The sequence below is a fragment of the Aeromonas sp. D3 genome (genome assembly GCF_027705025.1).
In the GTDB taxonomy this organism is placed as follows: Bacteria; Pseudomonadota; Gammaproteobacteria; order Enterobacterales; family Aeromonadaceae; genus Aeromonas; species Aeromonas salmonicida.
On the sequence record NZ_JAPDBE010000001.1, the window covers coordinates 216111 to 309455 of the forward strand.

Annotated in this window: 93 protein-coding genes and 2 tRNA genes; 73 read left to right on the forward strand and 22 right to left on the reverse strand. The window is 58.1% G+C overall.

Features of this window, described 5'->3' with window-relative positions; genetic code table 11:
* Nucleotides 1-110: 110 nt before the first annotated feature.
* The 4 genes from OKC28_RS01050 to OKC28_RS01065 all read left to right on the forward strand — a co-directional run bounded on the left by OKC28_RS01050 (nt 111) and on the right by OKC28_RS01065 (nt 3106).
* Complete coding sequence (locus OKC28_RS01050; RefSeq protein ID WP_256685717.1) at nt 111-236, forward strand: hypothetical protein; 126 nt, start codon at nt 111-113, stop codon at nt 234-236.
* 2 nt (nt 237-238) lie between these two features.
* The gene (gene artM, locus OKC28_RS01055) at nt 239-901 is read left to right on the forward strand and encodes an arginine ABC transporter permease ArtM (RefSeq protein ID WP_005313537.1); all 663 of its coding nucleotides are present in this window, start codon (nt 239-241) and stop codon (nt 899-901) included.
* Nucleotides 902-1122: 221 nt separating this feature from the next.
* Entirely contained in the window at nt 1123-2058 is a 936-nt protein-coding gene (gene mdh, locus OKC28_RS01060; RefSeq protein WP_021138822.1) for a malate dehydrogenase, read from the forward strand.
* A gap of 457 nt (nt 2059-2515) precedes the next feature.
* The gene (locus OKC28_RS01065) at nt 2516-3106 is read left to right on the forward strand and encodes a tetratricopeptide repeat protein (RefSeq protein ID WP_021138821.1); all 591 of its coding nucleotides are present in this window, start codon (nt 2516-2518) and stop codon (nt 3104-3106) included.
* Nucleotides 3107-3202: 96 nt separating this feature from the next.
* Here OKC28_RS01065 and hmpA read toward each other — a convergent pair whose 3' ends face one another.
* Nucleotides 3203-4396 carry an NO-inducible flavohemoprotein gene (gene hmpA, locus OKC28_RS01070; RefSeq protein ID WP_155602276.1) on the reverse strand — a complete coding sequence of 398 codons (1194 nt, stop codon included), beginning with the start codon at nt 4394-4396 and terminating at the stop codon, nt 3203-3205.
* A gap of 111 nt (nt 4397-4507) precedes the next feature.
* Between hmpA and OKC28_RS01075 the strand changes: the two genes are divergently transcribed.
* Nucleotides 4508-4981: an Rrf2 family transcriptional regulator gene (locus OKC28_RS01075; protein WP_034523613.1), complete on the forward strand. Its 474-nt coding sequence runs from the start codon at nt 4508-4510 to the stop codon at nt 4979-4981.
* 30 nt (nt 4982-5011) lie between these two features.
* Here OKC28_RS01075 and OKC28_RS01080 read toward each other — a convergent pair whose 3' ends face one another.
* Complete coding sequence (locus OKC28_RS01080) at nt 5012-6292, reverse strand: HlyC/CorC family transporter (RefSeq protein ID WP_021138818.1); 1281 nt, start codon at nt 6290-6292, stop codon at nt 5012-5014.
* A gap of 39 nt (nt 6293-6331) precedes the next feature.
* Complete coding sequence (locus OKC28_RS01085; RefSeq protein ID WP_034523623.1) at nt 6332-7123, reverse strand: cytochrome C assembly family protein; 792 nt, start codon at nt 7121-7123, stop codon at nt 6332-6334.
* Between the two features lie 298 nt (nt 7124-7421).
* On the opposite strand from OKC28_RS01085, the gene ffh reads away from it, so the two are divergent.
* The 5 genes from ffh (at nt 7422) to rplS (ending at nt 10939) form a co-directional block, all read left to right on the forward strand.
* Nucleotides 7422-8801 carry a signal recognition particle protein gene (ffh, locus tag OKC28_RS01090; protein WP_270686779.1) on the forward strand — a complete coding sequence of 460 codons (1380 nt, stop codon included), beginning with the start codon at nt 7422-7424 and terminating at the stop codon, nt 8799-8801.
* 179 nt (nt 8802-8980) lie between these two features.
* Nucleotides 8981-9229 (forward strand): 30S ribosomal protein S16, encoded by a 249-nt coding sequence (gene rpsP / locus OKC28_RS01095; protein ID WP_021141082.1) that lies wholly within the window; start codon nt 8981-8983, stop codon nt 9227-9229.
* 24 nt (nt 9230-9253) lie between these two features.
* Entirely contained in the window at nt 9254-9775 is a 522-nt protein-coding gene (gene rimM / locus OKC28_RS01100) for a ribosome maturation factor RimM (RefSeq protein WP_005313510.1), read from the forward strand.
* 34 nt (nt 9776-9809) lie between these two features.
* On the forward strand, nt 9810-10559 hold the full coding sequence (gene trmD, locus OKC28_RS01105) for a tRNA (guanosine(37)-N1)-methyltransferase TrmD (protein WP_005313508.1): 750 nt from the start codon (nt 9810-9812) through the stop codon (nt 10557-10559).
* Between the two features lie 32 nt (nt 10560-10591).
* Nucleotides 10592-10939 carry a 50S ribosomal protein L19 gene (rplS, locus tag OKC28_RS01110; RefSeq protein WP_005313505.1) on the forward strand — a complete coding sequence of 116 codons (348 nt, stop codon included), beginning with the start codon at nt 10592-10594 and terminating at the stop codon, nt 10937-10939.
* 128 nt (nt 10940-11067) lie between these two features.
* On the opposite strand, the gene OKC28_RS01115 is transcribed toward rplS, so the two are convergent.
* Both OKC28_RS01115 and mutH read right to left on the reverse strand, forming a co-directional pair.
* Entirely contained in the window at nt 11068-11391 is a 324-nt protein-coding gene (locus OKC28_RS01115; protein ID WP_096119716.1) for an isoamylase early set domain-containing protein, read from the reverse strand.
* 83 nt (nt 11392-11474) lie between these two features.
* Complete coding sequence (gene mutH / locus OKC28_RS01120; RefSeq protein WP_099991601.1) at nt 11475-12149, reverse strand: DNA mismatch repair endonuclease MutH; 675 nt, start codon at nt 12147-12149, stop codon at nt 11475-11477.
* A gap of 733 nt (nt 12150-12882) precedes the next feature.
* Here mutH and rppH point away from each other — a divergent pair.
* From rppH to OKC28_RS01160, 8 genes are all read left to right on the forward strand, one after another.
* Entirely contained in the window at nt 12883-13410 is a 528-nt protein-coding gene (rppH, locus tag OKC28_RS01125) for an RNA pyrophosphohydrolase (protein WP_005313497.1), read from the forward strand.
* A 12-nt stretch (nt 13411-13422) separates the two neighbouring features.
* Complete coding sequence (gene ptsP / locus OKC28_RS01130; RefSeq protein ID WP_270686788.1) at nt 13423-15702, forward strand: phosphoenolpyruvate--protein phosphotransferase; 2280 nt, start codon at nt 13423-13425, stop codon at nt 15700-15702.
* A gap of 67 nt (nt 15703-15769) precedes the next feature.
* Nucleotides 15770-16594, forward strand: coding sequence for a prolipoprotein diacylglyceryl transferase (gene lgt / locus OKC28_RS01135; protein ID WP_099991602.1), 825 nt, complete (start codon nt 15770-15772; stop codon nt 16592-16594).
* Nucleotides 16594-17388 carry a thymidylate synthase gene (gene thyA, locus OKC28_RS01140; protein WP_099991603.1) on the forward strand — a complete coding sequence of 265 codons (795 nt, stop codon included), beginning with the start codon at nt 16594-16596 and terminating at the stop codon, nt 17386-17388. The genes lgt and thyA overlap by 1 nt, the downstream gene beginning before the upstream one ends.
* A gap of 207 nt (nt 17389-17595) precedes the next feature.
* A complete protein-coding gene (gene nhaA / locus OKC28_RS01145) occupies nt 17596-18786 on the forward strand; it encodes a Na+/H+ antiporter NhaA (RefSeq protein ID WP_059111734.1) in 1191 nt (396 codons plus the stop codon).
* Nucleotides 18783-19190 (forward strand): hypothetical protein, encoded by a 408-nt coding sequence (locus OKC28_RS01150; RefSeq protein ID WP_021138577.1) that lies wholly within the window; start codon nt 18783-18785, stop codon nt 19188-19190. Before nhaA ends, OKC28_RS01150 begins: the two co-directional genes overlap by 4 nt.
* On the forward strand, nt 19177-20109 hold the full coding sequence (gene nhaR / locus OKC28_RS01155; protein WP_021138578.1) for a transcriptional activator NhaR: 933 nt from the start codon (nt 19177-19179) through the stop codon (nt 20107-20109). The genes OKC28_RS01150 and nhaR overlap by 14 nt, the downstream gene beginning before the upstream one ends.
* Before the next feature lie 49 nt (nt 20110-20158).
* On the forward strand, nt 20159-20461 hold the full coding sequence (locus OKC28_RS01160) for an ArsR/SmtB family transcription factor (protein ID WP_005313481.1): 303 nt from the start codon (nt 20159-20161) through the stop codon (nt 20459-20461).
* Nucleotides 20462-20510: 49 nt separating this feature from the next.
* On the opposite strand, the gene rpsT is transcribed toward OKC28_RS01160, so the two are convergent.
* Entirely contained in the window at nt 20511-20774 is a 264-nt protein-coding gene (gene rpsT / locus OKC28_RS01165; RefSeq protein WP_005892298.1) for a 30S ribosomal protein S20, read from the reverse strand.
* 191 nt (nt 20775-20965) lie between these two features.
* On the opposite strand from rpsT, the gene murJ reads away from it, so the two are divergent.
* From murJ to tapY2, 12 genes are all read left to right on the forward strand, one after another.
* Nucleotides 20966-22534 carry a murein biosynthesis integral membrane protein MurJ gene (gene murJ, locus OKC28_RS01170; RefSeq protein WP_021138579.1) on the forward strand — a complete coding sequence of 523 codons (1569 nt, stop codon included), beginning with the start codon at nt 20966-20968 and terminating at the stop codon, nt 22532-22534.
* A gap of 139 nt (nt 22535-22673) precedes the next feature.
* A complete protein-coding gene (gene ribF, locus OKC28_RS01175) occupies nt 22674-23648 on the forward strand; it encodes a bifunctional riboflavin kinase/FAD synthetase (RefSeq protein ID WP_059111817.1) in 975 nt (324 codons plus the stop codon).
* Nucleotides 23648-26509, forward strand: coding sequence for an isoleucine--tRNA ligase (gene ileS, locus OKC28_RS01180; protein WP_270686798.1), 2862 nt, complete (start codon nt 23648-23650; stop codon nt 26507-26509). Before ribF ends, ileS begins: the two co-directional genes overlap by 1 nt.
* Complete coding sequence (gene lspA, locus OKC28_RS01185; RefSeq protein ID WP_270686800.1) at nt 26509-27009, forward strand: signal peptidase II; 501 nt, start codon at nt 26509-26511, stop codon at nt 27007-27009. Before ileS ends, lspA begins: the two co-directional genes overlap by 1 nt.
* Nucleotides 27006-27458, forward strand: a complete 453-nt coding sequence (fkpB, locus tag OKC28_RS01190; RefSeq protein ID WP_270686802.1) for an FKBP-type peptidyl-prolyl cis-trans isomerase — start codon at nt 27006-27008, stop codon at nt 27456-27458. Before lspA ends, fkpB begins: the two co-directional genes overlap by 4 nt.
* A gap of 79 nt (nt 27459-27537) precedes the next feature.
* Nucleotides 27538-28473: a 4-hydroxy-3-methylbut-2-enyl diphosphate reductase gene (ispH, locus tag OKC28_RS01195; protein WP_270686805.1), complete on the forward strand. Its 936-nt coding sequence runs from the start codon at nt 27538-27540 to the stop codon at nt 28471-28473.
* Nucleotides 28474-28583: 110 nt separating this feature from the next.
* Complete coding sequence (gene tppA / locus OKC28_RS01200) at nt 28584-28991, forward strand: type IVa pilus pseudopilin TppA (RefSeq protein WP_219615116.1); 408 nt, start codon at nt 28584-28586, stop codon at nt 28989-28991.
* Between the two features lie 3 nt (nt 28992-28994).
* Nucleotides 28995-29561 (forward strand): type IVa pilus pseudopilin TppB, encoded by a 567-nt coding sequence (gene tppB / locus OKC28_RS01205; protein WP_270686809.1) that lies wholly within the window; start codon nt 28995-28997, stop codon nt 29559-29561.
* Entirely contained in the window at nt 29558-30544 is a 987-nt protein-coding gene (tppC, locus tag OKC28_RS01210) for a type IVa pilus pseudopilin TppC (RefSeq protein WP_270686811.1), read from the forward strand. The genes tppB and tppC overlap by 4 nt, the downstream gene beginning before the upstream one ends.
* A complete protein-coding gene (tppD, locus tag OKC28_RS01215; protein ID WP_219598366.1) occupies nt 30541-30978 on the forward strand; it encodes a type IVa pilus pseudopilin TppD in 438 nt (145 codons plus the stop codon). The genes tppC and tppD overlap by 4 nt, the downstream gene beginning before the upstream one ends.
* Nucleotides 30979-30989: 11 nt before the next feature.
* On the forward strand, nt 30990-34601 hold the full coding sequence (locus OKC28_RS01220; RefSeq protein ID WP_270686814.1) for a pilus assembly protein: 3612 nt from the start codon (nt 30990-30992) through the stop codon (nt 34599-34601).
* On the forward strand, nt 34598-34873 hold the full coding sequence (gene tapY2 / locus OKC28_RS01225) for a type IVa secretion system protein TapY2 (RefSeq protein WP_155602288.1): 276 nt from the start codon (nt 34598-34600) through the stop codon (nt 34871-34873). Before OKC28_RS01220 ends, tapY2 begins: the two co-directional genes overlap by 4 nt.
* Before the next feature lie 3 nt (nt 34874-34876).
* Here the strand turns inward: tapY2 and tppE are convergent, their stop codons facing one another.
* Nucleotides 34877-35374 carry a type IVa pilus pseudopilin TppE gene (gene tppE / locus OKC28_RS01230; RefSeq protein WP_059168781.1) on the reverse strand — a complete coding sequence of 166 codons (498 nt, stop codon included), beginning with the start codon at nt 35372-35374 and terminating at the stop codon, nt 34877-34879.
* A 146-nt stretch (nt 35375-35520) separates the two neighbouring features.
* Here tppE and OKC28_RS01235 point away from each other — a divergent pair, with 146 nt between their 5' ends.
* From OKC28_RS01235 to luxS, 4 genes are all read left to right on the forward strand, one after another.
* Nucleotides 35521-37143, forward strand: a complete 1623-nt coding sequence (locus OKC28_RS01235) for an NAD+ synthase (RefSeq protein WP_270686820.1) — start codon at nt 35521-35523, stop codon at nt 37141-37143.
* A gap of 9 nt (nt 37144-37152) precedes the next feature.
* Nucleotides 37153-37491: a nitrogen regulatory protein P-II gene (gene glnB, locus OKC28_RS01240; protein ID WP_005313429.1), complete on the forward strand. Its 339-nt coding sequence runs from the start codon at nt 37153-37155 to the stop codon at nt 37489-37491.
* Between the two features lie 61 nt (nt 37492-37552).
* Nucleotides 37553-38146: a transglycosylase SLT domain-containing protein gene (locus OKC28_RS01245; protein ID WP_005313426.1), complete on the forward strand. Its 594-nt coding sequence runs from the start codon at nt 37553-37555 to the stop codon at nt 38144-38146.
* 18 nt (nt 38147-38164) lie between these two features.
* Nucleotides 38165-38674 carry an S-ribosylhomocysteine lyase gene (luxS, locus tag OKC28_RS01250; protein WP_059111722.1) on the forward strand — a complete coding sequence of 170 codons (510 nt, stop codon included), beginning with the start codon at nt 38165-38167 and terminating at the stop codon, nt 38672-38674.
* Between the two features lie 62 nt (nt 38675-38736).
* On the opposite strand, the gene OKC28_RS01255 is transcribed toward luxS, so the two are convergent.
* On the reverse strand, nt 38737-39759 hold the full coding sequence (locus OKC28_RS01255) for a GGDEF domain-containing protein (RefSeq protein WP_270686826.1): 1023 nt from the start codon (nt 39757-39759) through the stop codon (nt 38737-38739).
* A 134-nt stretch (nt 39760-39893) separates the two neighbouring features.
* Between OKC28_RS01255 and rnr the strand changes: the two genes are divergently transcribed.
* The 6 genes from rnr (at nt 39894) to OKC28_RS01285 (ending at nt 46162) form a co-directional block, all read left to right on the forward strand.
* Nucleotides 39894-42287, forward strand: coding sequence for a ribonuclease R (rnr, locus tag OKC28_RS01260; RefSeq protein WP_111587996.1), 2394 nt, complete (start codon nt 39894-39896; stop codon nt 42285-42287).
* The gene (gene rlmB, locus OKC28_RS01265) at nt 42284-43033 is read left to right on the forward strand and encodes a 23S rRNA (guanosine(2251)-2'-O)-methyltransferase RlmB (RefSeq protein WP_005313416.1); all 750 of its coding nucleotides are present in this window, start codon (nt 42284-42286) and stop codon (nt 43031-43033) included. The genes rnr and rlmB overlap by 4 nt, the downstream gene beginning before the upstream one ends.
* Nucleotides 43034-43042: 9 nt before the next feature.
* The gene (locus OKC28_RS01270; RefSeq protein ID WP_270686829.1) at nt 43043-43609 is read left to right on the forward strand and encodes a Crp/Fnr family transcriptional regulator; all 567 of its coding nucleotides are present in this window, start codon (nt 43043-43045) and stop codon (nt 43607-43609) included.
* A 55-nt stretch (nt 43610-43664) separates the two neighbouring features.
* Nucleotides 43665-44114, forward strand: a complete 450-nt coding sequence (locus tag OKC28_RS01275; RefSeq protein ID WP_212540095.1) for a GNAT family N-acetyltransferase — start codon at nt 43665-43667, stop codon at nt 44112-44114.
* Between the two features lie 217 nt (nt 44115-44331).
* Nucleotides 44332-45192, forward strand: coding sequence for a DMT family transporter (locus OKC28_RS01280; RefSeq protein WP_270686833.1), 861 nt, complete (start codon nt 44332-44334; stop codon nt 45190-45192).
* A gap of 133 nt (nt 45193-45325) precedes the next feature.
* On the forward strand, nt 45326-46162 hold the full coding sequence (locus OKC28_RS01285) for a DMT family transporter (protein ID WP_087756472.1): 837 nt from the start codon (nt 45326-45328) through the stop codon (nt 46160-46162).
* A gap of 45 nt (nt 46163-46207) precedes the next feature.
* Here OKC28_RS01285 and OKC28_RS01290 read toward each other — a convergent pair whose 3' ends face one another.
* Both OKC28_RS01290 and OKC28_RS01295 read right to left on the reverse strand, forming a co-directional pair.
* Nucleotides 46208-47056 (reverse strand): hypothetical protein, encoded by an 849-nt coding sequence (locus OKC28_RS01290; protein ID WP_099991617.1) that lies wholly within the window; start codon nt 47054-47056, stop codon nt 46208-46210.
* Nucleotides 47057-47163: 107 nt separating this feature from the next.
* A complete protein-coding gene (locus OKC28_RS01295; RefSeq protein ID WP_270686837.1) occupies nt 47164-48387 on the reverse strand; it encodes an Nramp family divalent metal transporter in 1224 nt (407 codons plus the stop codon).
* A gap of 237 nt (nt 48388-48624) precedes the next feature.
* Between OKC28_RS01295 and rpsF the strand changes: the two genes are divergently transcribed.
* From rpsF to OKC28_RS01315, 4 genes are all read left to right on the forward strand, one after another.
* Nucleotides 48625-49014 (forward strand): 30S ribosomal protein S6, encoded by a 390-nt coding sequence (rpsF, locus tag OKC28_RS01300; RefSeq protein ID WP_005313395.1) that lies wholly within the window; start codon nt 48625-48627, stop codon nt 49012-49014.
* Nucleotides 49015-49044: 30 nt separating this feature from the next.
* On the forward strand, nt 49045-49275 hold the full coding sequence (rpsR, locus tag OKC28_RS01305) for a 30S ribosomal protein S18 (protein WP_005313392.1): 231 nt from the start codon (nt 49045-49047) through the stop codon (nt 49273-49275).
* A gap of 49 nt (nt 49276-49324) precedes the next feature.
* On the forward strand, nt 49325-49771 hold the full coding sequence (gene rplI / locus OKC28_RS01310) for a 50S ribosomal protein L9 (protein WP_005313386.1): 447 nt from the start codon (nt 49325-49327) through the stop codon (nt 49769-49771).
* A 100-nt stretch (nt 49772-49871) separates the two neighbouring features.
* Complete coding sequence (locus tag OKC28_RS01315) at nt 49872-50615, forward strand: ferredoxin--NADP reductase (RefSeq protein ID WP_270686838.1); 744 nt, start codon at nt 49872-49874, stop codon at nt 50613-50615.
* Nucleotides 50616-50666: 51 nt separating this feature from the next.
* Here the strand turns inward: OKC28_RS01315 and OKC28_RS01320 are convergent, their stop codons facing one another.
* Both OKC28_RS01320 and OKC28_RS01325 read right to left on the reverse strand, forming a co-directional pair.
* Nucleotides 50667-51011, reverse strand: a complete 345-nt coding sequence (locus OKC28_RS01320) for a hypothetical protein (protein WP_270686839.1) — start codon at nt 51009-51011, stop codon at nt 50667-50669.
* Nucleotides 51012-51030: 19 nt separating this feature from the next.
* The gene (locus OKC28_RS01325) at nt 51031-51324 is read right to left on the reverse strand and encodes a hypothetical protein (RefSeq protein WP_270686840.1); all 294 of its coding nucleotides are present in this window, start codon (nt 51322-51324) and stop codon (nt 51031-51033) included.
* 258 nt (nt 51325-51582) lie between these two features.
* Between OKC28_RS01325 and OKC28_RS01330 the strand changes: the two genes are divergently transcribed.
* Nucleotides 51583-52581: a hypothetical protein gene (locus tag OKC28_RS01330; protein ID WP_021138607.1), complete on the forward strand. Its 999-nt coding sequence runs from the start codon at nt 51583-51585 to the stop codon at nt 52579-52581.
* A 52-nt stretch (nt 52582-52633) separates the two neighbouring features.
* Here the strand turns inward: OKC28_RS01330 and OKC28_RS01335 are convergent, their stop codons facing one another.
* A complete protein-coding gene (locus OKC28_RS01335; protein ID WP_162096735.1) occupies nt 52634-52801 on the reverse strand; it encodes a hypothetical protein in 168 nt (55 codons plus the stop codon).
* Nucleotides 52802-52845: 44 nt separating this feature from the next.
* Here OKC28_RS01335 and OKC28_RS01340 point away from each other — a divergent pair, with 44 nt between their 5' ends.
* The 5 genes from OKC28_RS01340 to OKC28_RS01360 all read left to right on the forward strand — a co-directional run bounded on the left by OKC28_RS01340 (nt 52846) and on the right by OKC28_RS01360 (nt 60343).
* A complete protein-coding gene (locus tag OKC28_RS01340) occupies nt 52846-53844 on the forward strand; it encodes an NADP-dependent oxidoreductase (protein WP_265451823.1) in 999 nt (332 codons plus the stop codon).
* A 68-nt stretch (nt 53845-53912) separates the two neighbouring features.
* Nucleotides 53913-54350 carry a YqaA family protein gene (locus tag OKC28_RS01345; protein WP_265451824.1) on the forward strand — a complete coding sequence of 146 codons (438 nt, stop codon included), beginning with the start codon at nt 53913-53915 and terminating at the stop codon, nt 54348-54350.
* A gap of 26 nt (nt 54351-54376) precedes the next feature.
* Entirely contained in the window at nt 54377-57190 is a 2814-nt protein-coding gene (locus OKC28_RS01350; protein WP_021138610.1) for a M16 family metallopeptidase, read from the forward strand.
* Nucleotides 57191-57249: 59 nt separating this feature from the next.
* Entirely contained in the window at nt 57250-58848 is a 1599-nt protein-coding gene (gene gshA / locus OKC28_RS01355) for a glutamate--cysteine ligase (protein ID WP_270686841.1), read from the forward strand.
* Between the two features lie 280 nt (nt 58849-59128).
* On the forward strand, nt 59129-60343 hold the full coding sequence (locus OKC28_RS01360; RefSeq protein WP_270686842.1) for an aldose 1-epimerase family protein: 1215 nt from the start codon (nt 59129-59131) through the stop codon (nt 60341-60343).
* Nucleotides 60344-60425: 82 nt separating this feature from the next.
* Here the strand turns inward: OKC28_RS01360 and OKC28_RS01365 are convergent, their stop codons facing one another.
* Nucleotides 60426-62216, reverse strand: a complete 1791-nt coding sequence (locus OKC28_RS01365; RefSeq protein WP_058394962.1) for an AMP-dependent synthetase/ligase — start codon at nt 62214-62216, stop codon at nt 60426-60428.
* Between the two features lie 185 nt (nt 62217-62401).
* Between OKC28_RS01365 and OKC28_RS01370 the strand changes: the two genes are divergently transcribed.
* Nucleotides 62402-62947: a hypothetical protein gene (locus OKC28_RS01370; RefSeq protein ID WP_270686843.1), complete on the forward strand. Its 546-nt coding sequence runs from the start codon at nt 62402-62404 to the stop codon at nt 62945-62947.
* 24 nt (nt 62948-62971) lie between these two features.
* Here the strand turns inward: OKC28_RS01370 and rimI are convergent, their stop codons facing one another.
* Nucleotides 62972-63421 carry a ribosomal protein S18-alanine N-acetyltransferase gene (gene rimI / locus OKC28_RS01375; RefSeq protein ID WP_005313345.1) on the reverse strand — a complete coding sequence of 150 codons (450 nt, stop codon included), beginning with the start codon at nt 63419-63421 and terminating at the stop codon, nt 62972-62974.
* Nucleotides 63422-63518: 97 nt separating this feature from the next.
* Nucleotides 63519-63935 (reverse strand): DNA polymerase III subunit psi, encoded by a 417-nt coding sequence (locus tag OKC28_RS01380; protein WP_270686844.1) that lies wholly within the window; start codon nt 63933-63935, stop codon nt 63519-63521.
* Nucleotides 63936-64173: 238 nt separating this feature from the next.
* Between OKC28_RS01380 and OKC28_RS01385 the strand changes: the two genes are divergently transcribed.
* Both OKC28_RS01385 and viaA read left to right on the forward strand, forming a co-directional pair.
* Nucleotides 64174-65799 (forward strand): ATPase RavA domain-containing protein, encoded by a 1626-nt coding sequence (locus tag OKC28_RS01385; protein ID WP_096119690.1) that lies wholly within the window; start codon nt 64174-64176, stop codon nt 65797-65799.
* Entirely contained in the window at nt 65800-67254 is a 1455-nt protein-coding gene (gene viaA, locus OKC28_RS01390) for an ATPase RavA stimulator ViaA (protein WP_005313338.1), read from the forward strand. It begins immediately after the preceding gene.
* Here viaA and OKC28_RS01395 read toward each other — a convergent pair.
* Complete coding sequence (locus OKC28_RS01395; RefSeq protein WP_270686845.1) at nt 67201-68139, reverse strand: DMT family transporter; 939 nt, start codon at nt 68137-68139, stop codon at nt 67201-67203. The two genes, viaA and OKC28_RS01395, sit on opposite strands and share 54 nt — an antisense overlap.
* A gap of 138 nt (nt 68140-68277) precedes the next feature.
* Here OKC28_RS01395 and OKC28_RS01400 point away from each other — a divergent pair, with 138 nt between their 5' ends.
* Nucleotides 68278-68730, forward strand: a complete 453-nt coding sequence (locus OKC28_RS01400; protein ID WP_021138620.1) for an Lrp/AsnC family transcriptional regulator — start codon at nt 68278-68280, stop codon at nt 68728-68730.
* A gap of 5 nt (nt 68731-68735) precedes the next feature.
* On the opposite strand, the gene OKC28_RS01405 is transcribed toward OKC28_RS01400, so the two are convergent.
* Nucleotides 68736-69740 (reverse strand): sensor domain-containing diguanylate cyclase, encoded by a 1005-nt coding sequence (locus tag OKC28_RS01405; protein ID WP_113720915.1) that lies wholly within the window; start codon nt 69738-69740, stop codon nt 68736-68738.
* Nucleotides 69741-69981: 241 nt separating this feature from the next.
* Between OKC28_RS01405 and OKC28_RS01410 the strand changes: the two genes are divergently transcribed.
* From OKC28_RS01410 to OKC28_RS01420, 3 genes are all read left to right on the forward strand, one after another.
* Nucleotides 69982-71862, forward strand: a complete 1881-nt coding sequence (locus OKC28_RS01410) for a GGDEF domain-containing protein (protein WP_270686846.1) — start codon at nt 69982-69984, stop codon at nt 71860-71862.
* Nucleotides 71863-72112: 250 nt separating this feature from the next.
* Nucleotides 72113-73702, forward strand: a complete 1590-nt coding sequence (gene prfC, locus OKC28_RS01415; protein ID WP_270686941.1) for a peptide chain release factor 3 — start codon at nt 72113-72115, stop codon at nt 73700-73702.
* A gap of 238 nt (nt 73703-73940) precedes the next feature.
* Entirely contained in the window at nt 73941-74384 is a 444-nt protein-coding gene (locus tag OKC28_RS01420) for a GNAT family N-acetyltransferase (protein WP_270686847.1), read from the forward strand.
* A gap of 85 nt (nt 74385-74469) precedes the next feature.
* On the opposite strand, the gene OKC28_RS01425 is transcribed toward OKC28_RS01420, so the two are convergent.
* Both OKC28_RS01425 and OKC28_RS01430 read right to left on the reverse strand, forming a co-directional pair.
* Nucleotides 74470-75384, reverse strand: a complete 915-nt coding sequence (locus tag OKC28_RS01425; protein WP_270686848.1) for a bifunctional helix-turn-helix transcriptional regulator/GNAT family N-acetyltransferase — start codon at nt 75382-75384, stop codon at nt 74470-74472.
* 204 nt (nt 75385-75588) lie between these two features.
* Entirely contained in the window at nt 75589-76626 is a 1038-nt protein-coding gene (locus tag OKC28_RS01430; protein ID WP_270686849.1) for an alkene reductase, read from the reverse strand.
* A 187-nt stretch (nt 76627-76813) separates the two neighbouring features.
* On the opposite strand from OKC28_RS01430, the gene OKC28_RS01435 reads away from it, so the two are divergent.
* On the forward strand, nt 76814-77380 hold the full coding sequence (locus OKC28_RS01435; protein ID WP_219593411.1) for a TetR/AcrR family transcriptional regulator: 567 nt from the start codon (nt 76814-76816) through the stop codon (nt 77378-77380).
* 108 nt (nt 77381-77488) lie between these two features.
* Here the strand turns inward: OKC28_RS01435 and OKC28_RS01440 are convergent, their stop codons facing one another.
* Complete coding sequence (locus OKC28_RS01440) at nt 77489-79213, reverse strand: proline--tRNA ligase (RefSeq protein WP_270686854.1); 1725 nt, start codon at nt 79211-79213, stop codon at nt 77489-77491.
* 136 nt (nt 79214-79349) lie between these two features.
* Entirely contained in the window at nt 79350-81359 is a 2010-nt protein-coding gene (locus tag OKC28_RS01445) for a methyl-accepting chemotaxis protein (RefSeq protein WP_270686856.1), read from the reverse strand.
* A gap of 239 nt (nt 81360-81598) precedes the next feature.
* Between OKC28_RS01445 and ruvA the strand changes: the two genes are divergently transcribed.
* The 15 genes from ruvA to OKC28_RS01520 all read left to right on the forward strand — a co-directional run bounded on the left by ruvA (nt 81599) and on the right by OKC28_RS01520 (nt 93345).
* On the forward strand, nt 81599-82213 hold the full coding sequence (gene ruvA, locus OKC28_RS01450) for a Holliday junction branch migration protein RuvA (RefSeq protein ID WP_005313314.1): 615 nt from the start codon (nt 81599-81601) through the stop codon (nt 82211-82213).
* 8 nt (nt 82214-82221) lie between these two features.
* A complete protein-coding gene (gene ruvB, locus OKC28_RS01455) occupies nt 82222-83232 on the forward strand; it encodes a Holliday junction branch migration DNA helicase RuvB (RefSeq protein WP_270686858.1) in 1011 nt (336 codons plus the stop codon).
* Nucleotides 83233-84166: 934 nt separating this feature from the next.
* Nucleotides 84167-85723, forward strand: coding sequence for a cytochrome ubiquinol oxidase subunit I (locus OKC28_RS01460; protein ID WP_005313307.1), 1557 nt, complete (start codon nt 84167-84169; stop codon nt 85721-85723).
* A 12-nt stretch (nt 85724-85735) separates the two neighbouring features.
* On the forward strand, nt 85736-86872 hold the full coding sequence (gene cydB / locus OKC28_RS01465) for a cytochrome d ubiquinol oxidase subunit II (protein WP_005313305.1): 1137 nt from the start codon (nt 85736-85738) through the stop codon (nt 86870-86872).
* Nucleotides 86873-86886: 14 nt separating this feature from the next.
* Nucleotides 86887-87003, forward strand: a complete 117-nt coding sequence (cydX, locus tag OKC28_RS01470; RefSeq protein WP_005313303.1) for a cytochrome bd-I oxidase subunit CydX — start codon at nt 86887-86889, stop codon at nt 87001-87003.
* Complete coding sequence (locus OKC28_RS01475; protein WP_005313299.1) at nt 86990-87301, forward strand: cyd operon YbgE family protein; 312 nt, start codon at nt 86990-86992, stop codon at nt 87299-87301. The genes cydX and OKC28_RS01475 overlap by 14 nt, the downstream gene beginning before the upstream one ends.
* A 105-nt stretch (nt 87302-87406) precedes the next feature.
* Nucleotides 87407-87814, forward strand: coding sequence for a tol-pal system-associated acyl-CoA thioesterase (ybgC, locus tag OKC28_RS01480; protein WP_005313296.1), 408 nt, complete (start codon nt 87407-87409; stop codon nt 87812-87814).
* On the forward strand, nt 87804-88493 hold the full coding sequence (tolQ, locus tag OKC28_RS01485; RefSeq protein ID WP_005313294.1) for a protein TolQ: 690 nt from the start codon (nt 87804-87806) through the stop codon (nt 88491-88493). Before ybgC ends, tolQ begins: the two co-directional genes overlap by 11 nt.
* Nucleotides 88493-88939 (forward strand): protein TolR, encoded by a 447-nt coding sequence (gene tolR, locus OKC28_RS01490; RefSeq protein ID WP_005313291.1) that lies wholly within the window; start codon nt 88493-88495, stop codon nt 88937-88939. Before tolQ ends, tolR begins: the two co-directional genes overlap by 1 nt.
* Nucleotides 88940-88944: 5 nt before the next feature.
* Nucleotides 88945-90108: a cell envelope integrity protein TolA gene (gene tolA, locus OKC28_RS01495; protein ID WP_219593416.1), complete on the forward strand. Its 1164-nt coding sequence runs from the start codon at nt 88945-88947 to the stop codon at nt 90106-90108.
* Nucleotides 90109-90202: 94 nt separating this feature from the next.
* A complete protein-coding gene (gene tolB, locus OKC28_RS01500) occupies nt 90203-91528 on the forward strand; it encodes a Tol-Pal system beta propeller repeat protein TolB (RefSeq protein WP_011898362.1) in 1326 nt (441 codons plus the stop codon).
* A 49-nt stretch (nt 91529-91577) separates the two neighbouring features.
* Nucleotides 91578-92102, forward strand: coding sequence for a peptidoglycan-associated lipoprotein Pal (pal, locus tag OKC28_RS01505; protein WP_005313284.1), 525 nt, complete (start codon nt 91578-91580; stop codon nt 92100-92102).
* An 86-nt stretch (nt 92103-92188) separates the two neighbouring features.
* Nucleotides 92189-92989: a tol-pal system protein YbgF gene (ybgF, locus tag OKC28_RS01510; protein ID WP_017412184.1), complete on the forward strand. Its 801-nt coding sequence runs from the start codon at nt 92189-92191 to the stop codon at nt 92987-92989.
* A 174-nt stretch (nt 92990-93163) separates the two neighbouring features.
* A tRNA-Lys gene (locus OKC28_RS01515) sits at nt 93164-93239 on the forward strand.
* A gap of 30 nt (nt 93240-93269) precedes the next feature.
* Nucleotides 93270-93345, forward strand: a tRNA-Val gene (locus OKC28_RS01520).

Sequence of the window (93345 nt, forward strand, 5' to 3'; positions counted from 1 at the left end):
ACTCTGCTGGGGGGATTAGTGATCACTCTGCAATCGACCGTCTTCAGTCAGCTGAGTGAATTCGGGTTTAAGCAGACTGCCCGCTATACCCGCGGCTACGGAGGTTGACCATGCAGGACTATTTCACGACTCTGCTGGGGGGATTAGTGATCACTCTGCAATCGACCGTCTTCAGTCAGCTGAGTGAATTCGGGTTTAAGCAGACAGCCCGCTATATCCGCGCCTACGGAGGTTGACCATGCAGGACTATTTCATGACCCTGCTGGGTGGTCTGGCGATCACCTTGCAATTAACTGCTCTCAGTCTGCTGCTCGGCGTACTGATGGCGGCTGCCATGACATGGGTGCTGGAGCAGCGCATTCCGGTGGCGACCCAGCTGGTACAGCTGTGGGTACTGATCTTCACCGGCACGCCGCTGCTGATCCAGATTTTCCTCATCTACTACGGGCCGGGACAGTTTGAGTGGCTCAAATCCGGGCCGCTCTGGCCTCTGCTCAAGCAGCCCTGGTTCTGCGCCGTGCTGGCCCTTGGTTTCAACACTGCGGCCTATTCAACCCGCTTGTTCAAGGGGGCGCTCGATGCTATTCCGTCCGGTGAGGTGGAGGCCTGCCGCGCGCTCGGCTTTTCGGCCGGGCAGACCCTGTGGATGAAGGTGCGCCATGCTGCGCGGCGACTGGTGCCCGCCTACTCCAACGAGGTGATCCTGGTGCTCAAGGGGAGTTCGCTCGCCAGCACCATCACCATCATGGACGTGATGGGCCTGGCCCAGCGCCTCAACGCCCAGACCTATGACACCCTGGCTGTGTTCACTGTGGCCGGTGCGCTTTACCTGACCATGAACGGATTGTTAACAATTGGGTTTCGCTGGTGTGAACGGCGAGCCCTGGCATTCCAGGCCTGAGCTCGGTAGATCTACCTCTTTGTGGTAGGTATAAATGCGGGAAATCTGTGCTTCTCCTCTGATTTTTTGCATTTCCCCCCATTTTTATGCGCCGCCTGTTTATTGGCTCACAGAACCCGTGATTGCAACTGTTATCAGATTGTTTTTTATGGGGGGATCCATTAAGGTTGGGCCCACAACAAGAAACAACCTTAAACCTACGCTTAAACATGGAGTTGATCATGAAAGTTGCCGTTCTGGGTGCCGCCGGTGGCATCGGCCAAGCCCTCGCTCTGCTGTTGAAAAATCGCCTTCCTGCTGGTTCCGAACTGAGCCTGTATGACATAGCCCCGGTCACTCCGGGTGTGGCGGTCGATCTGAGCCATATCCCGACTGACGTGAAAGTAAAAGGTTTCTGCGGTGAAGATCCGAGCCCGGCTCTGGTCGGCGCCGATGTGGTGCTGATCTCCGCCGGTGTGGCGCGCAAGCCCGGTATGGATCGTTCCGATCTGTTCAATATCAACGCCGGCATCGTCAAGAATCTGGTGGAAAAATGTGCCGCTACCTGCCCGAAAGCGCTGATCGGCATCATCACCAACCCGGTCAACACCACTGTCGCCATCGCGGCTGAAGTGCTGAAAAAAGCCGGTGTCTACGACAAGCGTCGCCTGTTCGGTGTCACCACACTGGATGTGATCCGCGCCGAGACCTTCGTGGCCGATGCCAAGGGTCTGAATGTCGACAAGGTGCGTGTCAACGTGATCGGTGGCCACAGTGGCGTGACCATTTTGCCGCTGCTGTCCCAGATCGAAGGCGCCTCCTTTACTGCTGAAGAAGTGGCTGCCATGACCAAGCGTATCCAGAACGCCGGTACCGAAGTGGTGGAAGCCAAGGCCGGTGGCGGTTCTGCCACCCTCTCCATGGGTCAGGCTGCCTGCCGTTTTGGCCTGTCCCTCATCAAGGGTCTGCAGGGCGAAGCCAACGTCATCGAGTGTGCTTATGTGGAAGGTGATGGCAAGCATGCTACCTTCTTCGCACAGCCCATCTTGCTGGGCAAGAATGGCGTCGAAACCGTGCTGGACTACGGCAAGCTGAGTGCCTTCGAGCAAGAGGCGATGGAGGGCATGCTGGCCACTCTGAAAGCCGATATCCAGCTGGGTGTCGAGTTCGTCAAGTAAGCCGCATGGCTGACAACAAGGGGAGCTTCGGCTCCCCTTTGTCATTGCTGCAGGGTGCTGACGGTGACGGGCTAAGGGGATGGGCCTGGCTGCCGATAACAGAGAGCAGCAGGAGAACCTTATGATGAAACCCCTTACCCTTTTTGGCCTTGCTTGTTTGCTGATGACCCAGGCACAGGGCGCGGAGCCACAGGTATCCGCCGCCGGACCTACGGCAAGCAGTGCAGTTTCCGTGGCAGAGTCAGCGATCGCATCCCCGCCTGCGGTTTCCGCTGCCGAGCCGGTGGCTGTGTCTCAGCCTGCGGTTTCCGCCGCCGGACCGGTCGCGTCATATCAGCCTGAGGTGTCTGCAGCCGGGCCAGCAGCGCCACTGCCAGTCGCTCCTTCAATGGCGCAGGCCTCATCAGCTGCGGCTGCCACAGCGTCGGATGGCGGGCTCTCTCCAACCAGTCAACCCATGACCAGCACGCCGACGAGCGGTGCAGATGACAGCGGCAACCTGCAGGCTGTGCCCCTCTATCGTCAGGACGAGCTGCTCAACTGGATTGAGCAGGGGCGTCATTTACAGCAGGTAAAACAGGACAGATGCCAGCTTACCCAGGATATCGAGGTGCGGGCCGAGGTAATGAAGGTGCCTGCCTATCAGTTCCTGTGGGGAGATATGCTGGCCTGGGGAGTGTGCATCAAGCCCAATGCGGAGCTCGGGGTCAAATTCATGTGGGATGCAGCCAATCAGGGGTTGGCACCTGCGCTGGAACAGCTGGGCCGTTATTACTGGAAGGGCACTCTGGTGCAAAAAGATCTGCTCAAGGCCGAAACCCTGATGCGTGAAGCGGCCAGTCTGGGGTTTCAGCGGGCACAGATAGAGTGGGTCGAGATGTTGCTGCAGGGACTGGGCAGCCCGCTGGATTATGAAGAGGCGTATCACTGGCTGCACAGTACTGTCATTGGTGACAAGGCCTTGCATCAGAAGGCGACCAGCCTGCTGAATCGACTGGGCAACCGCATGCCTGCCAACGCCATTGCCCGTGCCAAGGCGATGCGTTAAATAAAAAGGACCCACAGGTTTTCACCTGTGGGTCCGGATCCGGCCGCCGTGCCATGACAGGCCGGGTCCTCACTGCTTTATATGGTGCAACCCCAATTAAAGATCCTGGTGGGGGCCAAAAACTTCGTAGTGCAACTGTTCGGTCGGGATACCCGCCGCGCTGAGTTGTGTCTTGATCCCCTGCATGAAGCCGAGCGGGCCGCAGAAGTAGTAGTGGGCCTGCGGTACCAGTAACCCGGATACCTGACTCAAGTCCATGGTGCCGCTGAAGTCGTAGTCCTTCCCTTGCTCATCCTGATCACTTGGCTCCCGATACCAGACCCGGCTCTGCAGCTTGTGGTGCTGTTGGCGTTTGCGCTGGATATCCTCCTTGAAGGCATGCAGCGAACCCCGTTCACAAGCGTGCAGCCAGCAGACATCGGCATCATGGCCCGTGCTCAGCAGTTGGTTGAGCATGCTCAGCATGGGGGTGAGGCCCACGCCGGCGGAGAGCAGCACCACTGGGGTGCTGGCGCTGGCTTGCAGGAAGAAATCACCGGTTGGCGGCATCAGATCCACCTTGTCACCAACTTGCAGATGGTCATGCAGCAGGTTGGAAACCTGACCCTGCGGCTCGCGCTTGACGCTAATACGGTAATCGCGGCCATTGGGGGCATCGGAGAGGGAGTACTGACGGATCTCCTGATATTCCAGTTCCGGGTGGTTGAGCTGGATGCTGAGGTACTGGCCCGGCTTGAAATGCAGCACGGGTTTGCCATCGATCGGCGCCAGCATGAAGGAAGTGATGAGCTCGCTCTCGACCCGCTTCTCTTTGATGATGAAGGGGCGAGGGCCTTGCCAGCCACCGATCTCGCTCGCCTTCTCCTGATAGATCTCGCTCTCCCGACCGATGAAAATACTGGCCAGTACTCCATAAGCCTTGCCCCAGGCATCCAGCACTTCGTCGGTGACTGCACTTCCGCCCAATTCTTTGAGCGTGGCCAAGAGATGACTACCTACAATGTGATATTGTTCTGGCTGGATCATGAAACCCGTGTGTTTGTGGGCGATACGTTCTACTGCACCGGCCAGGGCCCCCAGGTTGTCGATGTTCTTGGCATAAGCCGCCACTGCGTTGAACAGGGCCAGCGGTTGGCCGCCGCTGCGCTGGTGAGCCAGGTTGAAAATATCCTTCAGCTCGGGGTTGTGACTGAACATGCGCTGATAGAAGTGCTGGGTGAGTGCAGGGCCCGCCGATTCGAGCAAAGGTATGGTGCTTTTGATGACGGCGATGGTGGCTTGATCTAACATAAGGGGTCCTTTCTAATTAAACATTTAAAATGTCACTTAATAAGCTGCATCCTAGATGTTTATTTGATCTGGATCAATAATCAATTTTCCGCGTGATGCGACACAGGCCCTATGAGACTAACTAGCTATACCGATTTTGGATTGAGAGCCCTGCTCTATCTGGCGACCTTGCCACAGGGGGAATTGTCGAGCGTGGCCAAGGTTTCCGCCTTGTATGACGTCTCTCGCAACCACATGGTGAAGGTGGTGAATCAGCTGGTGAAGCTGGGTTATCTGCAGTCACAGCGGGGCAAGAATGGCGGGATCCGCATGGCTTGCGCGCCAGAGACAGTCAATATCGGCCAGGTGATCCGTGCGCTGGAGGGCAACCTGGACGGCATCGACTGCAACTCGCCCGTTTGCCATATCGTGTCTGTCTGTCTGCTGAAAAGCGCCCTGAAGGAGGCGATGAACGCCTTCCTGGCGGTGATGGACAGCTACACGCTGCAAGACCTGCTGGCCAATCGCGATGAGCTGCAGAAGGTGTTCGGTGAGCTGATCCCGACCCTGGTGCTGGAACCAGAGCCTGACGACGAGAATGAGTGAGATAAAAAAGCTGCCATCGGCAGCCTTTTTTCAATCTTCGAAACCCGATACGTTGCGGTATAAATCTGGCATGATCCGCGCCATCTTCACCATGTTGTTCTCTACTTCCATGATCTCGATGGGGTAGCCAGCCAGCCGCAGGCTGATGTTGGGCTGGGGGATCTCCTCCAGATATTCCAGAATTGCGCCATTGAGGGTTCTCGGCCCGTCGATGGGCAGTTGCCAGTTCATCTCCTTGTTCAGTTCGCGGATGCTGGCCGAGCCTTCCACCAGGAAAGAACCGTCCGGTTGAGGATGGATCTCTTCGCTGGGCGCTGGAGTAATGGTGGTGGTGAAATCGCCCACTATCTCCTCCAGGATGTCGTCCAGGGTAATCAGCCCCTGAATGTCACCGTACTCATCCACAATGAGGCCGATCCGCTCCTTGTTGCGCTGGAATTTGGCCAGTTGCACATTGAGCGGCGTCCCTTCCGGGATGAAGTAGATCTCGTCCACTTCCCGCAGCAGGCTCGACTTGTTGAACTGATCCCTGGCCATCAGCCGCAGCGCATCGCGGGCGTGCAGAAAGCCCACCACGTCATCGATGTTGTCTCGATAGAGCAGTATTTTGGTGTGGGCGCCGTGGGCCAGCTGGCGCAGTATGCTCTTCCAGTCATCGTTGATGTCGATGGCGTAGATCTCGCTGCGTGGCACCATGATGTGCTCCACCGTCATCTTGTCCAGGTCCAGGATACTAAGCAGCATCTCCTGATGGCGCTGGGGGATGAGACTGCCGGCCTCGTTGACTATGGTGCGCAGCTCCTCGGTATTGAGAGCATCATTCTTGTTGGGAGTGACTCGCAGCAGCTTGAGCAGGCCGCTGGTGATGCCATTGATCAGCCAGACGAAGGGGTAGAGCGGCACCATCAGCCCCTTGAGGATCCAGGAGGCGGGGTAGGCAATTCTTTCGGGGAACATGGCCGCCAGGGTTTTGGGGGTGACTTCGCCAAATACCAGCACGACCAGGGTCAGACCGAAGGTGGCGATGGCAACACCCAGATCGCCAAACAGCCGGATACAGACAATGGTGGCGATGGCCGAGGCGAAGATGTTGACCAGGTTGTTGCCTATCAGGATCAGGCCCAGCAGACGATCGGGTCGGGCGAGCAGTTGCTCGACACGGCGTGCGGCTTTGTGTTTGGTCTGTGCCAGATGCCGCAGCTTGTAGCGGTTGATGGACATCAGGCCGGTTTCGGAGCTGGAGAAGAAAGCGGATAGAAAGATCAAGATAACGAGGACAATCAGTAGTGTACTCGTTGAGATGCTGTCCAAAAAGGGCTCCTGTTGGGGCTAGGTGAGTAAAAGTGAATATCAGCTCAGCAGCACTTCTTTCACGAAGCGGCTGCCGAAATAGGCCAGCGTCAGGATGACACTGCCGACAAAACTCAGGGTAATGACCCTGCGGCCACGCCAACCACGAGTATGGTGACCCCATAACAGCAATACGTAGACGCACCAGGCAAGGATCGAGAGGATTGCCTTGTGGGATTTACCCTGGGCGAACATGTCCTCCAGAAAGAACAGACCGGAGGCGATGGAAAGCGTCAGCAGGAACAGACCCGCCGAGATGAGCTGGAACAGGCGCTTCTCTACCGTCATCAAGGGAGGCATGGACGGTAGCTGGCTGATCTTGCGGGACTTCAACTGACGATCCAGACAAGCAAGCTGCAGTGCAAAAAGACCGGCGATCATCAGCACCGAATAGGCCATCAGCGCGAGACCTATGTGCAGCAGCAACTGGGGGTGAGCTTCCAGATGGGTGATATAGCGACCCGGTATCAGGGCACTGGCGGCCAGCAGCAGGGCGGAAAAACTGTAGACCACGGGCAGCAGGATCCAGCCGTTGAAGCGACGGGTGACGCAGGTCATGAAGCAACTGATGATAAGGCTGACCAGAGACGCGACGTTGAGCATGCTGAGATTCTGGCCGGAATGGGTCACCAGCACTTCGCTGGCAACCGACGCGCCATGGGCGACCAGAGCCAGTCCTATGCAGGCAAACAGGGGCGCTTGCCCGACTTGTTTGGCATTGAGCAGCAGGTGCAGCGAGGCGACGATGGCGAGCAGATAGAATGCCAGGGCCAGAATAGAGATCACGATCATAACCAGGTCGTTGTTGAACAAGCGGTTGGAACAGGAGTGGCAGTATACCTTGCACAAGATATGCTCGCCAGTTGTGCTACCGCCGATCTGCCCATATATAGGCAGCAGGCGACCGCTTTGCGCGGTGAATAATTGTCCTCCAGCGCTACCTCACGCTGGCTGAGGTATTATAATGCCCCCATTTGTTCAGCTTGCCTGTTAGCTGGCTGATGACCGCCACGAGCGGTGAATAATCGTCCTCACAGGGCTGACTGGGGTATAATCCCCCCATTTGTTACGCCAAGAACCGGAATGCGTCATGTTTGAGAATTTGACTGAACGACTCTCGCGCACCTTGCGCAATGTCAGTGGCCGTGGCCGGCTGACCGAAGAAAACATCAAGGATACCTTGCGCGAAGTGCGCATGGCGCTGCTCGAGGCGGACGTCGCCCTGCCGGTAGTGCGTGACTTCGTTGCCCGCGTGAAAGAACGTGCCGTGGGCCAGGAAGTGGCCAAGTCCCTGAGCCCGGGCCAGGCCTTCATCAAGATAGTGCACGGCGAGCTGGTCTCTGTGATGGGGGAGGCCAATGAACAGCTCAACCTGGCTGCCCAGCCGCCCGCCATCATACTGATGGCGGGTCTGCAGGGTGCCGGTAAGACCACTACGGTCGGTAAACTGGCCAAGTTGCTCAAAGAGCGAAGCAAGAAGAAGGTGCTGGTCGTCAGTGCCGACGTCTATCGCCCTGCGGCGATTAAGCAGCTGGAAACCCTGGCAAGCGACGTCGGCGTCGACTTCTTCCCGAGTGATGTCAGCCAGAAACCGGTCGATATCGCCACCGCGGCCATCGATCAGGCGCGCAAGAAGTTCTATGACGTTGTGATCGTGGATACCGCCGGCCGTCTGCACGTCGACAGCGACATGATGGACGAGATCATCCATCTCCACGCCACCATCAAGCCTATCGAGACCCTGTTCGTGGTGGATGCCATGACCGGTCAGGATGCCGCCAACACTGCCAAGGCGTTCAACGAGGCGCTGCCGCTCACTGGCGTGATCCTCACCAAGGCCGACGGTGATGCCCGTGGTGGTGCCGCTCTTTCCGTGCGCCATATCACCGGCAAGCCAGTCAAGTTCATCGGTATGGGTGAGAAGACAGACGCGCTGGAGCCATTCCATCCGGATCGCCTCGCTTCCCGTATCCTCGGCATGGGTGATGTACTGTCGCTTATCGAGGAAGTGGAGCGCACGGTCGACAAGGAGAAGGCAGCCAAACTGGCCAACAAGGTCAAGAGTGGCAAAGGCTTCGATCTGGAAGACTTCCGTGAACAGCTGGCCCAGATGCGCAACATGGGTGGCATGATGGGCATGCTCGACAAGCTGCCGGGCATGTCCGGCCTGCCGGATAACGTGAAAGATCAGATGGATGACAAACTCACAGTGCGGATGGAGGCCATTATCAGCTCCATGACGCCCAAGGAGCGCGCCCATCCTGATCTCATCAAGGGTTCCCGCAAGCGCCGCATCGCTGCAGGCTCCGGCATGCAGGTGCAGGACGTGAACAAGTTGCTCAAGCAGTTCACCGAAATGCAGCGCATGATGAAAAAGATGTCCGGCAAGGGCGGCATGCGCAAGATGATGGGGCAGATGAAGAACATGCTGCCGCCCGGATTCGGTGGCGGTGGTCGCGGTCCGTTCTGATTTTCCTGCTTGTCAGGCAGAAAGGCTCACCGAGGTGAGCCTTTTTCATGCCAACCCTTGCGCAAAAAATAGCTGGCTTGGTTGCAATTATTACGAATCCAAGTAGAATTACGCGGCTTATTTTAAGCTAGGGTCTGCGTATTTGCAGGCCTTGTTCATTAGATGTTTATGAGGACGATATGGTAACCATTCGTTTACAACGTGGTGGCGCGAAAAAGCGTCCGTTTTACCAGGTAGTAGTTTCTGACAGCCGTTGCGCCCGTGACGGTCGCTTCATCGAGCGCGTTGGTTTCTTCAACCCGGTCGCTTCTGGTTCTGCTGAAAAGCTGAATCTGGACCTGGCTCGTATCGAGCATTGGGTTGCTACTGGTGCCGCTGTTTCTGACCGCGTTGCCAAGCTGATCAAAGACGCTGCCAAAGCTGCTTAATCAGCCCAACGGTAAGGAGTTAAGGTGGAAAAACCTGTAGTTCTGGGCACTCTGGGTACCGTTTATGGCATCAAGGGCTGGCTTAAAGTGAACTCCTTCACCGATGTTGCCGAAGCGATTTTCGATTACAACCCCTGGATGATCAATCAGAACGGGGTGTGGCGTGAACTCAAGGTCTCGGCCTGGAAACGTCACAACAAGGGTCTGATTTGCAAGATCGATGGTATCGATCTGCGTGAAGATGCCCTTGCATTGACCAATGTCGAGATTGGCGTACCCGCTGATCTTTTGCCTGCGTTGCCTGAAGGTGAGTTTTACTGGCGTGACCTGATTGGTTGCTCGGTATCGACCACCAAGGGATACGACCTGGGCAAGGTGACCGAATTGATGGAAACCGGCTCCAACGATGTGTTGGTGGTTGAGGCCAATGTAAAAGATGCCTTTGGCGCGAAGGAGCGGTTGATTCCGTTCCTGGAAGAGCAGGTGATCAAGCATATTGATCTGACTGCTCGAACAATCGAAGTTGATTGGGATCCTGGTTTCTAGTTTCCCGCGGTAACACGAGTGCCGGAGGTTTCTTATGTGGATTGGGGTGATTAGCCTCTTCCCGGAAATGTTCCGAGCCATTACCGAGCACGGGGTAACGGGTCGGGCCGTCAAGAGTGGCCTGCTGCAGATTGAGTGCTGGAACCCCCGGGAGTTTACCCACGATAAACACCGTACGGTCGATGATCGTCCTTATGGTGGTGGGCCCGGCATGTTGATGATGGTTCAGCCGCTGCGTGACGCGATTCATGCAGCCAAGCAAGCGGCGGGAGACGGGGCGAAAGTCATCTATCTCTCTCCTCAGGGACGCAAGCTGACTCAAGCGGGCGTAACCGAGTTGGCGACGAATCAGAAACTGATTCTGGTAGCCGGTCGATACGAAGGTATCGATGAACGCGTGATACAAACCGAAGTCGACGAAGAGTGGTCTATCGGGGATTACGTGTTAAGTGGTGGCGAGTTGCCTGCCATGACCCTGATCGATGCGGTTTCGCGTCTGGTCCCTGGGGTTTTGGGTGATCAGGCCAGTGCCGAGCAGGACTCCTTTACGGATGGCTTGCTGGATCATCCCCACTACACTCGGCCGGAGTTGTTGGATGGATTGGCGGTGCCCGAGGCGCTGACAAGCGGCAATCACGAAGTGATCAGGCGCTGGCGTCTCAAACAGTCGCTCGGACGAACCTGGCAAAGAAGGCCGGAACTTATTAACAACCTAGCTCTGACTGACGAGCAAGAATCACTTCTTGCCGAGTATGTCCGCGAAGTGCGTGACAGCGTTAAGTAGAGTTTTCAGTTTATCCTAGGTAAGGAAAGACAATGAGCAAGATTATTCAGCAGCTTGAACAAGAGCAACTGCGTACCGACATCCCGGCATTTGCCCAGGGCGACACCGTACGTGTTCAAGTTCGTGTTAAAGAAGGTGGCAAAGAGCGTCTGCAGGCTTTCGAAGGCATCGTTATTGCCAAGCGTAACCGCGGTCTGCACTCTGCTTTCACCGTTCGCAAGATCTCCAACGGCGAAGGTGTTGAGCGTGTATTCCAGACTCACTCTCCGCTGATCCACAGTGTAGAACTGAAGCGTCGTGGTGATGTTCGCCGCGCCAAACTGTACTACCTGCGCAACCTGTCCGGTAAAGCTGCTCGTATCAAAGAGAAGCTCAACTAATTCGATTCGAATTGGTGTCGATATGTCGGCAAATAGCTCGACAGGTAGTGAAAAGGCTCGCCAATGGCGAGCCTTTTTTGTGTCCGCTGTTCAGGATCCTGACCGTACGCCAGCGTTCTGACCGCCGCTTACTGACTGACCCGTACCACAGAGTTGTCCCGTCCGAAGGGGCCTGGCACATAGTCGTCCGCCTCCCAGTCGTTGTCGTAGAGCGTCTCTCCGTTCGGTTTCACCAGCTGGTAGCAGTATTCGAAATGGCTGGGGCCATCGGTGGGCAAGTTTAGGGTGGTTCTGAACTCCCCGCTCTTCATCCGCTTGAGCTCTATGGGTTGCCACTGGCTGAACTCTCCCAGCAGCAATACCTGCTCCGCTTCACCTGCAGCCTCTTTTTCCACCGCGAAGGTCACCTTGACCTCGGGGCGGGACTTGAGAAATTGCTTGTTGATCGGCATGACGCCTCCTTGTCATTGATTGCGAAGAAATAGCTACTGGCTATTTTTATATCACTTTATGACAAGGATGTTTATAACGGAGATCAAAGGGGCAGGGCAAAGTGTCGTTGCAGCAGGCCATGAGTGAACCCTGTCTTGAGGTAAAAGCCTCGTGGCAGTGTCAAAATTGGTTGACCATTGCGGCCGATGGCACGGGTCAGCGCCTTGTTGTTGGCTGCCTTGGGGCGCAACTGCAACACCTGGCCATGGCGAGCACTGATCTGCTCGACCTCTCCCAGCACTATCATGTCCATCAATTCTTCCCAGTCCTGGCGCAGCAATTCATCTTCCTCTTCACTCGGGCTCCACATCAGCGGCATGCCGATCCGGCGTTCTCCTACTGGGATGTCACGGCTGCCCTCCACCGGGATCCAGAGTACCCGCGAGAGCTTGTTGCGTACATTCGACTCTTCCCAGCGCTGACCACTGACGCCGATCAGTGGTGCCACGCAAACGAAGGTGGTCTCCAGCGGCTTGCCATAAGGATCGATGGGGATCGTCTTGAGCTCGATGCCGAGCTCGGGGAAGTCCTGCTCCGGCTTGCTGCCTGCGCTGGCCCCTAGTTGCCACTCGATAAGTTGACCGACCCAGCCCTTGTCCCGCCTCAGATCGCGAGGGACAGCAATGCCTGCATCGCTGGCCAGCTGTGCCAGCGAGAAGCCAGCCATGGCGTCGGCACGGGCCAGCAGTTCCTGTTCTGACTGCGGATTGGTGGGCATGAATGACTCCTGCAAAGGGGAATTATTTTAGCAAGTCTGATCCTTGATGAGGATCGCTGTTTTTATAACCGTTCCTGGCAGGGGGCTGCACAGGGGGGGGCGTTTTGTAGGTGATGACTTATCATAATGATTTTTAAAGAGTTTGTCTTTATAGCGCAGATCTTCCCGGCACAGGATCCCGAGTTGAAATAGTTGTCCAAGGGTTTGCTCATGCTGTTGCACACAGTTATCCACAGAAATCTTGGATAACTGCCGTAAAGTGGTAATAGTCAGGGGGTTGTTACAAAAAAATGTGAAACCGCACCGATTTTTGCTGCGATGGCAGGGTAGATAGTGTGCCATGCCTGTGGATAAATTAGCCGTGGTGGATCTTTGAACAGTTGGACTTGTTCACAATCGGGATCCCGGATCTTCGGCGGGGAAAGACATGGATCTTGATCCAGCACCATTCATTTAACACTATGTATTTAAATACATATTTTGTTTTTATTAACATGCTGTATGCTGATGTTTAATTTAGAGTAGATAACCAAAACTACTGTATATACCCGCTTGCTAACAGGTTTATACACAGCCTGGGTGGGCAACTTGCGGGGCTTGATCCTTGGGTTTGTTTATAAGTCGGCTTGAAATTGAAAGTTATTCATGCGTGGGGGATTGCAGTCCTTGTTTGCTGCCACGGAGTGAATGTGGAACAATCTCCTTATAGATTCAGCCTTTATAAGGTGATCACGTGATAGATGGCGACGGGTTTCGTCCCAATGTCGGAATCGTGATCTGTAACCGTGACGGGCAAGTATTGTGGGCTAAGCGCTATGGGCAGCACTCCTGGCAGTTTCCGCAGGGAGGAGTTGATGACGGTGAGACGCCAGAACAGGCCATGTATCGTGAGCTGTATGAGGAGATAGGCCTCAAGCCCGAGGATGTGACCATCATGGCCACCAGTCGCAACTGGCTGAAGTACCGCTTGCCAAAACGCCTTGTTCGTTGGGACAGTTCACCGGTCTGTATTGGCCAAAAACAAAAATGGTTCTTGCTACAGCTGGATCCGGGCAGGGAGTCCAGGATCCAGTTCGGCTGTCATGGTCACCCCGAGTTTGATGATTGGCGTTGGGTCAGTTTCTGGTACCCGGTACGCCAGGTTGTCTCCTTCAAGCGGGAAGTCTATCGACGGGTGATGACGGAGTTTGCCCCGTTGGCGATGCCAGTGCCTGTGGTGCAAGTAAATCGGAAAGATGGGCGGCGCAACCGCTCTCGCTAAGGAGCACATTCGTTGCTGACGGATCTCAGACGCATCGTCGAAAGCATGGCCGAAGCCAACACTCTGGAGTTGGCTTTGCAGGCATTGGTCAGCCAGACCCGGCGGGCCATGACGGTGGACTGCTGTTCCGTCTATGTGTCTGAGCCGGACATGCGCCGCTACCGACTGGCTGCGACCGATGGTCTGGCCGAGTCGGCGGTGGGCAAGGCAACCCTGCCGTTCGAGCAGGGTATCGTCGGTCTGGTGGGCCAGCGCGAAGAGCTGATCAACCTGGCCGATGCCCCCTCCCACCCCAGTTTCAAGTTCCTGCCGGATGTCGCGGAAGAGGCGTTCCGCTCCTTCCTCGGTGCTCCCATCATGCATCAGCGCCAGGTGGTGGGCATTTTGGTGGTGCAACAAAAAGACAGTCGCCGTTTCGATGAGGGGGAGGAGTCCTTCATGGTGACGCTGGCAGCCCAGCTGGCCGCGCGCATCGCCCAGGCCCAGGCCAAGGGCTGGTTGCAGAAAACCGACTGGAGCAAGCCACTGCGTGGTATCGCCGGCGCCAGTGGCATCGCCATGGCCAAGGCCTGGGTGTGGCGGCCTCGCAAGGAGCTCAGCGCCATCACGCCGCGCAAGGATGAGGAGCATGCCAAGCAGCTGGAACGGTTGAACGTGGCAGTGGAAGTGGTGCGCCACGATCTGGAGAGTCTGGCCCTGCGTTTTCGCGAAAGCTACAGCCAGGACTCGGTCGCCATCTTCGATATCTATCTGCATCTGCTCAATGACCCCGGTTACATCAAGCCCATCCGCAACAAGGTCAGCAAAGAGCACTGGACGGCCGTGTCAGCGGTGAAGCTCATCAGTGACCGGTTGATCGAGCAGTTCAAGGGGATGAAAGACCCCTATCTGCAGGAGCGATCCACCGATGTGAAGGACATAGCCCAGAGGCTCATCAGCCGACTGGTGCAGAATGAACCCGAACACATCACGGTCGGCGAGCCTGTGGTGCTGGTTGCCGACGAGGTGACGGCCACCATCCTCGCCGAGGTGCCGCGAGAGTTCCTGACCGGTGTGGTATCGCTCAAGGGCGGTACCAACTCCCACGCCGCCATACTGGCCCGTGCCATGGGGGTGGCAGCTATCATGGGGGTGGATCTGCCGCTCGGCGACATCGGCGGTCGCATGCTGGTGGTCGATGGCTACAGCGGCGATCTCTTCATCGAGCCCAATCAGGTGATCCTGACCGAGTATCGGCAACTGCTCAATGAGGAGCGGGCGCTGGATACGCTGGTGCGCAGCGTCGACAACCAGCCATCGGAAACTGCCGACGGTACACCTGTGTCATTGCTGCTCAATGCGGGGCTGAGCGCCGATACCGAGATCTCCCTTAATCATCTGGCGGACGGGGTTGGGCTTTATCGCACCGAGATCCCCTTCATGCTGCAAGACAGCTTCCCCTCAGAGTGGGAGCAGACGGCGCGTTATCGTGGCATTCTGGAAACCTATCGCAACCGCCCTGTCTGCATGCGAACTCTGGACGTGGGGGGGGACAAGCAACTGCCCTATTTCCCCATCGTCGAGGAAAATCCCTTCCTTGGCTGGCGGGGGATCCGGCTCACGCTGGATCACCCCGAACTGTTCCTGGTACAGCTCAAGGCCATGCTGCGGGCCAGCGAAGGGCTGGACAATCTGGCCATCATGTTGCCGATGATCAGCAGCGTCAGTGAAATCAAGGCCTCCCGCCGGCTGCTCGATCAAGCTTGGCGGGAAGTATCTGAAGAGGCGGCCAGCCGCGATGCGGTGATCCGCTACCCCAGCCTGGGGGTGATGATAGAGGTACCCTCCGCTCTATATATCCTGCCGGAGATGGCGCCACTCATCGACTTCTGGTCGGTGGGCAGCAACGACCTGACCCAATATCTGCTGGCGGTGGATCGCAACAATGCCCGTGTTGCCAATATCTATGATGCTTTCCATCCCGCTGTGATCCGCGCCTTGCAACTGCTGGTCGATGCATCCCATCGTTACCAGAAACCTGTGTCCGTGTGCGGCGAGCTGGCGGGCGATCCTGTTGGCGTACTGCTGTTGCTGGCCATGGGGTATCGCCGCTTCAGTATGAACACCCACAACATCGCCAGAATCAAGTACGTGCTGCGTCAATCCAGCCTGAGCGAGTTGACCGTGCTGATGGCTGATGGCCTGAAGCACGACAATCCCCACGTGCTGCGTGGCCTGTTCGCTCGTTATCTGGAAGAGCACGGTCTGGGCGGCTTGCTGCGGGCAGGTCACAAAACGAAACAGATTGATTGATAATCATGCCTTGTCCCTGCTGACGAATGATCGGAAAATGCGGCTTTTCTAATGACTGGGGCCGCATATGCAGCACGATGGATATTGGGTTTTCTCGCAGGTTGATCCTGTAGCATTCAGTTTGGGGCCACTATCGGTACGCTGGTATGGTCTCATGTATCTGTTTGGTTTCGCCTTCGCCATGTGGCTGGCGGGACGTCGCGCCGATGCACCGAACAGCGGCTGGACCCGCAACGAGGTCTCTGACCTGCTGTTTTACGGCTTCCTCGGGGTGATCCTCGGTGGCCGGGTTGGTTATGTACTGTTTTACAACTTCGATATGTTCCTGGCCGACCCCCTCTACCTGTTCAAGATCTGGACCGGTGGCATGTCGTTCCACGGTGGCCTGATCGGTGTCATCACCGCCATGATCTGGTTTGCCCACAAAACCAAGCGTCATTTCTTTACTGTGGCCGATTTTGTGGCGCCGCTCATTCCGTTTGGTCTGGGTGTGGGCCGTGTCGGCAACTTCCTGAACGGTGAGCTGTGGGGCCGAGTGACCGATGTGCCCTGGGCCATCATATTCCCTGAGGCTGGGCCCGAGCCACGCCATCCCTCCCAGCTCTATCAGTTCGCGCTGGAAGGGGTCGTGCTTTTCATTATCCTGAATATCTTCTGGCGCAAAAACCCGCCCCGTGGCGCCATCTCCGGCCTGTTCCTGTTCTGTTACGGTCTGTTCCGCTTCCTGGTGGAGTTTGTACGCCAACCGGACAGCCAGCTTGGTCTCTATTTCCAGGAGATCAGCATGGGCCAAATCCTGTCTATGCCCATGATCGTCGCCGGAGCTCTGATGGTCTGGGCTGCTTACAAGCGCCCGCAGTTGTTCGGTAATGCCGTGAAGGAGGCGAAATAATGAGAACTTATCTCGACCTGATGCAGAAGATCCTGGATGAGGGCACCGTCAAGTCCGATAGGACTGGCACTGGTACCGTCTCCTTGTTCGGTCATCAGATGCGCTTCAATCTGGCGCAGGGTTTCCCGCTGGTCACCACCAAGAAATGTCACCTGCGTTCCATCATTCACGAGCTGCTCTGGTTCCTCAATGGCGACACCAATACCGCCTATCTGAAAGAGCACGGTGTCAGCATCTGGGATGAGTGGGCCGACGAGAATGGCGATCTGGGCCCGGTTTATGGCGCTCAGTGGCGCTCCTGGCCGGCGGCCGACGGCGCTGTCATCGATCAGATCCAGCGCGCTGTGGATGACATCAAGCACAATCCGGATTCGCGCCGGATCATAGTCTCGGCCTGGAACGTGGGTGAGCTGGACAAAATGGCGCTGGCTCCCTGCCACGCTTTCTTCCAGTTCTACGTGGCGGACGGCAAGCTCTCGTGTCAGCTCTACCAGCGCAGCTGTGATGTCTTCCTCGGCCTGCCGTTCAACATCGCCAGCTATGCTCTGCTGACTCACATGATGGCTCAGCAGTGTGACCTGGAAGTGGGCGACTTCGTCTGGACCGGTGGTGATGTGCACCTCTACTCCAACCATATGGAGCAGACTGCGCTGCAGCTCTCTCGTGAGCCGAGGCCCTTGCCTCGGCTGGCGATCAAGCGAAAGCCCGATTCCATCTTCGACTATCGGTTCGAGGATTTCGAAATCCTGGGGTATGACCCCCATCCTGGAATAAAAGCTCCGGTTGCAATCTGAGTCGGAGAAGCTCAACAATAAAGGCGCCAAGAGGCGCCTTTATTGTTCGTACTATACTCAGTCAGTTTACTGTTGGTATCGATATGATCTGGGTTAAATGCTTGATTGTTCGGTTTTTTCGATGCATTGGGTAATTAGAAACGATTTTTCATTACTCTAGATACTGCCATAGACTGCCCTTCTTGATTGCAACAGGACTGTTTTAATATGAGCGAAACCATGAAAAAATTTCTGAAAATGGAGAGTGCCTCCGGCATTATTCTGATCATCTCTGCTATTTTGGCCATGGTCCTGGCCAACAGCGGTCTCGCCTCTCTCTATCACGCTTTCCTCGATACACCCGTCCAGATGCGTATTGCCAGTTTGGATATCGACAAGCCTTTGCTGCTCTGGATCAACGATGGTCTGATGGCCCTCTTCTTCCTTTTCATCGGTCTGGAAGTGAAGCGCGAAATGATGGAAGGTGCCTTGTCCAGTCGCGAGCAGGCCACTTTTCCTGCGATTGCTGCGGTGGGAGGCATGCTGGCGCCGGCGCTGCTTTACGCCTTCTTTAACTATGACAACGAGGTAACTCGTGCTGGCTGGGCTATTCCTGCAGCCACTGATATCGCTTTTGCGCTGGGCGTCATGGCGTTGCTTGGCAAACGGGTTCCTACCAGCCTCAAAGTCTTCCTGCTGGCGCTGGCAATCATGGATGACTTGGGCGTCATCATCATCATTGCGCTTTTCTATACCCAGCAGCTCTCGCTCTCCGCTATCGGCGTTGCTGCAGCAGCCACTGTGGTGTTGTTCCTGTTCAATCGAATGAAGGTAGAGCGTCTCTCCTTTTATATGCTGATTGGTCTGATTGCCTGGGTGGCGGTACTCAAGTCAGGGGTGCATGCGACACTGGCCGGTGTGGTCGTGGCCTTTATGATCCCGCTCAAAGGAGAGCGTACCGAGTCTCCACTCAAGTATCTTGAGCACCAGCTAAACCCTTGGTGTGCCTATTTGATCCTGCCACTGTTTGCCTTTTCCAACGCAGGGGTCTCTCTGGATGGAATGGGGCTAGATGCACTGACTAACCCTGTGTCCCTTGGCATTATTGTCGGGCTCTTCGTGGGCAAGCCTCTTGGTATTTTTACCATCAGCTGGTTGGTGGTCAAACTCGGGCTGGCCAAGCTTCCGGCGGGTACCGACTTCAAGCAGATCTTTGCAGTGAGTGTGCTGTGCGGTATCGGATTTACCATGTCGATGTTTATCGCATCACTGGCTTTCCAGCACTCCGGAATGGAGTATGGTAACTATGCGCGCCTCGGTATCTTGTTGGGGTCAACGTTGGCAGCTTTTGCAGGTTACACAGCCCTGCGTTTGAGTCTGCCTAATAAACCTGCCAACCAGACTTTGGAGGGATTATGAGAAAGGTTCTGATATTGTGTTCTCTTCTTGCGCCTTTTGGCCTACAGGCCGAGACGTTTGATGATTGCAAGCAAGATGTGGTTTCCATCGGATGCAACGCTTATCTCAACGGTGTGGTCGACAGTGCCATGTTGCTCAGTGACAGGCAGGCCAAAGCCCAATTTGGTGAAACCTTCTCCGAACGCGCCCTCAGCAGCCGGGTGGGAGAGCGATTCAAACAGTCCAATAAGCGTTATTGTGGTGATCGATTGCCTGACAAGAGCCGTCTTAAAGCCAGTCTGATGGAGCAGTTTGCAGCAAACAAGGTTGACTCGATCAGCGACATGTATGACATTCTGGCGGCTGAACTCAGCTGCTACCGGAGTCCGCGTAAAGCGGGAATCCCATCGGATGTCACACCTTAACTACAATCACCTCTACTATTTTTGGATGACTCAGAAGAAGGGCACTGTCACTCAGGCGGCAGAGGCCCTTTTTTTGACGCCGCAGACAGTGACCGGTCAGATCAAACTACTGGAGCAACGTCTTGGCGGCAAGCTGTTGAAGCGAAAGGGGCGATCCCTGGAGGCTACCGAGCTCGGCCAGTTGGTGTTTCGCTACGCAGACAAGATGTTCAGCCTCTCCTACGAGATGCTGGATATCGTCAACTACCGCAAGGAGAGCCAGATCCTGTTTGACGTTGGCATCGCCGATGCACTCTCCAAGCGCCTCGCCAGCCGGGTATTGCTCTCTGTCATTCCCAACGATGGCTCCATCCACCTGCGCTGCTTCGAATCAACCCATGAGCTCTTGCTGGAGCAGTTGAGCGAGCACAAGCTCGACATGATCCTCTCCGACTGTCCGGTTGATTCCAGCCAACATGCGGGACTGCTCTCCAAGCGACTCGGCGGTTGTGGCGTCAGCTTCTTCTGCAAGGCGCCTTTGCCTGAGAAAGCCTTTCCGGCCTGTCTGGAAGAACGCAAGTTGCTGATCCCGGGTCGCCGCACCGCCATGGGGCGCCAGCTGACCCAGTGGTTCGAGCAGCAGGGGATCTCCCCCAGCATTCTCGGCGAGTTCGATGATGCGGCCCTGATGAAGGCGTTCGGCTTCTTCAATCAGGGCATCTTTATGGCGCCGACCATCTACCGGGAAGAGATCCTGGAAGGGGAAGAGGTGATGCTGATTGGGGAGACCCAGGATCTGATGGAAGAGTATTACGTCATCTTTGCCGAGCGCATGATCCAACATCCGGCGGTAAAACGGGTATGCGAGAGTGACTTCTCCTTCCTGTTTGCAGGCCAGGAGGACTTTGCCACGATTCAACCGGCAACCCTGTCATTTTAAATCGACGGCTCACAGAGTATGATTCTTGCCTCGAGCGAAAGGGGATGAGATGCAACTGGAAGAGATGGAGGCGAATGCGAGCCGTGCTGTGGCACTGCTCAAGGCGCTGGCCAACGAGCGAAGACTGTTTATTCTGTGCCAGCTGCTGGACAGGGAACTGTCCGTAGGGGAGCTTAACGAGGTACTCGGATTGAGTCAGTCAGCCCTGTCACAGCACTTGGCCGTGCTTCGGCGGGATGAGTTGGTGGAGACGCGAAAAGAGGCCCAGACGGTCTACTATTCGCTGCGCAGCCACGAGGTGCGCGAGATGATAGGTTTGCTGCACAGACTGTATTGCAGCGCAGATAAATAAAAAACCGGCACTAAGGCCGGTTTTTTTAGCGTTATTCAGCCGGAGCTGATTAAGCCATAGCTTTGATCTGGGCAGACAGGCGGCTCTTGTGACGAGCAGCTTTGTTCTTGTGGATCAGGCCTTTGGTAGCCATGCGATCCATGATCGGCTGAGCGGTAGCGAAAGCAGCAACGGCAGCAGCTTTGTCGCCAGAAGCGATGGCAGCAATTACTTTCTTCAGATAGGTACGGGTCATTGAACGACGGCTGGCGTTGTGTTGACGACGTTTCTCTGATTGAATCGCGCGCTTCTTAGCAGATTTGATATTAGCCAAGGTAAAACTCCTAAAACTGTCTTAGCGAGTGTATTGAAAAGGCCCGGAAATATGCCTTCTCAACCACATATTGTCAAATGATTTGTGCAAATAAACACCGCCCCCCGGTGGTGTGTCAGTTGGGAGGCGGTTAAACTGTCGGCCGATTCTAGCAGCATTCTTTTCATTCTGACAGTTCCAGAGGCCTCGTCTTGAGTAAGAAATTGATCAAATCCGGCATGATAGTGTCCGGAATGACGCTGGTGTCCCGTGTGATGGGCTTGGTTCGCGATGTAGTCATCGCCAATCTGCTCGGTGCCGGGGTGGCCGCAGACGTCTTCTTCTTTGCCAATCGCATTCCCAACTTTCTGCGTCGCTTGTTCGCTGAAGGTGCTTTCAACCAGGCATTTGTTCCCGTGATGACGGAGTACAAGAAAAATGGCGACGAGCGTGAAGTGCGCGAATTGCTGGCCGCGGTAGCGGGTACGCTGGGGGGGATAGTGACAGTCGTGACCCTGCTGGGTGTGTTGGGTTCGGGTGTACTGACGGCGCTGTTCGGCTGGGGCTGGTTCTGGGACTGGTTGCACGGCGGGCCCGCTGCCGAGAAGTTCGAGCTGGCCAGCCTGATGCTCAAAATCACCTTTCCCTATCTCTGGTTCATCACCTTTACCGCCATGGCGGGGGCCATCCTCAACACCTTTGGCCGTTTCGCGGTATCCTCGTTCACCCCTGTGTTTCTCAACCTCACCATGATAGGGGCGGCCTGGTGGATAGCGCCTCTGCTGGAGAGACCCGAGATTGCTCTCGCGATCGGTGTCTTTCTGGGGGGGTTGGTGCAGTTCCTGTTCCAGTATCCCTTTCTGCGCCAGATCAACATGCTGGTGTGGCCCAAGTGGGGTTGGCGCCACCCAGGGGTGGTCAAGATCCGCACCCTGATGATCCCGGCGCTGTTCGGGGTGTCAGTCAGTCAGATCAACCTGCTGATCAACACCATGCTTGCATCCTTCCTCGCCACCGGCGCCATCAGCTATCTCTATTACTCGGATCGCCTGCTGGAGTTCCCCCTCGGCCTGTTCGCGGTGGCCATCAGTACCGTTATCTTGCCTGCGTTGGCCAAGAAGCATGTGGATGCGGACCCGGCCGACTTCTCTCGCACCATGGACTGGGGGGTACGGATGGTGATGCTGCTCGGCCTGCCGGCCATGGTGGGGATAGCCGTATTGCGCGAGCCCATACTGCGAGTGCTCTTCATGCGCGGCGAGTTCGGCATGCATGAGGTGAGCATGTCCAGTGCCAGTCTGCTGGCTTCCACCACGGGCCTGTTGTCGCTGATGTTGATCAAGGTACTGGCGCCGGGCTACTACGCTCGCCAGGACACCAGGACGCCAGTGCGGATCGGGGTGATGTCCATGATCGCCAACATGGTGTGCAACCTCATCTTCATCTTCCCTCTGGGCTATGTGGGGCTGGCACTATCCACCGCCTGTTCAGGCTCGTTGAATGCGGCTCTGTTGTTCAAGGGCTTGTATCAACAAGGGGTCTACCGTCCGTCCCGCAATACCGGGCTGTTCTGCCTCAAGTTGCTGGTGGCGACCGTGCTGATGGGAGGCGTGCTTGCCTATCTGTCACCGGATCTCGCCCAGTGGGCTGCCTGGAGCATGGGCAAGGCCAGCTTGCAGCTGACCATGCTGCTCTGCCTGGGAGGGGGAATGTACGGGGTCATCCTGCTGGTACTTGGCATTCGGCCAAGACACCTGAAAGCAGGTCAGCAGCAGGACTGACCCTGCTGCACCATACGGGATTGCCTCGGCGGGCAGGGGATCTGGGCAAGATGCCTGAAATCGGGCCATGAGGGCTGACCCTGCCAGCTGGCTGATATATAATCCGCCGATTTCCATGGCAGCAACGCACAAGGCACTGATGGAGCTTATCCGCGGTATTCACAATATCAAGCCCCGTCACCGGGGATGTGTATTGACCATAGGCAACTTTGATGGGGTCCATCAGGGTCATCATGCCGTGTTGGCGCGCTTGCAGGAAAAAGCCGTTCAACTGGAGTTGCCAGCCTGCGTCATGCTGTTCGAGCCCCAGCCACTGGAACTGTTTGCCGGATCGGCTGCGCCTGCTCGCCTCAGCCGGCTGCGGGAGAAATACGAAGCGCTCAAGAGCATGCAGATCGACCGCATGCTCTGCGTGCGCTTCAACCATCGTTTCGCCGAGCAGTCCCCCAACAGCTTCATCGAGCAGTTGCTGGTCGAAAAACTGGGGGTGCGTTATCTGGTGGTCGGCGATGATTTTCGCTTCGGCAAGGGGCGGGAAGGGGACTTCCACCTGCTGGAGGAGGCGGGCCATCGCTTCGGTTTCGAGGTGATCAGTACCCAGAGCTTCCAGCTCGAACGGCAGCGGGTCAGCAGCACACTCGTACGCGAGGCCCTGAAAGCGGGCCGGATGGCGGAGGTGGAGATGATGCTCGGCCGCCCTTATACCATCAGCGGTCGGGTGGCCCACGGTGACAAGCTGGGCCGCACCATAGGTTTTCCCACCGCTAATCTGGCACTCAAGCGCCAGGTCATCCCGGTCGGTGGCGTGTTTGCAGTGGAAGTGTTATGTTCCGGCAAGACCTTCCCCGGCGTAGCCAATGTGGGTGTACGGCCGACAGTGAATGGCACACAAGCCAGATTGGAAGTACATCTATTTGATTTTTCTGGTGATCTATATGGTCAGCAGGTCAAGGTGCTGCTTCGCCACAAGCTGCGCGAAGAGCAGAAGTTTGCCTCTTTCACCGCCTTGAAAGAGCAGATCGAACGAGATGCCTTGGCGGCCCGAGCCTGGTTCGGGCTGCCACTACTCAATTTACCCAGCACTCTTTTAGAAAAGAAGGGAACCCAGGACTGATGAGCGACTATAAACACACCCTGAATCTTCCGGAAACCGAGTTTCCGATGCGTGGCGATCTGGCCAAACGCGAACCCAACATGCTGAAACGTTGGTACGATCAGGATCTTTACGGCGCCATTCGCCGCGCCAAAGCGGGCAAACCCTCCTTCATTCTGCATGACGGCCCCCCCTATGCGAACGGCAGCATTCACATCGGTCACTCGGTCAACAAGATCCTCAAAGACGTCATCATCAAGTCCAAGGGCCTCTCCGGCTTCGATTCTCCCTATGTGCCTGGCTGGGATTGTCACGGTCTGCCTATAGAGCTGAAAGTGGAAGGCATGGTTGGCAAGCCGGGTGAGAAAGTCTCCGCTGCCGAGTTTCGCGCCGAGTGTCGCAAATATGCCAAAACCCAGATCGAAGCGCAGAAGACCGACTTCATCCGTCTGGGTGTGCTGGGTGACTGGGAACATCCCTACCTGACCATGGACTTTGGCACCGAAGCCAACATCATCCGTTCCATGGCCAAGATCGTTGAAAATGGCCATCTGCACAAAGGCTCCAAGCCAGTGCACTGGTGTACCGATTGCGGTTCTGCGCTGGCAGAAGCGGAAGTGGAGTACTACGACAAGAACTCCCCCTCCATCGACGTGCGCTTCAAGGCCGTTGACGAGGCGACCGTGGCCGCCAAGTTTGATTGCCCTGAAGGCCACACTGGCAAGGGCCCCATCTCTGCGGTGATCTGGACCACGACTCCCTGGACTCTGCCCGCCAACCGCGCCATCGCCATGCATGCCGATCTGGACTATGCCCTGGTGCAAGTCGAAGGTGAACACCCCGAGCGCCTGATCCTGGCCACCGAGCTGGTCAAGGATGTGATGGACAGGGCCGGTATCGAGAAGTTCCACAATCTGGGTTACACCAAGGGTGCCGCGCTCGAGCTGCTGCGCTTCAACCACCCCTTCTATCGCTTCGATGTGCCTGTGGTACTGGGTGATCACGTCACCCTCGATGCCGGTACCGGCGCCGTTCACACCGCCCCTGGCCACGGTCAGGAAGACTTTGTGGTCGGTCAGAAGTACGGTCTGGAAGTGGCCAATCCGGTTGGCAGCAACGGCGTTTACCTGCCGGATACCGAACTGTTTGCCGGCCAGCACGTGTTCAAGGCCAATGCGGCCGTGGTTGAGGTGTTGACCGAGCGCGGCGCCTTGCTGCACCACATGGTGTTCAACCACTCCTACCCGCACTGCTGGCGTCACAAGACCCCGATCATCTTCCGTGCCACCCCGCAGTGGTTCATCAGCATGGAGCAGAAGGGTCTGCGCAAGCGCGCGCTGGAAGAGATAGAGCGCATTGAGAAAGACGGGATCACCCAGCACGGACAGAGCGGCTGGGTGCCTGCCTGGGGCAAGAACCGCATTCAGGCCATGGTCGAGAACCGTCCTGACTGGTGCATCTCTCGTCAGCGTACTTGGGGTGTGCCCATCTCCCTGTTCGTTCACAAGGAGACCCAGCAACTTCACCCGGAATCCGTGCGCCTGATGCACGAAGTCGCCAAGCGTGTCGAGCAGTCCGGCATTCAGGCCTGGTGGGATCTGGACAAGGCCGAGCTGCTGGGTAGCGACGCAGACATGTACGACAAGGTGCCTGACACCCTGGACGTCTGGTTTGACTCAGGCTCGACCCACTCCTCAGTGGTAGATGCTCGTCCCGAGTTCAACGGTCACTCCGCCGACCTCTATCTGGAAGGCTCCGACCAGCACCGCGGCTGGTTCATGTCGTCGCTCATGATCGGCGTGGCCATGAAAGACAAGGCTCCCTACAACCAGGTACTGACTCACGGCTTCACCGTGGATGGTCAGGGTCGTAAGATGTCCAAGTCCATCGGCAATGTAGTCAGCCCGCAGGATGTGATGAACAAGCTGGGAGCCGACATACTGCGTCTGTGGGTCGCCAGTACCGATTACACCGGCGAGATGACGGTCTCCGACGAGATACTCAAGCGCTCTGCCGATGCTTATCGCCGCATTCGCAACACAGCCCGCTTCCTGCTGGCCAACCTGAATGGCTTCAATCCGGCAACAGACATGGTAGCTGCCGCCGACATGGTGGTGGTAGATCGCTGGGCAGTGGGTCGTGCCAAGGCAGCGCAAGCCGAGATAGTGACGGCCTTTGAAGAGTACAACTTCCACGGCGTGACCCAGAAGCTGATGCAGTTCTGCTCCATCGAGATGGGTTCCTTCTATCTGGACGTCATCAAGGACAGGCAGTACACCGCCAAGGCAGACAGCCTGGCTCGTCGTTCCTGCCAGACTGCGCTCTATCACATCGCCCAGGCCATGGTGCGCTGGATGGCACCCATCATGAGCTTTACCGCTGATGAAATCTGGGCACTGCTGCCCGGCGAGCGCAGCGAGTTCGTCTTCACCGAGGAGTGGTATGACGGCCTGTTCGGGCTGGATGCCGGCGAGCAGATGGACGATGCCTTCTGGGCCGAGATCCTCACAGTGCGCGGTGAAGTGAACAAGGCGCTGGAAGCGGCCCGGGGCGAGAAGCGCATCGGCGGCTCCTTGCAGGCCGAACTGACCCTGTTCGCCAAGCCGGAGTTGGCCGAGCGCCTGAATGCCCTTGCCGATGAGCTGCGCTTCGTGCTGCTCACCTCCAAGGCCAAGGTCATCACTGCTGACAGCGCACCGGAAGGTTCCGTTGCGACCGAGCGCGATGACCTCTGGCTGAGCGTGGCCCAGTCCGCCGCCGCCAAGTGCGACCGCTGCTGGCACCATGTGGAAGACGTTGGCACCATTGCCGGTCACGAAGAGATCTGTGGCCGCTGCGTCACCAACGTCGAGGGTGACGGCGAAACACGTCAATTTGCCTGATGAACATGACTCAACATAAAAGCGGCCTGCGTTGGCTGTGGCTGGCGGTGCTGGCATTCGTACTGGACCAGGCGAGCAAGCTCGCCGTGGTCAAGATGCTGCCATTTGGCTACCCGGGGGTGGAGATCACCCCCTTTTTCAATCTGGTCCACGTTTACAACAAGGGGGCAGCATTCAGCTTCCTGGCCGATCAAGGTGGCTGGCAGCGCTGGTTCTTCGCCATGCTGGCGTTTGCCATCTGTGGTTTGCTGATCCACTGGTTGCGCAAGCAATCCGTCACCCAACGCTGGAGCGGTATCGCCTATTCGCTCATCATCGGCGGTGCCCTTGGCAACGTGTTTGATCGACTGGTACTGGGCCATGTGGTCGATTTCCTCGATTTCTACTGGCAGCGTTCCCATTGGCCGGCGTTCAACCTGGCCGACAGCTTCATCTTCATCGGTGCAGTCATGATAGTGCTGGAAGGCTTCCGCTCCGAAAAGAAGAAGGAGGCGCCATGAGCCAGCAGATAGCCGCTGACAGCTGTGTGCTGTTCCACTTTGCCATCAAGCTGGAAGATGGTTCAGTTGCTGACAGCACTGCGCTGCAAGGCAAACCGGCACGCCTGCGGATGGGAGATGGCAGCCTGACAGCCAGCTTCGAGCAGTGTCTGCTGGGGCTGTGTGCAGGGGAGAGCAAGAGCTTCACGCTGACCCCTGAGCAGGCGTTTGGTCTCTCCAATCCTGACAACATCTACCATCTGGACAGAGCCAAGTTCGGCGCAGATGTGGAGCCCAAGATTGGCACCATCATTCTGTTCGACCAACCCAATGGTAGCGAACTGCCCGGTATCATACGGGCGGTGGAAGGCATGTCGGTGACGGTCGATTTCAACCACCCCCTGGCCGGCCATACCGTCACCTTCGAGGTGGAGATCCTGGGCGTTGATGATGAGGAAAAGGTGATCTGATGGATATTTTGCTCGCTAATCCTCGCGGTTTCTGTCGTGCTGATGTCGATCACGCCATAGGCATGAGTGAGGTGTACTGATGGATATACTGCTGGCTAATCCTCGTGGCTTTTGTGCCGGTGTTGATCGCGCCATCAGCATTGTCGAGAGCGCGCTTGAGAAGTTCGGGGCTCCCATCTATGTCCGCCATGAAGTGGTGCACAACCGTTATGTGGTGAACAAGCTGAAAGAGGCGGGGGCCGTGTTCGTCGAGGAGCTGGACGAGGTGCCGGACGACAGTATCGTCATCTTCTCCGCTCACGGCGTGGCCAAGACGGTGCGCGAAATGGCCAAGTCCCGTGCCCTCAAGGTGTTTGATGCCACCTGTCCGCTGGTGACCAAGGTACACATGGAAGTCCATCGTGCCAGCCGCAAGGGTTCCGAGGCCGTACTCATTGGTCATGCGGGTCATCCCGAGGTGATCGGCACCATGGGCCAATACGAAAACCTCGAAGGTGGCATGTATCTGGTGGAAACGCCTGACGATGTTGCCAGCCTCAAGGTGAAGAATCCGGATGATCTCTGCTTCGTCACCCAGACTACCCTGAGTGTCGATGAGACCTCGGATGTGATCGACGCCCTGCGCAAGCAGTTCCCCAAGATCCAGGGGCCACGCAAGGACGACATCTGCTACGCCACCCAGAACCGCCAGGATGCGGTGCGGGAGATGGCGGGACTGGTAGACGTCATGCTGGTGGTCGGGTCACGCAACTCTTCCAACTCCAACCGCCTGCGCGAGCTGGCCGAGAAGGTGGGCAGCAAAGCCTATCTTATCGACGATGCTTCCATGATCGAAACTGGCTGGCTGGAGGGAGTCAAGGCGATCGGCGTTACTGCGGGTGCCTCCGCGCCGGACGTGCTGGTGCAGAACGTCATCGCCCGCCTGCGCGAGCTGGGTGGCAATATGGTCGTCGAGCACCCGGGTCGTGAAGAGAACGTGGTGTTTGAAGTGCCGCCCGAGCTTAGAATTATTTGAGTGCAGCCAGAAAGGCTTAAGAATAAAGTATGATGATATTGACGCCGAGTTTGTCGTGGTGACAGGCTCGGCGTTAAACTTGTAACGCGGTCAATCACCAAGGATGGGATATGATTGGGTTCTTTCGAGGCTTTTCTCTTGTTGAGTTGATGATTGTCGTCGCCATTGTTGCGATCCTTGGCACCATCGCTTACCCCTCTTATCAGCAGTACCTGCTGACCAGCCACCGTGTCGATGCCAAAAAGATGCTGTTGGACGCTGCCAACCGGCAGGAAACCTACTTCATGGATTTCAATCAATACACCTCCTCGGCTGCAGACCTCAATCTTTCTGAAAGCTCGGATGCTGGCCACTATCGTCTGGTTTTGTCTGCCGCTGGCAACTCTTTCCGGTTGTCCGCAACAGCATCCGGTGCGCAAGGGGCTGATAGTGACTGCGTGGTGTTTTCAATCGATCAAAATGGTACGAGAAGCGCTCTGGATAGCAGCGACAGTACCAACAACGATTGTTGGGATTGAGTGATGAGACGACTAACTTGCCTGGCTGGATTCAGTCTGCTGGAAGTAATGATAGCGGCGGTAGTGCTTTCGTTTGGTCTGTTGGGGTTGGTTGCCATGCAGGTACAAGCAAAGTTTTCCAGTTATGAGGCAAGACAGAGAACTATTGCCAGCTGGCTGGCCAATGACATGGTTGAGCGTCTCAAGGTAAACCGTGGGGCATGGGAGCTTCAGGCCAGCAATACTTGGATTGTCAGTGGCGGAACCTCATTCTTGCCATCTTGTGCCAATGAGAATGGCACCATGAGCGGTTGCAGCAATGCCGATTTGCTGGCGCTTGACCTTTATTTCTGGCGACAGTCGCTACTGGGTAGTGCGGCATCCGGGGCTGGAACGACCCTGCGCAATCCCACTGGCTGCATTATCAAAGGTGCAAACAATGCGTTGACCGTCTCCATCTTCTGGGCGGGTCGCGAATCGTCCCATGATGGTGCGGCAGCCGGTGCTGTAGCCCCCGCCATTACCGCTTCTTGCGGAATTGCTGGCCTGGATTTGACGAGGCGTCAGTTTGTTCTGACGACCACCCTGTGAACAGTCGCGGTTTTACTTTGGTTGAATGGCTTATCGCCATGGTCATCGGCGTTTTTTTGCTGGGTGGCGTGTTGGCTGTTTTTGTTGCCTCCCGCTCTACTACCAATGAGTCCTTTGATCAGAGCGAGCTGCTCGAGAACGGCCGCATTGCCATGCGTCTCATCACCCAGGATTTACGCTGGGCCGGATTCTGGGGTGACTTCACGGGGGGGGCTTTGACTGTGGGCGATGAGCTGACCTTGTCTTCCGGGGCTACCGTGGTAAATGATTGTCTGGATGAGCGAAATGAAGGGAGCCTTCCCTCCAGCCTCTTTCCGGTGCGCCCACTCTGGGTTGCCCATATCAGCACGGCAGGCACCATGAGCGGTTTTGCCTGTATTTCATCCCCTACTCGCGTGGCCAACACGGACGTCATCAGCATCAAGCGCCTGATTGGAAATCCGGTGACGGGAGGGTTGGATGCCAATCGCTTCTATATGGCTACCAATACTCAACTGGCTCATTTGTTCAGAGGTAATGAGACAGCTCCCTCCGAGACAACCATGCCGATGCGCCAGATTTGGGAGTACCAGCACCACGTCTATTATCTCTCTCCTAACGGCAGCGGTGGTTTTGAACTGCGCAAGCGAATGCTCACTGCTGATGGTGGCTCCTGGTTGATATCAGGGGCCTTGGTGGATGGTATTGAGCGGATGGTGCTGCTGTTCGGGGTCGACACCAGCAATGTGCCGGATGGTCGTATCGACAAGTTTTCTGCCATAGATGCAGTCACCTCGCAAGAGTGGGGTGAAGGGCGGGTGATAGCAGTCCGTGTGTTTTTGCTGGTGCGCTCGCTGCAGGCATCCAGCCGCTACACCAATAACAATGTCTATCAACTGGGTGATGTCAGCGTGGCCGGCAATGGGGATGGATTTCGCCGCCTGCTTCTGGAAAGCACTGTGGTGCTGCGCAATCCCATGATGATGGCGGGAGGTGGGCAGTGAGGCATTCACGTGGTGTGGCATTGATAGTTGCGTTGGTGATCCTGGCTCCCTTGACACTGATCGCCGTGGTGTTGATGCAATCTGGGGGCATGGATCTGCGTGCCAGTGGGGCGGCTGCAGCGTTACAGCAGGTCGAGCACAGGGTGGAGGGCATCATAGGTGGCGCGATGCAGCAAACAGGGCTCGCTACCCAGATTGCTCAGATGCCTTCTGTTTCGACTGCGACGTCAACAGTGAGTGGCTCCATGGGTAATGCCATCATGCAATATAGAAGTGAAACCGTGTGCAAGCGACGATTTGACGCAACCAGCAAGAACGTCATACCCGCCTGCCGTTATGTGGAGCTCGAGGCAAGCCAGGCGTACGGGAAACAGGGACGTCCCATGACCTGGACTGTTGGGGTCGAACAGCCATTGTTAAAGAAGGCTGAATAGGAGCGGCAGCGATGTTACATCATGAAAAACTGTGGTTGATGGCCCTGTGCGCACTGAGTGTGCCTGCTGTCGCCAGTGATGCCTACTCGGATGATACCGAGTTGTTTATCTATGACTTCTCGAAAGCGGGGGATTATCGGCCCAAGGTGCTGATCATCTTCGACAACTCCGGCAGTATGGCGGAAACCATGGAGCTGGAGCGAGAGAAGTACAATCCTGCCACTGTCTATCCATCGTTGAACCGGGATCCGGATACCGGCAACTCGCGTAATTATGTCTATTACTCGACCGACGGTTCGGTGCCAGCCATCAACAGCAATCGACGCTTTCGCGACAGTATCAATGCTTGCGCTTCATCCAAGACCCCTCTTGGCACTGTAGGTTACTTTCAGTCCCAAGTCTGGACCTATGTCTATTCAAGCTATCGCAATGGGGTGCCTCGTCAGGGAGATTGGGAGACCATCTCTGGCGAGAACGAAGATGACATCACCATCGTCGACTGCAAGCAGGATATTCAGAACCGCAATCCAGCCAATCCTTTCAGCGGGACGCTGGAGGTGGGGTCGGTCAGTGACGGTTATCCGGTCGACAAAACCAGCAACACTCGTGGTGAATGGTACTACACCGGTAACGCGAATGACGCCACATCGGGTAGCAACACCAGTGTAACCCTCTACACGGCCAACTATATTCGTTGGTATTACGGGCCGACTGGGTACGCCGTCGAGTCACGTCTGCGCATCGCCAAGGATGCGGTCAAGTCTGTGATCTCCTCCACTCCCGGGGTTGATTTCGGTTTGGCAATTTTCAATACCAACAACAGTACCAGCACCAATGGCGGCAGAGTGGTGCGTCGCATCCTCAGCAATGACGATATGGTCGGCACCATCACCGCCGAGCAGAACTTGCTCAACACAGTGGAGGGCCTCTCTGCCACGACCAATACGCCACTGTGTGAAACCCTCTATGAAGCCTACCGTTTCTACGGGGGGCAACCCGTACTCTATGGCAAACAAGGCGGGACGCGGGACAAGCTCGCCGAAGACCCTGAAGGTACTTACACCTCGCCTTATGACAAATGTTCAAATAACGGCTATGTCATCTATGTTACCGATGGTGCACCAACCAGCGATACGGCTGCTGACAGCGCAGTAAAGGCGTTGACGGACTCGCTAAGCGCAGATGAACGGGCTGCCTACGGCTCGACAGTGGGATATGGTTCTGGCACCTCCAAGAGCTATCTAGCAGCGATGGCCGGTTACATGAAGAACAAGGATGTGAACACTTCATCGCCCGGCAAGCAGACTGTGACCACGTTTACCGTGGGATTTGGTGATGAAGCCATCTCCGGGGCAGGCAATCTGCTGGCAGAGACGGCGAGGCGTGGAGGCGGTCAATACTACCCGGCGGTCAGCGCTGAAGCGCTCACGCAGGCGTTGCGGTCTTCCCTGCTGGCCATTTTGCGGATAAACACCTCTCTGGTGTCTCCGGCGATCACCACCAACAACTTTGACCGGACTCGCAGCCTCAACAATATCTATTACGCCATGTTCGAGCCAGATACCGGGCCGCGCTGGAAGGGCAACTTGAAGAAGCTGACTCTGTCTGGTGATGGGTATGTGGCGGATGTTAACGGCCTGCCCGCCATCAAGGCGGATGGTTCCATTCTGGAGCAGGCTCAGACCTACTGGTCATCGGAGCGGGATGGTAATTCGGTTGCCAAGGGCGGCGTGCAGGCCATGTTGGCCGAGAAGACCAATCGCAACCTTTATGTGATCAATTCAGTTGCATCACCCAAGCGATTGGACACTTTTAACAAAGCCAATCTTGTGTCGATTGCCGGCTCTGCCGACAACCTTGCCAGTTACATGCAGCTGGCCAGTTCCACCGAACTCGACGGCCAGATCGACTGGACCAAAGGGCTCGATGTGGATGATGAGGATTATGATGGCAGCACCACTATCCGCCCATACATAGTGGGAGATCCGCTGCATTCCCGTCCATTGGTGGTCAACTATGGCTGCACCATTCCTTCGGGCCAGAGCACTTGTATGCCTGACTTGCGTATCTTGATGGGAACCAACGCCGGTTTCCTGCACATGTTCAAGGATCTCGGCAGTACGGTTGATGAAAGCTGGGCCATGATCCCTTACGAGCTGCTGCCAAAACAGGAGGCTCTGCGTCTCAATGCCGAGTCTGCGGATCATCTCTACGGCGTTGATGCTTCTCCGGTGGCGCTGATCAAGGATGCCAATAGCAATGGTGTCCTCAAGGCATCAGAGGGGGACTTTGTCTGGCTGTTCTTCGGTTTGCGTGCTGGCGGCAGTAGCTACTATGCACTCGATATCACCAATCCTGATGCGCCCAGCTTGAAATGGGTGATCAATAGCCAGACAACTGGCTTCTCATTGCTCGGCGAAACTTGGTCAGTGCCGGAGGTAGCCTATGTACCTTGGGATGCCTCCCCGAGTAACAAGCGACTGGTGATGGTGTTTTCCGGTGGTTACGACGCCAACAAGAGCAAGGTCGGGATCGGTAGCTCCGACAGTAAGGGGATGGGGCTCTACATGGTCGATGCCGATAGTGGTGCACTGGTATTCAGTGCAACACCGGGAACGGGTTCCAGTACCAACAAGCAGGTGACTGGAATGGTCGACAGTATGCCGGGGCCGGTTTCCACACTCGACAGTGACGGTGACGGGAGAACCGACCGGATTTATGCCGGGGATACGGGCGGTAATATCTGGCGTTTGGATATGCCCTCAACCAGCACCAGCGCCTGGAGCATTTTCAAGTTCGCCAGCCTGGGGTCTGACGATGTGCAGGCGAATGACCGCCGCTTCTTTACCCAGCCGGTGGTGGTGCGGACCATTAACAAGCAAGTGACCAAGACGGTGATCAGTGGCGAAGACTATTTCTCGTTCAAGGAGAGGCCATTCGATGCCGTGCTGATTGGTTCTGGTGATCGAAATCGTCCATCATCCGAGTCTACAGTGCAAAACGCCTATTTCATGCTGCGTGACTACGGGGTCGTTGCCAAGAACTACAACACCGGGGCTCCTGCTCCCATCACGATGACGGACTTGTATGATGTATCGGTGGATCCTCTGGCCGGTGTTACGGCGACCAATGACCTGCTCAGCCTGAGAGCGGCTATCACCAGTAAATCGGGTTGGAAGTATTGGCTGGCGGAGTCAGGAGAGAAGTCCATGGGCGCAGGGGTAGTGCTGCAAGGCAAGCTCTATTTCACTTCTTTCTTGCCGCAGGTCCAGTCATTCGAGGAGTGTACTATCCAGTCCATTGGTGCCATGCGGCAGTATATGGTCGACATGCATTACGGTACGTCTTTCAAATACGTGGTGGACCAGGATGGTAACGAAACCCCTCAGCGCTATGTGGAGGTAAACAACAAGGTAGCCGACGATCTGGTGATCCATGCGGGTGACGATTCGAAGATACGGATTATTGGTGGCGCTCCGGGTGAAGAGGTCATTCTCAAAGACGAGGGCGAGGGTGTGCCTGAGCGCTGTACTGGAGAGGGCGAGTGTTCGGAGGGGGCGGATGAGGCTGAAATGGATATGGCGCCCAAGAAAATATACCTGTATGAGGATGAGCCCCAATGAAAATGATCCTGTGGCTGATGGCCTTGTTGAGCGCAGCCAGTGTTCATGCTGGAGTGGATAGAAAATGCTATGTCGAGCTGGAGAATGGTAGCTATGTCGTTATTCAGGGGACGATAACGGATAGCCAGAGGGCTGAAATCGCCTTTAAAAAGAAAGGATTTGAAATGGATGGGCAGCTTTTAATGGTCAGAAGGGTAGTGGAGTGCCAGCCAACAGAACAGCCATTCAGCCAGGAGGCAGCCAGAGCGCAGGAGGCGTCACAGCCGAGATAATGGCTAGGGGCAGATGACGGCGGTATCCGTTTTGCTGCTGCGCCCTGATGCGGCAATGACGAGGTTAATGGTCGGTTCCCCGCTGACGCATATTGAAATGGTCATATTTGTCCCAAGGCTGGTGCCATCAGTGGCAAACAAGACGCGGGTTCTTGTCGAACTGAGTACGGTATCTGCTGAAAACACAGGGGTTCTGGATAGCTCGGTTTCGCCATTATCCAGCCTAGCGTTGCTGTTGCTGTCAGTGAACACCAGCAATTGGCTTGGACTGTTTGTGACACATTGATTGCCGGTGTTGACCAGGCATGCTGTCACGGTCTGTTGATCGCTGATTGCCTGATTGCGAGCAAAGCGCAGATGTTTCATGAGGCGCTCACTTTCATAATTGGCGCGGTTATCTTGAAGCAGGTTGCCGAGGGAAGGAATGCCTATGCCGAGCAGAATGACGGCCAGGGCAATAGCAACCATCAGCTCCAGCAAGGTAAATCCGGCTTGTTTCATATGAACTTGGGCCTGTCGTTCCGTGACTATTTACAGCTTATCCCTCCCTGTGGTTGCTGTCACATGCTAACACCCGTCTTGAACTGGCAGATTGCCCCCCTTTTCTTTATCATTCCCCATCATTTTCGATTTTAAGATGTATCGCCATGGCAAAAGCCCTCTCTCTGATGCTTGCCCAGTTGAATCTGACGGTAGGCGCCATCGAAGATAACTGTGACAAGGTGCTGGCTGCGGCCATTCAGGCCGAGCAACAAGGCGCCGACCTGCTGGTGTGCTCCGAGCTGGCCCTGACCGGCTATCCGCCGGAAGACCTGTTGCTGCGCAGCGACCTGATGATCCGTGTCGACACTGCGCTGGCTCGCATCGCGACCTGGCAGGGCAGCTGCGCCATTCTGGTGGGGCATCCCTGGCGTGAAGGGGCGGCGCTCTATAACGCCGCTTCCCTCTATGAGCAGGGCAAGCTGGTCGCCCGCTACTTCAAGCAAGACCTGCCCAACTACGGCGTATTTGACGAGAAGCGCTATTTCACCGCGGGCACGGATACCTGTGTGGTGCCGTTCCGTGGTCATAAGCTGGGACTGCTCATCTGCGAAGATCTGTGGCAACCGGGCCCGGTGCTGGCCGCCAAGGCGGCAGGGGCCGAGCTGTTGCTCACCATCAACGCCTCGCCCTACGATCAGGAGAAACCCTGGATCCGTCGTGAACTGATGACTGAGCGTTGCAGCCAGACCGGTTTGCCGCTGGTCTACCTCAATCAGGTGTGCGGCCAGGACGAGCTGATTTTCGATGGCTGCTCCAAGGTGTTCAACAGCCAGGGTGAGCTGACCCACAAGCTGGCCCCGTTTGCCGAAGAGCTGGCCCTGGTGCACTTTGCCGATGGTCAACCGGTGAAAGAGCGTGAACCGGCCACCCCGCTCGAGCCATTGGCCGAGACTTATCAGGCGCTGGTGCTGGCGGTGCACGACTACATCACCAAAAACGGCTTCCAGGGCGCCGTATTGGGCCTCTCCGGTGGTATCGACTCCGCCCTGACCCTGGCAATCGCTGCTGACGCCATCGGGGCAGACAAGGTGCAGGCGGTGATGATGCCGTTCCGTTACACCGCCCAGATGAGTGTGGAGGATGCCAAGGAGCAGGCCGAGCGGATGGGGGTCGAGTTTGACATCATCTCCATCGAGCCCATGTTTGAAGGGTTTATGACCCAGCTGGCACCGCTGTTTGCCGGCACGGCCCGCGATACGACAGAAGAGAACCTGCAGGCACGCTGCCGCGGGGTACTTTTGATGGCGCTCTCCAACAAGCGTCGTCGCATAGTGCTGACCACGGGCAACAAGAGCGAGATGGCCGTGGGCTATGCCACCCTGTATGGTGACATGGCGGGCGGTTTTGATGTGCTCAAAGACGTTCCCAAGACCCTGGTCTTCAAGCTGTGCGAATATCGCAATTCAGTCGATTATGTGATCCCACAACGGGTCATCGACCGTCCTCCTTCGGCAGAATTGGCGCCGGATCAGGTGGATCAGGACAGCCTGCCCCCCTACGACATCCTGGATGCCATCCTCAAGCGCTATGTGGAAGAGGATGCCTCTGTCGCCGACATGGTGGCAGAAGGATTTGAAGAGGTGGTGGTGCGCAAGGTGATCCGGCTGGTGGATCTCAACGAGTACAAACGCCGTCAGGCTGCCGTCGGGCCCCGTATTACGGCCCGCAACTTTGGTAAGGATCGTCGTTACCCCATCACATCCGGGTTCGGCAAACAGAACTGGTAAGGAGTCACCATGAAGAAGATTGAAGCCATCATCAAGCCGTTCAAGCTGGACGATGTGCGTGAGGCCCTGGCCGAGATCGGCATCAACGGCATGACAGTATCCGAAGTCAAAGGCTTCGGCCGTCAGAAGGGGCATACCGAGCTCTATCGCGGCGCCGAGTACATGGTGGATTTCCTGCCTAAGGTGAAGGTGGAGCTGGTGGTGCAGGACGAGGATCTGGATGCCTGCATTGAAGCTATCCAGAACACGGCCCGTACCGGCAAGATTGGTGACGGCAAGATCTTCGTTTGCGAGGTGGAGCGTGTCATTCGTATCCGTACCGGCGAAGAGAACGAAGACGCGATTTGATGTGATGGATGTGCCTCGTATCGACCAGGAGAACGAAGAGACAAGCCTTCAGATGTCATGGATGCGCCTCTTCGTGGCGGCGGGCCTGCTGATTGGCCTGACCGCCTGCAGTACCCGCCCGCCGGCCCAGCCGGAAAATCTATGCCAGATCTTTCGGGAAAAGCCCGACTGGCACAAGGCGGCGCTCAAGATGAACGAAAAGTGGGGTACACCTGTTCAGGTGGTGATGGCCATGATGTATCAGGAGTCCTCCTTCGTACACGATGCCCAGCCGCCAATGGGCTACTTCCTCTTCATTCCTACCGGGCGAGCCAGCTCCGCCTATGGTTATGCCCAGGTGAAAGATGAGACCTGGGACGACTACCAACGGGAAACCGGCAATAGCTGGAGCAGCCGCGACGACTTTGCCGACGCCATCGATTTCATGGGCTGGTACACTAACAAGGCCCAGCGGCTGAACGGCACTTCCAAGTGGGATGCCTATGGTCAGTATCTCAACTATCACGAAGGGTGGGGTGGCTACCGGCGTGGCAGCTACCGCAGCAAGGGGTGGCTGATGAAGACCTCCCGCAAGGTAGAGGCGCGTGCCCAGCGCTACGGCGCCCAGTATCGACAATGCAAGGATCAGCTCTCCAGCGGGGGCTGGTTCTGGTAACCAAATCAGGAGTCAGAAATGCCGTTATTGGACAGTTTTACCGTTGACCACACCCGCATGGAAGCGCCTGCAGTGCGCGTGGCCAAGACAATGCAGACCCCGAGCAAGGACACCATAACCGTGTTCGACCTGCGTTTCTGCGTGCCGAACCAGGAGATCCTCTCCGAACGCGGCATTCACACCCTTGAGCACCTCTTTGCCGGTTTCATGCGTGATCACCTGAACGGCAATGGTGTGGAGATCATCGACATCTCCCCCATGGGGTGCCGTACCGGTTTCTACATGAGCCTGATTGGCGCGCCGGACGAAGCCCGTGTGGGCGCCGCCTGGCAGGCTGCCATGAGCGATGTGTTGACAGTGCAGGAGCAGGCCAAGATCCCGGAGCTGAACGAATATCAGTGCGGCACCTTCAGCATGCATTCGCTGGAAGAGGCCCATGAGATCGCTCGTAACGTGCTGGCGCGTGGTATCGGCGTCAACCACAATGACGAGCTGGCACTGCCTGAAGAGAAGCTGAAAAGCCTCTAGGTTGTGCATGGCAAAAATGAAAAAGGCCGGTCATTGACCGGCCTTTTTGTTGTCTGGAGGATTCAGGACGGCAAGGGCATGACCCGGTTGCGGCCCAGCTCTTTTGCCTTGTAGAGCAGTTTGTCGGTGCGCTCGACCAGCGTATCGCCTGTTTCCTGGCCATTGTACTCACCCACTCCGAACGAGGCTGTGATGTGGTCGATACGGCGGCCGGACTTGCGATCCAGGATGGACATCTTCTCTATGGCACGGCGCAGACTCTCGGCCATCTGGCGGCTCAGGGCCAGGTTGCGCATGGGCACCAGCAGGGCGAACTCCTCACCACCGAGCCGATAGGCGGTGACGCCCTCCTTGCACGTTTCCCGCAGCCGCTTGCTGAAGGCACGCAGTACCTGATCCCCAAGCAGGTGACCATATTCATCGTTGAAATTCTTGAAGCGGTCGATGTCCGACAGAATGAGGGAGAAGGGCTGCTTGCTGCGGATCAAGCCATCGATCTCCAGATCGAAGGCGCGGCGATTGAGCAGGGAGGTGAGGGCATCCTCGTTGGCCAGCTTGAGGGTTTCGTTCAGTGCCTCACGCAGCTCTTTGATCTCTTTCTCTGCATTGCTGAGCTGATTGCGAAAGTGCATGGTCGACATGCGCACATCCCGGGATTCGCGCACCAGATCCCGCAAGATGCCCATGGTGTCGTCAAGGCTAAGCCCTTCATCGTCGATGAGACTCAGTCGATCGAAGCTCTTGTCGAGCATCTCCTGAAACATGCCGGTGTCGGAAATGGCGTCTTGCATGGTGTGGCCGAGCTCGTTTGCCATGGCGGCCAGACTGAGTTTCATGGCCTCCATCTGCTGCTCATCCTGGGCGGCGAGGTGCTGATGATAGAGCCGCTCGCAGGTGGTGAGTGAGCAGGTGCCCTGCAGCTTGATCGCCTGATCGATGGCCTGATTGAGCTCTGGCATGCTGGCCGACACGTAGTTATACCAAAGGGTATAGTTATCCGGCGTCGTGGGAATTTGATACTTGATCATCAGTGGAACCGCCTGCTTAAGATAGGCGGCGGATTGCGCGAACGAGTCCTTGCTCATGAGTTCCGTGTCTCATCATGCCTGCAAACTTTGCATAGTATGACAGAGAGATTGGCCAAAAGGCAGTCGATGGATGCCATTAGCTCCCCCCTTCGATATAATGTCTGCGTTACTACCTACCCTAAGGCCTGCTTATGTCTCAAAAAGATCCTTTCCTCCAACGCGAGGCCGAAAAATACGAAAACCCCATCGCCAGTCGCGAGATGCTGCTGGAGCTCATCAAGGGTCATGAAAAACCCATGACCCGTGATGAGTTGGCCAAGGCCCTCAAGCTGACCGACGAAGAGCCGTTGGAAGCCTTGCGCCGTCGTCTGCGCGCCATGGAGCGCGATGGGCAACTGGTATTCACTCGCAACCAATGTTACGCCCTGCCGGATCGTCTGAATCTGGTAAAAGGGTATGTACTCGGCCACAAAGATGGTTTCGGTTTTCTGCGCCCGGAAGGTGGTGGACCGGATCTTTATTTGAACAACCGCGAGATGCAGCGCCTGATGCATGGCGACTATGCGCTGGTGCAACCGACCGAGATCGATCGCAAGGGTCGTCAGGAAGCGCGACTGGTACGTCTGCTCAAGTCTCGTGAAGCGGATATCGTCGGCCGTTACTTCGTCGAAAATGGCGTGGGTTTCGTGGTGCCGGATGACAGCCGTATCGGCCAGGACATCATAATCCCGGAAGGGGAAAACAAGGGCGCTCGCCAGAGCCAGGTCGTGGTGGTGCGCATCAACCAGCGCGCCAACTCCCGCATCAACGCGGTCGGTACCGTGCTGGACGTGCTGGGCGAGAACATGGCGCCGGGCATGGAGATTGAAATCGCCCTGCGTACCCACGGTATCCCGCATACCTGGCCGGAAGAGGTGACCAAAGAGGTTGCCGGTCTTGGCGAACAGGTGCCGGAAAAGGCCAAAGAGGGTCGTATCGATCTGCGCGCCCTGCCGCTGGTCACTATCGATGGGGAAGATGCCCGCGACTTCGATGACGCCGTCTTCTGTGAAGCCAAGCGCGGTGGCGGCTGGCGTCTGTGGGTTGCCATTGCGGATGTTTCTGCCTATGTGAAGCCCGGCACTGCGCTAGATGCCGAAGCGTATCAGCGCGGCAACTCCGTCTATTTCCCCGAGTTCGTGGTGCCCATGCTGCCGGAGGTGCTCTCCAACGGTCTGTGTTCCCTGAACCCGCAGGTCGACCGTCTGTGCATGGTGTGCGAGATGACCATCTCTGCCGCCGGTCGCATGTCCGGTTACAAGTTCTACGAAGCCGTGATGAACTCCCATGCTCGCATGACCTACAGCAAGGTCGCGGCCATTCTGGATGGGGATCCCAAGCTGCGTCAGCAATATGACCCGCTGGTGGGCCACATCGAAGAGCTCAACAACCTCTACAAGGCGCTCAAGCACGCCCGTCACCAGCGTGGCGCGGTGGAATTCGAGAGCGAAGAAACCCGCTTCATCTTCAACGCCCAGCGCAAGATCGACCAGATAGTGCCGCTGGTGCGCAACGACGCCCACAAGATCATCGAAGAGTGCATGATCCAGGCGAACGTGGCTGCGGCCCGTTACATCGAGAAGAACGAAGCATCAGCCCTGTTCCGGGTGCACGACCGTCCGGGTGAAGAGCGCCTGACCGGTTTCCGTGATTTCTTGGCCGAACTGGGTCTGGAGCTCAAGGGCGGCCTCGAGCCCGAGCCGAAAGATTTTGCCGAGCTGGCCGCCAAGTTTGAAGGGCGCCCGGATGCCGAGCTGCTCTCCACCATGCTGCTGCGCTCCATGCGTCAGGCTGTTTATCAGGCTGACAATATCGGCCACTTCGGTCTGGCATTGAAGTCCTATGCCCACTTCACCTCGCCGATCCGTCGTTATCCCGACCTTATCCTGCACCGTGCCATCAAGTATCAGGCGGCCAAGGAGCAGCAGCCCAACCTGCGCCACAAGTGGACCCCGAGCGGTGGTTATCACTACCAGCTGGAAGAAGTGGATCCCATGGGCGAGCACTGCTCCATGACCGAGCGCCGTGCCGACGATGCGACCCGCGACGTGGCCGACTGGCTCAAGTGCGAGTACATGCTGGATCACGTGGGTGACGAGTTTGACGGCGTCATCGCCAGCGTCACCGGCTTTGGTTTCTTCGTCCGTCTGGCGGAAATCCACATCGACGGTCTGGTCCACGTCAGCACCCTGACCAACGACTACTACCAGTTTGATCCCCTGCACATGCAGCTGATCGGCGAGAACTTCCGCCGTCGCTACCGTCTGGGTGACAAGGTACGCGTCAAGGTGATGGGCGTAAACCTGGATGATCGCAAGATCGACTTCGTGATGGTGGAAGAGCCGCTCCAGGCCACCGGCAAGAACGCCAAAGAGATGGCGCGCAAGCAGGCCGAGATCAAGAGCGAGAAAGCCAAGAGCGCCCAGCGCCACGAGAAACGCAAAGAGGGCAAGAATATCGGCAAATCCGACAAGGGTGGCCGTGCCAAGCCCAGCAACAGACGACCGAGCAAAAAGGCTCACGATAAGGCCAAGAGCACTAAATGAGTACTGAACTGATCTACGGCATTCACGCTGTATCCGCGCTGCTTGAGCGTACCCCGGAGCGTTTCATCGAAGTGTGGGCCCTCAAGGGCCGGGATGACGACCGGCTGCACCCCCTGTTGGCCGAGATGGAATCTCTCGGCCTCAAGGTGCAGAGCGTGAACCGCAAGACCCTTGATGACAAAGCGGAAGGCAACAATCACCAGGGCATCATGGCCAAGGTGATAGAGGCGCCCAAGCTGGCCGAGCACGATCTGGCCAGCTTGCTGGACAACCTGGCCGAGCAAAAGGCCCAGCCTTTCCTGCTGGTGCTGGACGGGGTGACAGATCCGCACAACCTGGGTGCCTGCCTGCGCAGCGCCGATGCGGCCGGAGTCCATGCGGTGATAGTGCCGCGTGACAAGGCCAGCGGCCTGACCTCGGTGGTGCGCAAGGTTGCCTGTGGCGCCGCCGAAGTGGTGCCGCTTATCCAGGTCACCAATCTGGCCCGCAGTCTGCGGGAGTTGAAGGATCGCGGAGTCTGGATCGTCGGTACTGCCGGTGAGGCGGATCACGATGTCTATCAGGCCAAGCTGACCGGCCCCATGGCGCTGGTCATGGGTGCCGAAGGCAAGGGCATGCGCCGCCTGACTCGCGAACACTGCGACGAGCTGGTCAGCATTCCGATGGCGGGGGCTGTATCCAGTCTCAACGTCTCGGTGGCGACCGGTGTCTGTCTGTTCGAAGCCGTGCGTCAGCGTCGCGCTTAAGGGAACGGGATGGACAGACCCCCGTTCAGTCGGGATCAGGTCACAAATGAGCAGGAGGCCGCGCGCCTCCTCTCTTTTGCCCGGCCTTTGACCCTGAGCCCTCGTACTTGCCTCTGGCATGCCGGTGACAAGCCCGATCTGCTGGTCAAGGTGGAGCAGGGGCTGCTGCGAGCCAAGGTGGTGCTGGCGGATGGCCGCGAGTATATCAAGGAGTTCTATTGGGAGGGGGACGAGTTTATCGACTTCCACCATCTGCTCAGTGGTGAACCCGCCCGCTACAGTGTGGAGGCGCTGGAGCCATGCCGCCTGCAACTCTTCAACCTGAGGGATTTGCGTCAGCTCCCTTGCTGGTCCGCCTGGTATCACCACTTGCTGGCGGTGCAGTTGCGTATCAAGGAAGAGAAAGAGTTGCTGCTGTTGACCGAGAGCCCCCTGGCCCGTTATCAACACTTCCTGCAATGTTTCCCCGCGCTGGATGCCAGGGTGCCGGATCACCAGATCGCCGCTTATCTGGGCATCACCCCCATCAGCCTGAGCCGCATTCGCAAGCGGCTGAAGGATCTTAACAAAGGTTAATGCCTGCGCCCGCGCTGCTGGCTATGCTGCCTTTCTCGATGAGCAAGGAGTTCCCATGAACTGGTCCCTCAAATCTTTTGAACAACTCGATGTCAATGAGCTTTATGAATTGCTCGTGCTGAGATCCCGCGTTTTCGTGGTGGAGCAGACTTGCGTCTTCCTCGATCTGGATGGCGTCGACAAGCGTCCCGATGTGCAGCACCTGCTCGGCTGGCAGGATGGCGTGCTGGTGGCGTACGCCAGACTGATGGCGCCTGATGTGGCCAAGGCGCACCAGGTGGTGATCGGACGGGTGGTGACATCGCCGGAGGCCAGAGGTGACGGTCTCGGTCATCGACTGATGCAGCAGGCGTTGGTGGAGTGCGAACAATTGTGGCCCGGTGTCGGCATCTATCTGGGCGCTCAGGCCCATCTGCAGGGTTTCTATGGTCGCCATGGCTTCACCGCCGTGGGTGAACCCTATCTGGAAGATGACATTCCCCACATTGGCATGACCTCGTCTTAATACCTTTAAAGCATAACAATGAAATTATTATGTCTTGAGGTAGTAAAGAAAACGGGTGCTCGACGCCATATTACTGGGTACCCTTTGAGTGATTAATCGGCAACCGTTGATGGATAGGTTTAAAAATGGTTTTTTATCCCATTAATACAAAACAAGATTCAGCAATTAAGCCGTTGAGCCATTTTATCTGCGTTCGTCACTCGAGTGGCTGTCGCTGATGGAGTTGTTGCGCAAGCGGTTCGCTCTGGACCTGCAAACCTTCGCCATCATCACTCTGGTACTGGGCAATCTGGCCCAGGCCTTCTCCGATGTGCTGGTCAAGTTGATCGGCCCCGGTTTCAGCCCCTTCCAATACATGTTCCTGCGCCAGCTGCTGACCCTGCTAGTGTTGCTGCCCTTTATGTTGAGAGTGCCGAGAGCGGCCTGGGGACTGGGTGCCTGGAAATGGCACCTGCTGCGTGGTCACCTCTGCCTGCTCGGTGGCGGCGGCATGATGCTGGCACTGACCCAGCTGCCGCTGGCCACGGCCAACGCCATCTTCTATGTCTCACCCTTGCTGACATTGCCGCTGGCTGCCTGGCTGCTCAAGGAGAAGATCAACTCCCGGGTCTGGCTGCTGGGGGGCATGGGGCTGATTGGTGTCGTGTTCGTGCTCAAGCCGGGAGACTTCCATCTGGCGGGTCTGGGCGCGCTGGTGACCGCCTTCACTCTGGCGCTGTTCAATGTCACCGGCCGCAAGCTGCCTGCGGGGATCTCTGTGGTGGCGACCCTGTTCTGGGCAAACTTGCTGGCGCTGCCATTGACGGCTGGGTTGGCGGTGAATCAATGGCAACCTGTGGACTGGCATCTGCTGGCACTGATCGGCGGCAGCGGCGTGATGCAACTGCTCTATCATGCCAGCTGCATCTACGCCTACCGGCAGGTGGAGGCCAACCGTATTGCGGCAACCGAATACTCAGGCCTGATGTTTGTGGTGCTGATGGGGATCTGGCTGTTTGGCGAGATCCCGGCCTGGAACCTCTGGGTCGGGGTGAGTTTCATCTTGCTGGCCATCCATTGGCAGCGGCGTTTGCGCTAACCCAGTCAACTTGACTCCATATGATAAACCGGCGGATGGCCGGTTTATCATATGGGCAGCTTATGAAGCCTGTCTCGGTTGCCGCACAGGAAATCGGTTAGGCTTGGCGGCTTGTGATTATCGGAACCCTGTCATGACGCCAACCATCTTTGCGGCCATCTTGCTGGCCGCGCTGCTGCACGCCCTCTGGAATGCGCTGGCCAAACGCCAGGCCGAGGGGCGTGTCAGCGTGCTTCTTGTCTCCCTCTGTTCCGGGTTGTTTGCCGCCCCTTTCTTGCCGCTGGTCGGGCTGCCTGTGCCTGCCGAATACCCCTGGCTGGCGCTCTCCATCCTGCTGCATTGTGGCTATTGTCTGTTTCTCGGTCGGGCCTATCGGCTGGGGGAATTCGGCCAGATCTACCCGCTGGCGCGTGGCAGTGCGCCCTTGGTGACTTTGCTGTTCGGGGCCTTGTTATTGGGGGAGGTGCCGGGAGTGCTGGCGGTGGCAGGCGCCCTGGTGCTGGTGAGCGGTGTGCTGCTGATGGCCTGGCGCGGCGGCATCAAACTGGCGTCTGGGGCCCTGAGCGCCGTGCTGATCACGGCGCTGTTTACCGCAGCCTATACCCTCTCGGACGGGGCTGGTGCCCGCTCGGCCGGTGAGCCGGTGCGTTACACCCTCTGGCTGTTTGCCCTGACTGCGCTGATGATGCCACTGCTGATGCGCTGGCAGAGTCGCACCGCCTGGCGTGCGCTTGATCTTGCGGCGTGGCGTACCGGTGCGCTTGGCGGCGCTTTGTCACTGCTTGCCTACGGCATCGTCATCTGGGCCATGACCCAGGCGCCCATCGGGCTGGTGGCGGCGCTGCGCGAGAGCAGCGTACTGTTTGCCGTGCTGCTCTCCTGGTGCTGGCTGGGGGAGAAACTGGGGCGGGTACGACTGTGCGCCGCCTTGGTGATCCTCTGCGGTATCTTGTTGATCCGTCTTGCCTGATCCCTGGCTGCATCAGACCGGGCGCCGCCCGGCCTGATGTTTGACTCAAGGGGTGATCAGAGTCGTCAGGGTAAAGCCCTCCTCGCAGGGGGCGAGCTGTACCCGCACCTGGCCCAGCTCGGCCAGTGTGGCCACATGGGTGCCGCCGCAGGGAATGGTCACCTCTTTACCTTCAAGCATGCAGTGCCAGTAGCGCGAGTCTATGATGGCCTCGCCCGCACGGCTGCGGCGGATCTCGCCATTGGCCGCCAGCCAGTCGGCCAGCTGCTGGTTTACGCTGGTCTCTATCTGCGCCAGTTCCGCCAACAAAGCGTCACTATTGACCCCCTTCTTGCGCAGACTCTTGCCGATGCGGTACTGCTCCCGGGAGCCCATGGGCTCGACCCGCGAGGTTTGAATGGCGAGGCGGTCAAAGTCGGGTTGATCGAGTGCATCGCGCTCGCTCACCTCCTTGCGCCAGTAGGGGGTCAGCATCCGATTGAGGGCCAGCGCCGCCAGATGGCAGCCGCTGTGACCCAGGCTTAAGGAGTGGCGGGCAGCGGCATCCACCTTCAGTTCAACCCGGGAGCCCACAGCCAGAGTGTGATGGCCCGCTAGGGGATGCACCACCACGAAGGCCCACCCTTCGGCGCCCCGCTTGACCGGTATATCCTTGTCCACGAACAGTTCGCCCTCCGGGCTGATGGCGCCCATCCGGCAGGGGCCTACACTGGCGTCACCGCCATCCCAGCAAACCGTGCCCACATCCCCCGGTTGATCGGGCCAGAGGTGGCTTTGCGGATGAAAGGGGGTGAGGTCGGTGACCAGCAGGCTGGTATCGCCACTCTGGCAGAAGACCACGCTGGCCGGTTCATGATGATGGCCCAGCACGAAGCTGGCTCGGGTATGTTCCATGGATGGCTCCCGCTAATCGCAGATGAAAGGAGAGCAGCATACGCCAAAGCGCAGGCCGGCTCATTAACCTGGGTTAATGAGCCGGCCTGAGCAACGGGTCGTGAGCACTAGATCATGGCGACCAGCAGGTAGGCGTTGAGGCCGATCACCAGTGCGACGATAAGGCGACCGACAGCCTGAGTCACCGGATGGTTGCGATACTCTCCCATCAGCGCCCGATCGCCGGTCAGGATCAGCAGCGGAATGAGTGCCAGCGCTATACCAAAACTGAGCACCACCTGGCTCAGCACCAGGATCTCGGTGGTATTGAGCCCCATGGCGATCACCACAAAGGCGGGAGCCATTGTGATGGCACGGCGTAGCCAGAGCGGTATGGTGAAACGCACGAAACCCTGCATTACTACTTGTCCTGCCAGGGTTCCTACCACTGTGGAGGAGATGCCCGAGGCCACCAGAGACAGGCCGAACAGGGTGGCGGCGGCCTGCCCGAGCAAGGGAGTGAGAGTCTGGTAGGCAGATTCGAGTTCGGCCACCTGCTGGTTGCCAGAACTGTGAAAGGCGGCGGCCGCCATCGCCATCATGGCCAGGTTGACGAAGCCGGCTATGGTCATGGCAATGGCTACGTCTACCCGTGTGGTGTGAAGCCGCTGAGGCACTGTGCCCTGATCCTGGGTGTGCTGGGTCAGCGCCGAGTGCAGGTAGATGACATGGGGCATTACGGTGGCACCGAGCACCCCGGCCGCCAGATAGACCGCCTCGCTGTTGGGCAGGCCGGGGAAGAGGGCCCCTTCCAGCAGGCTCGGCAGGTGGGGGCGGGAGAATACCAGCTCGACGATATAGGCCGCCGCCACGAACAGCAACAGGCCGCCAACCACGAACTCAAGTGGCTTCTGGCCGCGGCTCTGCAGCATGAGAATGCCCCAGGTCACCACGGCCGTGATGCAGGCGCCTTCCAGCAGGGTGACGCCGAGCAGCAGCTTGAAGCCGACCGCTGCGCCGATGAATTCGGCCAGATCGGTCGCCATGGCGATGATCTCCGCCTGTACCCAGTAGGCCCAGACTGCCGGTTTGGGCAGCCTGTCGCGTATGTGTTCAGCCAGATTCTTGCCGGTAACGATGCCGAGCTTGGCGGAGAGGGTCTGCACCAGCATAGCCATCAGATTGGCCCACACCACCACCCACAGCAGCTGATAACCGAAGGTGGAGCCTGCCTGGATATTGGTGGCGAAGTTGCCCGGATCGATATAGCCGATGGCGGCGATAAAGGCGGGCCCGAGCAGGGTCAGTTTGAATTTGCGGGCCGGAATGGCCGTGGTCAGCGCGGGTTGCATGGAAACACCCTCCATAAGATTATGGAGATAGAATAGATCTAAATGATAATTGTTATCAATTGATGTTTTGTATCATACCCATAGATAAAAACATCTGCGGTGGCCAGTTGCAGTGAGGGATGTGATTTCGTACAATACGCCGCCCTAGAAAGCAGCGTCTAAACACACCATACGTTCCTTGCCTCCGAGGTCTGGCTGCACCTGGGCGGAGGCTGAATTAATCCGTAAGGAGCTAAAATGCGTCATTACGAAATCGTCTTCATGGTTCATCCGGACCAGAGCGAGCAAGTACCCGGTATGATCGAGCGTTACACCGGTGCTATCACCACCGCGGGTGGTACTATCCATCGCATGGAAGATTGGGGCCGTCGTCAACTGGCTTACCCGATCGACAAGCTGCACAAAGCTCACTACGTTCTGATGAACGTGGAAGCAGAGCAAGCCGTTATCGATGAACTGGAAACCAACTTCCGTTTCAACGATGCCGTTATCCGCAACATGATCATGCGCACCAAGCACGCCGTGACTGAAGTTTCTCCGATGGCCAAGGCCAAGGAAGAGCGCTTCGTCCGTCGTGACGACGAGCGCCGCGAAGATACTGTTGAAGCAGCGTCTTCCGAAGAGTAATTCTGGATCACTGAATAGAGGATAAAGGCCATGGCACGTTATTTCCGTCGTCGTAAGTTCTGCCGTTTCACTGCCGAGAACGTTACCGAGATCGACTACAAAGATATCGTTACTCTGAAAAACTACGTCACTGAATCTGGCAAGATCGTACCGAGCCGTATCACCGGTACCCGCGCCAAGTATCAGCGTCAGCTGGCACGCGCCATCAAGCGTGCTCGTTACCTGGCTCTGCTGCCGTACACCGATCTGCACAACAAGTAAGAATCGGCCCGGCACTTAAGCCTAACTCAACTTCCATAGAGGAAAGGTAATGCAAGTTATCCTGCTCGACAAAATCGCCAAACTGGGCGGTCTGGGTGATCAAGTCGCTGTTAAAGCTGGCTACGCCCGTAACTATCTGATCCCGCAAGGCAAAGCCGTTATGGCTACCAAGGCCAACATCGAGACTTTCGATGCTCGCCGTGCTGAACTGGAAGCCAAACTGGCTGCCGGTAAAGCTGCCGCTGAAGAGCGCGCTGCCAAGCTGGGTGAACTGGCTGCTGTTGTTATCGCCTCCAAAGCTGGCGACGAAGGCAAGCTGTTCGGTTCCATCGGTACCCGTGACGTGGCTGATGCCATCACTGCTGCCGGCGTTGCTGTTGCCAAGAGCGAGGTCCGCATGGGCAACGTTCTGCGTAACACCGGCGAGTACGAAGTTGTTGTTCAGCTGCACGCTGACGTCAAAGCAACCGTACAAGTTCAGGTTGTTGCCCTGTAATAGCGATTCGCTGTTGCAAAAAAACCCGCGCATTTGCGCGGGTTTTTTATTTTGGGATCAAAGGGTAGAGTGAAGCTCTGTTCCTCTTGAGGAGATCCCTATGGCAGCCTGGGTCGAAGGTCGGGTCATCGAGCGCATCGAATGGACCCCCACCCTGTTTTCCCTGCGCGTGGCGGCAGAGCTTGCCCCCTACAAGGCAGGACAATTTACCAAACTGGCCCTCGCGCAGGGCGAGCGCCGCATCCAGCGAGCCTATTCCTTCGTCAATCCCCCCTCAGCCCCCTATCACGAATTCTATCTGGTCGAGATCCCGGACGGTGAGCTGACGCCATCTCTTGGCTCTCTGCAGGAGGGCGACACCCTGCTGGTGCAGTCTCAGGCCACCGGCTTTCTGGTCCTTGACGAGGTGCCGTCCGGTCGTGATCTCTGGTTGCTCTCCACCGGCACTGCCATAGGCCCCTTCCTCTCCATGCTGGCGGATGGCGAGGCGTTTGAGCGCTTCGAGAACCTGGTGCTGGTACATGGGGTGAGAAGAGGAGAAGAGCTTAGCTACCAGGGGCTGATCGCCAGCTTTGCCGAGCAGCACGGGGCGCGCTTTCATTATGTCCCCTTCGTCAGTCGCGAAGGGTGGCCAGGGGCAATGGCTGGCAGGATCCCGGCGGCCATCGCCGACGGGCGACTGCAGGCGCGAGTCGGGCTCGCATTTTCACCCGAGCAGAGCCAGGTGCTTATCTGTGGCAATCCGGCCATGGTGAAGGAGACCCAGCAGACCTTGCTGGAACTCGGGCTGGCCAAGAACCTGCGGCGAGCCCCCGGCAACATCAGTGCGGAGAATTACTGGTAACGAAATGAGCACTGGGGCCAGAAGCCCCTGCTGTATTGAGGAAAGGGACGGTCAGTTTTTCTTGCCGTTGCTCTTGTCCTTGTGTTTGTCGTGACCTTGTCCCGGGTTGTTGCCGCTGTGGATGCTGCGGTTGTAGTGATCCAGGTACTTGCCATCCATCTTGTCGCAGTTGAGTTTGATGCGGCCATCGCCAATATCGAGATCCAGGCAGTGGTTCTGCCACCAGTCGTACTTTTTGTCATCCCAGTCGAGATCGATCTTGATGTCATTGCCGGAGATGTTGATGCCGTCGCCTCCTTTGGAGGGGGGCGCAGCAAGAGCGGTGCCCTGCACTACGAGCAGGGAGAGCAGCAGTGCGCTGCAGTTAATCGTGGGGTAGCGCTTGAATGGATTCATGGCAAGAATACTCCCGTTGTTACTGGCTACTCTGCTGGTTGACCTGGATCTCGTTGGTGCTGGGGGGCTGGTTGCGGTTTTCCTGATCGTCCAGATTGAGTCTTATCCGTTTGCAATCGGTAGCGCGCGCGTCCCCCATTCCCAGATCGAGGCAGTCAGTTTGCGACCAGTTGAACTGCTTGTCGTCCCAGTCCAGATTGAATGACAGCTCCTCAACGGAGAAGGTTGAACCGCCATTATCCTGTGATTGTTGCGCAGCGGGGGCACCGCTCACCAGCAGTAGGGACAGCAGCATAGTGGTCGTTTTGTTCATAATGGCCTCGGGTAGTGACAGTTGCGGATCAGTGTAGTCCTGCCGGGCTGAACCTGGGCGGAACCGCATATAACCGCATAACGGGATTAAGTCAGAGGAGCGATTGTAGCGCGTCTCTGTTGCCGATTTGTTCGATTTGGTCGCACTCTGGGCAGCTGGTTCTCTATCTGAAGGAATTCAAGAGTTTGCCCTTCTCTCTGTGAGTCCGGCGACTATAATCGGCAGCCAACTTTTCCTGCACGGCATCCCCTTCTCATTATGACCACTCAGGCTTCTGCCGTATTGCGCTACCCCAAGGGGTGGTTCGCACTGACCACGGTGTACAGTTTTACCGGGTTGGCCATTCTGGCCTCCATCGTCTTCTCCCTGCTGCTGTTTCTCTCCATCGATGACAACCCGCTGATGAAGTGGCTGTTCGGCGGCCTGGCCATCATCTTCGAGCTGGGCAAGTTTTATGTCTGGTACGAATATGGCGAGTGCAAGGCGCGGCGGGATCTCGGCGGTGCCTTCTGGTCGCTGCTGTTCTACAGCGTGCTGGCGGCCATCTCCATCGGCGGCAGCATAGGCGGCATCAACAGTGCCACCAACACTGTGCTGAGTCAGCAGGCGCGACATGAGCGGGAGCTGGCCCGTTTCGACGAGCAGATCGCCAGCATAGAACGCCAGATCCAGCTCAACGAGGAGGCTGCGCGCAAGTACATAGAGATGGCGCGGATCTCCAGCGGTGTCAGTGGCTTGCAGCAGGCCAACACCAAGCTCAGGTTGCAGCAGGATGAGTTGCGCCAGGAGCGTGACGCCAAGCCGGTCAACGAGCAATCCTCCATGCTGGGGCTGATGAGCAGCCTGGCGGACGGGGTGGGTATGAGCCTCAGCCAGGTACAGTTTCTGCTGGTTTGCTTCCTCTCCGTGCTGCTGGATGTATTTGGCGCCTTCTTCGTCAGCCTGATTGGCGAGGAGAACCGCTTTCGCCGCATGTGGCATTGGCAGCAGGCGCGGGAACAGGCCGCTGCGCGGCAGGTCGAATTGGCGGCCACAGTGCCCATGGTGGCGAGCAAGCCGGAACCCGAGCCTGCTGTGGTGGCCCAGGTGCGCTCCGTGCTGGAGAGCGGCGAGCTAAAGTGCAGCAAGCGCTCGGTGGCGCAGGCCCTTTCGCTGTCGCTGGAGGAGGTGGACAGGGTATTTCAGCATCTGCTGGCGGAGGGGGTGCTGGGGCAGGGCAGCAACCGTCACTACCATCTCAGCTCGCAAGCCGGTTGACATCAGGGCCACCTCGGGGTGGCCCTTCTTTTGCGACGTGAGCTGCGCCTGGCTAGTGAGTCAGCACCATCATCAGGCTGAGAAAGCCCGCTATACCGCCACCTATGCCGATGATCCAGTAAAACCCCTTGGCCCCCTGTTTGAGCGGGATGCGGAAGTAGAGCAGCAAGGCCCACCACCCCAGAGCCAGCAACAGAGGAATAAGAAACATTCGAGCCATGGTGTCCTCGCTGTTATTCTGTTGACCCTTGATCAATCAACAGGATGGATTGTGCAATGACGCAGCTACAGATTACCGCATTCGGCGACCCCTCGGTACTCAAGCTCAACCCTTCCCTCGATAAGGTGCCTGCAGAAGGGGAGGTCCGGGTGCGCATCTGCTTTGCGGGGGTCAATCCCATTGATGCCAAGACCCGCGCCGGCCTTGGCTGGGCGGCGGCCGAAAACAAGGACAAGTTGCCCTGGACACCCGGCTATGATGTGGCGGGCGTGATAGAGAAAGTCGGCCCTGGCGTCACGTCACTGGTAGAGGGTGATCTAGTGTGCGGCATGGTGGGTTTTCCGCTGGCGGGGGGCGCTTATGCCGAATCCGTCGTGGCGAGTGAGGGGGAGCTGATCAAGCTCGATGGCGTGCCCCTGGGACAAGGGGCTGCCTTGCCGCTGGCGGGCCTCACCGCCTGGCAAGGGTTGTTTGAGCACGGTGGCCTCAAGCCGGGACAGCGAGTGCTGATCCTGGCCGGTGCGGGCGGCGTGGGCCATCTGGCTGTGCAGTTTGCTGCTGCCGATGGTGCCGAGGTGGTGGCAACGGCCAGCCGCGACAATCACAGTTTTCTCCATAGTCTGGGAGCCAGTCAGATGGTGGATTATCACGACCCTGACTGGGTTGCCCAGATCGTCGATCACACCGGTCAGGTTGATCTGGTGCTGGATCTGATGGGGGGCGAGAGCGGCAAGGCGGCGCTGGCCTGCGTCAAGCCCGGTGGCAAACTGGTGACTGTGCCCACCATCACGGCCCAGCAGATCAAGGAGGCGGCAGCGGGATCTGGCGTTGAGGTGCTCGGCATGCTGGTGCACCCCGACAGCGAGCAACTGGCCAAGATACTGATCCTGCTGCGTCAGGGGCAGGTGCAGGTGACCGTCTCTGCCGAGTTTGCACTGGCAGACGGCGGGCTGGCACATCAGGCCATCGAGGAGGGCCACGTTCGTGGCAAGCTGCTACTGCGCATGCCTGCGGCCGAGCACAACCTCATAGGAAGGTCATGATGGCGGCCGTGTCTGATGGCCGACTGGGCCACCCAGCGTCGTCAGTTTGCTGTCTATGGTGATCCCCCATGAATGACCTGATGGAGATGGGGCTGGGCTGGCTGTTTTTGAGCGCCTTCACCTCCGCCACCCTGCTGCCTGGCAGCTCGGAGGTATTGCTGGGGGCCATGGCCGCCAAGGGGCAGTGGAGCGTGACCAGCCTGCTGCTGTGGGCGACCCTGGGCAATACCCTCGGCTCCATGACCACCTGGTGGCTTGGCTGGCTCGCCACCTTCAAGAAAAAACCGGAAGATTTTCAAGGCCGTGGGGAACAAAAAGCCCTCGGCTGGCTCAAACAACATGGTCATTGGTGTCTGCTGCTGGCCTGGACACCCGTGGTCGGCGATGGTCTCTGTCTGCTGGCCGGTTGGTTGCGTCTCTCCTTCTGGCGCTCTTTCATCCTGATCGGGCTCGGCAAATTGTTGCGTTATGCCCTGATTTTTCTGCTGGCCAGTCATATTTTCTAGCCCTTTTCTTCACTCACGAGGTAACCGTGAACAAACTCATTCCATTCAGCATTCTTCTGGGCTTCACCCTGCCGGCGCTCGCGGCACCTACCCTGGTGTCGGAGCAGGTCAAGGAAGAGGGCAAGCTCGGTATTCCTTATCAGATGTACAAGCTGGACAACGGCCTGACCGTGATCCTGGCGCCCGACAAGTCCGATCCCCTGGTACACCTGGATGTGACCTATCACGTAGGCTCGGCCCGTGAGCAGGTGGGCAAATCCGGCTTCGCCCACTTCTTCGAACACATGATGTTCCAGGGCTCGAAGCACGTCGGTGATCAGGAGCATATGCGGATCATCAACGAGGCGGGTGGCAGCATGAACGGCACCACCAACAAGGACAGAACCAACTATTTCGAGACTGTGCCAGCCAATCAGCTGGAAAAGGTGCTCTGGCTTGAGGCGGATCGCATGGGCTTCCTGCTCGATGCGGTCAGCCAGAAGAAGTTCGAGATCCAGCGCGCCACCGTCAAGAACGAGCGGGCCCAGCGCATCGACAACCAACCCTACGGTCTGGTGAGCGAGAAAGTGGGGGAGGCGCTCTATCCGCGCACCCATCCCTACTCCTGGCAGCCCATCGGTTATGTGGAGGATCTGGACCGGGTCGGGGTAGATGACCTCAAGCAGTTCTTCCTGCGCTGGTACGGCCCCAACAATGCCACCCTGACCCTGGGCGGCGACTTCGATACCAAACAGGCGCTGGCCTGGATTGAGCAATACTTTGGCTCCATCCCCCGTGGCCCTGACGTGGCAGAGCCGACCCCGGCCCCCGTGACCCTGCCAGAGACCCGCTACGTGACGCTGGAAGACAAGGTTCACCTGCCGCTGCTCTATATCAGCTATCCGACCGTGTCGCTCGGTGACCCGCAGGAGCCGGCGCTGGACATGTTTGCCGACGTGCTCGGTGGCTCCGCCAGCTCCATGCTCTATCAGTCGCTGGTGAAAACCGGCAAGGCCATAGACGTGGGCGCTTCCCACTACTGCGAGGAGCTGGCCTGCACCCTGACCGTCTATGCCTATCCCAACCCTACGGTAGATGGCAGCCTCAAGACCCTCAAGGGGGAAGTGGACAAGGTGATCGGCGAGTTTGCCGGTCGCGGGCTCAAACCGGAGGACCTGGAAAAGGCCATCAGCAGCTACCGTGCCTCCGCTATCTGGGGGCTCGACAGCGTCTCCGGCAAGGTGAGCCAGCTCGCCATGGGCCAGGTGTTTGCCCAGGACCCCAACTATGTGTTCAAGAGCCTGGATGCCATCGGCAAGGTGACACCTGAGCAGGTCAAGGCGGCCTACGACAAGTTCATCCTGGGCAAGCCGGCGGTCGTGCTGAGCGTCGTGCCCAAGGGCAAGACGGATTGGCAGGTGGCCAAGCCGAACTTCACCCCTGCCAAGCGGGTGTTGCCGGATTACAGCCAGCACGACGAACCGCTGGCGCTGCGTCCGGTCAAGGACAACTTCGATCGCAGCGTGCAGCCCAAGGCGAGCGAGGCGGTCAGCGTCAAGGTACCTGCCATCTGGCACGGCAAACTCGACAAGAACATCGAGATCATCGGGACCCAGAGTGACGAGATCCCGGCTGTCTCCATCATGATCGCCCTGCCGGGTGGCATGCGTGCCGAGGGCAAGGGAGAACTTGGGCTCGCCAGCCTCACCGCCAGCATGCTGGGTCAGGGCTCGGTGCGCCTGACCGAGGCCCAGCTCAGCGACGAACTGCAAAAGCTCGGTTCCAGCGTCAGCGTCTCCAGTGCCCAGTACAGCAACCTGGTCACCATCAGCAGCCTGACCGACAAGCTGCCCCAGACCCTGGGTCTGGTACGCGAGGTATTCGAGCGCCCCGGCATGCGGGAAGCGGACTTCGAGCGGGTCAAGGCGCAGATGCTGCAAGGCATGAAGCAGAGCCAGCAGCAGCCCGAGTGGCTGGCAGGCCAGGCCTTCCGTGAGCTGGTCTATGGCAAGGAGAACCGCCTCGGCCAACCGGGCGACGGTGTGCTGGCCGATGTCGAGAAGCTGACTTTGGCGGATGTGAAGCGCTTCTATCAGAACTACTACAACCCGACCAACGCCAAGGTGGTGGTGGTGGGTGACGTAGCCCAGCAGCAGGTGGAGGAGCAACTTGGCTTCCTGACCCAGTGGAAGGGGGCAGCGCCCACCCTTGGCAGCCTCAAGCCCGAGGGCGAGCAGGCCAAGCCGGGTATCTATCTGGTGGACAAGCCCGGGGCTCCCCAGTCGGTGATCCGCATTGGCCGTCGCGCCATGCCGTTTGATACCACGGGGGATTACTTCACTGCCGGGCTGATGAACTTCAACCTGGGGGGCAACTTCAACAGCCGTATCAACCTCAATCTGCGGGAAGACAAGGGCTACACCTATGGCGCCAGCTCGGGCTTCTCCGCCAATCGTGAGGTGGGTACCTTCGCCACCGGCGCCAATGTGCGGGCCGATGCGACCGTGGATGCCATCCGTCAGTTCCTCAAAGAGATGGACAACTATCGCAACAGCGGCCCGACGCCGGTGGAGCTGGCCTATATGCGCAGTGCCGTCTCCCAGCAGGATGCCCTCTCCTACGAAACCCTTGGCCAGAAGGCCGGTTTCCTGCTGCAGATGATCATGTATGACCTGAAGCCGGACTATGTGCAGGCCCAGAACCAGCTGATCAAAACGGTGTCACCCGAGGTGCTCAAAGCCAGTGCCGCCCGTTGGCTCGATCCGGCTGACATGGTGATTGTGGTGGTGGGTGACAAGCAAAAGCTTGAAAAACCCCTGAAGGAGCTTCATCTTCCCATCTATCCGTTGCAGCTGCCCTGAGGGCGCTTCATAAAAATAGTGCCGCCCCCCTGAGGGGCGGCCACACATGAGCCGTGAATATGACTACGACTAGCTTGTCACTCACCGAGTTGTTGACCGCCCTGGGTTCGCCTGATCGGCTGACGGCCCTCAAGGGGATCCGGCGCGGGATCGAACGTGAATGTCTGCGCATTACCCCGCAAGGGACTCTCTCCCAGACGGATCACCCGAGAAGTCTGGGCTCTGCGCTGACCCACGCCAACATCACTACCGACTACTCCGAGAGCCTGCTGGAGTTCATCACACCGGCGACCGACTCCATCGACAGCCTGATGGAGCAGTTGGGCGACATTCATCGTCACGCCATCCACCATCTCGGTGATGAGCGGATCTGGCCGCTCTCCATGCCCTGCTTCGTCGGCGACGAGGAGAGCATACGGCTGGCCCAGTACGGCAGCTCCAACATAGGGCGGATGAAGACCCTCTACCGGCAGGGGCTGAAGAACCGTTACGGCAGCCTGATGCAGGTGATTGCCGGGGTACACTTCAACTTCTCCATGCCGGACAGCTTCTGGTGCGAGTGGCAGGATCTGGTGGGCGAGGGCTGCTGCAGCCAGCGCTTCATCTCCGACAAGTACATGGGGCTTATTCGCAACGTCTACCGCTTCGGCTGGCTGGTGCCCTATCTGTTTGGCGCCTCGCCGGCCATCTGCGACTCTTTCCTCAAGGGGCGCAAGAGCAGCCTGCCGTTCCAGAAAACCGGCAAGGGCACCCTCTATCTGCCTTACGCTACTGCGCTGCGCCTGTCCGACCTTGGTTACACCAACAGCGCCCAGGCAGGCTTGAAGATAAGCCACGACAGCCTGCCCGACTATGTGAGCAGCCTGCGTCGCGCCATCAACACCCATGATCCCGACTTCGCCAAGATAGGGGTCAAGGTAAACGGCGAGTATCGTCAGCTCAACGACAATGTGTTGCAGCTGGAGAACGAGCTGTACGCCCCGATCCGGCCCAAGCGCACGCCGCGCAGTGGCGAGAAGCCCTCAGATGCGCTCGAGCAGCGTGGCATCGAATATATCGAGCTGCGCACCGTGGACGTGAATCCCTTCACGCCATTCGGTATCGATGCGGATCAGATCCGCTTCTTCGACCTCTTCCTGGTCTGGTGTCTGTTGCGCCCGTCTCCCGTGCTGGGGGACGAGGAGATTGCCCGCAATCGCCGCAACCAGAACAAGGTGGTGCTGGAAGGGCGTCGCCCCGGCCTGGAACTGGAAGACGAGCAGGGCAACGCTATCGGCCTCAAGGAGTACGGCCTCCAGCTGTTTGACGAGCTGGCCCAGGTGGCCGAGCTGCTGGATCGCTGCTGTGGCCGCAATCGCTACCGCGCGACCCTTGCGATGCACAGGGAGAAGCTGCTCAACCCGGATCTGACCTACTCTGCCCGTCTGCTCAAGCAGTTGCTGGAGAGCGGCCAGGACAACGGCTGCTTCGGCGACGAGCTGGCGAGCCGCTACCGGGAAGAGATGCTGGCCGGTGAGCTGCAGTACTGGGATCAAGCCTATTTCTCCGCCGAGGCGCGGGAATCCCTGGCCAAGCAGCGGGAGCGTGAACGCAGCGACAGCCTGTCGTTCGATGACTTCCTGGCCGACTACTTCGGTATCCGTCAGACCACGACCTGATCCCTCTGCTTCTCTGTTTGCAAGCCGCTCCCGGGAGCGGCTTTTTATTGCGCGGTTTGTCATTCCAGCCAGCACGCCAAAGCGTCCAAAAAGTACCCGAAAATAAGTGTGAGTCAGCCTTCACTTCAGCAGGGCCTGTGGTGCTTTTATTGTCAATCGGCTCACATTTCGCCCTTTTGCAGCTTGAGTCTTGTGGGATGGGGGCCTAACGTCTCGATAACTGAAACGATTCAGCTTTCACAAAACCATTCACAAGAACAAGAGACACGAGGATAAATCCATGTTGAAGAAACTCTCCATTGCCGTTCTGCTCGCTCTTGGCGCGAGCTCGGGCCAGGCCGCCGAATTCCTGTTGACCGACTCCCAGCAGGGGCTGGATGTGGGGGACTGGAAGATAAGCAGCGACAAGCTGGGTATCAAGAGTCCCGTTCCTTTCTCCATCGAGAAGAAGCGGCTGCACGGCGGACGGCAGGAGGGGGTGGATCTGCTGATCGTCGACAACGGCGTGATGAAAATTACCCTGGTGCCGACTCGCGGCATGGGGATCAAGGAGGTCAAGGGCGCCGATCTGCGCCTCGGCTGGGATTCTCCCGTCAAGGAAGTGGTCAACCCGGCCTTCATCGATCTGGAGAGCCGCGCCGGTCTCGGCTGGCTCGATGGCTTCAACGAGATGCTGGTGCGCTGCGGTTACGAATGGACGGGCCACCCCGGGGTGGACGATGACGGCCGACTCAAGAGCCTGCATGGTCGGGTGCAGAACATACCGGCATCCGTGGTCAGCGTGACCATAGATGAGGAGCCGCCCTATGCCATTCATGTGCTGGGTAGGGTGGATGAGCGCACCTTCAAGATGAGCGAGCTGGTTACCTGGACCCAGCTGAGCGTAGTGCCCGGTCAGGCGGAATTTTCCCTGCAGGACAAGCTGACCAACCACGCGGATTATGAGAACGAGTACCAGATCATCTACCACAGCAATTTCGGGGCGCCGATCCTGGAAGAGGGGGCGCAAGTCAGCACGCCGGTGAAGCAGATCTCCCCGTTCAACGACTACGCCAAGGCGGGCCTGAAGAGCTGGCAAACCTATCTGGGGCCGACCAAGGGCTTCGACGAGATGGTGTTCAACCTGGTGCCTTACAGCGATGCCGATGGCAACACCCTGGCTGTGCTCAACAACCGGCAGGGCAGCGCCGGTGTGGCGGTGGCCTACAACACCCATCAGTTGCCCGTGCTGACTCTGTGGAAGAACACCGACACCCGGGCCCAGGGGTATGTGACGGGTATCGAGCCTGGCACCAGCTATGCCTACAGCACCAAGTACCAGCGTCCGCTGGGGCTGGTGCCCAAGATCCAGCCAGGCGAGACCAAGACCTTCGATCTGACCTATCGTCTGCTGCGCAATGGGGATGAGGTGAAGCAGGCGCTGGCAGAGGTCGACAAGATCCAGGGGGGCCGTCCCATCGAGATGCGCGAGCTGCCACTGGTCAAGCTGCCCTGATCACTTGTCAGACAGACAGCAAAAAGCCGCTCGATGAGCGGCTTTTTGATTTCATGGCGGGCGGGATCAGACGTGGTTGTACTCAGACATGGTTGTACATGGCCTCGATCTCGCTTTGATACTTGGATTCAATGATCTTGCGGCGCAGCTTCATGGTGGGGGTGATCTCTCCCAGCTCCATGGAGAAGGCGCTCGGCAGCAGGGTGAACTTCTTCACCTGCTCGAACTTGGCCAGCTCCTTTTGCAAATCCTGGATGCGGGCATCGAAGAACTCCATCACCCGGGAGTTGCGCAGCAGCTCGGTCTTGCACTGGTACTGCAGGTTGATGGAGCGGGCGTACTCTTCCAGCGACTCGAAGCAGGGCACGATCAGCGCCGAGACGAAGTGGCGGGCATCGGCGACGATGGCGATCTGCTCGATGAAGCGATCCTTGCCGATGGTCCCTTCCACCAGTTGCGGGGCCACATACTTGCCGTTGGAGGTTTTCATCAGCTCCTTCAGCCGTTCGGTGAAGTAGATATTGCCGTCCTTGTCCAGCTCGCCTGCATCACCGGTACAGAGAAAGCCATCTGCGGTCATCACTTCGGCAGTGGCTTCCGGCTTGTTGTAGTAGCCGCGCATCACTGTCGGTGAACGCACCAGCAGCTCGTTGTTCTCCCCCAGCTTCACTTCGATGCCATTGAGGGCGGTGCCGATGGAGCCCAGCTTGAATTGTTGATCTTCGTAGCAGCAGACGGTAGCCGTGGTCTCCGTCATGCCATAGCCGTACTTGAGGTTGAGCCCCATGGCCTGGAAGAAGAGATTCACGTCGTCGGCCAGACGAGCGCCAGCCACCGGCAGGAAGCGGGTATGGCCGCCAAAGCGGGCACGCAGCTTGCGAAACACCAGTCGCTCCGCCAGCGCGAGCTGGGCACAGAGCAGGGGAGAGGCTGATTTGCCCGCCTGACGGGTCGCCACCATCTGCTTGCCGACGCGGGTGGCCCAGCCAAACAGGGCGCGGCGCAGGCGCGGCGCCTGGGCAACCCTGGCCTGGATCATGGCGTAGGCCTTCTCGTAGAGGCGCGGCACGGCGCACATCACGGTCGGCTGCACCTCGCCGATGACGTCCATTACCTTCTGCGGGTCGCGAATGTAGACGTTCTCGGCGCCGCAGTAGAGCACATAGTAGGTCCAGGCGCGTTCGAACACATGGCTCAGCGGCAGCATGCAGAGCGACACATCCTGCTCGTTGAGGTCCAGGCGGCTGTTGTGCATCTCGAAACAGGCGGCGATGTTGGCAAAATCGAGCATGACCCCCTTGGGTTCGCCCGTGGTACCCGAGGTGTAGATCAGGGTCAGCAGGTCATCCATCCGGTACTGGCTTTCCCGCACCCGCAGCTCCTGCTCGCTGGCCTGATGGTTGCCGGAAGCGAGAAATTCCTGAAAGTGGCTGGCCTGGGCGCAGCCGCGCAGATTGACCTTGCCATCGAGGGCGACAATCTGGCGGATCTCGCCATCATTCAACAAGGTCAGCGCCTGATCGAACTGGGGCTGCTCACCCACGAACAGCAGGCCGATACTGGCATCGCGCACTATGTACCTGAGTTGCTCAAGGGTGCTGGTGGGGTAGATGGGCACGCTGACGCCGCGGGCGGCGAGGATGCCGAGATCTGCCTGGGTCCACTCCGGCATGTTGCGAGCGTAGAGACCGACCATTTCGGTTGGCTGGTGGCCGGCGCGGATCAGCGCCTGGGCACAGTAGTCCATGGCCTGTCCCAGGGTACGCCAGCCGATGGCGCGCCACTGGCCATCCTGTTGTACGCGCAGGGCGGCCTTGTTGCCAAGCCGGGCAATACGTTCACGCATCAGTCGAACCAGATGGAGTTTCGGCATCAGTCAAACATCCTCAAGTAACAGTTGTACGCCCGCGAGGGCACTAAAATTCGCGCTAGAGTTTAAACTCCAACATTACAGCTTACAAGTGTTCGCCATTTGTCCTGGATCACAAAGTCGCCAACCAGGGCGAGCTGAGGCATGATGGTCGACAAGTGAACGGAGTCATTCAGAGAGGGTGAACAATGCGTGTCGGGATCAAGGGAATTATCACGGGGGTATTGCTGTTGCTGGCCGGGACGGGTGGGCTCTGGTTTGTGTTCAGTAGCACGCCGGCCGAGGAGGAAACCCCCTGGCTGGCTGGGGCCCAGGGGTACGAAAAAGCGCAGCAGCTGGCTCTGCACAAGGGGTATTCATTGCTCTATGTGATTGAGAGTGCCAAGTGCCGACGCTGCAAACTGCTGGACAAGATGCTGTGGCAGTCTGACGACATGTCACCCGTGCTGGCCAAGCTGATCAAGGTACGGCTCAATCCCCATGCGAAGGATGGCAGCGAGCATATACTGCGCCGCTTCCCGCAGGTTGCCACCCCGCCAGGCGTCTATGTGCAACGGCCGGGAGAACCCCTCAAGCCCATCAAGATAGTGGTGGATCTCGAGCAGATCTGGATGCCGGGAGTTACCTGGCAGCGCGGCTTCTTCATGCCGCTGTCGGCGGCCGGTTTCGAAGCCGTGCTGCACACCACCCAGAGCCTGCAGGATCCTGCCCTCGACAATGCACCGCTGCTCTGAGCGGCGTCGGCATGAGGGTGTGGCTCAGCTGAAGTCGAACAGGCGGGACATGAGCACGGCATCTTCCCGCTCGTTGCCGGTGCCATAGTAGTCGACCCGGCGGCAATACTCGGCAAACCCTTCACTCTCGTAGAGGCCGATGGCCGTCTTGTTGCTGGCGCGCACCTCCAGAAACCAGGCCTCGGCTCTCTTTTCCTTGCTGCGGGCGAGATACTCCTTCAGCAGTGCCCGTCCCAGCCCCTTGCCCTGAAAATCGGGGTGCACGCAGATGTTCATCAGCGAACTGTCGCCCGCCACCAGATCCGAGATGTAGAACCCCGCAGGCCGCCCATCCACCAGCATCAAACCATTGAGATAGCGCGGCCCGAAACAGGAGAGCAGATTGGCCTGGCTCCAGGGCTCCTTGTGGGCGGCTTGTTCTATGGGATAGACAAGCTCGAAGTCGGATTCGAGCAGGGGGCGAAAGAGGTGCATGATCACTCCGGTTAATGCGGGGACGGCTGGCCCGGTCGGCCAAATGTAAAGTTTGGTAAAGATGAGATGGCCGGGCTGTATTGCGGCCCGGAGCCGATCACAATGGGCCTTGCTCCTGGCAGGATGGCACCTGTTGACGCAGCTGTTGCCACAGCGCCCGTTTGTAGGGCGCATCGGGAGAGAGCGGACAGATCAGCGCCTCTGGCCAGCGAGGATCAGGCTCGGTGAGCCAGAGCAGCGGGGGGGCAGCTTGTTCGGGCATCTCCTGCAGCAGGCTCACCTCATGGGGGGCAATCCCCAGCAACTGGCAGATGTCATGGAGCAGAGCGGTATCCGGCAGCGCCGGTGCCCGAACCCAGAGCTTGCCGGTGGGCAGGTCGACATGAGGCCGGGGATCTGGCTGCCCGGTCTGTGCTGCCTCATCACGAGAGCCAGCCAGTAACTGGGGGCGTCTGAGTTGCCAGCCTTGAATACCGATTCTGGCCAAGATGTGCTGGCGAACGGGATCTTGCATGGATGATGACTCACTCTTGATCTGAGTTGGTGAAAAATGTGCTGCGAAGGGTACACTCGAACGCCTTTTTCTGCACTCTTTGCCCTTTGCCATTCTGCTGTGCTTCCAGTCCGGTCAGTCGGGATGGGGTTGGCAGGCAGACCATAACAGACAACATCATAATAAAACCAACCCCGGGCAATCTGGTCGTCATGACGTGACCCGGAATTATCGTGATCCCAGCTTCGGAATGCTCTCTATGTCATTATCTGCTCACAGTTCTGCCCGTGCCGTGCCCATTCATGAACGCCTGCCCAACCTGCTGGCCGCCCTCGGCGAGGGGCTTTATGAACGCCAGGATGCTTTGCGGCTAGGCCTGCTGGCGGCACTGAGCGGCGAGAGCGTGTTTCTGTTGGGCCCCCCCGGGATTGCCAAGAGCCTGATTGCCCGTCGTCTGAAGCTGGCCTTCCATGAAGCCCGTCACTTCGAGTACCTGATGACCCGCTTCAGTACGCCGGAGGAGGTGTTTGGCCCCTTGTCTATCCAGGCCCTGAAGGAAGATGGCAAGTACCTGCGCCTGACCGCCGGATATCTGCCCCAGGCCGAGGTGGTCTTTCTCGACGAGATCTGGAAGGCGGGCCCGGCCATCCTCAACACCCTGCTGACTGCCATCAACGAGCGTCAGTTCCGTAACGGCGACGAGACACTCCCCATTCCGATGCGTCTGCTGATCAGCGCCTCCAACGAGCTGCCTGCCCCGGACAGCGGGCTGGATGCGCTCTATGACCGCATGCTGGTGCGCGTCTGGATGGACAGGGTGCAAGAGAAATCCAACTTCCAGGCCATGTTGTCCAGTGATGGCGCCTCCCCCCGTCACCTCTCTCCCGCCCTGCAGGTGCAAAGCGAGGAATATCTGCTGTGGCAACGGCAGATCGAGCAGGTGGTGTTGCCCGACGAAGTATTCGAGCTTGTCTATCAGCTGCGACAGCGGCTCGACAGCATGGGCGACGAACCCTGCTATGTCTCGGATCGGCGCTGGAAAAAGGCGGTACGCCTGTGCAAGGCCAGTGCCTTCTTCCATGGCCGGCGGGAGGTAGCGCCGCTGGATCTGCTGCTGCTGAAGGATTGTCTCTGGCATAACGAAGAGAGCCGCACCGCCCTGTTGACGTTGATGGAGGAGTTTGCCCGCCTGCACTGTTACCGGCAGCAGGCGTTGATTTCCCGTCATATGGCCGTCACCTCGGCCTTGCAGGAGTTGCAACAGCAGATGAGTATCCGGCTGGCGCTCAAGGCTGATCCCCACAAGGGGATGCTGGGCAAGCGCAGCAAGGGCTGGCAATTGCCCCTGGAGGATGCCCGCAAGCAGGGGGAGCGGGGCCTGCAAATCCAGCTGCACCTGCTTACCCCGGCCCGACTCAGCCCAGAGGAGCCGGATCTGCTGGTAGAGACACTGGAGTGTGACAAGGTGGTCCTGGGTCACTGGCAGTTCGGTGGCGACAAGGTGATGTTCCATCCCGTTGGCAGCAAGACAGGATTGACGCTGGAGCTTGAGCTCGACAGCAGCCAGCGTCTGAATCTGCTCGACAGCCAGCGCCACCCGATTCCTCTGGTGCTGGTGTGCCGTGAGCCCTTGCCTGGTCTGATAAGCGCCCCCTGGTACAAGACCCTTGCCAACCTCAATGACCAGCTGGCGGCCTTGCGCACCGAGCTGCGTCGCCAGCGTCATCGTTTTGATGACCACCAACCCCACCATTTTATCGGCTCGCGCTGGCTGGTTGCCATCGAGGAGGGCTTCTTCACCCTGGCCCGTGAACTTGATCAAACGGCTGAGCAACTGGCCCAGTGGCAGCAGCGCCTGCCACTGCTGTGCGGGGAGCAGGGGTAAATGATCGAAATTGGCACCATGAGCGCCTTGCTGGCGATCTCGGAGGGAGAGATGGTGTCCGAGATGGTGGTCGCCCTGCTGGCCAGTACCCAGATCTCCCGCTTCATCCGGATAGGCAAGGCACAGGGGCGTTCCCTGAAACAGCGGCTGCAGCGCTGGCGCCATCAGGTGAACGACACCATAGCCCATACTCCTGTTCCTCCCGTGCTGGAACAGGAGTTTCTGCTCTATCAGCACTTTATCTCCCTTTCCCTCGCTCGCCTTGTGGCCGAGTTGCCTACCCTGCTCAGTGCTCTGGAGCGGGGTAGCGACTTTGCCGATGAGGGGCGACAGCTGGCCCATCAGTTGGTGGATCATCCCACCGAGGGTGCCAGGCGGCTGATGCTTGAGAAGTGGCGAGCCAGCCTGGTGGGGGCCTTGCTGCGTTTGCAGCAGGAGCTGGCCGAGGCTGAGCGGCTCAGGTTGCAGCAGGAGCTGGAGGAACAGATAGGCGCCAGCGAGGAGCTGGAACAAGTGCTGGATCCCCAGCGGCGCACGGCCGGTGGCTTGTGGAACCTGGCTCAGGGACGCTGGCAGCCTGCCTCTCTGGTGCTGATCCGTCAATATGCCGCCATGCTGCGCAAAGAGCCCATGTTGCAGGAGATCGCAGACAGCATGGGGCGCAGTCTGCACGATAGCGAGCAGTTGCAGCGGCCCCAGCCGCCGCAGCCCACCCTGATCCAGGAGCCGGTGTTAAGTGACGATGTGCCCGATGATCTGGTCGGGATCCACCCGGCCAATGATCTGATGAGAATGCTGCCGAGTGAGGCCGTCATGCTGGGGGTGCCCGAGCTGGAGCTGGAGTTTTACCGCCGCTATCTGGAGCGGCGCCTGCTCAGCTATCAGGCCAGAGGTACCCTGCCGAGGCATCAGTTGCTGCCTCGTACCACGGATCGGGGTGATCAGGAGTTGCAGCCCATGGGGCCAGTGATTGTCTGTATCGACACGTCCGGCTCCATGGGGGGGTACCCTGAGCAGTGTGCCAAGGCGCTGGCGCTGGCGCTGTTGCAGCTTGCCTTGACCGAGCAGCGGCGCTGCTTCGTGATGCTCTTCTCCACCGATGTGGCGACCTTCGAGCTGACCGATGCCAACGGCCTCGATGAGGCTCAGCGTTTTCTGGCCATGACCTTCAATGGCGGCACGGATCTGCTGCCCTGCCTGAGCGCCACCCTACAACAGTTACAGGCGCCCGGTTTCGAGCTGGCGGATGTGCTGGTGATCTCCGACTTCATTGCCCAGCGTCTGCCCGCTTCGCTGGTGGAGCTGATGGACCGCCAGCGTGGCCGTGGCACCCGATTCAACGCCGTTGCCATGTCCCGTCACGCCAAGCCGGCCCTGCTGCGGGTGTTCGATAAAAGCTGGCTACTCGACTGCGGTCTGCGCGGCCGCTTGCTGCGCCGCTGGTTGCGTAGCTGATATTGCCCCCCCTGATCCGCGCCATACTGGCAGACTGGCCAGCACAACGCCGACACACAAGAGGCCCAGCGCCAGCCATACCGGCTGGGGTATGGTCTCCCCCAGTATCCACCAGGCCAGCATGGCCGCCATCACAGGGGTCAGGGAGCCGAGTGCCGAGCTGACCTCGGCCCCCAGGGTGCGAATGGCGTGGGCGTAACAGAGCGCCGCCAGCAAACCGGCCCCAATTCCCTGCAACAAACCCTGCCATAACCAGATGCTGGCATGACTCACAGTGGGCAAGGGGCTCCACAGGAGTGTCGGCAGCAGCAACAGGGCTGAGGGCACCGCCACCAGAGCGGCGGCATCCAGTGCCGCGAGTCCGCTGTGCCTGACTGCCAGGGTAAACAGGGCCCACAGCAGTGCCGCCCCCAGAAAACAGACTTGCCCCTGCCATAAACCGGGCTCCCCGCTCAGCAGCAGGGTCGCCGTGGCCAGGGCGATGAGGGAGAGCCCGCAGCGCCGTTGGGCGGGGCAAGGTTCGCGCCACAGCAGCAGGCCCAGCAGGCTGACCATGAGGGGGGCTGTGCCCGGTATCAGGGCGCTGCCCTGGGCGACCGGAGCCAGCTGCATGCCGGTGGCGCCGAGCCAGAAGAAGGGCAGACCGGCCCCGGCCAGCATGGCCAGCTGCCAACGCAGGGGAACGCTGTGCAGCCGGGTACGGTGGCGCCAGTAGTAGGGAAGCAGCAGCAAGGCGGGGATACCAAATCGCAGCAGCGCCAGCGCCTGTGGCGGGAGCTTCTCCTCTGCACCAAGGCGCAGGGAGAGGAAGAAACCGGACCAGAGCAGCACAGTGGCGAGGGCGGCGGCCCAGCCGCTGCAACGGGGTGACAGGGTGAATGACATAAGGGTTCCCTCCATGGAATGTCCTGCGCCATTATCCGGCCAGGAGGGAGGGTGTTTCAGGGCAAACTGTTTGAGAAATCCGGATGTAGTTGCTAGTTTCAGCCAATCCAACAGGGATTTTTACCGGATATCGCCAAGATGCTCGACAGAATTGATTTACATCTGCTGCGGTTGCTGCAACAGGATGGTCGCCTCTCCACAGTGGAGCTGGCGGAGCAGGTTGGTTTGTCAGCCTCCCCCTGTGCGCGGCGCCTGAGGCGGTTGGAGGGGGAGGGACACATTCAGGGGTATCGTGCTGTGCTGGCGCGGGAGAAACTTGGCCTTGGCATCACCATCTTCGTCAACGTGCGGCTCAGCCAGCACAAGGAGCCCTTGGTAGATGCCTTCGAGCAGGCGGTGGCGGCCATGGCTGAGGTGATCAGCTGCCACACCGTCTCCGGCAATTACGACTATCTGCTGGAGGTGGTGGTGCCGGATCTGCCCGCCTATGAGCAGTGGATCAGACGATTGCAGTCCCAGGACATGGTCAATGACATCAGCAGCCACTTCGCCATTCGCGCAGTCAAGGTGATGGGGCCGCTGCCCATTTGACCTTTTCAGGCACCGGGCTGGTGGCCGAGCCCCCGCTCGTTGACCTGATCCTGATCCAGCAGGGGCTGGCCGCTGGGCTGGGAGACATAAAAACCCCGCTTGCCGCTGCGCTTGACCCGGTACATGGCCTGATCGGCTCTGGCCAGCGCCGTGCTGAAGTCATCCTGTGGCCGGATCTGCGCTATCCCCATGCTCAATCCCACCTCGGCCTCGCCGTTGGGCAGCTCGAACGGAGTCGAGATGACATTGACGCACTGGTGGGCCAGGTGATGGGTGCGGGGATCGTCACTGTGCCAGGGCAGCAGCAACACGAACTCGTCCCCGCCGAGGCGGCCCAGCTTCACCCCTTCGTCACAACAGGCCTTGATCCGCTGGGTGAGGGCGATCAGCAGCTCATCACCTGCCCTGTGGCCCAGGTTGTCGTTCACCTGCTTGAAGTTATCGAGATCGATAAAGCAGATTGCCCTGAACTCCTGCGGGAACTGGCGTTGCAATGCAGTGCGATTGAGCAGGCCAGTGAGAGGATCCCGATGGGCGAGCTGGGCAAGCTGCTGTTCGTACTCCTTCTCATGGGTGATGTCGATGTGGGTACCCATCACCCGCAGCGGCTTGCCCTCTTCATCCCACTCCACCACCCGGCCCCTGTCCAGCACCCAGGTGGTCTTGCCATCCTTGGCGATCATGCGGTGCATCACCTGATAGAAGGGGCTCTTGCCGCTCAGATGATCGAAGAAGGCCTGCAGTACCCGCTCCCTGTCTTCCGGATGCAGGTGTTCACGCCACACATCGAAGTGGGCCGACAGCTCCTTGGGTTGGTAGCCGAGCATGGCCCCCCAGCGTCGGTTGAAGATGATGAGCTTGCCGGTGGGAAGGTGATTCTGCCAGATACACAGGCCAGTGCCGTCCATGGCGGCATCCAGTTTCTCCCGCGCATCGTCGGCCACCCGCTTCAGGCGCTCATTCTCCTGCAGCAGCTTGTCATAGGCGGCCTGCAGCTCCTCGTATGTCATGAACTCGTTCTTCCATGTGGTCGTTGCGGCCTATAGTCGATGCTGGCTGTGAGCCTGTAAAGTGCGACAAAACGATAATGCAGTCCTCCTCTCGTCTTGCACTCTGCAAAGCTTCTGGCCAGGGCTGATCGCCCGTGAGTGGTACCGAATGGACAGGTTTTGCTGGCGAGCCACCCAAGGAGCGATATGATAAGTCCATGTTTGCGCAGCAATGAGCTTGTTTCCTCTCATGATTCCTAAAATGGCTTCATTTTGTCTGATGCCGCTGCTCCTGCTCGCAGGGTGGGCCGCGCCGGCGTGGGCAGCCCGTGGCCCCTTGCCGGAACCTGTGCTCGTCGGGGAGCTGAGCCAACTGGAAAATGATGCTCTTCCCCCTCGCGTCTTCCGGCTGCGGGTTGCCGCCCTGGCGGCCCACAGGGAGAGCTACTCACCACAGTTGCAGGGGCGCATCGCCCGGTTGCAGTGCTGGGCGCGCGATTCCGAGCGTACCAGCGAATATGAGGCGACCATTGCGTTTGCCAGTGAGCAGTTGGCGTCGGCTCGCAAGCAGCAGGACAGAGAGACGGAGGCCGGGCTCTTTATCTGCCGGGGCTTCAATCAGCAGATGCTGGGTAATATGACCCAGGCCAAGGCGGATTATGATGCCGCCCTGGTACTGGCTGAGGCTCTCGAGGATCCTCGTCTGAAGAGCGATGCTCTCAGTTATCGGGGTGATATGTTTGCCTATCAGGGGGCATTGGCACAGGGCTTGATAGACCTGCTCGCCGCCTATGACGGCTATGTGGCGCTGGGACTGGAGGGGATGAGGCTGCAGGTGTTGGCCCAGATTGCCAACACCTACCGGCGAATGGGGATATACGCGCGATCCCATGAGTATTTTGAAGAGCTGATGCAGGCCTATCTGCAACGACACGATCAGAGCAACCTGATCGATGTCGGCACCCAGCTGGCCATCCTCTATACCGATCAGGGCCGTTACGAGCAAGCCCTGCCCCTGCTAGAAGCGGGTGAGCGTTATTACCGTCAGCAGCAGAGAGAGATGGATCTCGCCTGGCTCAGGGTCGAGTTGTCCTGGTGCCTGCTGAATCTGAAGCGGGTTGACGAGGCGCTGACCAAGCTGGAGCAGGCGAAACCTGTTCTGTATCGACATGAAAAAGATACGGACGAGGCGACGCTGGGGCTATGGCAACTGGTGATGGGATTGACGCTGGATGCCAAAAAGGAGTGGGACAAGGCCCTGCACTATCTGGCCAGGGCCGAGTCCATCTTCAGTCAGGAGCAGAACCAGCGCTTTCTCGCCTGGATCTATCAGGCCAGGGCCAGAATTCTTGAGCAGCAGGGTCAGGTCAATGGTGCGCTGGCGGCGCTCCAGCAGTATGTGCAGATAAAGAGCGAGCTGGATCGCTTGCTGAACGAACAGCGTTCGGCCCAGATCCGCCTGGAGTTCGATTTGGCGCGCAAGGAGCTGGAGAACCAGACCCTCAAGACCCGGCAGCTGGTTCAGGCCGAGCGGTTGAAGCAGTTGCAGGAGCGGCGCCAGTGGCAATATATCGTGGTGGTACTGTTGCTGGTCGTCATGGGGATGCTGGCGCTCTACCTGTTAAATCGCTCCCGCAAGCTGCGTCAGCTTGCCATGACCGACGAGCTGACCGGCATCCACAATCGTCGCCAGATCCAGGCCAAGGGAGAGGTGTGGTTCAGGCAGGCCAGAGACAATGGCAAGCCACTGTGCGTGCTGATCCTGGATATAGACCACTTCAAGCAGGTCAATGACACCCTGGGTCACCACATGGGAGACAGGGTGCTGACTGCCGTGGCCAGCTGCATCGGCGCCCAGATGCGCCATCTGGACAGGGTCGGGCGGCACGGTGGCGAAGAGTTTCTGGTGCTGCTGCCTGATACCCGTATGGAGGAGGCACTCGAGGTGGCTGAGCGGATCCGTCATGAGGTCTCCCGGTTGCACATAGAGGAGATGCCGGAGGGCCATCCGGTGCATGTCAGCATCGGCTGTGCCGAATGCAGCCTGCTCGATGAGAGTCTGGGGGATCTGATCAAACGGGCCGATGATGCCATGTACAGAGCCAAGCAGGCCGGTCGCAACCAGGTGATGCGGGCCGAATAGGGCGATCTGGCACCCTTCGCGAACGGCTCTAAGCCGGGCTGGGTATTTTTCACTCGCGCGGGTATAATGTCGCGCAATTTTGCTTTGACTCAGGCGAGAAGACCCATGTAACGCAGCCCTCCTCCCTCTCTCCACCGGGTTGGCAAAACGCCAGCTGGCGTGGCTTTCGTTGCGTATACATGTGCCGTGAGCGGCATCCCGTATTTATTCCCACGGTGGCCAAGGCCGCCGCCCAATAGAAGAACGTTGAATTATGTCAGCTGAATTTCTGAGTGAAGTCTCCAAGAGACGCACTTTTGCGATCATCTCGCACCCGGATGCGGGTAAAACCACCATCACCGAAAAGGTCCTGCTGTTCGGACATGCCATTCAGCGCGCCGGTACCGTCAAGGGCCGTGGCTCAGGCCAGCACGCCAAATCCGACTGGATGGAGATGGAGAAGCAGCGCGGTATCTCCATCACCACCTCTGTGATGCAGTTCCCCTACTCCAACTGCCTGGTCAACCTGCTTGATACCCCGGGTCACGAGGACTTCTCCGAAGATACCTACCGTACTCTCACCGCCGTGGATTGCTGCCTGATGGTCATTGACGCCGCCAAGGGTGTTGAAGACCGGACCCGCAAGCTGATGGAAGTGACCCGGCTGCGTGACACCCCGATCCTCACTTTCATGAACAAGATGGACCGCGAAGTGCGCGATCCTATGGAAGTGATGGACGAGGTAGAACGCGAGCTGAAGATCATGTGCGCCCCCATTACCTGGCCTATCAGCTGTGGTAAATCCTTCAAGGGTGTCTATCACCTCTACAAGGACGAGACCTATCTGTATCAGACTGGTCAGGGCCACACCATTCAGGAGAAGCGGGTAGTCAAGGGGCTGCATAACCCCGAGCTGGACGCCGCCATCGGCGAAGACCTGGCCGCCCAACTGCGTGGCGAACTGGAGCTGGTGCAGGGCGCCTCTCCCGAGTTCGATCACGAGGCCTTCATCGCCGGCGACATGACCCCGGTCTTCTTCGGTACCGCCCTTGGTAACTTCGGCGTCGACCACATGCTGGATGGCCTGACCGACTGGGCCCCTGCGCCTATGCCGCGCAAGGCCGAGAGCCGTCTGGTTGAGGCGACCGAGGAGAAATTCTCCGGTTTCGTGTTCAAGATCCAGGCGAACATGGATCCGAAACACCGGGACCGTATCGCCTTTATGCGCATAGTGTCAGGCACTTACAGCAAGGGCATGAAGATGCGCCACGTGCGCATCGGCAAGGATGTGAACATCTCCGACGCCGTTACCTTTATGGCCGGTGACCGCGAGCAGGCGGTGGAGGCGTGTGCCGGTGACATCATAGGGCTGCACAACCACGGCACCATACAGATCGGCGACACCTTCACCCAGGGCGAAGATCTCAAGTTCACCGGCATCCCGAACTTTGCGCCCGAGCTGTTCCGCCGCATCCGCCTGCGCGACCCGCTCAAGCAGAAGCAGCTGCTCAAGGGGCTGGTCCAGCTCTCCGAAGAGGGCGCTGTGCAGGTGTTCCGTCCACTCATCAGCAACGATCTCATCGTCGGTGCGGTCGGTGTGCTGCAGTTTGACGTTGTGGTGTCGCGTCTGAAGAGCGAGTACAACGTCGAAGCCCTGTACGAGGCGGTCAACGTCTCCACCGCCCGCTGGGTGGAAGGGACTGACGCCAAGAAGTTCGAAGAGTTCAAGCGCAAGAACGAGCTGAACCTGGCGCTGGATGGAGGTGACAACCTCACCTACATAGCCCCGACCATGGTCAACCTGCGTCTGTCTCAGGAACGTCATCCGGACGTTCACTTCCGTCAGACTCGCGAACACTGATCACAGCGTGTTTGTCTGCAGGCGCGCGATATCTGCAGGATGATGACATAAGAGACCCCGCTTCGGCGGGGTCTTTCTTTATCCGGAGATTGTGCCGGCCAGTGGAAGCTGGCCTTATCAAGACCACCTAGTTCTATTTCCCCTCCTGAGTCCAATAGCTAGTGGCACCCCATATGGAACCAATATACGATTCCTCTTCGCCACGAAACTTTCAGCATGAACAGAATAAGGACATTGCATGCATATTCTCCAAGCCACCCCAGCCCATCTTGAAGAAACCAGCTACCTGTTTGATGCCTACCGTCAGTTTTATGGGCAGGCGCCGGATCGTAGTGCCGCAACGGGGTTTATTGCCGAGCGCCTCACCAACGCCGATTCAGTGATCTTTCTTGCTCGCAATGAGGTGGGGGAAAGCATGGGGTTTGCCCAGCTTTACCCTGCATTTTCATCCGTTGCCATGAGGCGAATGTGGTATCTCAACGATCTCTTCGTCGCCGAATCAGCCCGCCAGCAGGGAGTGGCAAGAGCTCTGTTAAAACGGGTGGCCAGCTTTGCCAAAGAGACAGATGCGCTGACTGTTAAACTGGCTACAGCCGTATCCAATCATCCCGCGAAATCGCTCTACGAATCAGAGGGATATCAGAAGGTCATCGTCTTTGATCACTACACCCAACGGGTTTAGGTGAGGACAGAGGGAGCATCCACCATCAGTTATTACTGACCCCCTTCTCCCCTCGCGGGAGAAGGGCTGGGGATGAGGGGGCGCTCTATTCCAGTTCCAGCAGCATGCAGATCTCGCAGGCATCGTGGCCGGTACAGCCAAGCGGCCCTGGCAGATGTTCGAAGCCAAGGGATTCGTAGAGCGTGGTCGCCTCGCGCAATACCTCTGTGGTTTCCAGATAGCAGCGCTGGTAACCGAGGGTGCGTGCCTCGTCCAGCGCCTGCAGTACCAGCCGTCGACCCAGCCCCAACCCGCGCAGGGAGGGCATGAAGTACATCTTCTGCAGCTCGCATACCTGATCCTCTTCCCCCGCCAGCGGCGCTATGCCGCCGCCGCCGAGGATGGTGCCATCAGGCCCTTCGATCACCCAGTAGCGGCTCTTCTCCCCTTGGTAGGTCTCGTGCAGCCGATCGAGGTCAGGGTCGGCCACCCCGTAGCCCTTGTCGGCGGTGAGGCCGTATTCGGCGGAGACGGCGCGCACCACGGCGGCGATATGGGGATTGTCGGCGGCTGTGATGGGACGGATGCGGTAGCCCTGCTGACGGCGGGCGCGGGAGAGTGCGCTGCGGTAAAGACGCAGGCCGGCCCACAGTTGCTCACGTTCGCTCAGGGTGAGCTGGGCCAGGGTCTCTTCCATGGCACTGTCCATCTCCTGATGCAGCACCAGCAGTTGGGCCTGGCCGGCGATGGTGAGGCGCGCCTCCTTGCTGCGTCCATCGGACGGATGGGGGTGCCAGCTGATGAGCTCCCGTTCGGCGAGGCGGGCCAGCGGGCGGCTGGCATTGGACTTGTCGATGTGCAGCCGCTCGGCCAGTTGCTGGTTGGTGGCGGGGCCGCTCTCCAGTTCGATCAGCAGATGTGCTTCGAGCGGGGTGAGCGCCAGCTCGCCACACTGCTGGGAGAGCATGCCGAGTTCGCGAACCAGATCGCGCGACAGGGCGCGCAGGGGGCGGGGATCCATATCAAGGCTTCCTATTTGGTTGTCTTCAACAACCAATATAACTAACTAGTTGTATCTAGCAACTTTTTTATGGGGGGGAGTGGTGGATCATGAGGCGGACAAGGAGAGGCCGGACATAAAAAAGGGCCCGAAAGGGGCCCAAACATTGGAAACCCGCGCCCGGGGGTGCGGATCCCATCCTTGGTTGGTCATGAACCGGCGTGTTTACACCAGCTCTGTCAGCATGGCGTCGGCATAAGGGGTCAGTGCCTCGCCCTTCTGCACTTTGGCGAGATAGTCCGGGTTGGCGATCAGCGGACGGCCGATGGCGACGAGGTCGAACCGGTTGGCCTTGATGGCATCCAGGGCTGTGTCGGCGCTGTAGTTGCCAACTCCGACCAGATGGCCGTCGTAGTGGGCGCGCAGATAGTCGGAGGCGTGGCCATCCAGATAGTCAAAGGTGAGGCTGTCATCGAAGATGCCCAGATGCACATAGGCCAGGGCGCGCTGGTTCAGCTCGGCCAGCAGATAATCGAACACGGCGCGATCCCGCTTGTCACCTTCCAGATGCACATAGGCACCGGGGGAGAGGCGCAGGCCAACCCGCTCGGATCCGATGCGGGCGTTGACCGCATCCACCACTTCCAGTGCGAAGCGGCTCATGTTTTCCGGGCTGCCGCCGTACTGATCGCTGCGCAGGTTGCTCGAATGGTGCAGGAACTGGTCGATGAGATAGCCGTTGGCACCATGGATCTCAACCCCGTCAAAACCTGCTTCAATGGCGTTGGCAGCGGCCTGGGCGTAATCCTCTGCCAGCTGGCCTATCTCGGCCACTGTCAGGGGACGGGGCACCTGATACTCCAGCTCACGCATGCGTGGCACAGTCCCCTCATGGGCGACGGCAGACGGTGCCAGTACTTCGCCATGATGGAAGAAAGGATGGGAGAGGCGACCCACGTGCCACAGTTGGGCGAAGATTTTGCCGCCATTGGCGTGTACGGCGCTGGTGACTTTTTTCCAGCCTTCGATCTGCTCCGGGCTGTAGAGTCCGGGGGTATTGGGATAGCCCTGGCCATCCGGGCGAATGATGGTGGCTTCGGAGATGATGAGGCCGATATCGGCACGACGGGCGTAATAGGCGGCCATCTGTTCGGTGGGCACCAGGCCCGGGCCGGCCATGCAACGGGTAAGCGGTGCCATCATGAAGCGATTCGCGAGGGTGAGGGTGTCGTTGAGGCGATAGGGCTGAAACAGGGTATTCATGATCGTCTGTCCTGAGGGATTGATTCTTGAACGTGCATTCAAGACGTTTTTTGTTTTGTGTGCAAGTCTTTTTTGAACGAGCATTCAACATGGGTTGGTCTTGCCTGCCTGCTGGGGTAAACTTGCCGCCCTTTTTGTTCCCCCTCATCGGCTCTGCGCCGGTGATCGCTTTTTCAACGGAGAAACCATGCGCAGCGCCGAGTTCAACCGGGACGACGTCTTGCGAAATGCCATGGAGGCATTTCGGGCCAAGGGTTACGCCAAGACCACCATGCAGGAGCTGGTGGCGGCGACCGGGTTGCATCCGGGCAGCCTCTACGCTGCGTTTGGCAACAAACGCGGCCTGCTGCTGGCGGCGGTCGATCACTATGTGCAGGAAAAAAGCGCGCTGCGCCGTGGCTTCTTTGCCGGCCAGAGTCCGCTGGCGGGGGTGCAGGCCTACCTCAGCCAGATAGTGAACGATGCTCTGTGCGGCACCTGTCTGGTGACGCGTACCCTGATGGAGCTGGCGGAGCAAGACGAAGAGCTGCACCTGCGGCTCAAGGCCATCTATGCCGAGCTGGACGCCGATCTGGCGCAGATCCTGAGTCTCGCCCAGCAGCGCGGCGAGCTGGTGGCCGACCGCGACATACCGACTCTGACCGCCTTCCTGCTGATCAATATCCAGGGCCTGGTCACCTTCGCCCAGTGTCGCCCCGACCGCGCCCTGCTCGATGGCGTCGTCACCCAGCTGATGACGGCCCTGCGAGCCTGAGTCGTAGGGGGATCTGATGGCTCTTCAGCCTGTCAGACTCCGGGCCAGCAGAAAACAAAAAGCGCGCCGATTGGCGCGCTTTTTTATACCAGCAGTGGCGGCGTGGGATTAACGACCCAGCTTGGCCTTGAGCATGGCAACGATCTCTTTGATCGCCACTTCCTGCTTCTCGCCGGAGCGGCGGCACTTGTACTCCACCACGCCGTTGTCCAGACCGCGATCGCCGATGACAATGGCGTGCGGCACACCCAGCAGCTCCATATCGGCGAACATCACGCCCGGGCGCTCTTTACGGTCGTCGAACAGCACGTCCACACCAGCCGCTTTCAGCTCGGCGTAGAACTGCTGTGCCTGTTCGGCCACTCGCTCGGATTTGTGCATGTTCATCGGCACTATGGCCACTTCGAACGGAGCTATGGCGTCTGGCCAGATGATGCCGTACTGGTCGTTGTTCTGCTCGATGGCAGCCGCCACCAGACGAGAGACCCCGATACCGTAGCAACCCATCTCCATGGTGACGGACTTGCCGCCTTCGTTCAGCACGCTCGCCTTCATGGCTTCGGAGTACTTGGTACCCAGCTGGAAGATGTGGCCCACTTCGATACCGCGCTTGAGCAGCAGCTTGCCCTGGCCGCACGGGCTCGGGTCGCCTTCCACCACGTTGCGCAGGTCGGCAACGTCAAAGGTGGCGATATCGCGATCCCAGTTGGCACCGGTCAGGTGGAAGCCGGTTTCGTTGGCGCCGCAGACGAAGTCCGCCAGATGGGCGGCGCTGCGATCGGCAATGATGCGACCGGCAAAGCCGACCGGACCGATGGAGCCCGCATCGCAACCGGCGGCAGCCTTGATCTGCTCGTCGTTGGCGAAGGTGAGCGGGTTGGCAACACCCGGGAGCTTCTCGGCCTTGATCTCGTTCAGCTCGTGATCGCCACGCAGCACCAGGGCGATCACGGCCTGCTTGCCGTGCTCATCCGCTTCGGCCAGTACCAACAGGGTCTTGGCGATGGAGGTCGGTGCCACGCTCAGGAACGCAGCGACGTCGTCGATGGTGTGGACGTTTGGAGTGGCAACCTTGGTCAGGGCTTTGGTTGCGGCAGCGCGCTCGCCAACGGGTGCCAGCGCTTCGGCCATCTCTATGTTGGCGGCGTAATCTGAGGTATCGGAGAAGGCAATCAAGTCTTCACCGCTCTCGGCCAGTACCTGGAATTCGTGAGAGCCGGTGCCGCCGATGGAGCCGGTATCGGCCTGCACAGGACGGAAGTTCAGCCCCATGCGGGTAAAGGCGGCGCAGTAGGCGGCGTGCATCCGCTCGTAGGTCTCGATCAGCGAGGCCTTGTCGATGTGGAAGGAGTAGGCGTCCTTCATCAGGAACTCGCGACCGCGCATCACGCCGAAACGGGGACGCACTTCATCGCGGAACTTGGTCTGGATCTGGTAGAGGTTGAGCGGCAGCTGCTTGTAGCTGTTCACTTCGTAACGGACCAGGGAGGTGATCACCTCTTCGTGGGTCGGACCCAGTACGAAGGGGCGGTTGTGGCGGTCGGTCAGGCGGCACAGCTCGGGGCCGTAGTCGTCCCAGCGGCCTGACTCCTGCCACAGCTCGGCGGGTTGTACCACCGGCATGGAGACTTCGATGGCGCCAGCATTGTTCATCTCTTCGCGAACAATGTTCTCGATCTTTTTCAGTACCCGCAGGCCGGACGGCAGCCAGGCATACATGCCGGAGGCCAGTTTGCGGATCATGCCGGCGCGCAGCATCAGCTGATGACTGACGACTTCGGCGTCGGACGGGGTTTCCTTGAGAGTGGAAAGCAGGTATTGGCTGGTACGCATCGCTCGTGACCTTAGATAAGACGGGCCGCGGGGCCCTGGATAAATTCAAGAGCGGAATTTTAACAGGGAGGGCCCTGTGGCCCAAGGGCTAAATTTAGCGCAGCGGGAGAAAGCGGGGGCGGGGCCCCCGCCCGTGTCAGACCCGAAATTGCGACAGCAGTCGCTGTTGCAGCAGGCTGGCCTGATGGAGGGAGGAGGCGAGCTGCAGGCACTCCTGCGCCTCCTGTTCCCCTGTCTGGGCCTGCAGGCTGATGCCGGAGACCTTGTCCGAGGTGTGGCTCAGGGTGTGGGAGAGCTGACCTGTGGCATCCGCCACCTGCTGCACCATGTCGGCCAGATGGTCGATAGCTTCTTCCACCTTGAACAGGATTTGCTTGGTGTTGTCGGAGTCCTCCATCCCCGATTCCACAGTTTTCAGGTTGCGCTGCATCATCAGATAAGCCTTCTCGGTCTGCTGCTGAATGCTGTTGATCACCTCGGTTATCTCGGCGCTGGAGGCGGCGGTGCGGTTGGCCAGGGTGCGTACCTCGTCCGCCACCACGGCAAAGCCCCGGCCCATTTCGCCGGCCCGGGCTGCCTCGATGGCGGCGTTGAGGGCCAGCAGGTTGGTCTGCTCCGAGATACTGCTGATGGTGGAGATGATCTGGCCAATCTGGCCCGCCTGCTCCTTGAGGGCGTTGATGGCATTGGCACATTCCCCCACTTCCACCACCACTCGCTGCATGCCTGCGCTGGCAGAGGCCACATACTGACTGCTCTGTGTGGTCAGCTGACGGACCTGATTGGCATTTTGCGCGGCCAGACTGCAGTTATCCGAGATGGAGGTGGCGACCTGTACCATCTGCTCGCTGTCGTGGTGCAACGCCTGGGCATGCTCGGCGGTCTGACGGCTGCTCTGGCTGATGGCCTCGACCCGGTTGACCGAGGTGTGCACGTGATCGCTGATGTGCTGATTGTTGTCCATGGTGGAGCTGATCATCTTTTGCAGCTTTTCGATGAAGCGATCAACGCTGCCCGCCAGCGAGCCTAGTTCATCGTCCCGCTTGAGGTTGATGCGAGCGTTGAGATCCCCGTCGCCTGCGGCTATGTCCTGCATGCGCTGGTCAACTTGCAGCAGGGGGTTGACTATGGTGCGCACCAACCAGAAGCCACACAGAGTGACAATCAGCAGGCTCAGCACCAGGCCGCCCAGGATCAGGTTTTTGGTATAGCCGATAATGGTATTGAGCTGGTTCACCTGATCCTCGACGGTCGCATCGCCCTGGGTCTCGACCTCGACCAGCGCCTGTTTGAGTTGTTCGGCACTGCTCTCGTAAAGAGCCAGCTGGCGCTGGTAATCGGTCAGGGCCGCGATCCACTCACTTGTCAGCCGCGTGCTGTCGGCCAGCAGGGCGCGGTACTGAGTGGAGAGCGACTGGCCGGCAAACTCCCCTTCACCGGGCACATCGAACAGGCCGGTCGCCAGCATGCCGTCCACCGCTTCCTGATAGAAGCGGTTTGCCTCCGTCAGTTCGGCCTGGATGGCGGGGGTGGGGCCTTCACTCTGCATCTTCTCCAGGGCATAGAGCTGACGCAGGAAACCTATGTTGGCCTCCATGCCGCCGTCGGCCGCCTGCCAGCGGGTGGAGAGGCCGCCGTTCCAGCTGATGGCCTGATCAGGTGACTGGGTGAGGCTCTCGACTGCGCCATCACCGATCACCTCCAGTTGGGTTGAGAGGCGTGACATGCGCTCCGAACTGGCGCGCAGTGCCTGATCGATACCGGTAAAGGTGCTGTAGAGCGTCAGCAGTTTTTCCTGCTGTTGCTGATACGTCTGCTCATGCTGCTTCATTGCATTGATGGCCGTCGCATCGATGAGCTTGCCTTCCTCAACCCGTTGCAGGGCCTCGGTGGCTGCCTGTTTGGCTCGCTGCAGCTCGGGCTCGTCGAGGGGCATGCCTCTGAGCATTTTCTGGATATACAGGGACTGGTTGCCCAGCTCGATGGATCCCTCCATGGCGCCATCGGCGGTTTGCCAGGCGGCGCCCAATACATAGGAGAGCAAGTCGGCCAGCCGCTGGCTGCCATACCAGCCGATCGCGCCCATGCCCAGTGTGCAACCGAGCAGGATAGTCAGCCCAAGATTCGATGTAGTGACAATTTTCATGATGCAGGACCTTCCCTGGTTCCGAACAAACCCAATTCAGTGTTCTATCAATGGCCAAGATCCGCCATTCCCGGTGGAAAATAAAGTTACTGCCCAGATCCGATCCAAGCATGGCTCCGAAAGCGCCAGAATGCCGAGAATCCTCTGTCATCCGTCAGCGCCCTATGCTGGATACTTATCCAGTTATTCTTTATGCTATGACCCAATTTACAGATAGATGGTTTGGCGAGGAGAGAGCCGTGATTGGTCGCTTGAGAGGCGTAGTCATTGAGAAACAACCCCCCGAGGTGCTGCTGGAAGTCGGGGGCCTGGGTTATGAAGTACAGATGCCCATGAGCTGCTTCTATGATCTGCCCGAGATCGGCAAGGAAGTGACCATCCACACTCACTTCGTGGTGCGTGAAGATGCCCAGCTGCTGTACGGCTTCAATCACAAGCAGGAGCGGGCGCTGTTCCGCGAGCTGATCAAAACCAATGGCGTCGGCCCCAAGCTGGCGCTGGCCATTCTCTCCGGCATGACAGCCACCCAGTTTGTGCTGAGTGTTGAGCGTGAGGAGATAAGCTCCCTGATCAAGTTGCCAGGCGTGGGCAAGAAGACCGCCGAGCGGCTGGTGGTGGAGATGAAGGACAGGCTCAAGGGCTGGGTCAGCCACGATCTCTTCTCGCCGGCCGAGATCAGCCTGCCAGCTAGGGAGAGCGTCCTGCGTGCCCCGGATTCGAGCGAAGAGGCGGCCAGTGCACTGGTGGCGCTTGGCTACAAGCCGCAGCAGGCCAGCCAGATCGTCAGCAAGATAGCCAAAGAGGGAATGTCGGTTGAAGATATCATCCGTGAATCCCTGCGTAGTCTGGTGTGAGGTAGGCAATGATTGAAGCGGACCGTCTCATTTCCGCCACTGGCGTGCGTGAGGATGAGATCATCGATAGGGCCATACGGCCAAAGATGCTGGCCGATTACACAGGTCAGGATCCCGTCTGCGAGCAGATGGAGATCTTCATCGAGGCGGCCCGCCAGCGTGGTGAGGCACTCGATCACCTGTTGATCTTCGGCCCGCCGGGTCTGGGCAAGACAACGCTTGCGAACATAGTCGCCAACGAGATGGGGGTCAACATCAAGACCACCTCGGGCCCTGTGCTGGAGAAAGCCGGTGATCTGGCTGCCCTGCTCACCAACCTCGAACCGAACGACGTCTTGTTCATCGATGAGATCCACCGTCTCAGCCCAGTGGTGGAGGAGGTGCTCTATCCGGCGATGGAGGATTACCAGCTCGACATCATGATAGGGGAGGGCCCTGCCGCTCGCTCCATCAAGCTCGACTTGCCACCCTTTACCCTGATCGGGGCCACCACCCGGGCCGGTTCCCTGACCAGCCCGCTGCGGGATCGTTTCGGCATCGTCCAGCGGCTGGAGTTTTACAACGTCAAGGAGCTGACCGATATCGTCTCTCGCAGTGCTCGCTGTCTGGGGCTGGAGATGACAGGTGACGGGGCCCTGGAGTTGGCCCGTCGCTCTCGCGGTACTCCGCGTATTGCTAACCGTTTGTTGCGCCGGGTGCGCGACTTTGCCCAGGTCAAGTCTGATGGCAGGATCGATGGACCCATAGCGGCCCGTGCCATGGACATGCTGGACGTGGACAATGAAGGTTTCGACTTCATGGACCGCAAGCTATTGTTGGCTGTCATAGACAAGTTTATGGGGGGCCCTGTGGGTCTCGATAACCTGGCGGCTGCCATAGGTGAAGAAAAAGATACTATCGAGGATGTACTGGAACCTTATTTGATCCAGCAGGGCTACCTGCAACGTACACCCAGAGGGCGGATAGCGACACCAAGAGCTTATGCACATTTTGGCCTGCAACGGCCAGATGAAAGGTGAAAACAGCTGTTTGAACAAAAAACCGCCATCAAGGGCGGTTTTTTGTTATCCGGACATAAAAAAGCCCACGGCACAGGCGGTGGGCAAAGACAATTCAGGATGGATGTTCACAGACAGTGAGTGCGTCTGGACACAGACCGGAAAAAACAGAGGAGCCGTCGCGAGGCCTCAGAGTCGGTTCATTTGATAGAGCTGAACGAACGAAAGCTTGTAGTAACGGATGGTTTTAGCAACAAACTTTTTCATCTTAAATTCCAATAGACAGGTTCGAAATGTTCATCGAATACGTGCCGGGAACCCGGATTGACCGGCCTGTATCCAAGGGGATGCCCTCACTGCGAGGCGCATTGTAGGGGCTCTGTCTGACTCGGACAAACAAGAAAAATTGAGCATGTCAGATTAGATTAACTAATCATTTATCTGGTCTGTTCAATTAGCATGAAAATGCATTTTTACTGGTTTTAAATTGAGTTGGTTGGCAGCGCTGGCAGGCGGGGGAAACATAATGAAATTCACGTTGGAAGTCATTTTTTAACAGAACTGCCACTTATTGATCGAGATAATAAAATTGATTTAAATCAATGATTTGTGATTTTCAGTTTTTTGTGACACAGCTCTCCAAATTAAATGGAATTTAGCGTGAAAATGCCTTTAAAAGGCATGTATTCATGGTGGTTTTACATTGATTTCAATCAAATAAAGGTGATATAAAACACCGGTCATTATGGGCAGGAATAAAGCAAGCTAGATTGTTTTGCAATTGTTAAACATTAGCTTTTTTTGTTCCTCGATATTGCCTTGTTGTTAATGCTGGTAGCAGTCGAAACCGGTCGTCAGTGCAAACTGGAACATGACCGATCATTCGGGGACTTCCAACGGAAGCTTTGTCCTTAAAACTTAAAATAGCCGTGCCAATAATCGGTGAGGAAACATCATGATTGCTGAGCATGTGGTAGACCTATCGCGGTTCCAATTTGCTGCGACGGCCCTTTATCACTTCCTGTTTGTGCCCCTGACGCTCGGAATGGCCTTCATTCTGGCGATCATGGAATCTGTCTATGTGATGACCAACAACACTGTCTACCGGGACATGACCAAGTTCTGGGGCAAGTTGTTTGGTATTAACTTCGCCCTCGGGGTTACCACAGGGCTGACCATGGAGTTTCAGTTCGGTACCAACTGGGCCTACTACTCCCACTATGTCGGTGATATCTTCGGGGCCCCGCTGGCCATCGAAGGGCTGATGGCGTTCTTCCTGGAATCCACCTTTGTCGGCATGTTCTTCTTTGGTTGGGACCGCCTGACCAAGCGTCAGCATCTGGCTGCAACTTGGTTGATGGCGCTGGGAACCAACCTTTCCGCCCTCTGGATCCTGGTTGCCAACGGCTGGATGCAGAACCCGGTCGGTGCCGAGTTCAACTTCGAGTCCATGCGGATGGAGATGGTGAGTTTCGCCGAACTGGTCTTCAACCCGGTCGCTCAGGTCAAGTTCGTCCATACGGTCGCGGCTGGCTACACCACGGGCGCCATGTTCGTGCTGGGCATCTCTTCTTACTACCTGCTGAAGAATCGTGATGTGGCCTTCGCCCGTCGCTCCTTCGCCATCGCAGCGGCCTTCGGTATGGCCTCCATCCTCTCTGTGCTGATCCTGGGTGACGAGTCCGGCTACGAGACAGGTGAAGTGCAGAAGGTGAAGTTGGCGGCCATCGAAGCCGAGTGGGACACAGAACCTGCACCGGCTGCATTTACCCTGTTCGGCATTCCGAATCAGGAAGAGATGCGTACCGATTACGCCATCAAGATCCCCTATGCGCTCGGCATCATTGCTACTCGCTCTCTGGACGGCCAGGTGACCGGCCTCAAGGATCTGAAGAGCGAGCACGAGCTGCGTGTGCGTAACGGCATGAACGCTTACGATCTGCTGACCAAGCTGCAATCCGGCGACAAGTCCGAAGATACCCTGGCACGCTTCGATGAAGTGAAACAGGATCTCGGCTACGGTCTGCTGCTCAAGCGTTACACCAGCAATGTGACAGACGCGACCGACGAACAGATCAAGGCCGCCGTGGATGACTCCATCCCGCAGGTTCTGCCGCTGTTCTTCGCTTTCCGCATCATGGTTGCCTGCGGCATGCTGATGCTGGTACTGATCGGTCTGGCCTTCTATGACAGTGCTCGTCACCGTATCGGTGAGAGAAAGTGGCTGCTCAAAGCCCTGCTGTGGGGTATCCCGCTGCCCTGGATCGCCATCGAGGCGGGCTGGTTTGTCGCCGAGTATGGCCGTCAACCCTGGACCATAGCCGAAGTGCTGCCGACCTCGCTCTCTGCATCCAACGTGCCTGCGTCCGAGATCTGGTTCTCCCTGATCGGGATCTTCCTGTTCTATACCGTACTGCTGATCATCGAGATGTACCTGATGTTCAAGTATGCGCGTCTGGGCCCAAGCAGCCTGAAGACGGGCAAGTACCACTTTGAACAGAGCAAGGTATAAGGAGAGTAACCCATGTTTGATTACGAAATGTTGCGTCTGGTCTGGTGGGTACTGGTTGGCGTCTTGCTGATCGGCTTCGCCATCACCGACGGTTTCGATATGGGGGTGGGCGCACTGCTCCCCTTCGTCGGCAAGAAGGATGTGGAGCGTCGGGTGATGCTCAACACCATGGGCCCGCACTGGGAAGGCAACCAGGTATGGCTTGTCACGGCGGGCGGTGCCCTGTTCGCGGCCTGGCCCATGGTCTATGCGGCGGCCTTCTCGGGCTTCTACATCGCCATGATCCTGACCCTGATGGCGCTCTTCTTCCGTCCGGTCGGTTTCAAGTATCGCTCCCTGCGTGAAGACGCCAAGTGGCGCAGCAACTGGGACTGGGCGCTGTTTATTGGCAGCGCAGTACCCCCCATAGTGTTCGGGGTGGCCTTTGGCAACTTGTTGCAGGGCGTGCCGTTCGAATTCAACCAGTTCATGATGCTGACCTATCACGGCAACTTCTTCGGCCTGCTCAATCCGTTCGGCATTCTGGCCGGTCTGGTGAGTCTGTTCATGCTGGTCACCCAGGGTGCGACCTGGCTGATGATGAAGACCGATGGTGAGGTGCTGGCGCGTTCCCGCACTGCAGCCATGATCTGCTCCCTGCTGACCCTGGTGCTGTTCGGCCTGGCTGGCTGGTGGGTGAGTGGCATGGACGGCTACGTGGTCGTCAAGGCGGCTGCGACCGATGCGGTATCCAATCCCATGAACAAGGAAGTGGTGCGCCAGGCCGGTGCCTGGATGAACAACTACGCCCTCTATCCCTGGATGATAGCCGCGCCGTTACTGGGCCTCTCCATGAGCCTGCTCACTGCGCTGTTTGCCAAGCTGAATAAAGGCTGGGTGGCGTTTACCTGTTCTTCATTGGCGGTTGCCGGCGTGATCCTGACCGCAGGCTTCTCCATGTTCCCGTTCGTGATGCCCTCGAGCCTCGAGCCGTCACTGAGCCTGACCATGTGGGATGCCACCGCATCGTTCAACACCCTGAAGGTGATGACGGTAGCGGCAGCTATCTTGGTACCGATTGTGCTGGCTTATACCATCTGGACCTACGTCAAGATGTTTGGTCGGGTGACCAGCAAGCACATCGAAGACAACCAACAATCGCTCTACTAAGAAGGTGCCCTGATATGTGGTATTTCACCTGGATCCTGGGTCTGTTGCTGGCGTGTTCATTTGGCATCATCAATGCGCTCTGGCTGGAACACAGCGAGAACATGGATCGTCAGATCGATGAAGACAAGTGATCGGCTCGCCCGGTTGGCCGCTCCTCTGGAGCGCCAACCCTGGCAGGGGTTGATGTTGGTAGCGGCGGCCCTGTTGGCCGTCGCTATTTTACAGGCCCCCAACCTGGTGGCCGCCAACACCAGTGAGCATGGGCTGTTGCTCGCTCCCTGGTTGATGTGGGCGGTCTGTTGCGGCGTCATGCACGGGCTGGGATTCCATCCCCGCAGCCTCATTGGCCGAGTGTTGTTTTGCCCCTGGCTCGCCTTGCCCAGTTTGTTGTATGGGCTCTGGTTGACCCAAGGCTATTTCCTTTCATAAAAAACGGGGGGAGGCAGGATTTCCCTGTCTCCCCCTGCTTCTTTCCTATTCAGCCCTGCGCTATGATAGCCCCCCATCTGACTGTCGAATGGATCACAGATTTTTATGGGGGAAGTCTCTGAGTTTCCGGTACGTGTCTACTACGAAGACACTGACGCCGGGGGCATCGTCTACAACGCCAATTATCTCAAGTTTATGGAACGTGCTCGCACCGAGTTTCTGCGCAGCGGCGGCATCGAACAGGATGTCTTGCTGCAAGCCGGATTCGCGTTTGTGGTGAGTCGAACAGAGATCGATTTCCGCTCGGCGGCCCGTTTTAATGAATTGTTGACCGTAATAACGCAAGTGACTGAAGTGAAACGTGCATCCATGCGCTTCTCACAGCAGATCCTGGCGGCTGATGGACGACTGATCACCCAGGCCATGGTACAGATAGCCTGTGTCAGTCATCCGCATATGAAACCTGTTGCAATACCAGAAAATGTGAAGGGAGTGCTGTTAAGTGCACGCTGAAATTTCGTTTATTGGCCTGTTTTGGCAAGCCAGCCTGTTGGTAAAACTGGTCATGATGACCCTGATGGGGATGTCGGTTGTCTCCTGGGCGCTGATCTTTCAACGCTCCAAGGTCATCAAGGCGGCCAATCTGGCATCCGAGCAGTTTGAAGACCGTTTCTGGTCCGGGGTCGATCTCAACCGCCTCTATCAGGAGTCTTCCTCCCGCCGCGATGATATCGAAGGCATGGAAGATATCTTCTATTCCGGCTTCAAGGAGTATGCTCGCCTGCTCAAGGCGGGCGCCCGTGGCCAGGATGCGGTGATGGATGGTACCTATCGTGCCATGCGGGTATCGCTTTCCCGCGCGGTGGACGAGCTGGAATCCAACCTGCCAGTGCTGGCAACCGTCGGCTCCATCAGCCCCTATATCGGTCTGTTTGGTACCGTATGGGGCATCATGAACGCCTTTATCGCCCTGGGCCAGGTGCAGCAGGCTACCTTGCAGATGGTGGCACCGGGTATCGCGGAAGCGCTGATCGCGACCGCCATGGGCCTGTTTGCCGCTATTCCTGCGGTTATTTTCTATAACCGGTTTACCAACAAGGTAGAGAAGCTGGAGAACGCCTACGCCAACTTCATGGACGAGTTCACCACCATACTGAACCGTCAAATTGCACAGCAGCAGGGTGATCAGTAATGCAAACCTATCAGCGGATCCGGCGCAAGAAGGTGTGCGAGATCAACGTGGTTCCCTATATCGACGTCATGCTGGTGCTGCTTATCATCTTCATGGCGGTGACGCCGGTGATCACGCAAGGGGTCAAGGTTGACCTGCCGCAGGCAGAATCCGAGCAGTTGCCGGAAGATGCCAAGCCCCCCTTCATTGTCAGCGTCAATACCGAAGGCGAGTACGTCATCAAGGCCGGTGAGGCCGACGATGAGCCGGTGCCTGCCGGGACGCCCGAGGCGATGCAGCAATACATCACCGAAAAGGCCATGGGCTATCTGGCCATCAACCAGAACGCCCCCGTCGTGGTGGCGGGTGACAAGTCCGTGCGCTACGAAGAGGTGATACTGCTGATGGTGGCCCTCAAGAATGCGGGCGTGCCTCAGGTTGGCCTGATGACAGATCCGGTGAACTGACGGAGATGGATGTGAAGCGTGGTATTTCCGGTTATCTCATCGCGTCGCTGCTGCTGCACCTGATCGTCGGCATCATTTTGCTGGTCGGGGTCGACTTCAGCAAACCGAAGCGGCCAGAGTCCAAGGGGCAGATCATCAATGCCGTCATGCTTGACGAGAACTTCCTCAACGAACAGGCCAAGCAGATCCAGCAGCAGAAGTCTCAGCCCAAGCCCCAGAAGGTAGAGAAAGAGCAGGATAAGGAAGACACGGACCTCGCCAAGCGTGAGCTGGCCCAGCAGCAGGAGCGGCTGCGTATCGCCGAGACCAAGCGCAAGGAAGCCGAAGAGGCGACCCGCAAGGCCGAGGCTGAGAAGCAGAAAAAAGTCGCCGAGCAGAAGCTGGCGGAAGAGAAGGCGCAGAAAGCCGAGGAAACCCGCAAGCTGGAAGAGCAGAAAACCAAGCAAGCCGAGGCTGAACGCAAGGCGGCAGAAGCCGAGAGCAAGGCGCTGGCGCTGAAGAAGAAAAAGGAACAAGAGAAGAAAGAGGCCGAGGAGAAGCAAGCCAAGGCTGAGGCTGCCAAGAAAGCAGAAGCCGACAAGAAGGCCAAGCAGGAAGCCGAGCAGAAAGCCAAGGCCGAAGCGGACAAGAAAGCCAAAGCAGAGGCCGAGAAAAAGGCCAAGGCGGAAGCGGACAAGAAAGCCAAGGAGGCCAAGGAAGAAGCTGCCAAGAAGGCAAAAGCTGACGCAGAGAAGAAAGCCAAGGCTGAAGCCGACAAGCAGGCCAAGATAGCGGCCGAGCGCAAGCGTAAAGCAGCCGAGCAAGCCAAGTTGCAAAAAGAGATGGAAGACATGATGCAGCAGCAGCTGGCGGCTGAGGCCAATGCTCGCAGTCAGGCTGCATCGGCAGCAGCGCAAGGTGAGGTCGACAAATATGCGGCTCTCATCAAGGCCACTGTTGAGCGTTATATGATTTTGGACCCCACCATGCGGGGCAAAACATGTACTATCGGCGTACGGCTTGCCAGCACTGGTTTTGTCATCTCGGTAGATAACGGCCAGGGTGACCCGGCAGTATGTCGTTCCGGCAAAGCGGCAGTATTGAAGGCCAATCAACTGCCGGTACCGAAGGATCCTGCGGCTTTCGAGATGTTGAAGGAATTCAATCTCAAGTTGGAACCGAACATCTAGGCATGAGAAAACGGGGTCATATACTGTGGTTGGCAGCGTCTTGCTGAGAATGGAATGTAACCTCTCATTTTTATTGGAACCGAGTATTTAAGCCATGATAAGAAAAGTGTTTTTTGCTTTGGTTGGCTGCTTGTTGCTGAGCCAGAGTGCTCAGGCGGCCTTGGACATCGTCATCACTGGCGGTATCGACAGTGCGCGACCCATTGCCATTGCACCCTTCAAGTGGGAAGGCAATGGCCAGTTGCCGCAGGATATCGCGGAAGTGGTCTCCAACGACCTGATGCGCAGTGGCAAGTTCAAACCGCTGGCCCGTGGCCAGATGCCGCAAACCCCTAGCTCAAGTGGCGAGATCAACTTCGCACCCTGGGCGTCCCAGGGGGTTGAGGCAGTCGTGGTCGGTTCCATTGCTGCCGTCGGCGACGGTACTTACAAGATCAACTTCGAGCTGGTCGACGTACTGAAGGGCCAGCTGGCCAAGACTCAGGGCGGGGAGAGCAACGGTTACATTCTGGACAGCCGGATGGCGACCATACCGGGTGCCCAGATGCGCCAATTTGCTCACCGTATCTCCGACATCGTCTATGAGCGTCTGACGGGCGAACGTGGTGCCTTCCTGACCCGGATTGCCTATGTCTCGATCGAGCAGGGGGCCCAGTTCCCGTATCAGCTGCGTATCTCCGATTACGACGGCTACAACGAGAAGACGCTGCTGCGCTCCCGCGAGCCGCTGATGTCACCGGCCTGGTCGCCGGACGGCAGCAAGCTGGCTTACGTGAGTTTCGAGAACCAGAAGTCTGAAATCTATGTGCAGGACATCTACAACCAGCAGCGTAGCCTGATCTCCAGTTTCCGCGGTATCAACGGGGCGCCAAAGTGGTCTCCAGATGGTCGTCGATTGGCTATTGTGCTGTCCAAAGATGGTCAGCCTGATATCTATGTCATTGATGTTGCAAGCAAGCAGCTGACAAGGGTGACAAATACCCGGGTGATCGATACTGAACCGGCCTGGATGCCTGACGGGCAAACTTTGATTTTCACCTCTGAACGTGGTGGCAAACCCCAGATTTATAGCGTAAATTTGGCGACTGGCGTCACTCGCCGGATGACCTGGGAAGGAGAATCCAACCAGGGTGCCTCTGTCACGCCGGACGGCAAGTCCATGGTGATGGTGACCCGGGTTCAGGGACAATATCGCATCGCTCGTCAAGATATGGAAAGCGGAGCAATGTTGGTATTGACCCAGAGTGCTCTGGATGAGTCGCCAAGTGTGGCTCCCAATGGCAGCATGATCATTTATGCCACCATCTATCAAGGTCGCAAGAGCCTGGCGTTGGTATCGACCGATGGTCGTTTCAAGGCGGTCCTTCCGACCAGTAGCGGTGAAATTCGTGCACCAGCTTGGTCGCCCTTCTTGAATTGATAAAAATTCGATTGTTTTTTGTTTTGTTATAAAGGTTTAAGGAAATAGCATGCAACTCAATAAACTGCTCAAGGGTTTGGCCATCGCACTGCCACTGTTCACCCTGGCCGCTTGTAGCTCCTCTTCTGATTCTGACGCCGCTGGCGCCGAGTCAGGTATGACCGACGGCATGGGCGGTGTACAAACCGGTGGCGCCAACGGTATGTTGTCCCCGGAAGAGCAGATGCGTCAGAAGTTTGAAGCACTGCAACGTGACAACGTGATCTACTTCCCGTTTGATGGTTATGACATTCAGGGTCAGTACGCCGACCTGCTGGATGCACACGCCAGCTACCTGCGTGAGCGTCCGTCCGTCAAGGTGTTGATCGAAGGCCACGCCGATGAGCGCGGTACTCCGGAATACAACATCGCGCTGGGCGAGCGTCGTGCCAAGGCTGTTGCCAAGTATCTGCAAACCCTGGGTGTGCAGGCTGAGCAGCTCTCCATCGTCAGCTATGGCGAAGAGAAGCCGCTGGATCTGTCTCACACCGAGGATGCCTTTGCCAAAAACCGCCGTGCGGTTCTGGTTTACTAAGGTTTGATCCGAATTTAATTCGTATATAAGCAAGCGGCCATTTCGATGGCCGTTTTATTTGCACTAAACGCTAAGGTTTATTCCGAATGAAGCTCGTGTATAAGCAAGCGACTATTGTGATGGCCGTCTTATTTGCACTGAGTGCTCAGGCGGCTGCGCCTGTGAGCGACCTCAGTGGCAATGGCGGTGGTGGCGTGGCCCTCAGCGGCAACAATGGCGCCATCATGCCCACAGGCAGCCTGGAAGACAGGGTTGCTTTGCTGGAACGCACCCTCAATGCCCGTCTGCGTCTGCAGGCCGAATTGCAGCAACAGGTGGATTCCCTGCAAGGGGAGGTCTCTGAACTGCGTGGCCAGCTGGAGCAGCAAACCTACCAGATGGAACAGTCGCAAGAGCGTCAGCGTCAGCTCTATCAAGAGCTGGACAAGGTGGCCAACAGCAAGCCTGCTGCTGCCCCCGCCACGCCTGCGGCCGGTGCGAGTGCAGCCCCTGCGGCAAACTACTCTGCCAATCTGGATGAAAACCAGGCCTACGATGCGGCCGTGAACATGGTGCTCAAGGACAAGAACTACGACAAGGCCATTCCCGCCTTCGAAGGGTTCATCAAGCAGTACCCGAGTTCGAGCTATGTGCCGAATGCCCACTACTGGCTCGGTCAACTGCTGTTCAACAAGGGGGACAGGACCGGTGCCGCGGCGCAGTTCTCCACGGTAGCGAACAAGTTCAGCAAGTCTCCCAAGCGGGCCGATGCCCTGCTGAAACTGGGTATGCTGGCACAACTCGATGGCAAGAAAGCGGAAGCCAAAACCTTCTATGAGCAGGTGATCAAGGGCTATCCCAATACCTCGCCAGCCCAATTGGCCAAGCAGAGTCTGAGCAAGTTGTAACATTGCCGTAGGTCACTGTTTTCGTAACAATCTTGTAAATACGGCCCTGCTTTGTATGCGCAGTGAACAAACAGATTTAATTTAAGAATTTTCTATTGCGCCAGGATGATAAATCCGTAATATAGGCCGCCGTCAGAGCCGGAGCAGTATTGCAGCCGGTCCTGGTCGTGGTGAGGGTCGTTAGCTCAGTCGGTAGAGCAGTTGACTTTTAATCAATTGGTCGCTGGTTCGAATCCAGCACGACCCACCATTTCTCCACTAAGTGGAGACAGAATTCCCAGGTCGTTTAGCTCAGCTGGGAGAGCACCTCCCTTACAAGGAGGGGGTCACTGGTTCGATCCCAGTAACGACCACCA

Excerpts from the sequence above, each read along its gene's own strand:
- ispH (WP_270686805.1), top strand. The coding sequence starts at position 27,538 with ATGGATATACTGCTGGCTAATCCTCGTGGCTTTTGTGCCGGTGTTGAT.
- OKC28_RS01370 (WP_270686843.1), top strand. The coding sequence starts at position 62,402 with ATGCGTGTCGGGATCAAGGGAATTATCACGGGGGTATTGCTGTTGCTG.
- OKC28_RS01295 (WP_270686837.1), bottom strand. The coding sequence starts at position 48,387 with ATGCAACCCGCGCTGACCACGGCCATTCCGGCCCGCAAATTCAAACTG.
- OKC28_RS01275 (WP_212540095.1), top strand. The coding sequence starts at position 43,665 with ATGAACTGGTCCCTCAAATCTTTTGAACAACTCGATGTCAATGAGCTT.
- mutH (WP_099991601.1), bottom strand. The coding sequence starts at position 12,149 with ATGCCCACCAATCCGCAGTCAGAACAGGAACTGCTGGCCCGTGCCGAC.
- ruvB (WP_270686858.1), top strand. The coding sequence starts at position 82,222 with ATGATTGAAGCGGACCGTCTCATTTCCGCCACTGGCGTGCGTGAGGAT.
- OKC28_RS01430 (WP_270686849.1), bottom strand. The coding sequence starts at position 76,626 with ATGAATACCCTGTTTCAGCCCTATCGCCTCAACGACACCCTCACCCTC.
- OKC28_RS01235 (WP_270686820.1), top strand. The coding sequence starts at position 35,521 with ATGGCAAAAGCCCTCTCTCTGATGCTTGCCCAGTTGAATCTGACGGTA.
- OKC28_RS01065 (WP_021138821.1), top strand. The coding sequence starts at position 2,516 with ATGACCAGCACGCCGACGAGCGGTGCAGATGACAGCGGCAACCTGCAG.
- fkpB (WP_270686802.1), top strand. The coding sequence starts at position 27,006 with ATGAGCCAGCAGATAGCCGCTGACAGCTGTGTGCTGTTCCACTTTGCC.
- OKC28_RS01315 (WP_270686838.1), top strand. The coding sequence starts at position 49,872 with ATGGCAGCCTGGGTCGAAGGTCGGGTCATCGAGCGCATCGAATGGACC.
- OKC28_RS01405 (WP_113720915.1), bottom strand. The coding sequence starts at position 69,740 with ATGACATACGAGGAGCTGCAGGCCGCCTATGACAAGCTGCTGCAGGAG.
- OKC28_RS01345 (WP_265451824.1), top strand. The coding sequence starts at position 53,913 with ATGAATGACCTGATGGAGATGGGGCTGGGCTGGCTGTTTTTGAGCGCC.
- rpsR (WP_005313392.1), top strand. The coding sequence starts at position 49,045 with ATGGCACGTTATTTCCGTCGTCGTAAGTTCTGCCGTTTCACTGCCGAG.
- OKC28_RS01380 (WP_270686844.1), bottom strand. The coding sequence starts at position 63,935 with ATGCAAGATCCCGTTCGCCAGCACATCTTGGCCAGAATCGGTATTCAA.
- trmD (WP_005313508.1), top strand. The coding sequence starts at position 9,810 with ATGTGGATTGGGGTGATTAGCCTCTTCCCGGAAATGTTCCGAGCCATT.
- nhaR (WP_021138578.1), top strand. The coding sequence starts at position 19,177 with ATGTCACACCTTAACTACAATCACCTCTACTATTTTTGGATGACTCAG.
- hmpA (WP_155602276.1), bottom strand. The coding sequence starts at position 4,396 with ATGTTAGATCAAGCCACCATCGCCGTCATCAAAAGCACCATACCTTTG.
- rimI (WP_005313345.1), bottom strand. The coding sequence starts at position 63,421 with ATGCACCTCTTTCGCCCCCTGCTCGAATCCGACTTCGAGCTTGTCTAT.
- OKC28_RS01115 (WP_096119716.1), bottom strand. The coding sequence starts at position 11,391 with ATGCCGATCAACAAGCAATTTCTCAAGTCCCGCCCCGAGGTCAAGGTG.
- OKC28_RS01365 (WP_058394962.1), bottom strand. The coding sequence starts at position 62,216 with ATGCCGAAACTCCATCTGGTTCGACTGATGCGTGAACGTATTGCCCGG.
- ileS (WP_270686798.1), top strand. The coding sequence starts at position 23,648 with ATGAGCGACTATAAACACACCCTGAATCTTCCGGAAACCGAGTTTCCG.
- OKC28_RS01425 (WP_270686848.1), bottom strand. The coding sequence starts at position 75,384 with ATGGATCCCCGCCCCCTGCGCGCCCTGTCGCGCGATCTGGTTCGCGAA.
- ybgC (WP_005313296.1), top strand. The coding sequence starts at position 87,407 with ATGGGGGAAGTCTCTGAGTTTCCGGTACGTGTCTACTACGAAGACACT.
- lgt (WP_099991602.1), top strand. The coding sequence starts at position 15,770 with ATGCAGCACGATGGATATTGGGTTTTCTCGCAGGTTGATCCTGTAGCA.
- OKC28_RS01220 (WP_270686814.1), top strand. The coding sequence starts at position 30,990 with ATGTTACATCATGAAAAACTGTGGTTGATGGCCCTGTGCGCACTGAGT.
- rplI (WP_005313386.1), top strand. The coding sequence starts at position 49,325 with ATGCAAGTTATCCTGCTCGACAAAATCGCCAAACTGGGCGGTCTGGGT.
- tapY2 (WP_155602288.1), top strand. The coding sequence starts at position 34,598 with ATGAAAATGATCCTGTGGCTGATGGCCTTGTTGAGCGCAGCCAGTGTT.
- OKC28_RS01245 (WP_005313426.1), top strand. The coding sequence starts at position 37,553 with ATGCGCCTCTTCGTGGCGGCGGGCCTGCTGATTGGCCTGACCGCCTGC.
- OKC28_RS01075 (WP_034523613.1), top strand. The coding sequence starts at position 4,508 with ATGAGACTAACTAGCTATACCGATTTTGGATTGAGAGCCCTGCTCTAT.
- OKC28_RS01255 (WP_270686826.1), bottom strand. The coding sequence starts at position 39,759 with ATGAGCAAGGACTCGTTCGCGCAATCCGCCGCCTATCTTAAGCAGGCG.
- rpsP (WP_021141082.1), top strand. The coding sequence starts at position 8,981 with ATGGTAACCATTCGTTTACAACGTGGTGGCGCGAAAAAGCGTCCGTTT.
- rpsF (WP_005313395.1), top strand. The coding sequence starts at position 48,625 with ATGCGTCATTACGAAATCGTCTTCATGGTTCATCCGGACCAGAGCGAG.
- tolB (WP_011898362.1), top strand. The coding sequence starts at position 90,203 with ATGATAAGAAAAGTGTTTTTTGCTTTGGTTGGCTGCTTGTTGCTGAGC.
- OKC28_RS01410 (WP_270686846.1), top strand. The coding sequence starts at position 69,982 with ATGGCTTCATTTTGTCTGATGCCGCTGCTCCTGCTCGCAGGGTGGGCC.
- rnr (WP_111587996.1), top strand. The coding sequence starts at position 39,894 with ATGTCTCAAAAAGATCCTTTCCTCCAACGCGAGGCCGAAAAATACGAA.
- thyA (WP_099991603.1), top strand. The coding sequence starts at position 16,594 with ATGAGAACTTATCTCGACCTGATGCAGAAGATCCTGGATGAGGGCACC.
- OKC28_RS01285 (WP_087756472.1), top strand. The coding sequence starts at position 45,326 with ATGACGCCAACCATCTTTGCGGCCATCTTGCTGGCCGCGCTGCTGCAC.
- OKC28_RS01400 (WP_021138620.1), top strand. The coding sequence starts at position 68,278 with ATGCTCGACAGAATTGATTTACATCTGCTGCGGTTGCTGCAACAGGAT.
- ffh (WP_270686779.1), top strand. The coding sequence starts at position 7,422 with ATGTTTGAGAATTTGACTGAACGACTCTCGCGCACCTTGCGCAATGTC.
- OKC28_RS01420 (WP_270686847.1), top strand. The coding sequence starts at position 73,941 with ATGCATATTCTCCAAGCCACCCCAGCCCATCTTGAAGAAACCAGCTAC.
- OKC28_RS01360 (WP_270686842.1), top strand. The coding sequence starts at position 59,129 with ATGTTGAAGAAACTCTCCATTGCCGTTCTGCTCGCTCTTGGCGCGAGC.
- cydB (WP_005313305.1), top strand. The coding sequence starts at position 85,736 with ATGTTTGATTACGAAATGTTGCGTCTGGTCTGGTGGGTACTGGTTGGC.
- OKC28_RS01330 (WP_021138607.1), top strand. The coding sequence starts at position 51,583 with ATGACCACTCAGGCTTCTGCCGTATTGCGCTACCCCAAGGGGTGGTTC.
- OKC28_RS01445 (WP_270686856.1), bottom strand. The coding sequence starts at position 81,359 with ATGAAAATTGTCACTACATCGAATCTTGGGCTGACTATCCTGCTCGGT.
- OKC28_RS01280 (WP_270686833.1), top strand. The coding sequence starts at position 44,332 with ATGGAGTTGTTGCGCAAGCGGTTCGCTCTGGACCTGCAAACCTTCGCC.
- ribF (WP_059111817.1), top strand. The coding sequence starts at position 22,674 with ATGGAGCTTATCCGCGGTATTCACAATATCAAGCCCCGTCACCGGGGA.
- OKC28_RS01335 (WP_162096735.1), bottom strand. The coding sequence starts at position 52,801 with ATGGCTCGAATGTTTCTTATTCCTCTGTTGCTGGCTCTGGGGTGGTGG.
- tolA (WP_219593416.1), top strand. The coding sequence starts at position 88,945 with ATGGATGTGAAGCGTGGTATTTCCGGTTATCTCATCGCGTCGCTGCTG.
- OKC28_RS01325 (WP_270686840.1), bottom strand. The coding sequence starts at position 51,324 with ATGAACAAAACGACCACTATGCTGCTGTCCCTACTGCTGGTGAGCGGT.
- pal (WP_005313284.1), top strand. The coding sequence starts at position 91,578 with ATGCAACTCAATAAACTGCTCAAGGGTTTGGCCATCGCACTGCCACTG.
- cydX (WP_005313303.1), top strand. The coding sequence starts at position 86,887 with ATGTGGTATTTCACCTGGATCCTGGGTCTGTTGCTGGCGTGTTCATTT.
- OKC28_RS01475 (WP_005313299.1), top strand. The coding sequence starts at position 86,990 with ATGAAGACAAGTGATCGGCTCGCCCGGTTGGCCGCTCCTCTGGAGCGC.
- OKC28_RS01160 (WP_005313481.1), top strand. The coding sequence starts at position 20,159 with ATGCAACTGGAAGAGATGGAGGCGAATGCGAGCCGTGCTGTGGCACTG.
- luxS (WP_059111722.1), top strand. The coding sequence starts at position 38,165 with ATGCCGTTATTGGACAGTTTTACCGTTGACCACACCCGCATGGAAGCG.
- OKC28_RS01440 (WP_270686854.1), bottom strand. The coding sequence starts at position 79,213 with ATGCGTACCAGCCAATACCTGCTTTCCACTCTCAAGGAAACCCCGTCC.
- OKC28_RS01050 (WP_256685717.1), top strand. The coding sequence starts at position 111 with ATGCAGGACTATTTCACGACTCTGCTGGGGGGATTAGTGATCACTCTG.
- OKC28_RS01395 (WP_270686845.1), bottom strand. The coding sequence starts at position 68,139 with ATGTCATTCACCCTGTCACCCCGTTGCAGCGGCTGGGCCGCCGCCCTC.
- nhaA (WP_059111734.1), top strand. The coding sequence starts at position 17,596 with ATGAGCGAAACCATGAAAAAATTTCTGAAAATGGAGAGTGCCTCCGGC.
- tppE (WP_059168781.1), bottom strand. The coding sequence starts at position 35,374 with ATGAAACAAGCCGGATTTACCTTGCTGGAGCTGATGGTTGCTATTGCC.
- OKC28_RS01270 (WP_270686829.1), top strand. The coding sequence starts at position 43,043 with ATGGACAGACCCCCGTTCAGTCGGGATCAGGTCACAAATGAGCAGGAG.
- mdh (WP_021138822.1), top strand. The coding sequence starts at position 1,123 with ATGAAAGTTGCCGTTCTGGGTGCCGCCGGTGGCATCGGCCAAGCCCTC.
- gshA (WP_270686841.1), top strand. The coding sequence starts at position 57,250 with ATGACTACGACTAGCTTGTCACTCACCGAGTTGTTGACCGCCCTGGGT.
- OKC28_RS01320 (WP_270686839.1), bottom strand. The coding sequence starts at position 51,011 with ATGAATCCATTCAAGCGCTACCCCACGATTAACTGCAGCGCACTGCTG.
- OKC28_RS01340 (WP_265451823.1), top strand. The coding sequence starts at position 52,846 with ATGGATTGTGCAATGACGCAGCTACAGATTACCGCATTCGGCGACCCC.
- OKC28_RS01460 (WP_005313307.1), top strand. The coding sequence starts at position 84,167 with ATGATTGCTGAGCATGTGGTAGACCTATCGCGGTTCCAATTTGCTGCG.
- tppB (WP_270686809.1), top strand. The coding sequence starts at position 28,995 with ATGAGACGACTAACTTGCCTGGCTGGATTCAGTCTGCTGGAAGTAATG.
- OKC28_RS01085 (WP_034523623.1), bottom strand. The coding sequence starts at position 7,123 with ATGATCGTGATCTCTATTCTGGCCCTGGCATTCTATCTGCTCGCCATC.
- OKC28_RS01435 (WP_219593411.1), top strand. The coding sequence starts at position 76,814 with ATGCGCAGCGCCGAGTTCAACCGGGACGACGTCTTGCGAAATGCCATG.
- ybgF (WP_017412184.1), top strand. The coding sequence starts at position 92,189 with ATGAAGCTCGTGTATAAGCAAGCGACTATTGTGATGGCCGTCTTATTT.
- rplS (WP_005313505.1), top strand. The coding sequence starts at position 10,592 with ATGAGCAAGATTATTCAGCAGCTTGAACAAGAGCAACTGCGTACCGAC.
- rlmB (WP_005313416.1), top strand. The coding sequence starts at position 42,284 with ATGAGTACTGAACTGATCTACGGCATTCACGCTGTATCCGCGCTGCTT.
- tolR (WP_005313291.1), top strand. The coding sequence starts at position 88,493 with ATGCAAACCTATCAGCGGATCCGGCGCAAGAAGGTGTGCGAGATCAAC.
- lspA (WP_270686800.1), top strand. The coding sequence starts at position 26,509 with ATGAACATGACTCAACATAAAAGCGGCCTGCGTTGGCTGTGGCTGGCG.
- tppA (WP_219615116.1), top strand. The coding sequence starts at position 28,584 with ATGATTGGGTTCTTTCGAGGCTTTTCTCTTGTTGAGTTGATGATTGTC.
- OKC28_RS01150 (WP_021138577.1), top strand. The coding sequence starts at position 18,783 with ATGAGAAAGGTTCTGATATTGTGTTCTCTTCTTGCGCCTTTTGGCCTA.
- OKC28_RS01290 (WP_099991617.1), bottom strand. The coding sequence starts at position 47,056 with ATGGAACATACCCGAGCCAGCTTCGTGCTGGGCCATCATCATGAACCG.
- OKC28_RS01385 (WP_096119690.1), top strand. The coding sequence starts at position 64,174 with ATGTCATTATCTGCTCACAGTTCTGCCCGTGCCGTGCCCATTCATGAA.
- viaA (WP_005313338.1), top strand. The coding sequence starts at position 65,800 with ATGATCGAAATTGGCACCATGAGCGCCTTGCTGGCGATCTCGGAGGGA.
- glnB (WP_005313429.1), top strand. The coding sequence starts at position 37,153 with ATGAAGAAGATTGAAGCCATCATCAAGCCGTTCAAGCTGGACGATGTG.
- artM (WP_005313537.1), top strand. The coding sequence starts at position 239 with ATGCAGGACTATTTCATGACCCTGCTGGGTGGTCTGGCGATCACCTTG.